Here is a 115343-nt window from a genome sequence, read left to right on the forward strand (position 1 = left end):
GCAATTATTGTTCTTGATCCAGTAAACCAACACGTGATTTCTGAAGGTTTGAAAAAAGGCATTAAAACTTTCGTGGGTGGTAACTGTACCGTGAGCTTAATGTTGATGGCTATCGGTGGTTTATTTGAAAAAGATTTAGTGGAATGGGTATCTGTCGCAACTTATCAAGCGGCTTCGGGTGCTGGTGCAAAAAATATGCGTGAATTACTTTCACAAATGGGTTTATTAGAACAAGCGGTTTCTAGTGAATTAAAAGACCCAGCTTCTTCTATTTTAGATATTGAACGTAAAGTGACTGCAGAAATGCGTTCTGATAGCTTCCCAACAGATAACTTCGGTGCAGCATTAGGCGGTAGCTTAATCCCTTGGATTGACAAACTTCTTCCTGAAACAGGGCAAACTAAAGAAGAGTGGAAAGGCTATGCAGAAACCAATAAAATCTTAGGTTTAAGCGACAATCCAATTCCTGTTGATGGTTTATGTGTGCGTATCGGCGCATTACGTTGCCACAGCCAAGCGTTCACCATTAAATTGAAAAAAGACTTGCCACTAGAAGAAATCGAACAAATTATTGCATCACATAATGAATGGGTGAAAGTAATTCCAAACGACAAAGAAATCACATTGCGTGAATTAACGCCAGCGAAAGTAACTGGTACATTAAGCGTGCCAGTTGGGCGTTTACGTAAATTGGCTATGGGGCCTGAATATTTGGCAGCCTTTACTGTGGGTGACCAATTATTATGGGGGGCAGCAGAGCCAGTTCGCCGTATCTTAAAACAATTAGTGGCATAAATTTTACTTTCACTACAAAGGGCGTATTTACTACGCCCTTTTGATTAAAAATTATGATCAGAGAACCTTATTTTCATCAATTTGCTCTTAAAGAATTATTGCCTTTTTTTGAGCAATTTCCGACCCAATATCTTTCTGGCGAACGAAATATAAAATTAGCTTATCGTCATTTAATTCAACCTGAAAGTGCGGTCAGAAAATTGATGATTTTAGTAAATGGTCGTGCTGAAAATATGTTGAAATGGACTGAGCTTGCTTATGATTTTTATCATCAAGGCTATGATGTGCTGCTATTTGATCACCGTGGTCAAGGCTATTCACAGCGTATTATTCCTCAAAAAGGGCATTTAGACGAATTTCGTTTCTATGTCGATGATATGGCGAAAATCATCGAAAAAGTAACCGCACTTTTCAGCTATTCAACACAGCATTTGCTTGCTCATTCAATGGGCGCATTGATTTCCACCTATTATTTGGCGAATTGTGATCATCGCATTAATAAAGCGGTACTTTCTTCGCCTTTTTACGGCATTTCTTTAAAACATCCAATTAGAGATGAACTGATTATTGCCCTAATGAATATTTTAGGACAAGGCGAGCGTTATGTTTTTGGCAAAGGACATTACAAACCGGCAGATTTAAACCTTAATGAACTTAGCCATTGTAAAACGCGAATGAAATGGATGAACCGAGTTAATCGAAAACACGCTGCTATTCACTTAGGTGGCCCGACATTCCGTTGGGTGCATTTGTGTTTGAATGCAATTAAACGTTTGCCGAAAGTTATTCCTAAGATTGAAATTCCAATCCTAATTTTACAAGCGGAAAAAGAAAAAATCGTAGATAACAAAAATCTTGAAAAATTGACCGCACTTTTTCCTCATGCAGAATCCATGCTTGTATCTCAAGCAAAACATGAAATCCTTTTTGAAAAGGATAACGTGAGAAAAGCAGTGCTTGAACGCATGAATCAATTTCTTCATTCTTAAATTTTCCTAATTAGATTAAATATAAAACATTATATATTTATTTATGTAATGTTTTTTTATTTTTATCTCATGAGTGTTTAAGCTTTTATTGAGCAAGATCATAGTTTCTTTCTCACTATATCCCTACAATCCATAATACTTATTTGTAGTTATACTTTTTATTGTTTGTATAGTTGGAGTGTCTATGTCAAAAATGAAGAAAATTGTCACCGCACTTTGCTTGGTGGGTGTCGGTGTTGTAGCATTGTGGGGAACGCAATGGGTTATGCATAAAACCAGTACAACTGAGTTTTGTGTAAGTTGTCATTCAATGAGCTATCCAAAAGCAGAATGGGAAGGTTCGAGCCACTTTGCGAATACAAAAGGCGTGCGAGCACAATGTTCAGACTGTCATATTCCAAAAGAAGGTTGGCATTATGTCAAAGCGAAATTTATTGCTTTAAAAGACTTGTGGTATGAAGCACAAGGCAAGATTGAGAATAAAGAAAAATATGAAGCTCATCGTGAAGAAATGGCACAACGAGTGTGGGACGATATGAAAGCCAACGATTCAGAAACCTGTCGCAGCTGCCACAGTTTTGATGCAATGGAGCTTTCAAAACAAACTAAATTAGCAAAACAAACTCATACAGATGCCCAAAAAAATGGCCAAACCTGTATTGATTGCCATAAAGGTATTGTTCACTTCCTTCCTGAAGCACATGGCGATCAAAATGCGCAAAAATCCTCTGCTGTACAAGGTGGTACTCTCTCTGATGGTTCAGCCATTTTTGCCACTGAAATGATGAAAGCGACTAATGATAAAGGAAATGAGGTTCGCTTAATGCCTTATGCAGAATTAATGCAATGGAAAGTAAATGGCGATCAAGTTCAAGGCACCTTGCATGGTTGGCAACAAGTAGGAGCTGAAGCGGTTGTTTATCAAGAGTTAGGCAAACGTATCACGCTTGCTTTACTGGATGAAGATGCACGTAATCATGTTCAAGTATTAAAAACAGTTCATGATGCAGTAACAGATTCTGACTGGAAAGAAATCAATGTTGCGGTGAATGTTAAAAAAGAAAAAATGACATCAGATTTAGCCGCACTTAATCAATACGGTAGTCAGTTAAATCAAACTCAATGTAGTAGTTGTCACGCAGCAATTAGCGCGGATCATTACACGGCTAACCAATGGATTGGTGTGGTGAATTCTATGAAAGACCGTACATCAATGAACAAAGATGAAGTACGTGCATTAACTATTTATCTGCAACGCAATGCCAAAGATATGGCAAAAAAATAATTACTGAGTATCTAACGAGGCTGAAATGAAAAAAAATAACGTAAACGAACAACGTCGTGATTTTCTGAAAAAAACATCTTTAGGCGTGGCTGGTAGTGCCCTTTCCGGTGGTATGGTGGGCATTGTATCAAAAAGTGCTGTAGCAAAAGAAGCTGAAATGAAAACGGTAGTGACTGCCGCTCATTGGGGATCTCTTGGGGTTGTTGTACAAGATGGTAAGGTCGTGAAATCTGGTCCTGCTATTGAGCCTGCAGTGCCGAACGAATTGCAAACAGTTGTTGCCGATCAATTGTATAACGAAGCCCGCGTGAAATATCCAATGGTGCGTAAAGGCTTTTTAGCTAACCCAGGAAAAAGCGATACTACAATGCGTGGTTGTGATGAATGGGTGCGCGTTTCTTGGGATGAAGCGTTAGATTTGGTACACAATCAACTTAAACGTGTACGTGACGAACATGGACCAACAGGTATTTTTGCCGGTTCTTATGGTTGGTTTAGTTGTGGTTCATTACATGCTTCTCGTACGTTATTACATCGTTATATGAACGCTACCGGTGGTTTTGTGGGGCATAAAGGAGATTATTCTACGGGTGCTGCGCAAGTAATCATGCCGCATGTGCTTGGTACTATTGAAGTCTATGAACAACAAACCAGCTGGGAATCCATATTAGAAAGTAGTGATATTATTGTGCTTTGGTCTGCAAATCCACTCACAACCATGCGTATTGCTTGGATGTCTACTGACCAAAAAGGGATTGAATATTTCAAAAAATTCCAAGCGAGTGGAAAACGCATTATTTGTATCGACCCGCAAAAAAGCGAAACTTGCCAAATGCTGAATGCAGAATGGATTCCGGTGAATACAGCAACGGATGTGCCATTAATGCTTGGTATTGCACATACTTTAGTTGAACAAGGTAAGCACGATAAAGATTTCTTGAAAAAATACACGTCGGGTTATGCTAAATTCGAGGAATATTTATTAGGTAAAACCGATGGCCAACCAAAAACAGCAGAATGGGCGGCAAAAATTTGTGGTGTACCAGCAGAAACGATTAAACAGCTTGCAGCAGATTTCTCTAGCAAACGTACCATGTTAATGGGGGGCTGGGGTATGCAACGCCAACGCCATGGTGAACAAACCCACTGGATGTTAGTAACGCTAGCGTCTATGTTGGGACAAATTGGCTTGCCAGGTGGTGGTTTCGGTTTAAGTTATCACTATTCAAATGGTGGGGTGCCAACGGCGACAGGGGGTATTATCGGCTCCATTACCGCAAGTCCATCAGGCAAAGCGGGTGCAAAAACATGGTTGGATGATACCTCTAAATCTGCCTTCCCATTAGCTCGTATTGCTGATGTGTTGCTCCATCCAGGCAAAAAAATTCAGTATAACGGTACTGAAATTACTTATCCTGACATCAAAGCGGTATATTGGGCAGGTGGTAACCCGTTCGTTCACCATCAAGATACCAATACCTTAGTGAAAGCTTTCCAGAAACCTGATGTGGTGATTGTCAATGAGGTGAACTGGACGCCAACTGCACGCATGGCAGATATTGTATTGCCGGCAACTACCAGTTATGAACGTAATGACTTAACCATGGCAGGCGACTACTCCATGATGAGCGTTTACCCGATGAAACAAGTAGTTCCACCACAATTTGAAGCGAAAAATGACTACGATATTTTCGTTGAACTCGCAAAACGAGCAGGTGTGGAAGAACAATACACTGAAGGTAAAACGGAAATGGAATGGCTGGAAGAATTCTACAATGCAGCCTTTACTGCCGCACGTGCAAACCGTGTAGCAATGCCACGTTTTGATAAATTCTGGGCAGAAAATAAACCATTAAGTTTTGAAGTGGGCGAAGCCGCGAAGAAATGGGTGCGTTATGGAGAATTCCGTGAAGATCCATTGCTCAATCCGCTCGGCACGCCATCAGGCAAAATTGAGATTTTCTCTGATGTTATTGAGAAAATGCATTATAACGACTGTAAAGGTCACCCAAGCTGGATGGAGCCAGAAGAATTTGCGGGTAATGTGACAGAAGAATATCCGTTAGCTTTAGTGACGCCACATCCTTACTATCGTTTACATAGCCAATTGGCACATACTTCATTACGTCAAAAATATGCGGTAAATGATCGTGAGCCAGTGATGATTCACCCTGAAGATGCCGCTACTCGCGGTATTAAAGACGGTGATATTGTTCGCATTCATAGCAAACGCGGTCAAGTGCTTGCAGGTGCGGTTGTCACAGAAAACATCATAAAAGGTACTGTCGCTCTCCATGAAGGCGCGTGGTATGACCCAATGGACTTAGGTGAAAGTGAAAAACCATTGTGTAAAAATGGTTGTGCAAATGTCTTAACTAGAGATGAAGGTACATCTAAATTGGCACAGGGTAATTCTCCAAATACTTGTATCGTTCAGATTGAGAAATTTACAGGTGTAGCACCAGAAGTTACGGTATTTAAACAACCTAAACAGGTGGCGTAAAACTATTAAAAATATAACCGCACTTCAAAAAGTGCGGTTCTTTTTTAATAATAGAACGAAGAGGCATTAACAGCACTAAATTCTAAACATGAGGTGTTATTTGAGCAAGATGAATTAAGACGGGAAACAATATCTAAGATTTTAGTATTTTTGAATGATAAGTAGATTTTTATTCAATAATATATTTAATGTGTAGATAAAATATTCAAACAGATGTGTTTTTCAAAAAATGGTTTGACATATTTTCTAAAAAACGTATCATACCGCTCACACTGATTGTGGTGAGATGGCCGAGCAGGCTGAAGGCGCTCCCCTGCTAAGGGAGTATGGGGTTAAAAAGCTCCATCGAGGGTTCGAATCCCTCTCTCACCGCCATTGTTTGTTTTATTTATTCTGCACCCGTAGCTCAGCTGGATAGAGTACTCGGCTACGAACCGAGCGGTCAGAGGTTCGAATCCTCTCGGGTGCGCCATTTTTAAAACGGCTCTATCTTATTAAAGTGGTTATGAATAATTAAAGCATCATCTACGCACCCGTAGCTCAGCTGGATAGAGTACTCGGCTACGAACCGAGCGGTCAAAGGTTCGAATCCTTTCGGGTGCGCCATTTCTACATTATTACTTTCATTAAAATATTCTTTACTATTCAATATATTTGTTATATTTATTTCTTGCATCTATTTATTTTTAATCATTTAAAATATGAAAAAACAATCTTTACCAACTAAATTTAGCCCGTTTGCTTGGGGGCTTGCTGCTTTTTGTTCGCCTATATTATTGTGTCCAATGGCATTATTAATTTCTACGGCATTCAGTAAAAATCCTCATCTAACAAACTGGCAAATCAATTTATTTTCAATACTTTTTTGGGTTTATCCCTTTATTCTAGCCATTACAGCTCGAATACTATACCTTATTCATCAACATAAACCTAAACTAGCAAATAAATTATTAATATTAAGTGCGGTCATTTTTTATGTGGTTTTAATTACGATTTGTAAAATTGGTTTATAAAAAAATCCTACGATAAAACGTAGGATTTTTTATTTTATTTTTTCTTTATTGGTCGCTGCCAACCTTGAATATGTCGTTGAGCAACTCTTGTAATCACTAATTCATTTTCGCCTACATCACGTGTAATTGTTGTGCCTGCACCAATAGTTGCACCACTTGCGACTTTCACTGGCGCGACTAATTGTGTATCAGATCCCACAAATACATCATCACCGATGATCGTTTTAAATTTATTTGCACCATCGTAGTTGCAGGTTATGACACCCGCTCCAATATTACAATTTGAGCCGATTTCAGAATCGCCAACATAGGTTAGGTGATTTACTTTAGAACCTTTACCAACGGTAGATTTTTTAATTTCTACAAAGTTACCGACATGCGTTTCAGCTGCGAGTTCTGCACCTGGGCGTAAACGAGAAAATGGACCAATTGCGGCTTTTTCTCCCACTACGGAATCCTCTAGCACAGAATAAGGTTTTATTTCTACATCATTGCCAATAACAACATTTTTCAATACGCAACCTGTGCCAATTTTTACACGATCGCCGAGTTTAACACTACCTTCGATAATAACATTAACATCGATTTCCACATCTTTTCCATGCTCTAATGTTCCACGTAGGTCAAAGCGAGCGGGATCGTAGATCATTACGCCTTCAAGTAATAGTTTGGAGGCTTGTTTATTTTGGAAATAACGTTCAAGTGCGGCTAATTGTAAGCGATTATTTGCACCTTCAACTTCCATGACATCTGTTGCTTGCACCGCAACAACTTGGCAATTATCTTGATTTGCAAGAGCAATAAGATCCGTTAAGTAATATTCGCCTTGAGCATTATTATTGCCTACACGAGCGAGCCATTTTTTGAAACTTGCACCATCGGATACCATAACGCCAGTATTTACTTCTTTAATATTTAGTTGATCTGCATTTGCATCTTTTTGTTCTACAATTGCTACAACATTCCCATTTTTACGAATAATTCGTCCATAGCCTGTTGGGTTATCTAAATTTACGGTAAGCAATGCAATGCCATTTTCTGGTTTCGCTTCAATTAATTTTTCTAATGTTTCTTTCGTTATTAACGGTGCATCGCCGTAAAGCACAACAATATTTTCGTTATCTTTAAAGAAAGGTGCCGCTTGTTGAACTGCATGTGCTGTGCCAAGTTGTTCTGTTTGTAATACCCAGTTTACTTGTTCATTTGCAAGATGGGTACGCATTAAGTCCCCACCGTGACCATAGATTAAATGAATATTTTCTGAGCCTAATTGATGGGCGGTATCAATCACGTGTTTTACCATTGGTTTACCAGCGATTGTATGTAGCACTTTAGGTAAATCGGAATACATGCGAGTTCCTTTTCCAGCTGCTAAAATTACCGCACTTAATGCTTTTTTTGTCATAGATTTTCTCTTTATTCATCAATAATGGGTAATATTCTATCGTAGAAAGATAGCGAATGGTAAGTTTTTAAGTAAAAGCTATAACAGACTTTTAGATAAGAAAAAAACCGACGGTTTCCCATCAGTTTTTTGAATTTTAAAGTGGTTAAAATAGAAATTATTTAACTTCTACTTCTGCACCCGCTTCTTCTAATTCTTTCTTAAGTGCTTCAGCTTCTTCTTTAGAAACACCTTCTTTTAAGTTAGCTGGAGCAGATTCAACTAAATCTTTAGCTTCTTTTAAGCCTAAGCCAGTTGCACCACGTACTGCTTTAATTACTGCTACTTTGTTAGCACCTGCAGATTTAAGTACAACGTCGAATTCAGTTTTTTCTTCTGCTGCCGCTGCACCGCCTGCTGCTGGAGCTGCTGCTACTGCTGCCGCTGCTGAAACACCGAATTTTTCTTCCATCGCTGCGATTAATTCAACGATTTCAGTTACAGTTTTTGAAGCAATCGCTTCAATGATTTGTTCATTAGTTAATGACATAACAATCAATTCCTAAAATAAATAAAGTTAGATGAAGTAAGAAACGCTTAATGATTAAGCTGCTTCTTGTAATTTGTCGCGTAATGCCGCGAAGGTGCGAGCAAGTTTGCCTGCTGCAGCTTCTTTCATTGTGCCCATTAAACGTGCAATCGCTTCTTCGTAAGTTGGTAATGTTGCCAAGAATTCAACATCTTGGATTTTACCTTCAAAGGCTGCACCTTTAATTTCAAACTTATCGTTTGCTTTAGCAAACTCTTTGAACAAACGAGCAGCTGCGCCCGGGTGTTCGTTAGAGAACGCGATAAGTGTTGGACCTACAAACGTATCTTTTAAGCATTCGTAATCTGTGCCTTCAACTGCGCGACGTAATAAAGTATTACGAACTACACGCATTGTAACGCCAGCTTCACGTGCTGATTTACGTAATTCAGTCATTTTCTCAACAGTTACACCGCGAGAATCCGCGATTACTGCTGAAAGTGCACCTTTGGCTGCTTCATTTACTTCAGCAACAATTGCTTGTTTGTCTTGAAGATTTAATGCCATTGGCTTTTAGCTCCTGAATACACTCCGATTACTCGGAATTAATTTACCTAATCCTAAGACTAGGATGACTTCGGCGCCCAGAAGCAAGAAAAATTCTTATTCTGTTCACCATCTACGTAGGATAATTAAGATTACTCCCCTACGGTCTTGGATGGGGCTTGAATAGGTCAAGCACCAACCAGAAATTTGTTAGATTGACTAACACAGGCGCAGGATTATAGAGAAAAGCTATGTTCTTGTAAAGAATATTGTTGGAAAAAGAGCCAAATTCCTATGATAGCTTCTCTACTAATTCCACTGCAGCCCCAATATAAGTAGCGGGTGTTAATTTTTGTAAACGTAATTTTTCTTCTTGTGGAATAGCCAACTTATCAATGAATTCACGCATAGCTTGTTCTGTCACTCGTTTACCTCGCGTTAATTCTTTTAATTTTTCGTAAGGTTTTTCTATTCCATAGCGGCGCATTACGGTTTGAATTGGTTCAGCTAAAACTTCCCAGTTTTGATTGAGTTCTTCTAATAAGTGCGGTTGATTTACTTCAAGTTTACTAATGCCTTTGAGAGTTGAAGCATAAGCGATCAAACAATAACCTAATCCTACGCCTAAATTACGTAATACGGTTGAATCCGTTAAGTCACGCTGCCAGCGTGAAATTGGTAATTTTTGACCTAAGTGGGTCATTACTGCATTGGCTAAGCCTAGATTGCCTTCTGAATTTTCAAAATCAATTGGATTGACTTTATGTGGCATGGTAGAAGAACCAATTTCGCCTGCAATAGTTCGTTGTTTAAAGTGATTTAATGCAATGTATCCCCATAAATCACGATCAAAATCAATGATAATGGTATTAAAGCGTACTACAGCATCAAAAAATTCAGCGATATAATCGTGCGGCTCAATTTGAGTGGTATAAGGATTCCATTGAATACCTAATGAAGTGACAAATTCTTCGCTGAATTTATGCCAATCAATATTAGGATATGCTGATAAATGCGCATTGTAGTTACCTACCGCACCATTGATTTTACCTAAGATTTCTGCGTTCTGAAGTTGTTTAAATTGACGTTTTAGGCGATAAACGACATTCGCTATTTCTTTGCCCACTGTGCTTGGTGAAGCTGGCTGTCCATGTGTGCGAGAAAGTAATGGAATCGTTTTATATTCTTCTGCAAGACGAGTGATTTCATCAATCAGTTTTTGCCATTCTGGTAAAATCACTTCGTCACGAGCGGTACTTAACATTAATGCGTGAGAGAGGTTGTTAATATCTTCTGAGGTGCAAGCGAAGTGAATAAATTCGGAAACGTTTACTAGTTCCACTTCATTTTGAATTTTCTCTTTCAGAAAATATTCAACGGCTTTCACATCGTGATTAGTTGTGCGTTCAATTTCTTTAATATGCGCAGCATCTGTTTCATTAAAATTAGCCACAATTCCATCTAAAAAAGCATTTGCTTGCGTAGAAAATGGCGGTACCTCGGTAATTTCTGCCGTTGAAGCTAATTTTTGTAACCAACGAACTTCCACAGCTACACGGAATTTCATTAACCCGAATTCGCTAAAAATAGTGCGTAATGGCGTTACTTTATCTTGATAACGGCCATCAAGAGGGGAAAGTGCGGTCAGTGTAGAGAGTTGCATAAATGTTTGCTCCAGAATTGTATTAATAAATAGAAGAATAAATCTGTTTTGCGGTGGCAAGTAATTTTCTGCGGAAAAATAAAATTTGCCATTTTGTTCCGCCCATTTGTTTCCATAGCACAGCAGAGCGAATGCCTGCAAGTAACACTGCACGAATTTTATTTTGTACGAGTTCTTGTCGCAAATAATCAGGCGAGCCTAGGATGTGAATTTTTTTGCCCAATGGACTAATAACGTCGCTGTAAATATTTGCCATAATAGATAGCATTGTTTCACTATCTCGAGCGTAATGAATTTCTTGTTCTTTTAGGCGAGAAATTCGATTGCCCAATGTTTGTTTGGCATCGGGATTTTTCGATAATTTTCCTTCTAATGCTAAAAGGCTTAGCCAATAGCGAGTTAAATTTTGATCGCCTTGCGCGTTGAGCTGATGAATTAAGGTTTCCAGACCTAATTTTAAATGACGAACTTCTCCACCAAAAACATCTTCGATTTGTTGTGGTTGGGTAATGAAAAGGCTATTAAGTGCGGTTAAAAATGTATCTGAATCTGCTCGACTTTCTGTTGCAAGTTGATGAACCAATTTTGCTGATTGGCACACTCCAGCAAGGGCAAGAACAATATCGTGGTAGTTTTTCATTAGAAAATATTAGGAAAACGTTTCCGTTAAATATAGCATTTTTAACCTAGCTTTTGAACTCGAACATTAAAAAAGCCTAGAGTTTCTGATATGATGAGCGAACAGTTTTAAGGTATTAAGGATTGATTATGGCAAAACCAATTGTTTTTAGTGGCGTGCAGCCTTCTGGTGAATTAACTATCGGAAATTATTTGGGCGCGTTGCGCAACTGGGTGAAAATGCAAGAGGATTATGAATGTATTTTCTGCGTAGTTGATTTACATGCGATCACTGTGCGTCAAGATCCTGTTGCCCTTCGCAAAGCAACGCTCGATGTGCTTGCACTCTATTTAGCGTGCGGAATTGATCCAAATAAAAGTACTATTTTTGTTCAATCTCACGTTCCAGAACACACGCAATTAAGCTGGGTGTTAAACTGCTACACCTATTTCGGTGAAATGAGCCGAATGACGCAATTCAAAGATAAATCAGCGCGTTATGCAGAAAATATTAACGTGGGTTTGTTTGATTACCCTGTGTTAATGGCGGCGGATATTTTACTTTATCAAGCAAAAAGCGTGCCTGTTGGCGATGACCAAAAACAACACTTAGAAATTACGCGTGATATTGCAAATCGCTTTAATGCGCTCTATGGCAATATTTTCACCATTCCTGAAATTTTCATTGGAAAGGCAGGTGCACGTATTATGTCATTGCAAGATCCTGAAAAGAAAATGTCAAAATCAGATGATAATCGCAACAACGTGGTGACACTTTTGGAAGATCCAAAATCTGTGGCGAAGAAAATTAAACGTGCCGTAACAGATTCAGATGAGCCGCCAGTTGTTCGTTATGATGTGCAAAATAAAGCGGGGGTATCTAATCTTTTAGATATTCTTTCTGCGGTTACGGATAAGCCAATTGCTGAGCTTGAAAAAGAATTTGAAGGTAAAATGTACGGACATTTAAAAACTGCAGTAGCGGATGAAGTCTCAACTTTACTTGCTGGTTTACAAGAACGTTTCCATCAATATCGTAATGATGAAGCTTTATTAGATAATATCTTACGACAAGGTGCGGAAAAAGCGCGTGCAAAAGCCCAAGAAACCTTGGCGAAAGTGTATGAAGCAGTAGGTTTTGTTGCTGCAAAATAATCTGAATAAAAGGGATAATATTATGGCAATTCAAACTGAAAAACCGATTGAATGTGTAGGTTGTAACACATTTGATATGAAATCACTTTTCGATAATCGTGATTGTAGTCAGGTTATTGAATATATTTATGACGGTGAAGAACAAGCGCAAGAAGCGCTCGCATTTTTTACCCAGAAAGCGCGTGATGTAGAAAGTGAATCTTGTGAAATTCAATCTGAAATTACAAAAGTGGATGATGGCTATTTATTAAAGGCAAATTTCACTTTCTGTTGTCAAGCTGAATTGGTGATTTTTCAAATGCGTATTGCGTAAGAAAAACAGCTGAAAAATAAGCCGCACTTTTACGGCTTGTTTTGTTTTTAGGATTAGCTTTCTACAAAGCTTAAGGCGGTTTCAACTACTTCAACTCCCGCACCTTGTTTAAACGCATTTTCACTTAAATATCGTCGCCATTGACGAGCACCTTTGCAATTTTGGAATGCGCCTAATATATGACGGACGATATGATTAAGGTATATTCCTTGGCTAAGTTGTTGTTCAATATAAGGAAGCATTGACTCTACCGCTTCATGAGCGGTAACAATTGGTGCGTTAGGATCAAATAAGGCTTGGTCAATTTGCCCAAGTAAACTTGGATTTTGATAGACCTCTCGCCCAACCATCACGCCGTCCACATATTGCAAATGTTGTTTCATTTCTTCAATGGTTTTTATACCACCATTAATTACGATAGTTAGATGTGGAAAATCACGCTTTAGTTGATAAACCCGAGCATAATCTAATGGCGGAATTTCTCGATTTTCTTTGGGACTTAACCCCGAAAGCCAAGCTTTTCGTGCGTGGATAATAAACTCTTGGCAACCTTTTCCTTGAACCTTTTCAATAAAATCACATAAAAATTCATAGCTGTCTAATTCATCAATGCCAATACGCGTTTTCACAGTGACTGGAATTTTGACCGCACTTTGCATTTGTTCTACACAGTCTGCCACCAAATCTGCTTTCGCCATTAAGCAAGCACCAAACATTCCATTTTGTACGCGATCAGAAGGGCATCCTACATTAAGATTAATTTCGTGATATCCTCGTTCCTCAGCAAGTTTTGCACAATATTTGAGTTGTTCAGGATCGCTTCCTCCCAGCTGTAACGCAACGGGATTTTCTTGTAAATCAAAATCCAAGAGATCGTATTTGGCATGAATAATCGCAGGTGCGGTGACCATTTCAGTGTAAAGTAACGCATGCTTTGAAAATTGGCGATGAAAATAACGACAATGGCGTGTTGTCCAATCTAACATTGGTGCAACAGAAAAACGGCAGCGGTAAAAGTGCGGTAGATTTTGAAGCATTTTTATTTCTCTTGTTCGGTTTTGCTGCGTAATTCTTCGGCTTGGCGAGCTTGCATTTGCTGGCGAAAACAGCCTGCAGCAAAGTGGTAAAATGGTTTTGGGCTAAATTGGTGCGAGATTATGGATGCAATAATGCTGGAAATCAAGAGCCAAATGAGAACGGGTTGTGCGCCTGTCATTTCCATTACAACAACACTGGCTGTAACTGGCGATTGTGTGCAGCCAGCTAAAAATGCCGCCATACATAAAATCACCAAAAAACGTTGATCAACCATACCGCCACTTAGATCCCAAAGCATTGTGCCAATGCCTGTGCCTGTTGTCAGTGATGAGGTAAAGATACCACCGGCAATACCATTCCTAGGGGTAACACAAACCAAACTGCAACAGGATATTTAGATGACCAGTGAGCATTTAGTTCTAATCCAAAATCAAATAATTTAATAAATATTTACATATATAAAATAAAAAATGCGGAGAATTTTCTCCGCACTTTTCTTTTTGTTTTTTCTGTCTTTTATCTTTAAGACATTCAGGAATCCATCAATTACTTGATGATTTTCGCTACAACACCCGCACCTACTGTACGGCCACCTTCACGGATTGCGAAACGTAAACCTTGGTCCATCGCAATTGGGTGGATTAAGCTTACTGTCATCTTGATGTTATCGCCTGGCATTACCATTTCCACGCCTTCTGGTAATTCAATAGTACCAGTTACGTCTGTTGTACGGAAATAGAATTGTGGACGGTAACCTTTGAAGAATGGAGTATGACGACCACCTTCATCTTTTGATAATACATATACTTCTGATTCAAAATCAGTGTGTGGTGTGATTGAACCTGGTTTCGCTAATACTTGACCACGTTCGATTTCTTCACGTTTGGTACCACGTAATAATGCACCGATGTTTTCACCTGCACGACCTTCGTCAAGTAATTTACGGAACATTTCAACACCCGTTACAGTAGTTTTCGCTGTATCTTTGATACCGACGATTTCTACTTCATCACCTGTACGGATGATACCACGTTCTACACGACCTGTTACTACTGTACCACGACCTGAAATTGAGAATACGTCTTCGATTGGAAGAAGGAACGGTTGGTCAATCGCACGTTCTGGTTCTGGAATATAAGTATCTAAGTGACCCGCTAATTCTAGGATTTTTTCTTCCCATTCTGCTACGCCGTTTAATGCTTGTAATGCTGAACCACGTACGATTGGAGTATCGTCACCTGGGAAGTCATATTGAGATAGAAGTTCACGAACTTCCATTTCTACTAATTCTAATAACTCTTCGTCATCTACCATATCGCATTTGTTTAAGAATACGATGATATATGGTACACCTACTTGGCGACCTAACAAGATGTGTTCACGAGTTTGTGGCATAGGACCATCTGTTGCTGCTACTACTAAAATAGCACCATCCATTTGCGCCGCACCGGTAATCATGTTTTTAACATAGTCGGCGTGTCCCGGACAGTCTACGTGTGCGTAGTGACGAGTCGGTGTATCGTATTCAACGTGTGAAGTATTGATGGTAATACCACGCGCTTTTTCTTCTGGCGCGTTATCGATTTGGTCAAATGCACGCGCTGCACCACCGTAATGTTTTGCCAATACGGTTGTAATTGCTGCTGTTAAAGTTGTTTTACCGTGGTCAACGTGGCCGATTGTACCCACGTTTACGTGCGGTTTTGTACGTTCAAATTTTTCTTTAGACATTGAAATAGTCCCTCTAAATAGACACGGTTATCGATGGGTAAATTAAACCACATTAACCAATAAATTTATTTGCTGATTGATATAAGGATGAGGAATTATAAGACTGGTGCTGATAGGCGGATTTGAACCGCCGACCTCACCCTTACCAAGGGTGCGCTCTACCAACTGAGCTATATCAGCGTCTGGAGCGGGCAGCGGGAATCGAACCCGCATCATTAGCTTGGAAGGCTAAGGTAATAGCCATTATACGATGCCCGCAAGTCCTAAATTCGTCTGTCCCATCAGGATCCATCTAAAAGATGGTGGAGGGAGAAGGATTCGAACCTTCGAAGGCTGAGCCAACAGATTTACAGTCTGCCCCCTTTGGCCGCTCGGGAACCCCTCCACACTAAATGAATACTTGATACGAAAGAATGGTGCCGACTATCGGAATCGAACTGATGACCTACTGATTACAAGTCAGTTGCTCTACCTACTGAGCTAAGTCGGCGTGTCGTAAGCAAGTGAGGCGTATTATATGGAAAAAACTTTAACTGACAAGTATTTTTTATAAAAAAGTTTATTTTTTTGATTATTCGTTTAAATCACAATCAAAAAAGTGATTTTTTAATCAAATTAGCGTACATTTAATGAAAAATGAATGCTAAATTTTTATTTATAGCGTATATTTTTCTCTGTTTATTTAGCCATCAAATAAAATTATTGTGGAATTTTCAACTCAGCAAACACCTTTTTTAAGCTTTAATCGTGAACAATGGGCGGAATTACGTAAATCCGTTCCATTAAAATTGACAGAGCAAGATCTCAAACCACTCTTAGGCTTTAATGAAGACCTTTCATTAGATGAAGTAAGTACAATTTACCTACCATTAACTCGTCTTATTAACTATTACATTGATGAAAATTTACATCGCCAAACGGTACTACATCGTTTTTTAGGCAGAAATAATGCCAAAACACCTTACATAATTAGTATTGCTGGCAGTGTCGCTGTTGGGAAGAGCACTTCTGCACGTATTCTACAATCTCTACTTTCTCATTGGCCAACTGAAAGAAAAGTTGATCTCATCACAACAGATGGGTTTCTTTATCCATTAAACAAGCTTAAACAAGATAATCTTTTACAAAAGAAAGGTTTTCCCGTTTCTTATGACACATCTAAACTCATTCGCTTTTTAGCGGATGTAAAATCAGGTAAAAGCAATGTTACAGCACCAATTTACTCTCATTTAACATACGATATTATTCCCGATAAATTTGATGTGGTAGATAAACCTGACATTCTTATTTTAGAAGGCTTGAATGTACTTCAAACGGGTAATAATAAAACCGATCAAACATTCGTATCAGATTTTGTTGATTTCTCTATTTATGTTGATGCAGAAGAAAAGTTATTGAAAGAATGGTATATCAAACGATTTCTGAAATTCCGCGAAAGTGCATTCAACGATCCTAATTCTTACTTTAAACATTACTCAAGCTTATCTAAAGAAGAGGCTATCTCGACGGCAAGTAAAATTTGGGATGAAATTAACGGGTTAAACCTTAATCAAAATATTCTTCCAACTCGTGAGCGTGCAAATTTAATTCTAAAAAAAGGTCATAATCATCAAGTAGAATTAATAAAATTAAGAAAATAAAAATTCGCACGTAAAAACGTGCGAATCTTAGTCAATGCCTAACTCAAAATCAGTTATTGATAAAAATATCGTAAAAAATTACCGCACTTTTTATCAAAATTTGACTTCTTGCACAATGCGCTTTGCCGTCGAGATTGGTAATTGCCCAATAAAAGTAATTTCTTTTCCACCGATCACTTCACTATAAATCGTATAGGCCCCTTGTTTCCAAGTATTTTCTGGTAAGTCATTAGAGCCTACATTAGAAACAAACAACGTAAAAGTAAATAAACCATCGCTATATAATGCGCTATCTATGATTTCATTTTCTAATACTTCTTGTGTATACCGTCTCAAAGAAAAACCTCTTGGTAACCATCCCGCTGACCAAGTTATATTTGAAGTTTGTTTATTTTTACTTTCTTTCAATAAAGGTGGCATTGACACTTTATTAATATAATCGGTTAATCCTCTTAATCTGTCATCAATATAAAGTGTTACGACTCTGAATTGATCGAGTAGCTTGCCTTCACGATCAAGCATATCACCGCGCAATAACAAGCCATTTTCTTCATCGACAAACACCAAATATTGATACCGAAAATCATCTTTAGGCACAATTCTAATCGTATCAACGAAACGCCCAGCAACACGATCTTTACCTAATTTTACGAAATCATAATCAGAAGAAAGCTTATCAAAATTTGCACGCACAACTGCTGGCATCGCATCAACTATATTGCTACTATTAAGCGTAAATGCTTGTGCATTTGGCTGAAAATAACTGACTAAATTATCACGCTGAATAATTTCTTGCTGACGGCCATCTAAAGTAACTAATTGTGCGTAAGTTTTGTTATCTTGTTTGATATGTCGATAACGAAACGAATCCATATTTGCGGGAGTAGTTTGCACAAAGGCAATTTCATAATTGAGATTATCCAATGCTTGTGTCATTTTATCTAAAGACTGCTTCGCAGAAAGCTCTTCAGCAGAAGCAATGCTACTTAATAGCAAAGAAAGAGAAAGTGCGGTAAATTTTAATGGGATTTTTTTCATAGAAATCTAAAGGATAAAAATTCACCACACTAAATAACAATTAGGTGGTGAATCAATAATCTGAACAAAGGAAACCAATTTATCTTACTTGACTGCTACTTACATCTAAAGCATCAGAGTGCATTCGACGTTGCAATTCATAATTTTGCAACATTGCGCCAATGCGACGACTTTTTTTCTCAAGCTGATCTGAAGTTAATGTATCTTTACTTGGCGCATTATAGCTAACCTCTTGAACCGCATTATTAAATGGCAAGGTTTGCAATACTGGAGTCTCAGGTAAATTAGACGCATCGTTTTTATTATTGAAAGATTGAACACCAAGTACTGCCACTAAACATACACCAGCAGCAACAGCAACTTGCGTCATTGGTGCAAAGAACGCTTTTAATTTTTGCATAAATACAGAATTATGTGCGTCTTCTGGTTCAGGTTGAGACACAGCAATGACATCAACTTTCTTCACGTCTTCTAACTCAATCAAATCTGCCATTTTAGCGGTAAAATCAGCCCCTAAAAAGACCGCACTTTCTTTACGCATTACTGAACGAACGGTATGAAATGAATGCCAAGACGCTTGTAATTCTTCGTCTCTTAATAAAGCATCTATCAAGTCAGTTTCGACTTGTTCTCCATCCATATAGGCTGAAAGCTGCTCTTTTTGCATAGTAAACTCCGATTGTTATTCGCTCTACATTAGAGGTTGAATTTTATTTTCGATCATTTCCCTTGCTCGGAAGATTCGGGAACGAACCGTACCAACAGGACAATCCATAATTTCTGCAATATCTTCGTAACTTAAACCTTCTAGTTCTCGTAACGTAATCGCAGTTTTTAAATCTTCTGGTAAGTTATGAATAGTATCAAAAACAATTCTTTCTAACTCACTAGACAACATCTCATTTTCGGGTGTATCCACATCCCTAAGGTGTGTTCCCACATCATAATTTTCAGCATCTTCTGCCAAAATATCTTCATTTGGTGGACGGCGACCTTGAGCCGTTAAATAATTTTTTGCCGTATTAACGGCAATTCGATAAAGCCATGTATAGAAAGCACTTTCGCCACGAAAAGATTCAATTGAGCGATAAGCCTTTATAAAGGATTCTTGCACCACATCAGGAATATCGTTACGCGATACATATCGGGTCAAAAGCCCTGCTACTTTATTTTGATAACGCGAAACCAACAAATTGAAGGCTTTTTTATCCCCTTGCTGTACTCTTTCTACCAAAGCCTGATCTGTTAGCTGTTCAGCCATATTTCTCCCATGCCAATATCTAACACGCCTTAATATCAAGACAGCAAGCTCTTGTTGCTTGTTCAGACAAAAGCGTGTTAAAAAAGTTCATTCGCTAATCAATAATTTTAATTTATGATGATTTTCTGCACTTTTTGAATATATTCAACCATCATTTGAAGCTCTACATCTTGTGATTTCACACGATTAAAAAACCACGAAAACAACTGCAAATCAGAACTTTCTAACAAGCGAATAAAAATATCTTTTTTGTCATCTGTTAATTCATGAAAATGCGTCAAATAAAAAGGCATTATGATTTTATCTAACTCCAGCATTCCTCGACGACAATCCCATTCAATGCGAAGTTTATTATATTTTTCCATTTTATTTCCCTAAAATTGAGGGCTGATTATAGCTTAAAAAATAGTAATAAAAAAAGTCAGCATTTCTGCTAACTTTCATTCTTTAAATATTATTTATTCTTTAATAAATCACGGATTTCAGTAAGCAATGTTTCTGCCTTTGGTGCAGTTTTTTTCTCCTCTGGTTTTCTTACCTTATTGATTACTTTGATCATCATAAAGATTGCAAAAGCAATAATAATAAAATCAATCACATTTTGAATAAACAAACCATAATTTAAAGTAACAGCAGGAACATCGCCTTGTGCTTGTGCTAATACAAATTTCATATCTTTGAAATCAATACCACCAGTTAAAATCCCCAACACGGGCGTAAAAATATCACTAACAAGTGAACTTACGATCTTGCCAAATGCGCTACCAATAATCACACCGATAGCCATATCTACGACATTGCCACGCATTGCAAATTCGCGAAATTCTTTAATAAAATTCATAATAATGTTCCCCTTCAAAAATTACATAAAAAGAGCGACTATTATAATAAATCACTCTGAAAAGTAAAAAAACTAAATAAAGAATGCGCTTGGTTGGAATAATTTCTCAATTTCTGGCACATTTTTCTTATCACTTAAATAAATCACTATATGATCGCCTTCTTCAATAATCACTTGACGACGAGCAATAATTACATCATTCCCTCGTAATAAAGCACCAATAATGGTTCCCATCGGCAAACGCAACTCACCAATTTTTCGCCCTACTATATTTGAAGTATTCACATTACCGTGTGCAACAATTTCAATGGCTTCGGCAATGCCATGTCGTAATGTTGCCACATTTTTTACATCGCCTTTACGCACGTGACCTAACAAAGCAGAAATCGTTACTTGTTGTGGAGAAACCGCAATATCAATCGTGCCTCCCTGAATAAGATTAATATAAGCAATCCGTTGAATCAGTACCATTGCTTTTTTCGCACCTAAACGCTTGGCTAACAAAGCTGACATAATATTCGCTTCATCGTCGCTACTTAATGAAAGAAATACATCCACACTTTCAATATGTTCTTCAAAAAGCAAGTTTTGGTCTGAGGCATCTCCATTAAATACTAACGTTTTTGGCAACTTTTCTGCTAAGGCTTGCGCTCTGTTTGAATCTCGTTCAATAAGCTTTACAGTACAAGAATTTTCCAAACGTTTTGCTACGCCAAAAGCAACATTTCCTCCACCAACAATCATTACTCGCTTATAAGGTTTCTCCAAACGTTGTAACTCTCCCATTACCGCCTTGATATGTTCAGTAGCGCAAATAAACGTGATTTCATCGCCAGCTTCTACAATGGTTGAGCCTTGTGGACGAATCGGTTTGCCATTACGTAAAATAGACATAATACGACAATCAATATGTGGCATATGTTCGCGAAATGCGGAAAGTGCATATCCAACCAAAGGCCCCCCATAATAAGCTTTCACTACAACAATACTAATACGATTATTGGCAAAATGGGCAACTTGTAATGCACCTGGATAAGCAATTAAACGCGTAATTTCATCAGTGACAAGATTTTCAGGCGAAATTAAATGATCAATAGGTATATTTTCATTGTTGAACAACTTGTCTTTTTCACGTAAATATTCTGAATTACGGATACGTGCAATTCGCGTTGGCGTATTAAATAATGTATAGCCCATTTGACAAGCGACCATATTAATTTCATCGGAGGCTGTCACGGCAACCATTAAATCGGCATCTGCCGCGCCTGCGTCACGAAGCACTTTTGGAGATGATGGAGAGCCTTGTACCACACGCAAATCGTGCTTTTCTTGCAATGTTTGTAACTGAGGTGATTCATTATCCACTAAGGTAATATCGTTATCTTCACTGACTAAGTTTTCTGCAAGCGTCGTTCCTACCTGACCTGCACCCAAAATGATGATTTTCATTATCGCTCTCCTTTATGCTCGTTTAAGCAATTTAGCATAATAGAACCCATCGCCACTATTTGGTTGCGGAATGAATTGAAAACCCACCGCACTTTTATCATCACTAACAGGTAATGGCAATAACTCCGCATCTGCGTGAGCATTTAAAAATGCTTGGATTTGTTCGCCATTTTCTTCTGGCAATACAGAACAAGTCGCATAAAGCAAAACACCGTTTGGCTTCAGTTTTTCCCAAAGTGCACTCAGGATTTTCTTCTGTAATTCAACGAGCTGAGCGATATCGGTTTCTTTGCGTAACCATTTTATATCGGGGTGGCGTCGAATTACCCCTGTAGCAGAACAAGGTGCATCAAGTAAAATTCGGTCAAATTTCACCGCACTTTTACCAATTTCAGCTAACCATTCGTCAGGTTTACTCGCATCGCCGCAAACCACTATCGCTTGCTGATTTAAACGTGCAAGATTTTCTTCTACTCGTTTTAAGCGATGAGATTCTACATCTAATGCAATCACATTAGCTTGAGGTGCCAGTTCTAAAATATGGGTCGTCTTACCACCGGGTGCAGCGCAAGCATCGAGGATCCATTCCTCATTTTTAGGCTCAAGCAACATTGCCGCCCATTGCGCACTCAAATCTTGTACCGTTACAGCACCTTCTTCAAAGTGCGGTAATTTTTGCACCGCAATCGGTATATCTAAACATAGCGCATTAGGATGGTGGCTTGTTTTCAAAGAAACACCTTGTTCTTCAAGTAAAGTGCGGTAAGTTTCAAGGGCGTTTTTTTGTGAATTCACACGTAGCCACATTGGTGGTTTCTGATTGTTCGCCTCAATGATCTCACGCCAATTCGGATAGGCTTTTTTTAATTTATTCACGAACCATTCAGGGTGAAGCGTTTGCCAATTTTTATCGATAATTGCCAAAATTTCATCTTGCTCACGTAAAAATCTACGCAAAACCGCATTCACTAATCCTCTAAAACTATCAGATTTTAATGATTTTGTTGCGTTCACAACTTCATCAACTGCCGCATGAGCAGGCACTCGCATATAAAGCAATTGGTATAACCCTACAAGTAACAGGCAATGAACAATGCGAGTTTTACCTTTAAGCGGCTTATCCACAAGACGTTTGATAATTTGCTCTAAGCGAGGCAATACTCGACACACGCCAAAACAAATTTCTTGTAGTAAAGGCAAATCTTGAGCTTTTACAGAAAGTTGCACTTCTGGAATTAACGCTGACAATGATTTGCCCTCATCCAATACTTGCAAAATTAAGTTTGCGGCAATAGCCCTGGTCGAAAGTGCGGTCATTTTTACTGAATTTTTTACTTTGATAGTTTTAGAAGAAAATTTTTTCATTATGCAAGCACCTTACCAATAGTAAACCACTCTGCACGGCCATTTAATAAATCTTGTGCAGACATAGGCTTTTTACCTGCAGGCTGTAATTGCAATAAGTTTAAGACGCCATCGACAGTCGCAATTTGAATGCCATTTTTATCTGCACTTAAAATAGTTCCCGCTGGTTTATCTTGATGAGGCAATACTTCTGCTTGATATACTTTTAACGTTTGAGCATTGCCATCCTTATCTTCTGTTGAAAAATAAGCAATAGGCCAAGGATTAAAGGCACGGATATTACGCTCAAGTTGCATTGCAGAAAGAGACCAATCTAATTGTGCCTCTTCTTTAGAAAGTTTTTCTGCATAATTGCTTTGGCTGTCATCTTGTTTTTCGGCTATAAATTTACCATTTTCAAGATTATCTAAAACATCGATTAACGCCGATGGAGCAAGCTCCGCCAGTTTGTTATAAAGACTCGTTGAAGTTTCAGTCGGTAAAATATCACAATAGACTTTGTGTAACATATCGCCTGTATCTAAGCCCTCATCCATTTGCATAATGGTTACACCAGTTTGTGCATCACCAGCCCAAATTGAACGCTGAATGGGTGCTGCACCTCGCCAACGTGGAAGAATAGAACCATGCACATTCAAACAACCTAAACGAGGGGCATCTAATACAGCTTTCGGTAAAATTAATCCATAAGCCACAACAACCATTACATCTACATTTAACGCTTTTAATTCAGTCTGTGCCTCTTCTTTACGTAAGGATTTAGGTTGATAAACGGAAATGTTATTTTGCTCAGCAAGTTGCTTGACTGGGCTTGCTTGCAGTTTTTTACCGCGACCAGCTGGTTTATCTGGTTGAGTATAAACAGCGATCACATTATGTTGAGAATTTAGAATAGCTTGTAAATGCTGTGCAGCAAAATCTGGCGTACCAGCAAAAATAATATTAAGTGATTTCATAATGTTCTACGTTATGGTGATTGATAGGAAGTAGGGTGGGCTTTAGCCCACCATTTTTTGAAATGATTGGTGGGCTAAAGCCCACCCTACGTTTTAGCTTTTCGCAATCTGCTTCTTATATTTAATTAACTTTTCTTTAATGCGTTGGCGTTTAAGTGGAGAAAGATAATCAACAAATAAAATTCCATTAAGATGATCGATCTCGTGTTGAATACAGATCGCAAGCAAACCATCAGCATCTAAAGTAAATTCTTTACCATCACGATCCAACGCTCTCACTTTCACTTTTTCTTTACGAGGAACCAACGCACGGAACCCTGGAATGGATAAACAGCCCTCTTCAATTCCCGTTTCGCCTTCAGAAGCCAAAATTTCAGGGTTAATCAAAACAAACTGATTCTGTTTATCGCCTTCAACATCAATAGTAATAATACGTTGCAAAATATCTACTTGAGGCGCAGCTAAACCAATACCTTTCTCTTGGTACATCGTATCAAACATATCATCAACAATTTTACGAATTGCATCATTAACTTCAGTAACAGGCTCACAGACAACCTTCAAATGATCATCAGGATAAATTAATACATTAAGTGCGGTCATAATTTCTCTTGTTTTTAAGGGTAGAATTTTAGTGGGATTGTAGCACAGGTAGAAAAAGATGTATAGAAAAGCCCCAAATGGGGCTTAGATTAATATTCGAATTTGGGGAGATTTTTTTAATTCTCTCTAAGACAGATGTAAAATAACCTGTAGCATATTTGATTTGATCTTAGGATATGGAACTAATAACTTACCAAAATTCTTTCTTAGCTAATCCATTTAATAAAGAAATATCTGATAGTCCTTGAATAATTTGAGACTTAGTTACACCATTACCATCATTGCGCAAAAGAAGCTCGATTCCTAATTTATCATCATCTGTTAAATAAAATTTTCCGAGTCTATAATCAATATTTATTTTATTCACTTTTCTTAATGAAAATCGGTTCTCATCATCGTCATACATGATACAAAATTGAATATCACCTCCATCATGGGGAACAACTACAACATTCGTACCTTGTAATCTAAACACCAAAAAATTATCTTGTATTACATTAATAGAATAACCTTCTTCCTTAAGAATATCTACGATTTCAGATACAGAATATTGATTATCAATACCTTTAATTTCTCCTTTATCAGAAAATAAAGAATTAAAGAAATTACTCATAAATTCCCCCTCCATTTGGATTTCGTGTTGTCGTAATAGATGATTTATCACGCATTTGTGCACTGAGATCTGTAGAATAAGAAAATTGATCCATTGAATTGGTTAAATCATACTGGTACTTATTACCAGAGCTATCTTGGTGTATTTTCTTACCATTTTCAAAAATTGGGATAAGCATACACTTTTCTCCTGATTTAAGTTCATTATTTACAAGATGTTTGTTTATTCCTTTACAGGAATAAACACTCTCATTATAATGAGAGCAAATTGATTATTTTTTATTCTATCTTAGTAAATAAGGTACTGATGTAAGGATAAGAGGTATCCCTGCCCAGTATTGCTATTGAGATATCGGCAGACACAAAGAGTGTTCTACTAATTTTTTAAAATTTAAAGATAGAAAAAACCCCAGCCTTTCGACTGGGGTTCTTCTTTTTTTATGTGATTTAGATTTTTATTTGATAACCCGGCGGTGCCCTACTCTCACATGGGGAAACCCCACACTACCATCGGCATTACAGCGTTTCACTTCTGAGTTCGGTATGGTCTCAGGTGGTTCCACCGCACTATCGCCGCCGGGATAATTCTTTAATAACTTCTCTCTTTGTTTCTTCTCTTTTACGACTTCACTTTTTTCGCTTTTCGTCTCTCTTCTTCTTATCGGCAACAAGCTGAACTCGATTTTCTTTCTATTTTTCCTTTCTATTAAGTCTTCTATATTTAAGTTGTTTGTCTACTCTTCTCTTTCGCTCTTTTCTCAAAAACACTTGAGCGTTGTATAGTTAAGCCTCTCGGGCAATTAGTATCTGTTAGCTCAATGACTCACATCACTTACACACCAGACCTATCTACGTCTTCGTCTTAAACAACCCTTACTGTCTTAAAGACAGGGAGAACTCATCTCTTGGCAAGTTTCGTGCTTAGATGCTTTCAGCACTTATCTCTTCCGCACTTAGCTACCCGGCAATGCGTCTGGCGACACAACCGGAACACCAGTGGTGCGTCCACTCCGGTCCTCTCGTACTAGGAGCAGCCCCAACCAATTCTCCTACGCCCACGGCAGATAGGGACCGAACTGTCTCACGACGTTCTAAACCCAGCTCGCGTACCACTTTAAATGGCGAACAGCCATACCCTTGGGACCCACTTCAGCCCCAGGATGTGATGAGCCGACATCGAGGTGCCAAACACCGCCGTCGATATGAACTCTTGGGCGGTATCAGCCTGTTATCCCCGGAGTACCTTTTATCCGTTGAGCGATGGCCCTTCCATTCAGAACCACCGGATCACTATGACCTACTTTCGTACCTGCTCGACTTGTCTGTCTCGCAGTTAAGCTTGCTTATACCATTGCACTAACCTCACGATGTCCGACCGTGATTAGCAAACCTTCGTGCTCCTCCGTTACGCTTTGGGAGGAGACCGCCCCAGTCAAACTACCCACCAGACACTGTCCGAGACCGCGTTCCGCAATCTTCGTTAGAACATCAAACGTTAAAGGGTGGTATTTCAAGGATGACTCCATAATCACTGGCGTGACTACTTCTTAGTCTCCCACCTATCCTACACATCAAAATTCAATGTTCAGTGTCAAGCTATAGTAAAGGTTCACGGGGTCTTTCCGTCTAGCCGCGGGTACACCGCATCTTCACGGCGATTTCAATTTCACTGAGTCTCGGGTGGAGACAGCCTGGCCATCATTATGCCATTCGTGCAGGTCGGAACTTACCCGACAAGGAATTTCGCTACCTTAGGACCGTTATAGTTACGGCCGCCGTTTACTGGGGCTTCGATCAGGTGCTTCTCTTGCGATTACACCATCAATTAACCTTCCAGCACCGGGCAGGCATCACACCCTATACCTCCACTTTCGTGTTTGCAGAGTGCTGTGTTTTTAATAAACAGTTGCAGCCAGCGGGTCACTTCGACCGGTTCAACCTTCGAGAGTAAATCTCTACAATCTACGCCGGCGCACCTTCTCCCGAAGTTACGGTGCTATTTTGCCTAGTTCCTTCACCCGAGTTCTCTCAAGCGCCTGAGTATTCTCTACCTGACCACCTGTGTCGGTTTTCAGTACGGTTTAGTAAAGCCTGTCGCTTAGTGGCTTTTCCTGGAAGTGTGGTATCAGTTACTTCAGCTCCGTAGAGCCTCGTCATCATCTCTCAGTGTTTAATAGAAGCCCGGATTTGCCTAAACTTCCCACCTACCAACTTAAACGCACATATCCAACAGTGCGATAACCTAACCTACTCCGTCCCCACATCGCAGCTTTACCAAGTACAGGAATATTAACCTGTTTCCCATCGACTACGCTTTTCAGCCTCGCCTTAGGGGCCGACTCACCCTGCCCCGATTAACGTTGGACAGGAACCCTTGGTCTTCCGGCGAACGGGTTTTTCACCCGTTTTATCGTTACTTATGTCAGCATTCGCACTTCTGATACGTCCAGCTAACCTCTCGATTAACCTTCATCCGCTTACAGAACGCTCCCCTACCCAACAGACTTTCGCCTGATGCCGCAGCTTCGGTGCTATATTTCAGCCCCGTTACATCTTCCGCGCAGGCCGACTCGACTAGTGAGCTATTACGCTTTCTTTAAATGATGGCTGCTTCTAAGCCAACATCCTAGCTGTCTAAGCCTTCCCACTTCGTTTCCCACTTAATATAGACTTGGGGACCTTAGCTGGCGGTCTGGGTTGTTTCCCTCTCCACGACGGACGTTAGCACCCGCCGTGTGTCTCCTGAGTATCACTCTTTGGTATTCGTAGTTTGCATCGGGTTGGTAATCCGGGATGGACCCCTAGCCGAAACAGTGCTCTACCCCCAAAGGTGTCACCTCAAGGCTCTACCTAAATAGATTTCGGGGAGAACCAGCTATCTCCCGGTTTGATTGGCCTTTCACCCCCAGCCACAAGTCATCCGCTAATTTTTCAACATTAGTCGGTTCGGTCCTCCAGTTAGTGTTACCCAACCTTCAACCTGCCCATGGCTAGATCACCGGGTTTCGGGTCTATACCTTGCAACTATTCGCCCAGTTAAGACTCGGTTTCCCTTCGGCTCCCCTATTCGGTTAACCTCGCTACAAAATATAAGTCGCTGACCCATTATACAAAAGGTACGCAGTCACCCTTTCGGGCTCCCACTGCTTGTACGTACAAGGTTTCAGGTTCTATTTCACTCCCCTCACCGGGGTTCTTTTCGCCTTTCCTTCACAGTACTGGTTCACTATCGGTCAATCAGGAGTATTTAGCCTTGGAGGATGGTCCCCCCTTCTTCAAACAGGATATCACGTGTCCCGCCCTACTTCTCGTTAGCTTAGTACCACAATATGGTTTTTAGATACGGGATTATCACCCTCTTTGATTGTGCTTCCCAACACATTCTCCTAACCATACTGTTATCACTTACTGGCTCTTTCGCTTTCGCTCGCCGCTACTGACGAAATCTCGGTTGATTTCTTTTCCTCGGGGTACTTAGATGTTTCAGTTCTCCCGGTTTGCCTCAACAAACTATGTATTCACTTGTTGATAGTAGATTCTTCATCTACTGGGTTTCCCCATTCGGATATCTTGGATTAAACGCCTCTTATCGACTCATCCAAGCTTTTCGCAGATTAGCACGTCCTTCTTCGCCTCTGATTGCCAAGGCATCCACCTTGTACGCTTAGTCACTTAACTATACAACCTCAAATGTTTTCAATCACTTTAAGTTTTCACTTCAAAGTACGGTCAATTTGATGCGTATTTTCATTCAAATAAACACTTGATTGCTTTTGTTCAATCAAGATTTTATGCAAAACAGGTTTTGTTTTTAGAGTTTCCTTCTCAGTTCCCTCCTCTCACTTTCCTGTCTTGCCTACTCAGACTTTCTCTCGAAAATCTCTTGTTTTCAGCTTGTTTCCAATTTTTTAAAGAACAGTTGATAAAACTTTTCAGTTATCATCGTTAAATAAACTAAAAAAATTAAATTTAAAATTAAACTTAAAACTAAGAATAAAATAACCTAATATTTAAAATAGCTTAATACTATCTCAATACCTTATTACTTTGTCTTTTTCTAATTTACTTAACGATGATAAGTGGTGGAGATAAGCGGGATCGAACCGCTGACCTCCTGCGTGCAAGGCAGGCGCTCTCCCAGCTGAGCTATATCCCCATTTATCATTCATCATTTATTATATTAATTAGTTAATATTTTTATAATAAATGATTGACCATTACGCCTTTATCCACTCTCAGAGTGGTGGGTCTGAGTGGACTTGAACCACCGACCTCACCCTTATCAGGGGTGCGCTCTAACCACCTGAGCTACAGACCCAAGGGTAATGTTTTCTTCTGCTCATTTGTCTACAACTATCAGCCAATCTGTGTGAGCACTCGCTGTCTCTCGTCTTCTGTAAGGAGGTGATCCAACCGCAGGTTCCCCTACGGTTACCTTGTTACGACTTCACCCCAGTCATGAATCATACCGTGGTAAACGCCCTCCTAAAGGTTAAGCTATCTACTTCTGGTACAACCCACTCCCATGGTGTGACGGGCGGTGTGTACAAGGCCCGGGAACGTATTCACCGCGACATTCTGATTCGCGATTACTAGCGATTCCGACTTCATGGAGTCGAGTTGCAGACTCCAATCCGGACTTAGACGTACTTTATGAGATTCGCTCCACCTCGCAGCTTCGCTTCCCTCTGTATACGCCATTGTAGCACGTGTGTAGCCCTACTCGTAAGGGCCATGATGACTTGACGTCATCCCCACCTTCCTCCAGTTTATCACTGGCAGTCTCCTTTGAGTTCCCGACCGTATCGCTGGCAACAAAGGATAAGGGTTGCGCTCGTTGCGGGACTTAACCCAACATTTCACAACACGAGCTGACGACAGCCATGCAGCACCTGTCTCTAAGTTCCCGAAGGCACATTCGCATCTCTGCAAACTTCTTAGGATGTCAAGAGTAGGTAAGGTTCTTCGCGTTGCATCGAATTAAACCACATGCTCCACCGCTTGTGCGGGCCCCCGTCAATTCATTTGAGTTTTAACCTTGCGGCCGTACTCCCCAGGCGGTCGATTTATCACGTTAGCTACGGGCGCCAGAGTTAAACCCCAACCCCCAAATCGACAGCGTTTACAGCGTGGACTACCAGGGTATCTAATCCTGTTTGCTCCCCACGCTTTCGCACATGAGCGTCAGTACATTCCCAAGGGGCTGCCTTCGCCTTCGGTATTCCTCCACATCTCTACGCATTTCACCGCTACACGTGGAATTCTACCCCTCCCTAAAGTACTCTAGTTACCCAGTCTGAAATGCAATTCCCAGGTTAAGCCCGGGGCTTTCACACCTCACTTAAATAACCGCCTGCGTGCCCTTTACGCCCAGTTATTCCGATTAACGCTCGCACCCTCCGTATTACCGCGGCTGCTGGCACGGAGTTAGCCGGTGCTTCTTCTGTATTTAACGTCAATTTGATGTACTATTAACACATCAACCTTCCTCAATACCGAAAGAACTTTACAACCCGAAGGCCTTCTTCATTCACGCGGCATGGCTGCGTCAGGGTTCCCCCCATTGCGCAATATTCCCCACTGCTGCCTCCCGTAGGAGTCTGGACCGTGTCTCAGTTCCAGTGTGGCTGGTCATCCTCTCAGACCAGCTAGAGATCGCAGGCTTGGTGAGCCTTTACCCCACCAACTACCTAATCCCACTTGGGCTCATCCTATGGCAGGTGGCTAAAAGTCCCACCCTTTCGTCTCTCGACACTACGCGGTATTAGCGACAGTTTCCCGTCGTTATCCCCCTCCATAAGCCAGATTCCCAAGCATTACTCACCCGTCCGCCACTCGTCAGCAAGAAAGCAAGCTTCCTCCTGCTACCGTTCGACTTGCATGTGTTAAGCCTGCCGCCAGCGTTCAATCTGAGCCATGATCAAACTCTTCAATTCAAGTTCAATCGCTCAATAAACTACTTAGCTATAAATAAAACACTACTTAAAAAAGTAATTATGAATTTTCAGTTAAGCACCTATTAAGACTTCAAAATTAAAAAATATTTTTAAAACAAGTCAATCAACAAGTGCCCACACAGATTGTCTGATATATTGTTAAAGAGCAAAAAAGAACGACGCACTTGGAAACTTAAAAACTTCACAACAGTGCGTCGTTGTGTGCGGTGCATTATAGGGATTTTCAAATCCCTTGCAAGTACTTTTTGTAAAAATATTTAAAAAAATGATCTTTTGATGGAAATATAAACATTTCATTAAAAAGTGCGGTCAAAAATACAATAATTTTCCAATTATTATTTTTTCCAATAGCTTGGAATAAACAGCACGATTAATGAAAACATTTCTAAACGTCCACAGATCATAGCAAAACTAAAGACTAATTTAGCACTTTCTGGAACATCAATAAAACTTTCGTGAATAAAGCCAAGTCCCGGTCCTGCATTCGTTAATGTAGCGAATACCGCCCCCATCGCATCAAAAACATTCATTCCACAAAGAATAACAGCAAAAACACATCCCCAATAAACCAGTATAAAAATAATGAAAAATGCCCAAATACTTTCTATCATTCTTGGTGCTAGACGATTTTTACCTATTCGAATTGGCTGTACTAAATTTGGATGGATTAAACTATGCAGTTCTCGATCGATTTGTTTCCACAATATAAGTGTCCGTATCGCTTTTAATCCCCCAGTTGTTGAACCGCCACAACCACCAATTACCGCAGAAATTACCAGTAAAAGTCCAATAAAAGGCGGAAGATTATCAATATCAAAAATCGTATAACCAGCAGTCATTGACATTGATGTTAATTGTAATGCACCTTTTGTTACTGCCTCGTTCATATCTGAAACTAAACCGTAACTATATAAAGATAGAGATACAATACCGATAAAAATAATTTGCATTGTTAGAAAAAAACGAAATTCGGGATCTTTCCAATAATTTCGCCAAATATTTCTTTTACCTAATGCAAGAAAAGCAGAAATATGTAAACTAAAATTAACACCGCCAATCAGCATAAAAATTGTTGTAACCCAATAAATGGAAGCTTGATTAAAATAGCCGATACTTGCATCGTGCGTTGAAAATCCTCCATTTGAAATTGTTGAAAAACTATGCCCAATGGCATCAAAAAGATTCATTCCTGACAGCCAATATGCAATGGCACAAAGAACAGTTAATGAAGCGTAAATAATCCATAGAGCTTTCGCCACTTCTGAAATTTTAGGCAAAGATTTTTGATCTTTAAGAGGGCCTGAAGATTCTGCTCGATATAATTGTGTCCCACCAATTCCCAACAGCGGAATTATCGCCACAGCCAATACGATAATCCCCATACCACCTAACCATTGTAAAAACTGACGATAAAACAAAATAGATTTAGGTAAATTATCCAGCCCCGTCATTACCGTTGCACCAGTAGTAGTTAAGCCAGAAAATGCTTCAAATACGGCTGAAGCAATAGTTAAATGTGGTGAATCGAACAATAAAAGAGGCAATGTTGCCAAGCTTCCTAAAACTAACCAAAAAGCCACAACGATCAAAAAACCATCACGAGATCGTAATTCTTGCTTATGATGATGGCATGGCCACCAAAGCAATGTGCCTGCCGTCAAACTCAACACAAAAGCCTGCATAAATGCCTTACCGCCCCCATCGCCATAAATCAGAGCAACAAATGCAGGAACTAGCATCGTACCTGAAAAACACATCACAAGAATACCAATAATTCGGATAATCGATAAAATACGCACAACTATTCGCCTATCTCTAAAAGTTGAATAACTAATCTACCTGAAGACTTTTCCGTTAATTCTGAAGAAAACGCCTCTATTGTTTTTTCACTAATACCTAAAATCAAATGAATATTTACCTGAAAATCTTGAGATAAAATCTCAACCTGATATTTTTCACAAAGTTGTTGGACTAAATTTAGCTGCCCATAGTCACAATTAAGTTTAAAAAGGGTTCGTTCAACTTTAATTTCGCTTTCAATCAGCTTTAACGCTTGTTGAACGCCATTACCGTAAGCACGAACCAATCCGCCCGTTCCAAGCAAAATACCGCCATAATAGCGAACCACCACAGCACTGATTTCACCTAATTGACTACCTTGCAATGCACTCAACATTGGCTTTCCTGCCGTTCCAGCAGGTTCGCCATCATCAGAAAAACCAAATTGTAGAGAATCTGATGGCTTGCTTGCTACGGCAGCCCAACAATGATGCCGAGCATTTTGATGTTCTTGTTTAATCTTTGCCCAAAAAGCTCTTGCATCTTCTAAACCTTCGGTGTGCTGTAAATAAGTAATAAAACGGCTTTTTTTAATTTCTTCTTCAAAAACAACCGCACTTTTAGGAACGAGGTATTCCGCCATTTCTTTTTTCAAGGTAATTTCAATGGCACTAGTCTATCACTGATGACTGGGATTTGTCGAAATTTTGCCGTAAGCGCGGTATGATATAGCTCTGTTTTTCAAAAGAAAAAAGAATATGTCTGAAATTTCCGTCACACAAATCCTAGATGCTTTAGGATTACGTTGCCCAGAACCTGTCATGCTTGTTCGTAAAAATATTCGTCATCTTAACGATGGAGAAATACTTTTGGTTATTGCTGATGATCCTGCAACAACAAGAGATATTCCAAGTTTCTGTCAATTTATGGATCACACCTTACTGCAAAGTGAAGTGGAAAAACCACCGTTCAAATATTGGGTAAAGAAAGGAAAATAAAAAATTTACACCTTGATTAATTGATTATTTGGTCTAACTTTAAGAGGTAGAGCACTTTGATATATAAGTGCGGTTATTTTTATGAAAGTTTTCCGCCCTGTTTCGTTGTTATGTTATCATTACATTAATGTAACATTTTTAACACTTTAAACTTTTAGGAGAGCTTTATGAAAAACGTCGTGATCGTTGGTGGGGGTGCTGGCGGTGTTGAATTAGCGACATTTTTGGGTAATAAATTAGGTCGTCAAAAACAAGCTAAAGTAACGCTGGTTGATCGCAATGCCACCCATTTATGGAAACCCTTATTGCATGAAATTGCAACTGGTGTAATGGATGATGGCGTTGATTCTTTAAGTTATCGTGCGCACGGTAAAAATCATTTTTTCAGTTTTGAGCAAGGTTTAATTATACGTATTAATCGCGAACAAAAATATGTTGAACTTGCACCTGTTTATGGGCAAGAGGGCGATATGCTTGTCATTGCTCGTCGAATTCCTTACGATTATTTAGTGATTGCCATTGGAAGTAAATCTAATGATTTCAATACAAAAGGTGTGGCAGATAATTGTATTTTTTTAGATAGTTCAAAACAGGCTTTACGTTTTCAACATAAACTGTTGGAATTATTTTTAAAATTTTCAGAAAACCGCGCGTTAGATGATATTGGCGAAGAAGAGTTTAAACAAAAATTAGTAGACGAAAATAAAGTAAATATTGCTATTGTGGGAGGTGGAGCAACTGGTGTGGAATTAACTGCAGAACTTTATCATGCCGCTGAAGATTTGTCTTCTTACGGTTATGGTAAAATTGATAGCTCTTGCTTACAAGTTACTTTAGTCGAAGCGGGAACACGTTTATTGCCAGCATTACCTGAAAATTTATCTGCTGCAGTGCTAGATGAATTAAAAGAAATGGGCACCAATGTTCAATTAAACACAATGATCACTGAAGCTCAGCCAAATACACTTATTACCAAAGATGGTGGGGAAATTAAGGCTGATCTTATTGTTTGGGCGGCTGGGGTTCGCGTTTCAACAGTAACGCAGCAATTTGATGGATTGGAAATTAATCGTATCAATCAATTAGTGGTTAAAGATACACTTCAAACTACTGTTGATGATAGTATTTTTGCAATTGGTGATTGTGCTGCATTAATACAATCAAATGGTAAATTGGTTCCGCCAAGAGCGCAAGCTGCACATCAAATGGCAAAGGCTTGTGCAAAAAATATTTTTGCATTATTTGAAAATAAACCACTGAAATCTTTTAAATATAACGACAAAGGTACTTTAGTTTCGCTGTCAGATTTTACCGCACTTGGTAGTCTAACCAATAAGTTTGGTAAAAATCCACTTACCGTTCAAGGTAAATTTGCTCAGTTTGCTTATGTTTCTTTGTATCGAATGCACCAACACGCTTTGCACGGTTGTATTAAAATTGGTTTGATTATTCTCGTTGATAAATTAAATCGTTATTTAAAACCAAGATTAAAATTGCATTGATTAAGTATAATTTTCTCGTTAAATGCCATCTAAATCATTTATATAAAAGAAAGGGCATCAATGATGCCCTCAATATTTTTTATGAAGAATGATCCTCAGCTTTTTCAATTGTTCCTTTCACAGTTAAGCAAATTTCTGTTGAAATCAAATGGGAAAGCGTTGAAGCTAACTCTTCTATTTTATCAAGAACAGCATAACCAGATTCATCAAAGTAACGTTGTTCTTTCAAGTTTGCAATAAAGCTTGAAAAAACCGCTTTATCAAAGAATTCTGGTGCATTTATGCCGTGTAATACGGATAAACGTTGAGCAACAAGCTGGCTTTCTTTTTCAAGTTCAGCTCGAGAAATAGCAGGTTGTTTTTGTAAAATAGTGACAGTAATGTAATAACGTTGCAAGATTTCCCGCGTTCCCGCAGACCAAAGCTGTAAAATTCGTACTTTTGATTTATTAATAGATAAGAAGTTATTATTTGAATTAATAACGCTTTGGCGTGCAAATTCATTAATGATTTGATGGATTTGTACATTCAATTCATCTTCATTGAAATGTAAGAACAATTCGCCTTGTAAGAAAGGGTAAATTTTTCTAATCGCGTCTAATAATAAATCTTTTTGGATCGCTTCGTAATGCAAAATAATACTCGCAACTAAAGATGGTAATACGAATAGATGCTGAATATTATTGCGATAATAAGTCATTAGTACAGCAGATGAACGCTCTAAGCGTACAATTTCGCCAAAATTATCTTTTTCAATTAATACACCTATGCGATCTAAAGCTAATACGTGTTCTAACATTGCTTGCGGTGTCACATTTGGTAACACTACGTCCGTAGAATAAGGGACATTTTGTAACAATTGTTGATGGCTACTAAGCTGTTCTAGCAGTTGCTCACGCGAAAGTGCCCGCTGGCGAGATGAAAGTAGTGCAGTGCCCACAAGGTTCATTGAATTAACTGCTGCTGCTTTATTAATATTAATCATCACTTGTTTAGAAATATTATTCACAGCAGGTGTAAACCATTGCGGTTTTTCTTCGTGATTTTGCTCTTTCCAATCAGGGAAATGTTGGCTCAAATAGTTTGAAAGCGTGATTGGCTCGCCAAAATTTACAAAACCCTGACCAAGATTACGTAATTTTTTAATTACACGAAGCACTAAACCCGCATTTTCTTTTTCTTTCGCTGCACCACGTAACTCTTTTGCATAAGTGTCTACTTCTAATACGTGTTCATAACCAACGTAAACAGGAACAATCGAAATCGGGCGAGTTTGACTATGTTGCAATGCTTGAAGTGTCATAGACATCATACCTGTTTTTGGTGCAAGTAAACGACCTGTACGAGAACGACCGCCCTCGATAAAATATTCAACGGAATAGCCTCGATGGAATAGTTCTGATAAATATTCGCGAAAAATGGCAGAATATAGCCGATTTCCCTTGAAAGTGCGGCGAATAAAAAATGCGCCCCAACTACGAAACATTCTACCTACAGGCCAGAAATTTAAGTTAATCCCTGCCGCAATATGTGGCGGAACAAGACCTTGATGATAAAGCACATAAGAAAGCAATAAGTAATCGATATGACTACGGTGGCAAGGCACATAAACAATTTCATGACCTTCTAACGCTAATTTACGGACACGATCCGCATTTTGCACATCAATACCCGAATAAAGTTTATTCCAAAGCCAACGTAAAAAACGATCTACTGCACGTAAACTTGAATGGCTGACATCAGCTGCAATTTCATCTAAAATTTTATGTGCTTCTTTTTGTGCTTTTTCAATACTGATATTTTTTGATTTTGCTTCATCTTCAATTGCGCGTCGGATTGCTTCTGATTGCAATAGTTTATTAAACATTGCTTGACGATTTGGTAAACGAGGGCCTGTTGCTGAAATACGTTGTTTTGCGAAGTGCATTTTTGCAACTCGAGCCAGCTTTTGTGCAATTTTTTCATCTGAGCCATGTTCAACTACCATATAACGTAATGAAACCGCTTGAGAAAAACGCACAAAAGTATCACGTCCAAACCAAATTGCTGCAAATGTTTTTTGTATACCATTTAATAAACGCAAATTGGGCAAATCTGATTTATCTTCTTGTCCGGGAGAGCGTCCCCAAAGAACAGAAACAGGAATAAGTTGCACATCTAAACTTTCAGAAGTGCGGTGTAATTCAAGGTATTTATTAAAAATGGTGATGGTCTCGTCTTTCGCACCTTTCGATTTAAAAATTCGACGACCTTCGTCTAAATATACATAACGTGGTAACTTAACGTCATTAATTTCATTTTTCTCTGCGGGATCGGGCAAGCCTAACGCTAAGCAATTTCGGCGGAAAATAACGAAATCAGTTTGAGATGTATAAGGCAAAACATAAACAATAGGTTGATGAATATTAAGTGAAAGCTCTTCGATTGGATTGGCGGGAATAGGATTATTTTTCACCAATGCAGACAGCGGCAAGCTCAATAATTGGCGATACATATTTATAAAATTTGCCATAATAAATTTTCTCTTTGTTATAAGTTTGTAGATCTTATAGACGTTTAAAAGCAGTTTGTGAATAGAACTATTTTTAGCCCTTTGGTGTTTTTATCATCTAAAAACTCAAATATTTTAACACATCCGATCTCAACTAATTTAGAAAATTTGGCGACAAAATGTAACTTAATACACAGATTTAAAAAATAACAGTTGCAACTTTACATAATCTGTATACAATACCAGTTATCTGTATTTAAAAACAGGAGTGTATATGAGACCATTAACCGCACGCCAACAAGAAGTGTTGGATTTATTAAAACGCCATTTGGAAACAACAGGTATGCCACCAACACGGGCAGAAATATCTCGTGAATTAGGCTTTAAATCTGCAAATGCCGCAGAAGAACATTTAAAAGCACTTTCACGTAAAGGTGCAATTGAAATTATTCCCGGCGCATCTCGTGGTATTCGTATTTTAGACAATAGTTCGAATGATGAATTTGACGGTTTACCGCTTGTAGGACGCGTAGCTGCTGGAGAACCGATTCTTGCAGAGCAACATATTGAAGCGACATATCGAGTAGATGCAGATATGTTTAAACCACAAGCCGACTTCTTACTTAAAGTCTATGGGTTATCAATGAAAAATGTTGGTATCTTAGATGGTGATTTATTAGCTGTGCATAGTACTAAGGATGTACGTAACGGACAAATTGTGGTTGCACGTATTGAAGATGAAGTAACAGTAAAACGTCTTGAGAAAAAAGGTTCTATCATTTATCTACACGCAGAAAATGAAGAATTTGATCCTATAGTAGTCAATCTTGAAGAACAAAAAAATTTTGAAATTGAAGGTATTGCAGTAGGAATTATTCGTAATAACGCTTGGATGTAATCTGATACCAAGAATGAATAAAGTGCGGTAAAAATTTACGGTATTTTTACCGCACTTTGCTTATACTAGAGTTCTTTATTTGCGATGATTTTTGCTGCTCTTTATAATGCAAAAATCTTGAATTTATACAAAGGATGGAAAAATGCAGTTTTCCAAAATGCACGGATTAGGTAACGATTTTGTTGTGGTTGATGGAGTCACTCAAAATGTGTTTTTTACTCCAGAAACGATTCAACGTTTAGCCAATCGCCATTGTGGAATTGGGTTTGATCAACTTTTAATTGTTGAAGCTCCTTACGATCCCGAACTCGACTTTCATTATAGAATTTTTAATGCTGATGGAAGTGAAGTTTCACAATGCGGAAATGGAGCTCGTTGTTTTGCTCGTTTTGTGACATTAAAAGGATTAACTAACAAGAAAGACATCTCGGTTAGTACACAAAAGGGTAATATGATTTTAACGGTAAAAGATGATAATCAAATTCGTGTGAATATGGGCGAGCCAATTTGGGAACCTGCAAAAATTCCATTTACCGCAAATAAATTTGAGAAAAATTATATTCTGCGTACAGATATTCAAACCGTATTATGCGGTACAGTTTCAATGGGCAATCCTCATTGTGTTGTACAAGTAGATGATATTCAAACAGCCAATGTTGAACAACTTGGTCCCTTACTAGAAAGCCACGAACGCTTTCCTGAGCGTGTCAATGCTGGTTTTATGCAAATCATCAACAAAGAACATATTAAGCTTAGAGTTTATGAACGTGGTGCAGGAGAAACTCAAGCCTGTGGAAGTGGAGCTTGTGCAGCTGTTGCAGTTGGAATTATGCAAGGCTTATTAAACAACAATGTCCAAGTAGATTTACCAGGCGGTTCATTAATCATTGAATGGAATGGCGTTGGTCATCCACTTTATATGACAGGCGAGGCAACTCATGTTTATGATGGGTTTATAACGCTTTAATATTTTTCCCCATTTATCTTAAAAAAAGATGAGGAGTTTTTCTTAAATAAGCGTAAACATTTTGTATCTAAATATATTTTTATTGAACTGTTTGATAACTTTAAGTAATCAGAACAAGCATTTTTCATACAATCTCTAGATTTTTTACTCAAAGAAAGAGATTATTAGCATAATAAAAAAACCGCCTTTCGGCGGTTCTTGTTTTCAATCTTCTATCTACTACGCTAACACTACCAATGCAGCTTCATAGTTTGGTTCTTCTTTAATTTCTTCAACTAACTGGCTGTGTAAAACATTATTTTGCTCATCTAACACAATAACCGCACGAGAAGTTAGACCTGCTAACGGACCAGTTTGAATATCTACGCCTAATTGTGCGTGTAATGCATGGTTACGGAAAGTCGAAACTGTTTTGGCATTTTCAATCCCTTCAGCTCCACAAAAACGAGCTTGAGCAAAGGGTAAGTCTGCTGAAATACAAAGCACAACGGTGTTACTTAATTTTGCTGCTTGTTGGTTAAATTTACGTACTGAAGTCGCACACACACCTGTGTCGATGCTTGGAAAAATATTTAGGACTTTGCGTTTACCTGCAAAATCGTTTAATGCAACATCGGCTAAATCATTACCGACTAAAATAAAGTTTTCTACTATTTCGCCCACTTGAGGGAAATGTCCACTAACTTCAATAGGGTTTCCTGCTAATGTAACTGTCATAAAATCCTCTTTATTTAGATTAAGTGAAAAGTGTTTAAACTATACCACGCTTTCTAATTATGTCCACCAATTAAAGCTATCTAAAATGATGGCATAAAAAACCACAATCATTTGATTGTGGCTTTTTAAATTTAGAAAAGAATTATCTATTGCGATTTACTTCATCAACGTCTGGTTGGCGAGTAATGCGATTACGCAAATCACGACGAATGACCTCAATTGTCCAGAACCAAAAGATATGACCAACTAATTCTGAGATATGTTCATATAATGGCCATTCTGCTACTGGCGGGGTTAAACCTAATGCAGGGAATGTAAATAAGACCTGCAATAATACCAACAAAAATTGCAACGCCATAACGACGTTTAGATGGTTCTGAAAATAAGCTTATTGTTGTATCCTTAAATTAATTAAAAGTATAAAAATTCCCGAGTTAATGGAAATATACGATTTTACGCCTGTTATATCACATTATCAAACAAAAATACTTCAATTGGGTTATCTTTAGCCGGCTGCTCATAAGGTTTTAACATTTGTTAAAATTTATTAACAAAAGAGAAATTCATTATTCTGATTTTATCAGCAATTGCATCTAAAAATACAAAATTAATATTAATCAATAGAAAATGTGGAGAAGTAGCTAGTTTTATCCATCTTATCATAGTATTTAACCAACATATTGAAAATTTACACATACAAATAAAGGATCTTAACCTACTAATATTTCATTTATTGTCCCCACCCACCTTATATCTTCAATACCATTTCAGAACTTACTTAGCAAAAATACTGAGCAAAATAGTAATATGAATAATCATCGTTATATTATCAAAGAGTAGTTAAAATACTATATTAATTCAGACTTAAAATACATTTTTATTACCCTATTCTAAATTTTGTTATATATGATGAAAATAAAAAAACCCAGTTTTAAACTGGGTTTTATTTTGTCTATCTGACAAATTATTCTGCAACAACGATTACATCTAATGTTGCAAATACTTCACCGTGAAGTTGGAAACGAACATCGTGGTCACCAAGAGTACGGATTGGACCGTTTGGTAAACGAACTTCACTTTTCGCAATTTTAACGCCTGCTGCAGTTACTGCTTCTGCCACATCACGAGTAGTGATTGCGCCGAATAAACGACCTTCATCACCTGCTTTAGATGCGATAGTCACAGAACCTAATGCAGTAACTTCTGCTGCACGAGCTTGAGCTGCTGCAAGATTTGCTGCCGCTGTCGCTTCTAATTCTGCACGACGTGCTTCAAAGTGTTCAATGTTAGCTTTAGTTGCCATAACTGCTTTACCTTGTGGGATTAAGAAGTTACGTGCAAAACCTGATTTAACATTTACTTGATCGCCCACTTGACCTAAGTGAGCAATTTTATCTAAAAGAATTACTTGCATTACCGTGTCTCCTTAATTACTGATGATTGTCAGTGTATGGAAGTAACGCTAAATAGCGAGCGCGTTTGATTGCACGAGCTAATTGACGTTGGTACTTCGCACGAGTACCGGTAATACGGCTAGGTACAATTTTGCCGCTTTCTGAAATATAGTTCTTTAATGTAGCGATATCTTTGTAATCGATTTCAACAACATTTTCCGCTGTGAAACGGCAGAACTTACGACGACGGAAATAACGTGCCATTTGGCTAGTCTCCTAATCTATAAATTCGATTTGCTCGGCATGTAAAACTAATTGGCATAACCCACTTTGGGTTTTATGTGATGTAATAAATCCCACCACCAAAATTTTACCACCGACCGTAATGCTTTGAGTTTTTTCTATCAATTGATTACCACTAATTTGAACTGGCATCTTTAACCAAGCTTGACGTGTGAAACCACCTTCAATCTGTTCAGAACGATGTTCTAACAAAAACTTGCAATGCTCAATTCCACTAGGGCTCTTTAATCGCTTTGGTAACTGAGAAACGACTCCCATAACCGAAAAACGATTATCAATTTTCAAATTACTCTTCAGCATCCTCAAAATCGTTGTTTTCAACTTCAGCTAAAGGTTTACGTTCTTCTTTAGCCGCTTTCATTGGGGACGCTTCGGTTACGGCGTGCTTAGTATGGATAACAAGACTGCGTAATACAGCATCGTTATAACGGAAAGTCGTTTCTAGCTCGTCGATGACTTGTTGAGGCGCTTCTACATTCATAAGCACATAGTGTGCTTTGTGTAATTTGTTGATTGGGTACGCTAATTGGCGACGACCCCAATCTTCTAGGCGATGAACTTGACCACCAGCTTCTTTTACAGAACCGGTGTAACGTTCGATCATACCTGGTACTTGCTCGCTTTGGTCCGGATGAACCATAAACACGATTTCGTAGTGACGCATTACTGCTCCTTACGGGTTAATCAGCCTTTGACGTAGATTAGCCACCAATCTGCAAAGGCAAGGAACGAAAAATTCAATGTGGCTAAGGGTTGCGGATTATACCGATTTTTTTACGTTCCGCAACTAGTTTGAGTTCTTTTTGAGCAAAAAAGAAGACCGATATATATCGGTCTATCTCACATATTCTGCAATTAACGGCTGCGGAAAATAATACGTCCTTTACTTAAATCATAAGGCGTCATTTCTACAGTCACTTTATCCCCAGTCAAAATACGGATATAGTTTTTACGCATTTTTCCAGAAATATGCGCAGTAACCACGTGACCGTTTTCCAACTCCACGCGGAACATAGTATTCGGTAAAGTCTCTAAAATTGTGCCTTGCATCTCAATGCAATCTTCTTTCGCCATTGTATCCTCTAAAAATAATCGATTTTTATCCGCACTTTAGGCGGAAAAGTTAAGAAAAACGGGCGGATTATAGCCGTTTTTAATGTTAGACGAAAGATTAAAATAAAATTGAAAAGAAAAAAATAACCTCTATAATGCAGAAGTCTTTTCTCAATAAGCATGATCCCCAAATGCATATAAATTACGTTATTAGTCTTACTTCAGCATACCAACGACGAGAGCATATTCAAAAAGAATTCTCTCAGCAAAACATTCCCTTTGAATTTTTTGATGCTTTAAAGCCTTCGAAAGAACTAACTTCGTTAATGGAGAAATTTATCCCTAATCTACTCCATGCAAAGTTAACAGAGGGAGAAAAAGCATGTTTTATGAGCCATTACATGCTATGGCAAAAATGCTTGTCCGAAGATCTACCCTATATTTACATTTTTGAAGATGATGTATTATTAGGTGAGAATGCAAACAAATTTTTAGCTGAAGATGAATGGTTAGAAGAACGTTTTAAACAAACTGATAAATTTATTTTAAGATTTGAAACATTCCTAAATTTTTCTAAATGTAAAGATAAAAAAATTAAACCTTATTCAGGTAGAAAAATATTAAAACTAGTATCAGAAAATTGTGGCGCCGCAGGGTATGTTATATCTAGAGAAGCAGTTAAACAACTAAATGCTCATATCTGTTCGCTCACATCCAACCATCTACTCGCGATAGATTTATTAATGTTTAATATATTTAATCAGTTTACATACCAGGTATCACCAGGTGTATGTGTTCAAGAAGGACAGCTATATCCAAAGGATATAAAATTACATAGTCAGTTAGAAACGGGAAGACAAAAATATCTTAGTGTAAAGAAAAAAAGAACACTAAAAACAGTATTAATATCTTTAGCAGGAAAACCTAAAAAAATATTGAGAAAAATATACAGAAAGCTATTTATTTCTAAACACATAGTACCATTTAGATAATCCAACATTATAATTTGATAAAGTAAAAATATGACTAAATTAATAACAATTTCATTAACTTGCCAAAAATTTCAATATGGCGGAGGAATGGAAAGATATCTTCTTGATATTATTAATGGATTATCTCAAACAAACATTACACCTAAAATTTACTCTGCCAAGTTTGATACTGCATTACCTGAATATAATTTAATTAATCCAATTAAGATTAATCTTTCTTTTGTTCCTAAAAAATGGAGAACCTCGTTTCTTTCCTATTTTTCAAATAAATATAAAGAAACATCAGAAATCTATCTGACAACCTCTTACACCCTATCTGACGTGGTCATTTGTGGTGGAAATCATAAAGGATATTTACAAGCATCAAAGAAAAAGCCCAGCATATCAGATCGATTTAAAATCATGGGTGAACAAAAATCCTTAAATCAGTCCAAATATGTCATCGCTCATTCTGCATTAATGAAAAAAGAACTCGTTGAGTTATATCATGTCTCTGAAAACAAAATTGATGTGATTTATCCCCCTATTAATACAGATAAATTCACACAAATCAATGAAGAAGAAAGAGTAAAGCTCAGAGAAAAGTTAGGTTTCAAAAAAGATGAAATCATTTACCTATTCCCTTCTACTGGCCATACGCGAAAAGGTTTCGATATTTTGAAAAAATATTTTGAAAAAACTCAGTTACCTATTCGCTTAGTGGTCGCAGGAACGCCTGTAGAAGAAAATCCTAAAATTTCTTCACTTGGTTTTTGCAAAAATATGCCTGAATTATATCAAGCGGCAGATTTCACTATTATGGCATCTCAATATGAACCATTTGGGCTTGTTGGACTAGAATCTATATTATCTGGTACGCCAGTTATTTTTTCTGAAAACATGGGATGCCTAGAAGTATTAAAAAACGAATTTGGCTATACATTTTCTAGAGAAAACATAAGTACTTTAGATGAGGCAATTCAAAAATCAGTAAAACAAGCATCTGAACAGCTACACCGTATTCTCAATCCAATGGATTGTATTCGTTATAATCCAAGTTTGAGTCATCATATTAAAGCTATACTGGAACTCATCGCTAAATGATATTACCCATGACAGTTACACTAAAATTTACAAAAGAAATACAGGCTCTATAATAACCGCACTTTTCTTATTAAATAGTACTTATGAATTCAAAAAAACACTTAGGCCATACGGCGCGTAAACGCTTTGGTCAAAACTTTTTACATGATACTTCTGTAATTCAAGGTATCGTGGCGGCGATTTACCCACAACCCAATCAATTCTTAGTGGAAATTGGTCCGGGACTTGGCGCATTAACAGAGCCTGTTGGTGAACTTGTCGATCATCTGACTGTGGTAGAGCTTGACCGAGACCTTGCGGAACGTTTACGTCACCATCCATTTTTACATCAAAAGCTCACCGTTATTGAAACAGATGCGATGCAATTTGATTTTGATGAGCTTTATACAACAGAGAATTTAGCAGAAAAAGGGCAAAAATTACGTGTATTTGGTAACTTGCCTTATAACATTTCTACGCCATTAATGTTCCACTTATTTAAGTATCATGATGTGATTCAAGATATGCACTTCATGCTGCAAAAAGAAGTGGTTAAACGCTTATGCGCAGGGCCAAATAGCAAAGCTTATGGTCGCTTAACCATTATGGCGCAATATTTCTGCCAAGTGATGCCTGTACTTGAAGTACCTCCTTCTGCATTCAAACCAGCACCGAAAGTGGATTCAGCCGTTGTGCGTTTAATTCCGCATAAAGAATTGCCGCACCCTGTAAAAGATTTATATTGGTTGAACCGTGTTTGCTCCCAAGCGTTCAATCAACGCCGCAAAACATTGCGTAATGCACTTTCAACACTATTTTCACCTGAAAATCTGACCGCACTTGGTATTGATTTAAATGCACGTGCAGAAAATTTGGCTATCGCAGATTATGCGCGCTTAGCGAACTGGCTGGCAGATAATCCACCAGCAGATGTTAATAACGATGAAATATTAGATTCAGAAGAGTAAAAATAATAAAAGGTGTAATCCTTGTTACACCTTGGCTTTCTACATAAAACGGACAATTTCTTTACCTTGCATTTCTTTAATACGTTGTTGTTCTTTCCATTTTTTTCTATTTAAAGCTCGTATAATATTTTCTTTTATCCGAGTTAAACGCTGTTTCAATGTCTTTTTCTTACGGATTTTTGGACGTTTTTCTCGTTCTTTTTCCAATCCACTTGTTAATACACTTTTACTTTGATTCGCTTGGAGTTCTTGAATACAAATTGCTGGATTAAGTTGATAGACAATATAATTATCAACATCAACTAATTTATTAAAAATAAGTTCATCAACTGCAACAATTTCATCAGAAGGAATATTCTTTAAATATTCAATTACATATTTAGCCGCACCTTGAGAAATAATATAACCAGCCGTCCCCCAGTGAGTCGATTTTAAAATATCAAAGTTCCTAGAATAAAAAGGTGGAATTTTAGTTTGTTTCTCAAGTTTAACTGGCTGTAAAAAAGTTTCTAAACGAATAATAAAAATATCATTAAAATCAAAACGTGTTTTTAACCATTCATCTTGTGCCAAAAACACTTCCGCATTCTCGCCAAGAATTACATCATCTTCAAAAATTGTGAGATATTCCAAATTTTCATTCACACACTTATTCCATAATAAGAAATGGCTAATTAAACAGCCTTTTTCTCCTTTAGTAAGTATTCTAGATTCCTCTATATTATGTAATATGGAGTTTGATTGATTGATTGATTGATTGATTGATTGATTGATTGATTGATAAGTGTACGCATTAAAGAAACTAAATGAAAGTTTTTTTGATTCAAATTGCTTAGTAATATGTTTGCGACGTTCAGTTGCATTTTCCATACTAATGACAATATTTTCAATAGCACTCATATTTAAATAAAAATGGAAATAACTAAATTTTTTGCATTCTACTATACCAAAAGAATAAATCAACAATAAAAGTCTGTGTTAAAATTCTCAAAATTTGTTTATAAAAGAGCGGTCAAAAATGGCAACCTATTTCGTCGGTGATTTACAAGGCTGTTATGATGAATTACAGCTTTTATTAGAACGTGTAGATTTCAACCCGACTCAAGATAAACTTTATCTTGTGGGAGATCTTGTGGCTCGTGGGGATAAATCACTCGAATGTCTTCGTTTTGTAAAATCACTTGGTAATGCTGCGCAAACCGTGCTAGGCAATCATGATTTACACTTAATTGCGACTGCACTGGGTATTAAAAAAGTCAAACCGCGTGATCGTGTTGATGCCATTTTTAATGCGCCCGATTTTGATGAACTAATTCATTGGTTACGCCATCAGCCATTACTTGTGCATAATGAAAAGTTAAACTTCCTGATGGCACATGCAGGTATTTCGCCTGATTGGAATTTGGAAACTTCGAAAACTTGTGCAGCTGAAGTTGAACAGATTTTACAGCACGGCGATTTTCATTATCTTATTGAAAATATGTATTCTGAACAGCCTGATCGCTGGTCGCCTGATTTGCAGGGCTTAGCACGTCATCGTTACATTATTAATGCTTTCACTCGAATGCGTTTTTGCTATTTGGATCATCGCTTTGATTTTGCCTGTAAATCTCCTTTAAAAGATGCGCCAACTGAGCTCACGCCTTGGTTTAATTTAGATAATCCACTTTATAAACAAATTCCCATTGTCTTTGGGCATTGGGCAAGTTTAGTGGATGAGCCTACCCCAAAAGGTATTTATGCCTTGGATACCGGTTGTGTATGGAATAATCGAATGACCCTGCTGCGTTGGGAAGACAAACAGTTCTTCACGCAAAGTGCGGTCAAAAATTACAGTGATTTTTAAGGAAACGCTATGCTCTCGCTTACGGCTGAATCTTGCGAACTGTTCAATATTCCTTTCTACCAATTCGCCCAAATGAAGAAATTCTGCCCAGAAGATATTCCGGCAATTAAATCGGATTACAAATTACATTGGGATAACTGGAAAGCGATTATTCAAGAAGTCGCAAAGCAGCTTGGTACACCTTTTGCGAAACCGCATATTGAAAGTTGGACGAATGGCTGGCAGGTACGCGCGCATTTCTTCGCTTATTTTAAATACGAATTTAACCAAAATTCTGCAGCAATCTTTTCTGTTCTATTAAATCGTCGCCGACTAAGAGTGTGTTTAGATTGGCATTGCTATCGTGCAGATCGCTCACAAATTAATGTACAACAATATAATCAATGGCTTGATCAATTTGATTTCAAACAATTTGCTGATTTTGATATTTGGAGAGAAGATGAAAGCGAATATGATGATTTTCGCCAAGTAAAGAGCATTTCTGAAAAAGATCTTCTCTTGCGTTCAGATGAGGATTTTTGGTGCATAGGGAAAAGCATTGAAAAAGCTGAACTTCATCAAATCGATCCCGTTTTATTAATCACGCAAACCATTCAACAATTACAATCTCTGTACGATCGTTGCCATCAATAAAGCATCCTCTTATTATAAACAATTGAGCTCTACATTATGCAGAGCTCAATATTTTAGCGAATTAATAAGCTATCCAAATTTACCGCAACAGTTCAAAGTGCGGTAATTTTTATCAATGTTTTAACTACACATCATAAGTAGTTGATGCTGTATTACCGCCACGACCAGTCCAGTTGGTGTGGAAAAACTCTCCACGTGGTTTATCTGTACGCTCGTAAGTGTGTGCACCGAAATAGTCGCGTTGAGCTTGCAATAAGTTTGCAGGTAAACGTGCTGAAGTATAGCCATCTAAGAACGTAATAGCCGATGCCATACAAGGCATTGGGATACCCACTTCGATAGATTTTGCCACCACTTTACGCCAGTCACTTAATGCGTTTTCTAAAATGCCTTTGAAGTAGCTATCTGAACCTAAGAAAACAAGATTTGGATTGGCTTCATAAGCATCGCGAATATTACCTAAGAAACGGCTGCGGATAATACAACCTTCACGCCATAATAATGCCGTTGCACCGTAGTTGATGTCCCAACCAAATTGTTCAGAAGCTTCACGAATCAGCATAAAGCCTTGTGCGTAAGAAATGATTTTTGACGCTAATAATGCTTTGCGTACCGCTTCAATCCATACTTTTTTGTCGCCTTCAACTGGGGCAATGGTTTTGCCGAATAATTGATTAGCCGCAACACGTTGATCTTTGAAGGAAGACACGCAGCGTGCAAAAACGGATTCAGTGATTAAAGTTAATGGAATACCAAAATCTAACGCATTGATACCTGTCCATTTACCTGTCCCTTTTTGACCCGCAGTATCCAAGATTTTTTCGACTAATGGCTGTCCATCTACATCTTTATAACCAAGAATATCGGTAGTAATATCAATCAAATAACTATCAAGTTCCGTTTTTTTCCATTCTGCGAAGATAGATTGCATTTCGTCATAACTCAAGCCTAAACCTTCTTTTAAGAATTGGTATGCTTCGCAAATTAACTGCATATCGCCATATTCGATACCATTGTGAACCATTTTCACAAAATGACCAGCACCTTCGCCGCCGACCCAGTCACAACAAGGTTCGCCTTGTTCTGTTTTAGCTGAGATTGCTTGGAAAATAGGTTTCACATACTGCCACGCTTCTTGATTACCGCCTGGCATAATTGAAGGCCCGTGACGCGCCCCTTCTTCGCCACCAGACACACCAGAACCAATAAAGCGAATCCCTTTTTCAGCTAATGCTTTTACACGACGGTTGGTATCAGGATAGTTTGAGTTACCGCCATCAATAATGATGTCGCCTTCTTCCAAGTGTGGTAGTAATGCGTCAATGAATTGATCTACTACATCGCCTGCGCGCACCATTAACATCACTTTACGTGGTTTTTCCAATTTAGCAGCTAAATCTTCCAAAGAATAAGCACCGATAATATTCGTGCCTTTTGCCGCACCTTGTAAAAATTCATCTACTTTTGAAGTAGTGCGGTTATACGCCACAACTTTAAAGCCATGATCATTCATATTTAAAATGAGGTTTTGCCCCATTACGGCTAAGCCGATAACACCGATGTCGCCTTTTACTGACATTGTTTTCTCCTGTTTGTGAGGTACGAATGCACCTATCATTTAGTATTTATTGTAAAGTATAAGAAGCTTGTCTCAGATATTCTATAGCAAAACTTCTTTTAAATTTCTCTAATTAAAGAGCTGCCTTGCTCTAACGTGTCTAGCCACTGCCATTTTTCATGACCAATGAGTTTACTTTCTTCTAAGGAAAATGTGGTACAACAACGCCCCAAACGATTTTCTAGAGATTGATTTAACTGTTGATACGTAAATTCAATTTGAGTATCGTTAATCCATTTCCCAATTAAAAAGCCTTTTAAAATTTCCCCACCACCATATTCGGCCCAAATCATTTTACCTTGTTGATGGTAATGAAATTCTGTTTGGCTACTAACCTCACCATTTGATGTATTTTCAACAGCAACGAATTTTTTATTATCTAAATTCAGCATTAAAGCAACTCCGCTGCTGCCTTATCCAAATACCATTCCGTCACCCCATTTTTTGCTTTAATTTTAGCCGCAGGGTACGGCAAATTCTCAGAAGATATGGTTTGAATTTCCTTTAGGATTTCCGCTTTGCTTTCGCCAGTGACTAAGTAGGTAATGCGTTTGGCTTGTTCAATAAGTTTGGCTGTTTTAGAAATGCGAATTTGACCACTTTCAGGGTGCTCAGCAATGACAGCTAGGTTTTCATCATCAAAATTGGTTTGATGTGGGAAAAGAGAAGCAGTATGACCATCAGCTCCCATACCTAAAATGATCCAATCAAAAACACCGTTTGGAATGACCGCACTTAATTCTTCTTCAAAGCGTTTTAGCTCAAAGTGCGGTTCATTTTCACCACGAATTCGATGGATATTTTCCGTTGGAATTTGAATATGATCGAATAAAAGTTTTTGCACTTCGCCATAGTTGCTTTCAGGATCAGATGGTGGAACCATACGATCATCCCCCCACCAAAAATGCAGGTTTTTCCAGTTCATTTGTTCAGCATAAGGTGATTTGGCTAAGGTTTTAAATAGCAACTTAGGCGTTGAACCACCAGAAAGGGAAATATGTACAGGGTGATTTAATTGGCTATAAATCACAAATTCTTGCGCGATTTTTTCGACTGCGTGTTGAGCCGTTGGGAAGCTGATATAATTCATTGATTTTCCGTTGGGCTTTAGCCCCAATTTATTATGTTAGATATTAAGAGCGGTGGGCTCAAGCCCACCCTACATTAGATTAATTAAACTTTTTTCTTCATTAAACCTGTTGGTTTACGCCAAACTTTGCCTTGTTTTGCGATTAATTTATCGGCTGCCACAGGTCCCCAAGTGCCAGCTTCATATTCGTGAATGCGACCACCATTCGCTTTGTAATCTAAAATCGGTTGCACAAATTTCCATGCCGCATGCACAGCATCAGTACGAGCAAACAAGGTTGCATCGCCTTTCATCGCATCTAGCAATAAGCGTTCATAGGCAGTTAATACTTGCGCACCTGCTAAATCTGCATAACGGAAATCCATTGATACTTCTTTCGCTTCAAAGCCTGCACCTGGTTTTTTCAAACCAAAACGCATTGAAATCGCTTCATCAGGTTGAATACGAATAATCAATTTATTCTCTGGTGCATTTTGGCTGAATACAGGATGTGGCGTGGTTTTAAAATGGATCACAATTTCAGTCACACGAGCTGGTAAGCGTTTACCCGTGCGGACATAGAACGGCACACCAGCCCAACGCCAGTTTTCAATTTCACAACGCAATGCGATGTAGGTTTCAGTGCGAGAATCTGTCGGTACGCCTTTTTCTTCTAAATAGCCATTTTCCATTTTGCCGTTAATTTGAGCCGCAGTGTATTGACCTAAAACGAGATTATGCTCCATATCTTCGGCGGTTAATGGACGCAAACTATGCATCACTTTTGCTACTTCATCACGCATTGAATTCGCATTAATAATCGCAGGCGGCTCCATTGCCACCATCGCTAATACTTGCAATAAATGGTTTTGGAACATATCTCGCATTGCACCAGAACCATCATAATAGCCACCGCGCTCTTCCACGCCAATAGATTCTGCGCCAGTAATTTCTACATAATCAATGAAATTACGGTTCCAAAGCGGTTCAAACCAACCATTTGAAAAACGTAATACAAGCAAGTTTTGAACGGTTTCTTTACCTAAATAATGGTCAATACGATAAATTTGGTGTTCTTCAAAGAAACGGTGGATTTGTACGTCTAGGGCTTGCGCTGTTTTTTCATCATAACCAAAAGGTTTTTCAACGATAATACGTTTCCAGCCATATTCTTCCGTATTTAAACCATGAGCAGCCAAACACTCAGGGATCACGCCATAAAGACTTGGCGGAGTGGACATATAGTAAAGGGTGTTACCACAGGTTTGATATTTATCGTGAAGCTCGTCTAAACGTGGAACAAGTTTGCCATAATCTTGAGCATCAGATGTATTCACAGCTTGGTAATAAAGATGAGAGCAGAAAGCATCTAAGGTTTCTGGTGTTGTTTCTTCATTATGGATTAACGCCTCACGCATTTTTTCGCGGAAAGTTTCATCGTTCAACTCAGAACGTGCAACACCAAGAACGGAAAAGTTTTCACTCAAACGCCCGATTTTATAGAGATTATAAAGAGCTGGAATGAGTTTACGGTGAGTTAAGTCACCAGACGCGCCAAAGATGACGATACAGTTATTATCTGTTTGCATAATTATTCCTTATAAGATTCCGAGTAATGTCGAAAATAATGCCGTATTCTAGAGAAAAAAACCAATCGAACCAATCAATTAAATTGAAAGATAGAACGCCAATCGAGCGATTGATCGCCCACCATGACAAAATGCGGATTAATCAAGGTTTCACGCTGGTTATAGGTTAAAGGCTCAAAATGAGAGTCAAAAATGGCACCGTGAGTTTCAGCAAGCAGAACTTCTGCCCCAGCGGTATCCCATTCTCCTGTTTGTCCTAAACGAACATAACAATCTACTGCACCTTCAGCCACCAAACCGCTTTTTAAGCTACTTGAACCAACCACAACAAATTCACAAGGAAAATCCTTCGGCAAAATCGACCGCACTTTTTCTTGTGAAGTCGTTGCACCTACCGCAATTCGTAAAGGGCGGTCAAAATTAATCGTGTTTTTAGTGAGTTTTTTTACCTGATCCAGTTGTTTTTTAAACGCGCCGAAATCACGCATCGCATAATAAGTTGTCGATAAAATTGGTGCATGAATAATGCTTAACACTGGTTTATTTTTACGAACTAAGGTAATCAACACAGAAAATTGATCGGTACGATTAATAAATTGTTGTGTGCCATCAAGAGGATCAATCAACCAATATTCTTTCCAATTTTTACGTTCTTCAAAGGAAATATGGCAATTTTCTTCCGAAAGAACAGGGACATTAGGGAAAAGTGCGGTCAATTTTTCTGTTAAAAATTGGCTCACAAAAAGATCCGCTTCCGTCACAGGCGTGTTGTCTTCTTTCAATTCAACATGCACCTGTTTTTGATAAAACTGTTGCAAATGCTTACCCGCTTGATAAGCAATCAGCAATACTTGGTTAAGTAAATGTTCGTTTAACGTCAGCATAAAATTATTCTCTTGTTTTTGGCAGCAACCACGGCATCACAAATAGAGCATAAAATACCATTCCGCATGTGCTTATTAACCCGAGGGATAATCCCCCTTCGGTCAACCAGCCCCAAAAGGACGTTTCTTGTTCGCCTAGCAATAACAAATAAAAATAAGATGCCATATTGCAATAAACAAATGAAATGATCGATGAAACTAATACAATCGAGGCAATGTTATAACGAGTGTAACGGAATTTTGCAGCTAAAAGTGCGGTTAAAAATGCGGGAATGGTGGCGAGAAGAAATGCTGTGAGAGCATAGCTAGAAAAAGGAACGATAACACCACTTGAATCATCATCGAACCAAATCAAAAGTGCGGTAACGATGACCTGTAAAATCAGAGGGAAAAAAATAAGTGTTTTTAAGTAAGATTTCATAGTGAAAAATAGGTTATCCAGAAGATAACCTATTCTAAAATAAATTTAAGGATTAATCAGATTTTTTCGCACGTAATACGCGAGATGCAAAAATCACAATGCCCACGATAAATACGATTAAACCTAACCACTCGCCAATTGTATCCCAATTTTCAAGATTTAAGGATAATGGAGCTTCAGAACCACCAGTGGTAACAGAAGCCGCAATAATGAATGCTAAAATTACCCCCATTAAACTTTCGCCTACAATTAAACCTGCAGAGAAAAGCGTACCGAAACGTTCTGCTTTAGCTGACACTTCTTTGTTACCAAGTTTTGCAATATGGCGAGCCATAATCCACGCTAGGAATGCACCAACAATCACAGGCGTATTAATTGATGGTGGTAAGTAAATACCAATCCCCACAGCAATAACTGGCAAGCTAAAGACTTTGTTGCTGACTTTTTTCAAAAATGCATCAATCGTAATTAACACAGCACCTAAACCCACACCAGTTAAGATGTAAGTCCATTCCAATTTATTTGTGAAAATACCTTGAGAAATGGCGGTCATTAACGTTGCTTGTGGTGCAGATAAGGCTTGTGAAGGATCCATATCTGGGCGTGGTAACGCACCGCTGAAACCATACGCGTGATACAAGATTTCTAACACTGGCGCGATAACAAGTGCACCGACAAAGCAGCCGATAATTAATGCAACTTGTTGTCGCCAAGGTGTTGCTTCAACTAATAAACCCGTTTTTAAATCTTGTAGATTATCATTAGAAATACAAGCTGTAGTGATTACGATAGATGCCGTAAACAATGTAAGTGCGGTTAAAAATTTCTGACCATCTACAGTTTCAAATAAGCCCGAGGCGTTACCGATTGACACCAATACTAATGAAATCACGATAACAGAAATAATTCCGATACCAGAAATTGGGCTTGAAAATGAACCCACTAAACCTGCCATATAACCAGAAGCAGCTGCCACAAAGAAGCCGATAAATACCGCTAAGAAAGTACAAACTACCACTAATAAAATGGAAAGCTCAGGCGAAATTGGTGCCGCCGCAATAAAGTGATGTAATGAAATAACAATTAACGCAACCGTCGCAATTAAGATATAAATCATTGTTTTTGGAGAAAGGTCAATATCAATACGATGTTCTGATGCCTCTTGCCCACCTTTCAGCATACGGAAAGAATGAACCATCCCTTCAATCATTGGTTTCATTAAAATCAGCAATGTCCAAATCGCAGCAATACCAATTGTACCCACACCAATATAACGCACTTTGGTTTTCCAAACAGTCATCGCAGAATCAATTAAACTTGCATCCGCGGCAATATCTTCTGACATTGTGAAATATGGCACTGCCACACCCCAAGTCAAAATAACACCGATTAACATCGCAATACCGCCGACAATACCAATTAAATAACCAGCACCGAGTAAGGCAAGTGAAAAGCCCATTGGTAATTGGAACGCCGCTTTTCCTGTTTGAATCCAAGCACTTGCACCATCAGCCATCACGCGTAAACCGTTAGTTAAAAATGCCACTAATCCCGCTAAAACACCACCGTAAGCAATATCTTTCACACCGCTGTCGCCATCTGCATGATTACCTGCTTTCAAAATTTCTGCAGCAGCTACCCCTTCAGGATAAGGTAAATTACTATTTACCACCATTGCACGGCGTAATGGAATAGTGAATAACACGCCCAATGTACCACCAGCTGCACAAATCAACATCGTTTGCCAGAATGGAAAATCTTGCCAGTAGCCCATCATTAATAAACCAGGCAAGACGAAGATCACAGAAGAAAGCGTACCTGCTGAAGATGCTTGAGTTTGCACCATATTATTTTCAAGAATGCTAGAATCTTTGAAAAATTTGAGTACTGCCATAGAAATGACGGCCGCTGGAATAGATGACGCAAATGTCACCCCCACTTTTAGACCGAGATACACATTGGATGCAGTGAAAATTACCGTAATCAATGCACCGAGAATAATTCCTCGAACGGTCAATTCTTTTAAGTTTTCGTTATGCATAAATTGTTCCTTGAGCTTAAAAAAAGAAAACCACTCAACCTTGTCAAAAATTTGACTATTTTTCAAGTTTTTTTAACATAAAATTTGTTTTATTGAAAAATGTTTAAATTAACCTGTTTTTATTTTTTTTCATTTAATAAAAATCCTATTAAAGAATAAAATTTTTAATAACAGTTCATTAGCATACTTTGTGGTACTATTTTGTCGAATCAAAATAAGGAGAAAATAATGGCAGAAAAAGAAGTCAGATTAGATAAATGGTTGTGGGCTGCCCGATTTTACAAAACACGGAGCATTGCTAAAGCGATGATTGAAAGTGGTAAAGTGCATTACAACAATCAACGTGCGAAAGTAAGTAAAATTGTGGAAGTGGGCGCAATGTTAAAACTTCGCCAGGGAAACGAAGAAAAAGAAATAAAAATTATCGCCTTAAGCGATCAACGCCGAGGTGCGCCAGAAGCACAATTACTCTATCAAGAAACCGAAAGTAGCGTGAAAAAAAGAGAAGAAATCGCGTGGGCAAGAAAAAATAATTCCCTTTCAATGCCCCATCCTGATCGTCGCCCAAATAAAAAAGAGCGGAGAGATTTATTGAAATTTAAACACCAAGATAAATTTGAATAAAAATTTCACCGCACTTTCTGTGTTTTTAAGGTTTAATATCTCGCAAAATTGGATTTTGCATTGAAATCAAGGTTTCAGTGGATTGAATTTCATCTATTAACTGAATCTTGGTCGCCAAAACAGAATGTAGTTCTGCGATTGTGTGCGTCATCACTTTTAAGAAAATCGAGTAATTGCCTGTTGTATAATAGGCTTCCACTACTTCATCAAAACTTTCTAGCTTTTTGATTACCTTTTCATAATCTTTTGCGCTTTTTAGAATAATGCCGATAAAACAACATACATCATAGCCTAATTTACGTTCATCAATAATCACTTTTGTGCCTTTAATAATGCCCGATTGACGCATTTTTTCTACTCGCACATGAATCGTTCCTGGACTAACTCCAAAATTTTTAGCCATTTCTGCGTATGGTGTTCTCGCATCTTTAGTGAGTACACGTAATATTTTTTGATCTAAACTATCGATGTTGTGCATAAAACCTTCTCCTTTAGATTTTATTTAATTTTTTCCCAATGAATTGGATAATATTCAACCAGAAAAAGAAAGTAAACAAAATACTTGAAATAAAATCATCATTTACTGAATAATACTCAAAAATATTACTCCTCGTTAAAAAAGGTTATCAAAATGAAAAAGACATTTATTTTACAACAACAAGAAATTAGCTTTGTAAAGAACACTTTTACCCAAAATCTTATTGAGCAACTTGGCATTATTGAAGTGCAAGGCCCAATTTTGAGCCAAGTGGGTAACGGAATGCAAGATAACTTATCAGGCATTGAAAAAGCCGTACAGGTTAATGTGAAATGTATTCCAAATGCGGTGTTTGAAGTTGTGCATTCTCTTGCGAAATGGAAACGCCATACATTGGCTCGCTTCCACTTTAAAGAAGGCGAAGGCTTGTTTGTTCATATGAAAGCATTACGCCCAGATGAAGATTCTCTTGACCCAACTCACTCTGTTTATGTGGATCAATGGGACTGGGAAAAAGTGATTCCTGAAGGTCATCGTAATTTCACATACTTAAAAGAAACGGTAAATTCAATTTATCGTGCTATTCGTTTAACGGAATTAGCCGTAGAAGCACGTTTTGATATTCCTTCCATTCTTCCAAAACAGATTACCTTTGTGCATAGCGAAGATTTAGTCAAACGCTATCCAGATTTAAGCAGTAAAGAACGTGAAAACGCAATTTGTAAAGAATACGGTGCAGTATTCTTGATCGGAATTGGTGGCAAACTTTCAGATGGCAAACCTCACGATGGCCGTGCACCAGATTATGATGACTGGACAACAGAATCTGAAAATGGCTACAAAGGCTTAAATGGCGACATTCTGGTATGGAACGACCAATTAGGCAAAGCCTTTGAACTTTCCTCAATGGGTATCCGAGTAGATGAAAGTGCATTACGCTTACAAGTTGATCTAACGGGCGATGAAGACCGTTTAAAAATGGATTGGCACCAAGATTTATTAAACGGAAAATTACCATTAACTATCGGCGGTGGTATCGGTCAATCTCGCTTAGCAATGCTTTTACTTCGTAAAAAACATATCGGTGAAGTGCAATCAAGCGTATGGCCAAAAGAAATGTTAGAAGAATTTTCAAATATTCTTTAAAAAATAATTAATTTGATAACAAAAGTGCGGTAAAAATTTACCGCACTTTTTATTAGATAGAAAACTTAAAGAATACTTAATAGCTGGGCAAAATCATCAAACACCCAATCTGGATTGGATTCGCTGATAGGGATATTGTAATTGTAGCCGTAAGTTAAACCAACAACCGCACAGCCCGCAGCGTGAGCCGCGATAATATCATTTTTAGAATCGCCTACGAAAAGCACTTGGCGTGGTTCAAAACCAAATTTTCCGCATAAATAATAAAGTGGGGCTGGATGTGGTTTGATTGCAGGTAAGGATTGACCGCCCAACATTTCACTAAATAAATGATCAATGCCAAATGCTGCCAATACAGGTTGAACGTGCTTTGTCGGTTTATTCGTAACAACTGCTAAGACATAGCTTTTTTCTTTCAAGGTTTCTAAGGTTTCTTTTACATTCGGATACAGGCGACTAACATTACATAAATTCTCGCCATAATAAAAATTAAAACGTTCCGTTACTTGCTTAACCTCTGTTTCAGTTAGCACTTTTCCTGTTTGTTTTTTCGCCCAATCTAACGCTCGGGCAATTAATACAGGCGCACCATTGCCTATCCAAGTTAACACTAATTCTTCTGGTGCTTGCGGTAAATCAAATTCAGCCAAAGCAGAATTTACGGATAGTGCTAAATCAGGCAGGCTATTCACCAAGGTGCCATCTAAATCAAAGCCAATAAGTTTAAATTGTGTATTCATTGTTTTTCTCTGTTCTATTGCAATCCCATTTCATTAAAATGACAGTTATGCACTAACTCTCGCTAACTGTGTACGCATTTGGTCAATAACTTGTTTATAATCTGACTTACCAAAAATTGCAGAACCTGCTACAAACATATCTGCTCCAGCCGCGGCAATTTCTGCGATGTTATCAACTTTCACGCCACCATCTACTTCAAGACGAATGTCATAACCACTTTCATCAATGATCTTACGAGCCTGTTGTAATTTCTTCAACGTTGCTGGAATAAAAGATTGTCCGCCAAATCCGGGATTCACTGACATTAATAAAACCACATCCACTTTATCCAAAACGTAATCTAAATAACTCAACGGCGTCGCAGGATTAAAAACTAATCCAGATTTACAACCACAATCACGAATAAGCTGCAAAGAGCGGTCAATATGTTCGCTAGATTCTGGGTGGAAAGTGATATAGTTCGCACCAGCTTTAGCAAAATCGGGAATAATACGATCGACCGGTTTTACCATTAAATGCACATCTATCGGTGCGGTAATGCCATAATCACGCAAGGCTTGACATACTGCAGGTCCAAAAGTGAGATTAGGTACATAATGATTATCCATAACATCAAAATGAATAACATCTGCGCCTGCGTTAAGTACGTTTTGTACGTCATCGCCAAGACGTGCAAGATCAGCAGAAAGAATTGAGGGAGCGATAAGATAAGGTTTCATAAAGGTTCTCCGTTGAGAAAATGACTTCGCTTAGTTTACTCACTTCAGTTCAAAAAACCAATAGCCATCCTTATATGAAATAACAAGATAAACGAAGAAAGAGCATCTAAATGCCCTTTCAATTATGAATATAAATAGACGGAAATTTACACGTCCAAATTTGCTCTCAACGCATTCAGCTCAATGAACTCACGACGTGGCTCAACTTCATCTCCCATTAAGGTCGTGAAGAGTTGATCTGCTGCAACGGCATCCTTAATGGAAACTTTCAACATACGACGTGAATTTGGATCCATTGTGGTTTCCCAAAGTTGATCTGCGTTCATTTCCCCAAGTCCTTTATAACGTTGTACTTCAAGACCTTTACGAGATTCTTTCACTAGCCATTCAACAGCTTGTTCAAAAGTACGCACTGGTTGTACTTTTTCGCCACGAATAACATAAGCACCCTCTTCTAATAAACCATTGAGTTGTTTATTAAGAGAAACAATTTTCGCGTATTCATTGCCGTGAACAAAATCAAAATTCAAGAAATAATCGGTATCAATACCGTGTTTGCGAACCGTAATCACCGCTTCATATACTTGACGTTCCGCATTAAATTGTGTACGCACTGAATATTGATGCGCTTCTGTTTCTTTTGCAGTCAGTTGTTCAACAAAAGATTTACCCCAATTTTCAACCGCACTTTCGTCTTTCATCATTTCAACAGAAATTGGCGACTGATAAATTAATCCTTGCAATACAGGGGCTGGATAATGGCGGCTTAAACGACCGATAAGTTTTTGTACGCTGTTATATTCTGCCACCAATTTTTCAAATACAAGAGCATTCATTGCTGGTGCATTTGCGCTAATATGTAATTCTGCGCCATCTAAAGCAAGGGTTAATTCATATTGCTCCATTTCATCCGCATCTTTAATGTAGCGTTCTTGTTTTCCTTTTTTGACTTTATAAAGTGGCGGCTGAGCAATGTAAACATAACCACGTTCAATAAGCTCAGGCATTTGACGATAGAAAAACGTTAAAAGCAACGTACGAATGTGAGAACCATCCACATCAGCATCGGTCATGATAATGATATGATGATAGCGTAATTTATCTGGGTTATATTCATCACGACCGATACCGCAGCCTAAGGCAGTAATCAATGTTCCCACCTCTTGAGAAGACAACATTTTGTCAAAACGTGCTTTTTCTACGTTTAAGATTTTACCTTTCAATGGCAAAATTGCTTGAGTTTTACGATCACGACCAACTTTTGCAGAGCCGCCTGCGGAGTCCCCCTCCACCAAGTAAAGCTCAGAAAGCGCAGGATCTTTTTCTTGGCAGTCTGCAAGTTTACCTGGCAAACCTGCAATATCTAATGCCCCTTTACGGCGCGTCATTTCACGTGCTTTGCGTGCTGCTTCACGCGCACGAGCTGCCATAATAATTTGGTTTACAATGATTTTTGCATCTGCAGGATTTTCCAATAAATATTCCTGCATTTTTTCATTCATCGCAGATTCCACCGCACTTTTAACTTCTGAAGACACGAGTTTGTCTTTAGTTTGCGATGAGAATTTTGGATCAGGCACTTTAACTGAAATAATCGCAACTAAACCTTCACGCGCATCATCGCCTGAAGTCGCCACTTTTTCTTTTTTCAGCATACCCTCGTTTTCCATATAGCTATTTAAGCTACGGGTTAAAGCCCCACGAAAACCTGCTAAGTGAGTACCGCCATCACGTTGAGGAATGTTATTGGTGAAGCAATACACGTTTTCATTTACACCATCATTCCACTGCAATGCGACTTCCACGCCAATGCCATCTTTCTCAGCTGTAAAATAAAATGGCTTTGGATGAATTGGGTTTTTATTTTTGTTCAAATATTCGACGAATGCTTGAATACCGCCTTCGTAATGAAAATGATCTTCAGTGCCATCACGTTTATCAATTAAACGAATAGATACGCCTGAGTTCAAGAAAGAAAGCTCACGTAAACGTTTTGCTAAGATTTTGTAATCAAAGGTTGTGATAGCAAAAATATCTGAGCTTGGCCAGAAACGAACCGTTGTCCCCGTTATCTCTGTATTGCCAATCACTGTTAATGGCGATTGAGGCTCCCCTAAATGATAAAACTGCTCGTGAACGTGACCTTGACGACGAATGGTTAATTGTAATTTATCAGAAAGCGCATTCACTACAGATACGCCCACGCCGTGTAAACCGCCCGATACTTTATAAGAGTTATCGTCAAATTTACCGCCAGCGTGAAGCACGGTCATAATCACTTCTGCTGCAGAAACGCCTTCTTCAGGATGAATATCCACAGGAATTCCACGCCCATCATCTTGCACTGATACAGAATTATCATCGTGAATTGTCACGATAATATCGGAACAATGGCCTGCGAGGGCTTCATCAATGGCATTATCCACCACTTCAAATACCATATGGTGCAAACCAGTACCGTCATCGGTATCGCCGATATACATACCGGGACGCTTGCGCACTGCATCAAGGCCTTTTAATACTTTAATGCTCGATGCACCATAGTTATCATTGGTCGTTTCTGACATAATTTATCTCATTCTTTTGTAAATAAAAATTGGGCGAGATTATAGCAAAAAATCGCCGTTTTGGCGATGCTTTTCGGGAAAGGAAAGATATAAAAAAAGGGCGAGTAATTTCGCCCCATAACTTGTTATTTTTTCCAATTTTTTAACGCATCAGCAAAGGCATTGCCCATTGTATTATTACCTCTTGAATTACGATCCTCTCGCTGCGTATTTCCACGAGGTCTTGCAGATAAAGAGCGGTCAGATTTGCCATCATTTTTGACCGCACTTTCATCTAATCGCATCGTCAATGCAATGCGTTTACGTGGCACATCCACGTCTAACACTTTGACTTTTACAATGTTGCCTGTTTTTACCACTTGATGGGGATCTTCCACGAATTTATCGCTTAATGATGAAATATGCACTAAACCATCTTGATGAACACCAATATCCACAAATGCGCCAAAATTGGTTACATTAGTAACAGTTCCTTCTAAAATCATTCCAGATTTTAAATCCGTTATTTCTTCCACGCCCTCAGCAAATACAGCGGTTTTGAACTCGCCACGTGGATCGCGCCCTGGTTTTTCCAACTCTTTGAAAATATCTTGAACCGTTGGTAAACCAAATTGCTCATCAATAAATTGTTTTGCATCAAGCTGACATACCACACCGGCATTGCCCATTAAATCTTGGATAGATTGTGCGGTAGCTTGCAAAATTTTTTCGACCACAGGATAAGCCTCTGGGTGAACACCTGAAGCATCAAGTGGATTTTTCCCGCCTGCAATACGCATAAAGCCCGCACATTGCTCAAAGGCTTTTGGCCCTAAACGTGGCACTTTTTTCAATTCGCTGCGGCTTTCAAAACGCCCATTTTCATCACGATATTCCACAATGTTTTGTGCTAAGGTTTTTGTCATTCCAGCCACACGAGCGAGTAATGGCGCGGATGCCGTATTCAAATCCACACCTACTGCGTTTACACAGTCTTCCACCACCGCATCAAGTTTACGCGCAAGTTGGATTTGGTTTACATCGTGCTGATATTGCCCTACACCAATGGCTTTTGGTTCGATTTTCACTAATTCTGCCAATGGATCTTGTAAACGACGCGCAATTGATACCGCACCACGTAAAGATACATCTAAATTCGGGAATTCATTTGCGGCAAATTCAGAAGCTGAATAAACGGATGCACCTGCTTCGCTCACCACAACGGTTTGAGGTTTATTTTCTTTAATTTCTTTAATCACTTCTTTCGCAAAACGTTCAGTTTCACGAGAAGCCGTACCATTACCAATGGCAATTAATTCTACATTATGTTTGCGGATTAAGCTGAAAATCGCCACTTGCGCTTCGGCTTCACGCCCCGTGTGTGGATAAATGGTGGTGGTATCTAATAATTTACCTGTGTTATCCACCACCGCAACTTTAACCCCTGTACGCAAGCCTGGGTCTAAGCCCATGGTGCTTTTCGCGCCAGCGGGTGCAGCCATTAAAAGTGCGGTCAGATTTCGAGCGAAAACATCAATGGCTTCTTCTTCCGCTTTTTCACGTAAACTCGCCATTAATTCCGTTTCTAAATGCAACGACACTTTGATTTTCCATGTCCACGCAATCACTTGCTCACGCCATTTATCCGCAGGCTGCCCTGTGAAACGTACATCTAAATAATCACGAATAATTTCTTCACAATAACTTTGGCGACTTCCCTCTTCTACATCAGGATCCGCATTTAAGCTTAATTGTAAAATGCCCTCATTACGTCCACGGAACATCGCTAATGCACGGTGAGAAGGCACATTTTTCAATAATTCTTGGTGATCGAAATAATCTTGGAATTTTGCGCCTTCCGCTTCTTTGCCTTCGATTACTTTTGATACGATAACCGCATTTTTCGCTAAATAATCACGGACTTTCGCTAATAAACCTGCATCCTCAGCAAAACGCTCCATTAAAATATAGCGTGCACCATCAAGCGCTACCTTAGTATCTGTTATGCCTTTATCTGCATTCACAAATTCCGCTGCTGCCGTTTCAGGATCATTCTTCGGCTCGTTCCAAAGTAAATCAGCCAATGGCTCAAGACCTGCTTCAATGGCAATTTGCCCTTTAGTGCGGCGTTTAGGTTTGTACGGCAAATACAAATCTTCTAATTCGGTTTTGCTTTGTGTCGCATGGATTTTTTCACGCAGTTCATCGGTCAATTTCCCTTGATCTTCAATAGATTTCAAAATGGTTTGACGACGATCTTCTAATTCACGCAAATAAATTAAACGGGTTTCAAAATGGCGAAGTTGGGTGTCATCTAAGCCATCAGTGGCTTCTTTACGATAACGTGCAATAAATGGAATGGTGTTGCCATCATCTAATAATTGAATGGCGGCAAGGATTTGTTGGGGTTGAACGGTTAATTCTGCCGCAATAATTTGGCTAATTTGTTGATTTAACATTGTCATACTTCTTTGTTATAAAAAAACGAAGATAGAATACTGGTTTTAGCAGATTGGCTCAAATATAATTCAAAAAACTTTCTTTTATTTTCATTATGGCAAAATCAAATTATATTACTCGTCAAGGCTGGCTTGCGCTTGACCAAGAACTCAAGTTTTTGTGGAAAGAAGAACGCCCAAAAGTCACTCAAGCAGTCTCAGATGCAGCCGCACTAGGCGATCGTAGCGAAAATGCCGAATATATTTATGGTAAACGTCGCTTACGTGAAATTGATCGTCGTGTACGTTTTTTAACTAAAAGATTGGAAATGCTACAAATTGTCGATTACAACCCAAAGCAAGAGGGAAAAGTTTTCTTCGGTGCGTGGGTGGAATTAGAAAATGAAGAAGGCGAAATCAAGCAATATCGTATCGTCGGTTGTGATGAATTTGCCCCTGCGAAAAATTGGATCTCCATTGATTCCCCAGTTGCTCGAGCTTTAATCGGAAAAACATTAGACGACGAAGTGCGGGTAGAAACGCCCTCAGGTTTTATCACACTTTATGTGAATAAAATTTGGTATGAAAAATAACTTAGAAGAATAAAAGATAGTGAATATCTAAGCACAAAGAAAAAACTAATCAGCTAAATATAAACTATCTTACTTGCCTCTTTCCTTATTCGCAGCAAAATCAGCACCTTTTGCAAGCATTCTCAATTGCAAAATCACTCGAGCTTTAAGTTGCTCACGTTCAGCTTTACTCATATCTAAGGCATTCGCCCCAGCAGTGAATACAATTGTTACGATGCCTTCCGCTTGAACATAAGCAACATATTGTGAATATTGATGTTTGTAGGAAATATATTCTGCTAACTCATCAACAAAATGCTTAATTTCACGTGCTGCCGCAGTACGAAAAGCTTGGGAAGTGCCTGAACTTTCTCGTAAAAGCAAGCGGAAAACGTTCGTACTGTTAGTGATAAATTCAAAAAATGTATCGACAGAAACAGAAATAACGCTACCGCCAGCATCAATACGTTTACGCGCTTGACGCATTAATTGGCGCAACATCAAACCTGCTTCATCCACCATTTCTAAGCCGAGTTCATCCATATCGCTAAAATGGCGATAAAAAGAGGTAGGTGCAATGCCAGCCTCGCGAGCAACCTCTCGCAAACTCAAATTAGAAAAACTTTTTTCTGCACTAAGTTGATTAAATGCCGCATCCACTAAAGCGCGGCGAGTCTTTTCTTTTTGAACAGCACGAACACCAGCCATTATTTCAACCTACCAAGAATAGATTTAACCTCATCACTTACCACTTTTGCAATACGTTCATAACGATTACGTAATGGCGAGCCGGGACGATAAACCAAAACGATAGCTCGTGATGGTTCTGGCGAATGACAAGAAATATATTTCACACCTTTACGCGTACCTTCATTAAGTACCGCCAATTCAGGCATAAACGTAATACCAGCATCTGCCGCTACCATATTGCGCAAAGTTTCAAGGCTAGTTGCTTGGAAATGGGAATTTTCTTTTGCACCAGCAGTAAAGCAATAATCTAATGCTTGATTACGCAAACAATGGCCATCATCAAGCATTAACATTTCTTGACCATTTAATTGATTCATAGGCACTTTACTTTCTACAGCCCAAGGATGATGCTCTGATACGGCAAGTAACATTTTCTCGTTGAAAATAGGCACTTCAATAAAAGATTCTGTTTCTGACACTGTAGCAACAATCGCACAATCTAAACGCCCTGTTTCCAATTGTTCTAATAATTGCTGCGTTTGTGCTTCATAAAGAAAAACTTCTAAATCAGGAAATGCCGCTTTTAATGTTGGAACAATATAAGGAAGTAAATAAGGCCCAATAGTTGGAATTAAACCAATGTGCAACGGCCCTGTCATATCCTTACCTTGATTACTTGCCATTTCTTTCAATAGTTTTACTTCTCGAAGCACTTTACGAGCTTGCTCAACCAATAACATTCCAGATTGAGTAAATAATACTTTACGGCTAGTACGTTCTAACAAAATAATACCAAGCTCATCTTCTAACTTACGAATTTGCCCACTTAATGTGGGTTGGCTCACATTACAAGAATCAGCAGCACGACGGAAATGTTTATATTCAGATAAGGCAACAAGATATTCTAAATCACGGATATTCATTCGATTTTCCCTGTGGAAAAATTAACTTCAAAGAATGGAATTAATGGCTTGGACTATACCATAGTTTTATGCATAATTCAGCCGATAATTTTTAATGGCAAGAAGAAAAACAATATCGAGTATGTAAGGAAAATATGGAAATGCGAGTAGCAGCTGTAGCCTGTTGTAAAAGGTCTCAGACCCACTCATTAAGGCGTGATGTCAGAATATTTTTATATAATTTCCGTAAGGTGGGCATAAGCCCACGCGTTTGTTATATCCCGCGTGGGCTTACGCCCAGCCTACAATTACTTTTCATTCTTTACATTACAGAAATTAATAATGGGGCGGTGGCGTTTCTTCAGATTGGCTTGCAATATTAGAGGGTTGAAAATCTTTTAATTTATTTGCCATATAACGCAATTGGACTTGCATTTTATCTATATCAAATTGCTGTTGAACTAAAGCGTGATTTAATTCATCTAATAACTGTTCCTGAAATGCAATTTTCATTTCAAGTTCTTCAATGCGATTTTCTAACATTTGTTGAATTTGCATAAATTTTTCTCTAAATTCTAAAAAAAAGTTGAGAATAGATAGAAAGCAATTTAATCTATTCCCCGTAGTATTTCATTCATTATAAAGGATTAACTTATATGTTAAAAATTCAAAAATTATCTATCGCAGCATTAATGGTAAGCGCGGTAATTTCTGGTCAAGTTTTTGCAGAAGATAACGCATTCGATGAAAAAGCGGCATCTTATGCTGTGGGTACTTTAATGGGCAATCAGATGAAAGATCTTGTTGATTCCCATAAAGATGTTATCAAATATGATAATGCTCGTATTTTAGATGGCTTAAAAGATGCTTTAGAAGGGAAAGTGGATGTGCGTAAAGATGAAAAAATCCAAAAAACCTTAGAATCTATTGAAGCAAAATTAGTGGCTGCAGCAAAAGCAAAAGCAGAAGCGATTGCTAAACAAGCAAAAGAAGAAGGCGATAAATTCCGTGCTGAATTTGCTAAAGGTAAAGATGTAAAAACGACGCAATCTGGTTTAATGTATAAAATTGAAAACGCAGGTAAAGGCGATGCAATCAAAGCAACAGATACGGTTAAAGTACATTACACGGGTAAATTACCAAATGGAAAAGTATTTGATAGCTCTGTCTCGCGCGGACAACCTGTAGAGTTCCAACTTGATCAAGTAATTAAAGGCTGGACTGAAGGTCTTCAATTAGTGAAAAAAGGCGGAAAAATTCAATTAGTTATTGCCCCTGAATTAGGCTATGGCGAACAAGGTGCTGGTGCATCTATTCCACCAAATTCAACATTAATTTTTGATGTAGAAGTATTAGACGTCAATCCAAAAGCAGAAAAATAACGGATAAGTTTAACAGCACGTATTCTTTAATGCGTGCTTTTTATTATAAAAACGAGCGAAATTTTTACCGCACTTTTAACCTAAAGCTATGACATTAAACGATAAATATCCTTTCACTGACGAAGATCACGCTATCATAAATTCCTACAAAGCGGTCGTTGATGGTATCAGCGCACTGATTGGTGAGCACTGCGAAATCGTGCTTCATTCTTTAGAAGATATTGAACATTCTGCTATTTGTATTGCCAACGGACATAACACTAATCGACAAGTTGGTTCGCCAATTACCGATCTTGCCTTACGTTCGCTACGAAATATGCAAAGCGAAAGTGTTTCAAAGCCTTATTTTACACGAGCAAAAGGTAGCGCACTGATGAAATCAGTCACTATTGCCATTCGTAATAAAACTCAACGTATTATTGGTTTGCTTTGTATCAATATCAATTTAGATGTACCCGTGTCTCAATTTTTACAATGCTTTATGCCAACGGAGCATACGAATGAAACATCTTCGGTTAATTTTGCCAGTTCAGTGGAAGACTTGGTTGCGCAGACTATTGAAAAAACAATAGAAGAAGTCAATGCAGATCGCGCTGTTGCCAATAATACTAAAAACCGACAAATCGTCCTTTCTCTTTACGAAAAAAGTATTTTTGATATTAAAGATGCGATTAATTTAGTCGCAGAACGTTTAGATATTTCCCGACATACGGTTTACCTATACATCCGCCAAATCAAACAAGAGCAAGAATAATGCGCTATGTTATCGCTGTCAAAAGCCCTATTTACGGAAAACAAGGGGCATTTTTAGCTTATCAATTTGCAGAAGCCTTAATCAAAAAAGGACACGAAATCTCACAGATTTTTTTCTTTCAAGATGGAGTGAGTAACGGAAATGCATTAGTGTATCCAGCCAATGATGAAGTTAATTTACAAAAACATTGGCAAGTTTTTTCCATTACCCACAATGTTCCTTTGCATTTATGTGTTGCAGCATCTCAAAGACGAGGTGTTGTTGATAACTTAACTACACCAACTACAGGTCAGAATAATCTTGCAAAAGAATTCATAATTGCAGGTCTTGGAGAATTTATGGCAGCGAGTTTAAACGCAGATCGAGTGATAACCCTATGAAAATAGCCTTTTTATTTCGCACATCTCCACATGGCACATCCATTTCACGAGAAGGCTTAGATGCAATTCTTGCCGCAACAGCTTTTTGTGATCCAAATGATATTGGCGTATTTTTTATCGATGATGGTGTATTAAACCTTATTAATCATCAGCAACCTGAAATCATTCAACAGAAAGACTTCATTAGAACCTTTAAATTATTAGATTTATATGATGTAGAACAACGTTTTATCTGCACGGAATCTTTACAGAAATTTAAGCTAGAGGATAAACAACTCATCCTATCTTGTGAAAAAATTGACCGCTCTTTATTGATAGAAAAGCTTAATCAAACAGAAAAATTGTTTACTTTCTAAGGAATATTATGCTTTATACATTTTCTCAATCAGATTATCCCAAAACTGAACTAGATGATTACTTTTTATACATCACAGAAAAAGATGCGGTAGTATTATGGCAAGATGGTGTGTTATTGGCAGTAAAATACCCTGATTATTTTGTCAAATGTAAAGGGAATTGCATGATATTGAAACAAGATATTTTAGCAAGAAATCTTACCGCACTTTTACCTCAAAGCAGCAAGATAAAACTAATTTCAATAGAAGAACTTGTTGGAATCACTGAGAATTATTTACCACAACTATCACTATAAAAATCAAATAATTTAGTAAATATTTACATATATAAAATAAAAAATGCGGAGAATTTTCTCCGCACTTTTCTTTTTGTTTTTTCTGTCTTTTATCTTTAAGACATTCAGGAATCCATCAATTACTTGATGATTTTCGCTACAACACCCGCACCTACTGTACGGCCACCTTCACGGATTGCGAAACGTAAACCTTGGTCCATCGCAATTGGGTGGATTAAGCTTACTGTCATCTTGATGTTATCGCCTGGCATTACCATTTCCACGCCTTCTGGTAATTCAATAGTACCAGTTACGTCTGTTGTACGGAAATAGAATTGTGGACGGTAACCTTTGAAGAATGGAGTATGACGACCACCTTCATCTTTTGATAATACATATACTTCTGATTCAAAATCAGTGTGTGGTGTGATTGAACCTGGTTTCGCTAATACTTGACCACGTTCGATTTCTTCACGTTTGGTACCACGTAATAATGCACCGATGTTTTCACCTGCACGACCTTCGTCAAGTAATTTACGGAACATTTCAACACCCGTTACAGTAGTTTTCGCTGTATCTTTGATACCGACGATTTCTACTTCATCACCTGTACGGATGATACCACGTTCTACACGACCTGTTACTACTGTACCACGACCTGAAATTGAGAATACGTCTTCGATTGGAAGAAGGAACGGTTGGTCAATCGCACGTTCTGGTTCTGGAATATAAGTATCTAAGTGACCCGCTAATTCTAGGATTTTTTCTTCCCATTCTGCTACGCCGTTTAATGCTTGTAATGCTGAACCACGTACGATTGGAGTATCGTCACCTGGGAAGTCATATTGAGATAGAAGTTCACGAACTTCCATTTCTACTAATTCTAATAACTCTTCGTCATCTACCATATCGCATTTGTTTAAGAATACGATGATATATGGTACACCTACTTGGCGACCTAACAAGATGTGTTCACGAGTTTGTGGCATAGGACCATCTGTTGCTGCTACTACTAAAATAGCACCATCCATTTGCGCCGCACCGGTAATCATGTTTTTAACATAGTCGGCGTGTCCCGGACAGTCTACGTGTGCGTAGTGACGAGTCGGTGTATCGTATTCAACGTGTGAAGTATTGATGGTAATACCACGCGCTTTTTCTTCTGGCGCGTTATCGATTTGGTCAAATGCACGCGCTGCACCACCGTAATGTTTTGCCAATACGGTTGTAATTGCTGCTGTTAAAGTTGTTTTACCGTGGTCAACGTGGCCGATTGTACCCACGTTTACGTGCGGTTTTGTACGTTCAAATTTTTCTTTAGACATTTCTAATGTTTCCTAAGAAGTGCGGTATAAAACAATCATATTTTACACCGCTGGTTTACAAAAATTATTTTTTACGCGCTTCAATTACTGCAGCCGCAACACTTGTTGGAGCTTCAGCATATTTTAACGGTTCCATTGAGTAAGATGCACGACCTTGAGTTTGTGAACGTAAGTCTGTTGCATAACCGAACATTTCTGAAAGTGGAACTTCAGCGTCGATCTTAACAACGAACTCGTTCGCTTCTTGACCGTTTACCATAGCACGACGACGGCTTAAGTCACCAATTACATCACCAACATATTCAGGCGGAGTTTCAACTTCAACTTTCATAATTGGCTCAAGTAATACTGGGTTTGCTTTTGAGAATGCCGCTTTAAATGCTAAAGATGCAGCAAGTTTAAAAGCTAACTCAGATGAGTCCACATCATGGTATGAACCGAAGTGTAAACGTACACCAAGATCAACTACTGGGTAACCCGCTAATGGACCAGATTTAAGTTGTTCTTGAATACCTTTATCAACGGCTGGAATGTATTCACCAGGAATTACACCACCTTTGATTTCGTTTACAAATTCATAACCAGGGCCTTCTGGATCTAATGGGTATAAGTCGATAACAACATGACCATATTGACCGCGACCACCAGATTGTTTAGCGTGTTTACCTTCGACATCATTAACACGAGTACGGATAGTTTCACGGTAAGATACTTGTGGTTTACCGATGTTAGCTTCCACTTTAAACTCACGTTTCATACGGTCAACGATGATATCTAAGTGTAATTCACCCATACCAGAAATAATGGTTTCCCCAGATTCTTCATCAGTGTGAACACGGAATGAAGGGTCTTCTTGTGCTAAACGACCTAATGCTAATCCCATTTTTTCTTGGTCAGCTTTAGTTTTTGGTTCTACCGCAACAGAAATTACTGGCTCTGGGAATTCCATACGCTCAAGGATAATTGGCGAATCAATTGCACATAATGTATCACCAGTAGTTACATCTTTTAATCCGATAGCTGCTGCGATATCACCTGCACGAACTTCTTTAATTTCTTCACGTTTATTAGCGTGCATCTGTACGATACGACCAAAACGTTCACGTTTTTGACGTACAGAATTCAATACTGTATCTCCAGAATTAATAACACCAGAGTATACACGGAAGAATGTTAAGTTACCTACAAATGGGTCAGTTGCAATTTTAAATGCTAATGAAGAGAATGGTTCTTCATCACTTGCATGACGCTCACCTTCAGTTTCATCTGGGTTGATACCTTTAATTGCAGGGATATCAGTTGGTGCTGGTAAGTATTCAACAACTGCGTCAAGCATTGCTTGAACACCTTTGTTTTTGAATGCAGAACCACAGGTTACCAAAATAATTTCATTTGCTAATACGCGCTGACGTAATGCTGACTTAATTTCTTCTTCAGTTAAGTCTTCACCACTTAAGTATTTTTCCATTAATTCTTCTGATGCTTCAGCTGCCGCTTCAACAAGATTTTGACGCCATTCTTCACAGTCTGCTTGCATATTTGCAGGCACTTCTTCATAAGTGAAAGTCATACCTTGGTCTGCTTCATTCCAGTTGATCGCTTTCATTTTGATCAAATCAACTACACCAGTGAAGTTTTCTTCTGCACCAATTGGAAGTTGAAGTGGAACCGCATTAGCACCTAAGCGGGTTTTTAATTGTTCAACAACACGTAAGAAGTTCGCTCCAGTACGGTCCATTTTATTTACGAACGCAATACGTGGAACTTCATACTTGTTAGCTTGACGCCATACGGTTTCAGATTGTGGTTGAACACCACCAACCGCACAGTAAACCATTACTGCACCATCAAGAACACGCATAGAACGTTCTACTTCAACAGTAAAGTCCACGTGTCCTGGAGTATCGATAACATTGATACGATGTTGTGGGAATTGTTGTGACATACCAGACCAGAATGCAGTTGTTGCCGCAGAGGTAATGGTGATACCACGCTCTTGTTCTTGTTCCATCCAGTCCATCGTTGCTGCACCATCGTGCACTTCACCGATTTTGTGGCTAACACCAGTATAGAATAAGATACGCTCAGTAGTAGTGGTTTTACCCGCATCAATGTGCGCACTGATACCGATATTACGATATCTTTCAATAGGGGTTGTACGAGCCATTATTATAACCTTGTTTATTTAATATCAGTTTATATAAGGGTAAGGCTTCATCAATGATGAAGCCCTTTAAATTCAAAAACTTATTACCAACGGTAGTGAGCAAATGCTTTGTTAGCTTCAGCCATGCGGTGAACGTCTTCACGTTTTTTCACTGCTGCACCTTTATTATCTGAAGCATCAGATAATTCGTTTGCAAGGCGTAAAGCCATTGATTTATCACCACGTTTACGTGCCGCTTCAACTATCCAACGCATACCTAATGCGTTACGACGTACAGGGCGCACTTCAACTGGTACTTGGTAAGTAGAACCACCAACACGACGAGATTTAACCTCAACTGTTGGACGTACGTTTTCAAGTGCAACTTCAAAAGCTTCTAAAGGCTCTTTACCTGTGCGTTGTGCTAAAGTTTCTAAAGCACCATAAACGATTGATTCAGCAACGGATTTCTTACCGTCTACCATGATTACATTAATAAATTTTGCAAGTAATTCTGAACCGAACTTCGGATCTGGAAGAATCTTGCGTGCTTCAACACTACGACGACGTGGCATTGCGAATTTCTCCGTATTTTAATCTTCAGGATATCCAAAACCCATCAGCAATATTTCTCATTGAGAAAATTTGCAGCGCAAAGCGCTTTTGACTGGAGTTTATGGTTTAAATTGTTTTGCTAATTTAGACGTTTGGCCTTACTTAACGGAGAACCATTAAGCTTTAGGACGTTTAACGCCGTATTTAGAACGACCTTGTTTACGATCTTTAACGCCTGCGCAGTCTAATGCACCGCGTACTGTGTGGTAACGCACACCCGGTAAGTCTTTAACACGACCACCACGGATTAATACAACACTGTGCTCTTGAAGGTTGTGACCTTCACCACCAATATAAGAAGTTACTTCAAAACCGTTAGTTAAGCGGATACGACATACTTTACGTAACGCTGAGTTTGGTTTTTTAGGAGTTGTAGTATATACACGAGTACATACACCACGTTTCTGCGGGCAAGCCTCTAATGCAGGAACGTTGCTTTTTACAACCTTTTTCACACGCGGTTTGCGTACTAGCTGGTTGATAGTTGCCATAAAAAAAGCTCCAGTTTAAATGTTATTCAATAATAGAATGTTGTTCAAAAAATCTACTTCCATATAGAAATAGACGGCGAATTTTAATAGTTTTACGCTTTATTGTCAATAATTAAACAATATACTCTAGGCTTAAAACTAGATTAAAATTTACCGCACTTTTGTTTTTTAATAAAAAACTTTATTCCCCACGTTTTAGCATGCCTTGTTTTTTCAAATTAACCAGAATAATTGAAATAGCAGCAGGCGTTATACCTGAAATTCGGCTCGCTTGTCCAATGGAAACCGGACGATGTTGTTCCAATTTCGCACGTACTTCATTAGATAAACCAGACACTTTGCTGTAATCAAAGTTAGCTGGAATAGCCGTATTTTCGTGGCGTTTTTGTTTTTTAATTTCTTCTTGTTGATGCTCAATATAGCCTTGATATTTAATAGCAATTTCTACTTGTTCTACGGCTTCTCTATCTTCCATTGCCGGTTTGTATGGCTTTAAAGAAGTCAAAATATCGTAGGTCATTTCTGGACGGCGTAATAAATCTTCACCGCTGGCTTCACGCACAAGTGGACTGCCAAGCACTTTATTGGCTTCTTCTAAATATTCAGAACGCGGATGCAGCCAAATGCTGCGTAAGCGCTGGCGTTCTTGCTCAATCTTTTCCATTTTTTGATTAAAGCGTGCCCAGCGAGCCTCATCAATCAAACCTAATTCATGGGCAATTGGCGTTAAACGAATATCTGCATTGTCTTCACGTAATAACAAACGGTATTCAGCACGAGAAGTGAATACACGATATGGTTCTTTGGTACCGAGCGTACAAAGGTCATCAACCAATACTCCAGTATAAGATTGATCACGACGTGGATACCATGCCTCTTTCTCTTGTACATAAAGACCTGCGTTAATCCCCGCCAATAAGCCTTGTGCCGCTGCTTCTTCATAACCGGTTGTACCGTTAATTTGGCCTGCGAAGAATAAACCTGAAATAGCTTTTGTTTCTAACGTTGGTTTTAAATCACGTGGATCAAAATAATCATATTCAATGGCATAACCCGGTTTAATGATGCGAGCTTTTTCCAAACCTTTCATGGAATTTACAATGCCCATTTGTACGTCAAACGGCAAACTGGTAGAAATCCCATTTGGATACACTTCGTTACTGGTTAATCCTTCTGGTTCCAAATAGATTTGATGTGAATTACGATCCGCAAAACGCATTACTTTATCTTCAATAGATGGGCAATAACGTGGACCGATCCCTTCAATCACACCTGTATACATTGGACTGCGATCCAAGTTATTACGGATCACTTCATGAGTTTGTTCATTAGTGTGGGTGATATAACAAGGAATTTGTTGCGGGTGATCAGATACCGATCCCATAAAAGAAAATACAGGTAATACAGCATCACCATGCTGTTTAGCTAAAATATCAAAATTGATCGTGCGTGCATCAATACGCGGTGGTGTACCTGTTTTAAGGCGATCTACACGTAATCCGAGATCTCTTAATCGATATGAAAGATTTACAGAAGCAGTATCTCCAGCACGACCACCTTCATAATTTTCCAAACCAATATGAATTTTACCGGCTAAGAAAGTACCTGCAGTTAATACCACTGATTTAGCACGAAAAATTAATCCCATTTTTGTGCTAACGCCTGTAACTCGATCTTGCTCAATTAGAATATCTGTCGCTTCTTGTTGGAAAATATCTAAATTAGGTTGATTTTCTAATGCTGTACGAACAGCTTGACGATATAAAACTCTGTCAGCTTGGGCACGAGTAGCACGAACTGCTGGGCCTTTACTACTATTTAAAGTACGAAATTGAATTCCTGCTTTATCTGCAGCATGCGCCATCAAACCACCCATAGCATCTACTTCTTTTACTAAATGACCTTTACCGATCCCACCAATTGCAGGATTACAAGACATTTGCCCTAAAGTATCTACATTATGTGTTAATAAAAGGGTTTTTAATCCCATTCGAGCTGGTGCAAGCGCAGCTTCTGTACCCGCATGGCCACCACCGATTACAATCACATCATAAGTTTCAGTGTAAAACATATCTATCTCTATTTATTCGGATCAAAAAATTGGCATTATTCTACAGAAATTTAAAACACCTGACAAAAAAAGAATGGATCTATTGATCCTTTGAAACATCAGGTTTGTATTAGTAAATAAGATCTCTTTTTATATATAAAGATCTTATTATTGTTACTATTAAGATCCTTTGTGATTGTGAGTAACCTTATTAGATCCTTACGGAAACTGGTGTTATAGGATCTAAAGATCTTGTGAAAATTCGATCATTTTCTTTAAAAATTTTGTGTGTAAAATAGAAAGTTATTAACAACTTTATTTTTTCTCAAAGTTACCAAGTGAGTAAAAACAGTTTTATGACAGGTTTTTATAAAGTTATCCACAATAAAAATTTTATTGATGCTGAGCTTTTTCTAATGAGAGTTAATGACTTGATACTGTAGTTACTACAAACTATCTTCTTCTTGAAGAATAAATAAAATAGTGATGGAAACAAAATAGAAGAAGTTTCTACAGTATAAAATAATCTCTCCAAAAAATGCCAGAAATGTGTTGTTTGCCTTTATAGCCAAATTTCTAAAAATAGAATAGTATTGTGCATTAGTTTTATAATTATTACTTTTTATATGGTAGTTCAGATAGCTATTTACATCTTTATTGAACCTATAATAGGTTGTTAGGCTTCGATAGAAATAGTCTCTTTATCAAAGTTAGCGGCAGCTTTGCTGGGGGTTGGGATTAATTTGTAAAATAAAGATAGATTGTGAATTGAGCAAAAATCTTTAAAAATTTAACCGCACTTTGGGAAGAAAAAATGCCACCTAAATTTTAATATTTAGACAGCATTTTATTTTACTAATTATTATTTAGATAAATCAATTTGATACACTGCAAAACCAATTTCATCTGTACCCATTTGTTTCATCGGGTATTGTGCTTTTTCTGCGATAAATTTCGCCGCTTGTTCGGTTGGAGATGTTTCAAAACGGACATCTAATTTATCGTTACCTGAGATAGGCACAAAACGCCAGTTTTTATCCGCGCTAGGGTTTACAGAACCTTCTTTTTCACTGGTTACTTTAATGTAATCAGCTAAAATTTGACGGTTTTCATCTGGTGATGCGTAAACAATATGTTGATCGCCAGTGCCTGGGAATTTATTACCGTAAGCACGATAGTTATTCGTTGCAATCAAGAATTCTGCTTTTGGATCAACCGGTTTGCCTTGATAAGTGAGATTCACTACACGATGCGATTCTGGGTTGATCAATTTACATTCACCATCATAACGTGCAGGTTTAGTTAGATCATATTCATAATTGACACCATCAATCACATCAAAGTTGTAAGTACGGAAACCTTCCCAGTCGATTAATGATTGTGGTTTATCACTTGTAGGGTCAATTTGTTTAAACATACCTGCACTGCACTCTAACCATTCTTTTAATTGTTCGCCTGTCGCTTTCACTACCACAAGCGTGTTCGGGTAAAGGTATAAATCCGCCGCATTACGGAAAGTTAATTCACCTTTATTTACTTCGGTATAACCCGTTGGGTCATTTTTACGACCACCAGCTTTAAATGGTGCTCCTGCACTTAAAATAGGTAAGCCAGCCATTGCTGCAACACTTGGTGCAACTTTTTCTACATACGCTTTTTGTGCTTGGTTCACTATTTGGATGGTTGGATCATCTTGCACTAATGCAAGATAGCTGTACATATTGTCTGTGGCTTTACCAATAGGTTGAGAAACAAACTTACGTGTAGCTTCGTGAACTGGTTTTAAAAGTGCGGTAATTTCTGGGTCATTTTCTGCAAGCACTTTTTTATTTTTAGCATCATAGATTGGACGAAGTACCGCTTTTCCAGAGGTAACAATCCATTTGCCTTTGTGTTCTGTTAAGCCTAAATCCACCACGCTGATATTATTTGCCCAGTAACCAGCCATACTTTCTGGTACGCCTTTTACGGTACCATTTACGATGTCTGCATTTGGTGATTTCGCAAATTCTTTATTTGGGAATAAACGGTGTGAGTGACCAAAAATAACGGCGTCAATATGTGGTACATCAGCTAGATAGAATGCTGAGTTTTCAGCACCTTCTTGATAAGGTTCATCAGATGGGCCTGTGTGAGCTAATGCAACGATAATATCAGCCCCTTTTTTCTTCATTTCAGGTACATATTTTTGCGCTGTTTTTACAATATCATGGGTTTCTACTTTACCTTGAAGGTTCGCTTTATCCCAAACCATAATTTGCGGTGGCACAAAGCCGATGTAACCAATTTTTAATTTATGTGTTTTGCCATTATTATCCACCACAGATTTTTCTTGAATGACATAAGGTGTGAAATAAGGTTCTTCTGTCCCCGCTTTTACTACGTTCGCATTCACAATTGGGAATTTAGCTTGTTTGATGGCATCTGCAAGATAATTGAGACCATAGTTAAATTCGTGGTTACCTAATGTACCCACTTCATAATTCATCGCATTTAAACAATCGACCGCAGGGTTAGATTTACCCTCTTTATAGCCTTGTGCAGCTTGATAGTCTGCAATTGGATTACCTTGAATTAGGTCACCGTTATCTACTAATACACTATTTTTCACTTCAGCACGTGCTTGACGAATAAGGCTTGCCGCACGAGTAAAACCGAATTTATCTGTTGGTGCATCTTTATAATAGTCAAAATCGGTCAAGAAACTATGAACATCTGTTGTTGCCACAATGCGTAAATCAACTTGTGTGTCGCTTTTCGCAAAAGCAAAACGGCTCGCACTTAACGCTAAAATGCTGCTTGCGCCAAGCTGGATGAAATATCTTCTGTTGATCATATGAGCTCCTGTTGTGTAAGAATCGGCAAGATTTTAAAGCTCTTTTATATATAAAGAAAGTGAAATATAAAGTTATGAAATGAAGTGTGATATGCATCACAAAATAAGGGATTGAATTTGGTTGCAAAACTTCACGTTTGGGACAAAAATAGGGTATCCAATCCAGTAAAAATAACTTCATTCACAGTAAGGTAGCCATTATTGATGGCATCCGATAAGGAGATCTCTATGGCTTTTAATCTTAAAAATAGACACCTATTGAGTCTTGTTCATCATTCAGAACGCGAAATTAATTATTTGTTAGATTTATCACGTGATTTGAAACGTGCTAAATATGCAGGCACAGAACAACAAAAATTAAAAGGCAATCAAGAATAATTTATCTCCATACTTTTTGTGGTTTTATTTTTATATAAAAATTAAATTTATTTTTTGATAATGATCACATTTTTTGAAAAATATTATTGACATGATATTTACACAAGCAGAGAATATACCTAACTAAGGTTAGTTTAGATAGAAAGAGGGAATTTTTCTATGCTACTTCGTACATATATACACAGATACGTCTATACGAAAGTATTGAGACTTTTATGGTTTAATCCGATAAAAGGTCGTTCTTTGATGGCGCATATCCGTCGTACACGCCATATTATGATGCCATCGCATCGCTCTTGCTTCTCATACTCAGTATTCGCTTCTCAAAATAAACCATCCAACACGGCTCTCTAAACAGAGTTGTTCTCTCTGTTTAGAGAGTCTCCATAGATTAATTTCTGAATATTTTTGTATTGTCTAGAACAGGCAAGAAATATTTTGTGAAATTAACTTAATCTTATTTAATTTAAAATAAAAATTCTTACTTTAGTTTTTTATATTAAAAAACTAGAGCGAGTTGTTTTATTCTAAATAAATCTATTGCGTTATTAAAATTAATAGCGCAGGGTAACTTTACGTCAAAAAAATAAATAAAAGGAGTTTATTATGCCAAACTTAAAAATTGCATATAATCCAAAAGTTGAACAATATTTCTCTACAAATAGAGAATTAGTTGAAATTACCAAAACAGACTTTACTGATGTTGCAGCTATCATGTTGACATCAGGGGATGTAGGTGAATACCTTGAACGTATTCAAGCAACAAATTTTGGTATCCCAGTATTTGTTGTTCAAACTGAAGAAGAACAAGTTGATCCGAAATTCTATGATGCTATTTATCATATTCAAGATTTAAATGGTTATGACATTAAGCTTTATAGCCGTCAAATCGAAACTGCTGCAAGACTTTATGAAGAAAAAATGTTACCTCCATTCTTCAAAATGTTAAGTGAATATGTAGAAATGGGTAATATTGCTTTTGACTGTCCGGGACATCAAGGTGGTCAATACTACCGTAAACACCCAGCAGGTCGTTTCCTTTATGACTTCTACGGTGAAAACATTTTCCGTTCAGATATTTGTAATGCAGACGTGAAATTAGGTGACTTGTTAATTCACGAAGGTGCAGCTTGTGATGCACAAAAATATGCTGCTCAAGTATTCAATGCAGATAAAACTTACTTCGTATTAAATGGTACATCTTCTTCAAACAAAGTTGCATTAAACGCAGTACTTGCTCCGGGCGATTTAGTATTATTTGACCGTAATAACCATAAATCAAACCACCATGGTGCATTAATTCAAGCGGGTGCAACCCCAATTTACTTAGAAACTGCACGTAATCCATTTGGTTTCATTGGTGGTATCGATAGTCACTGCTTCGAAGAAGATTATTTGAAATCATTAATTAAAGAAGTGGCGCCTGAAAAATTAAACCAAAAACGTCCATTCCGTTTAGCCGTTATTCAATTAGGTACTTATGACGGTACAATTTATAACGCACGTCAAGTGGTAGATAAAATTGGTCATCTTTGTGACTACATCTTATTCGACTCTGCATGGGTAGGTTATGAACAATTCATTCCAATGATGAAAGACTGCTCTCCATTATTGCTTGAATTAAATGAAAATGACCCTGGTATTTTAGTGACTCAATCTGTTCATAAACAACAAGCAGGTTTCTCACAAACTTCACAAATTCACAAAAAAGATAAACACATTAAAGGTCAAGATCGTTATGTAAACCACAAACGTTTCAATAATGCCTTTATGTTACATGCGTCAACCAGTCCGTTCTATCCATTATTTGCGGCGTTAGATGTTAATGCAAAAATTCAAGGTAGCGAAGCGGGTCGTCGCTTATGGCATGAATGTGTGAAAGTAGGTATCGAAGCGCGTAAATTAGTGTTAAATCACTGTGAATTAATTCGTCCATTTATTCCAACCACAATTAAAGGTAAAAAATGGCAAGATTATGATACAGAAGAAATTGCAACTAATCTCGAGTTCTTCAAATTTCACCCAACAGATACATGGCATAAATTTGAAGGTTATGCTGATGAACAATACTTCGTTGACCCTTGTAAATTCTTGCTTACCACACCAGGTATTAGCTTAGAAACAGGCGAATATGAAAAATTTGGTGTACCAGCAACTATTCTTGCTAACTACTTACGTGAAAACGGTATTATTCCGGAAAAATGTGACTTGAACTCAATCTTATTCTTGCTCACTCCGGCAGAAACCCTCACCAAAATGCAAACTTTGGTCGCTCAAATCGCCTTGTTTGAAAAACACATTAAACAAGACTCTTTATTAAAAGATGTATTGCCAACTGTGTATAAAAACAATGAAGACCGTTACAAAGACTATACTATCCGTCAATTATGCCAAGAAATGCATGACCTTTATGTAAGCCGCAATGTAAAACAACTTCAAAAAGACCTATTCCGTAAAGCAACATTACCGGAATATGCGTTAAATCCACACGATGCGAATATTGAATTCGTTCGTAACAAAGTTGAACTCGTTCCATTGACTGATATTGTTGGTCGTGTGGCTGCGGAAGGTGCATTACCTTATCCTCCAGGTGTGTTATGTGTGGTGCCTGGAGAAAGATGGAGTCCAACTGCACAAAAATACTTCCTTGCATTAGAAGAAGGTATCAACACATTACCTGGTTTCGCACCTGAAATCCAAGGGGTTTACTTACAAAAAGACCCTGATGGACGTACTCGTGCATATGGCTATGTTTTAACTGACTATTAATAAAGTGAGGTTGTGAGGATCTTCCTCATAACCCTCTCAGCACAAACAAAAGAAAGTGCGGTTAAAAACATCTGATTTTTTGACCGCACTTGTAGGAGTATAAATTATGAGCGCTAAAAGTAATAAAATTGGTGTAGTACAACTCACCATTCTTACCATGGTTAATATGATGGGTTCCGGTATCATTATGTTACCGACCAAATTAGCCGAAATTGGGACTATTTCCATCGTTTCTTGGCTTGTAACAGCCGTTGGTTCAACAGCCTTAGCTTATGCATTCGCACAATGCGGTATGTTCAGTAAAAAATCTGGTGGTATGGGCGGTTATGCGGAATACTCTTTCGGTAAAGCCGGTAACTTCATGGCTAACTACACTTACGGTGTATCATTAGTTATTGCGAATACAGCAATCGCGATTTCTGCGGTGGGTTATGGTTCAGAGCTTCTCGGCGCAACCCTTTCTCCACTTTCTATCGCATTATGGACCATCTTCACCCTTTGGCTTGCAACCGTTCTTAACTTTGGTGGTGCAAGAATCACCGGTAATATAAGTTCATTTACTATCTGGGGCGTAATTATCCCTGTAGTTGGTATTTCTATCATTGGTTGGAAATGGTTTGATGGTTCAATGTATGTAAACTCTTGGAACCCACATAATGTACCAACTTTTGAAGCGATCGGTGTATCTATTTCAATGACATTATGGGCGTTCTTAGGGTTAGAATCAGCTTGCGCTAACGCAGATGCAGTTGAAAATCCAGAGAAAAACGTACCAATCGCAGTACTTGGTGGTACTTTAGGGGCAGCGGTAATTTATATTGTTTCAACTAACGTGATTGCAGGTATTGTACCTAACCTTGAACTCGCTAATTCAACAGCACCATTCGGTTTAGCCTTTGCTCATATGTTTGATGAAATTGTCGGTAAAGTTATCATGGTCTTAATGGTGATGTCTTGCTTTGGTTCATTATTAGGCTGGCAGTTCACTATTGCTCAAGTATTCAAATCTTCAGCAGAAGAAGGTTATTTCCCAGCATTTTTCAAAAAAGTTACCAGTAAAGATGCGCCTGTTGTTGGTATGATTACTATTACTGCGTTACAAACTTTACTTTCTTTAATGACAATCAGCCCATCATTAAATAAACAATTCAATGTGTTGGTGGACTTAGCAGTGGTTACAAACGTCATCCCATACTTGCTCTCAATGGCTGCTCTCGCAGTATTATTGAAAGAGGAAAATGTTGCGCCACAAAAATATAAAACAACCGTTTTTGTTGCCTTTATTGGTTCACTCTATAGTATCTATGCACTTTATGCAGCCGGTGAACAAGCGATGTTATATGGTTCAATTGTGACCTTTATCGGTTGGACATTGTATGGTTTTGTTTCTTACAAATTTGACCTTAAAAAATCTCAAGCTTAATTAAAAAAAGAAAAGCCTACATCTTAATGTAGGCTCTTTCGAGTAGTAATAAGCTAAGTACAAAAGAGCGGTTGAAATGATCTGACCCCAAAAAGTTAGACTGTCATTTAAAGGATTGTTTTCGATATTGTACCGGACTCAGTCCTTTTAATTTTAGTTGAATCCGTCGGTGATTATAGTAATCCAAATAATCCCTGACGGCATCAACTATCTACTCTCTATTGTTAAATTCCCGACCATAAAAACATTCCGTTTTTAATCTCCCAAAGAAACTTTCCATCGCAGCGTTATCCAAGCAATTCCCTTTTCTAGACATACTTTGAATGATACCATGTTCAGCCAAGATTCGACGATAAGCTTGTCATCCCAGGTCTGAATGTAAAATGACACCACAAGCTTTATTTAATCCTTTGCTCGGCTTCGTCCTGAAGTCTGAGTCTTCTCAACTCCTTTAGGTAAGCTACCTCCTCTTCAAGCTGTAAAATTCTCAAACGTAAACGGTCTTCTTCAGTTTTGGGTGGTGGCATTTTTGCATATTTAGGTTTCATCGGCAGTCGTCCTGATGGTTTACTGGGAATAAGTCCTTTTATGCTACTTTTTTCAAACCGTTTCAACCACGTCCCGACTAAGGCGTTGGAAGGAATATTATAAAAACGTGCAGCTTCTCTAATACTCATTTTCCTATTCCTATTCAAAATAGGTTGAATAACCTGTAATTTAAATTCGATTGTGTAGTGTTTACCCATAAAAAATCTGCACCTCAATTGTTGGTTTGGTTAGCCCAACTTTTGGGGTGCAGATCAATAAAGTGCGGTCAATTTTTTACTATTTTTACAACATAAATAATGCTAAGAATAAAACAGCAAGTATCATGCCTGGTGCGGTACGTTTTACCATTTCTACTGGGCTTACCATAGCAAGGCCTGCACAAACAATGGTTACACCTGCAATTGGTGAAGCTGTACGACCGATTGCACCAGCAATTGCTGCTGCCATACCAAGATTTACGTGAGTGTAGCCGAGTTCTACAGCATGTGGCGTGACGGCTGTATTAAAAGCGATAGCTGCTGCATCGCCAGAACCTGTAATTAATCCCATTAAGAATGGTCCAATTGTTGCACCCCAACGTACAAATTCGTTGGATTCTTTTAAGAAAGAAATTGCCGCATCCACTGCGCCCGTAGATTTTAATCCTGCCACAAATACACTGGCTGCAATGATAATACCAAGTACGTTTGCATAAGAATTTCCCATACCATTGAAAAATTCTTCAGTAATTTTTACTGGAGAAATACGAGTGACGATAATGCCGTAAATTGCACCAATCAGCATCGCTTGAGGAACGCCCATTTTAGTCCATTCAAGACCCGGTACTTGTTGTAATGATGTTCCACCAATCACTAAAATAACTAATGGTATTAATGGTGCAAGGGCATAAAGTACATTGACACCTTCAACAACTTTAATTTCATTTTCTTTTTGTTCTGCAAGATAAGCTTGGCGATGTTGTTCACCATAATCTTTAAAAACAAGCGCAAGAATTGTTAAAACAACCGCACCTATTGCTCCCGCAATCATGTTATATGGCGCATGTGAAAGGTTTACTTGAGTGATAGTTAAGCCTGACATTTCACTAATCATTGCTGAGTGAGAAGAACCTGGGCTCATCATTGATCCAAAAGTTCCTGCTAAAATAGCTGCACCAGCAGTAGCTGGTCGAACACCCGCACTTTTTAAAACAGGAATTAATGTTGCACCAACCGCAGCTGCACAACCAGCAGCAGAAGGAATAGCAATATTGATGAAAAAGGTGATGACTGTTGCAATCGGAATTAAGAAGAATTTTAATCCGCTTAATGGTTTGGTAAGTAAATGCACTAGATGAGTGTCACATTGAGTGTATTTCATTACATAAGCAAAACCCATACTAGAACAGATGGCCATAATTAATCCGCCAGATGTCATGCTTTTGGCAAAAGCATCTAATGCACCCATTGGATTCAGCGTCAGAATGGACATTATTAAACCGACACCAATCAAAACTGTTCGGGTTTCGGCTTTTTTAATCAGAAAATAAATTGTGGCAATAATGCCAATCACTGCAACGATGGATTTGAATAATTCCATTATATGTTCCTTTTAAGTTAATAAGAAAAAGTTGTATTGATATCAAATGTGCCACATTCCATATTTTCACTGAAGCACAAAATAGGATTTTCACCCAACACAGTTGCCATTTCATTTTGTATATGAAGTGCAGAACCTTCAGGCAATGCATATACAAGTGCGGTTGGATTAACGAGTAAAAATTCAGCCAAACGTTCTTCTCGGCTTTCGCCATTATGACCTTGCATTTTACCTGAAATAAAGTGCGGATTAATTTGATGAGGAAAAAGCTGTAATGCTTGAAATGAAGGAGGATAAGTAATCGGCATATCATTCGTTGTCATAATGGATGCACCCACTACATTTGCCCCAGCACTCCAACCAAAATAAGGCGTACTGTTATTCACTTTTTCACGAATGATATCAATTAAATTGTGTTCATAAAGCTGTTTTAACAAACAAAATGTATTCCCGCCGCCAATAGCGATGACATCTGCTTGTTCAATAATATCTCGATGCTGTTTACCATGATGAACGGAAACAATATTCATCTCTAAATAAGAAAGTGCATTTTGCACAGTTTTTTCGTATTCATCAAAAGTGCGGCGTACCCCAGCATAAGGCACAAAAGCAATTGTTTTACCACGATAATCCGCCAAGAAATTTTGTAACCAAGGTAGAGTGTGTTCAAGATAACCTGTGTTCTTGTATTTTGAGCTACTGAGCAGTAACATGTTTTTCATTTTCTACTCCTTTTTATAGGTATTTAGAAATACCGATATTACGCTTAGAAAAGGTTAATTTTCAACGAAAAATTATTATTGTTTGACGAATATCAAAAAATAAATCATATCAGGAGAAAACTATGTCAATTAATCTTAATCGTGTTCAAAATTTAATTGAAAAACTGGCTTTTATTTCATCAGTACCAAACGAGCTGACTCGCTTAGCTTTTACAGAGGAGGATGAAAAGGCCCATAATATGATTATTGAATTATGTAAAGAATATGATTTATCTATTCGTCGAGATTCAATTGGAAATCTTTTTATTCGTAAGGCAGGTAAAGAAGATTTTTTACCTGCAGTTGCATTCGGATCGCATATTGATACTGTTGTGAATGCGGGTAAATTTGATGGTCCTTTGGGATCTGTTGCTGGGTTGGAAATTCTTTTGCAATTGTGTGAACAGAATATTCAGACTCGTTATCCTTTAGAATTGATAATTTTTACTTGTGAAGAATCGAGTAGATTTAATTTTGCTACATTGGGTAGTAAAGTTATGTGTGGCATAGTAAATCAAGAAAAATTAAGTTTGTTACGTGATAAACAAGGAAAGGGTTTATCAGAAGCTATGGCTGAAGTAGGAATGAATTTTAATTTGATTAATCAAGCAAAACGTGATGCAAAGGAATTTAAATGTTTTTTTGAACTTCATATAGAACAAGGCCCTCGTTTAGAGAATGAAGGAAAAACAATAGGTGTTGTGACAGGTATTGCTGCTCCAATTCGTGCAATTGTTAAAATTAAAGGACAAGCGGATCATTCAGGAGCAACAGCAATGCATTATCGTCATGATGCATTGTTAGGAGGAGCTGAATTATCACTTGCTATTGAGCAATCGGCTATTCAAGCTGGACATTCTACAGTAGCTACTGTAGGTAATATTACAGCTAAACCAGGAGTAATGAATGTTGTGCCAGGATATTGTGAATTATTAGTAGATATTCGAGGTACACATGTACAAGCTAGAGATTCTGTATTTGAATTATTACAAGAGGAAGTTAGTAAAGTTTCAGAAAAAAGAGGATTATTAATTGAGTTGCAACTTATTTCAAAAGATAATCCAATAGTATTACCTGAAAATATGGTAAACCAAATAGCTGAAACTGCACATTCCCTTGGTTATTCTTACGAAATAATGCCAAGTGGTGCTGGACATGATGCAATGCATATGGCAACACTTTGTCCGACAGGTATGATTTTTGTTCCATCTCATTTTGGAATTAGTCATAACCCTCTTGAATTTACAGATTGGAAAGATATAGAGGCAGGAATTAATGTTTTACAAAAAGTTATATTAGAACAGGCTGAAGTTTGTTAATTATTATAAAAACTCGTATAAATAATACGAGTTTTTTTATAAAGGCAACTCAGTTGTTGACTTAACCTTTTTTAGAGTAACTTCTGATTTTAAGGTTTTAATGCCAAGCCTGGAATTAAGATAGGTGGTTTTAATGTGGTTAAACTCTTCTAAATCTGATACACAAAGTGTCAGAAGAAAATCGAAGGTTCCTGCCATAAAATGGCATTCGGTAATTTAAGGGATTAGTTTCACTTCAAAAATTTTAATTCTGGATCTTCTTCAAAGAAAGAACCTAATACATAAACAATAAGATGACAATTTATTTTCTTGGGATTCAATAAGGCAACATAACTATCAATTACGCCGCTTTCTTCCAGTTGATTTACTCGGCGTAAACAAGCTGAATTTGAAAGTCCTATTTCGTTAGCCAGTTCATTATTTTGTAATCGACCATTGCGTTGCAATGCTTTAAGAATACGGGTATCAATATTATCAAAGCGTTTTTTAAGCATAGTAAATCCTTTTTATGTTAACAAAAAAGATAACCTAGTATAAAAGAAACCGCCTAGAAAAACTGTGATCTAGGTGGCAATTTGACTAATTAAACGCTATATAAGGATACTTGTACTACCAGTAAAATAGATCCGATTAGTAATAAACATCCAATCATAGGCATCACGAATTTAACCCATCTATCAAACGGAATATGCAACATTTGGAGAGTCACCAATACTAATCCTGTTGGTGCCAAGAATAGCATTGCATATTGTCCCCAGTTGTAAGCGGAAACCACGATATCGCGTGGAATACCCACTGAGTCAGCAAGTGGAGCCATAATTGGCATTGAAAGCACGGCTAAGCCTGAAGAAGACGGCACGATTAAGCCTAGGAAAATAAATACGACTAATTGACCTAAGATGAATACGCTACCTGGCATACCGCTAACTACATTAGACATATAATCAAGGATGGTGTCAGAAATCATACCTTGTTCGAGTACTAAGTTTACGCCACGAGCAAGACCAATGATTAAGGATACGCCTACTAATTCTGATGCACCTTCAGTGAAAGATTCCACAATATCTTTTTCAGACAAGCCACTGATAAACATAATGATGATAGTAATGGAAAGGAAAGATGCAGCCATTTGAGGGAACCACCATCCGCCAACCATTACACCCCAAATCATAATAGGGAATGCAATGCAGAAAAGCGTTAAGATTAATTTGTGACGAGCTGAGAATGCGATAGTTGCATTTGGATCAAAGTTCTTCATATAACGTTGGCGAAATTCTTCGCGATCGTCATAAGTGAAAGAAAAACTTGGGTCAGCTTTGATTTTTTTACAGTACCAATAAAGATATACGATTACGCAAGTTGCCCCCAAAACTAAACCTAGAGCACGGAAACCAATACCTTCAGTAAATTGAATACCAGCTGCATTTGATGCGATAACAACGGAGAATGGGTTAATTGTAGAGAATGCAGATCCCATAGATGAAGCAAGGAATATAGCTCCTACACAGACTATTGCATCATATCCCAGAGCTAAGAATACCGGCACCAGAATCGGATAGAATGCCACTGCTTCTTCTTCGATACCACAGGTTGTACCGCCTAACACCATTAAAACAGATACGCTGAATACAATAAAAAACTCATTGCCTTTGGTTTTTTTCACGAGAGCCATCAAACCGGCATTAAAAGAACCGGTACGGTTAATGACACCAATCATACCACCTAATACAAAGATAAAGACCATAACATCAACGGCTTCGATGGTGCCTTCAACCATACTTTTGGTGATATCTTCAATGCCTTTATGGTGTTGTTCTACACGTTGATAAGTACCAGGAATAGCGATTGGTTTTTTGATCACGCCTTCGGTGAAATTGGAGAGTTTAATTTTTATATTGAGATTATCAAGAGTGTCTGTTGTGGCGGGATAAGTTTTATCATCAACGCCATAAGCTTTGACCACAAAGACATTATCAGTGGAATTATATGTTAATTTTGAATATGAACCAGATGGAATTATCCAGGTTAATCCAACAGCGAGAATTAATATTGCAAATAAAATGGTAAACGCTGATGGGAAATTAAACGTTTTCTTCTTTTTGGACGCATCCATAGCGAGCTCCTTATGTGTAACGTTTAAAGTGCGGTTGGTAAAAACATCGGTTAAACCGACCGCACTTTTTACCTTGAGAATGGCTTCTCAAAGTTCCTTTATTATTTAAGCATAGTAAGAAATGCCTTCAGCTTTTTTCGTAATACGAGTACCAGCTTTGCCTTTCACAATGTCCACAATATTAGATAAAGAGCCTATTACTGCATCTTTTCCTGTTTGTTTTGCAAAGTTGATGGCTGCTTGTACTTTTGGCCCCATAGAACCTGCTGCAAAACCAAGTTCTGAAATTGCTTCAGGTGAGGCAACTGAAATTGCTTTTTGAGTTGGTTTTCCCCAATCTACGAAGGTTGCTGAAACATCAGTTGCAATGATGAATAAATCAGCATCAAGATTTTCTGCAAGTAAAGCTGAACATAAATCTTTGTCAATAACGGCTTCAACACCTTGTAAATTATGCTGTTCATCATAATAGGTCGGAATGCCCCCCCCCCCCGCACAAATGACGATACTGCCTTTTTCAAGCAACCATTTTACTGGGCGAATTTCAAAAATACGTTTTGGCAATGGGCTTGGCACAACGCGACGATATTTATCTCCATCTTGTGCGATAGACCAATTTTTTTCTTTTGCCAAACGTTCAGCCTCTTCTTTCGTATAAACAGGACCAATTGGTTTAGTTGGATTTTTGAAAGCTGGGTCGTTGATATCAACTTCTACTTGAGATAATAACGTTGCAAATGGCACTTCAAATGGAACTAAATTACCGAGTTCTTGTTGAATCATATAACCAATCATTCCAGCTGTTTCTGCTCCCAATACATCTAAAGGATAGGTTGGCACATCAGTATAAGCGGCACCTTGTAAAGCGAGCAAACCCACTTGTGGACCATTACCGTGTGCTATCACTAATTCATTATTTGGCCAAATCTTAGCAATTTGCTCACAAGCAATGCGAACATTTTGTCGTTGATTTTCGGCTGTCATTGGTTCTCCGCGTCGTAATAACGCATTACCGCCTAATGCAATCACTATTCTCATACGTTTTCCTTATGCCAAACTTGCTACCATTACAGCTTTAATTGTGTGCATACGGTTTTCTGCTTGTTCAAATGCAATGTTCATTGGCGATTCAAATACATCTTCAGTCACTTCAATACCATTAGCTAATTCAGGATATTTTTCAGCAATTTGACGACCAACTTTGGTTTCGCTGTTATGGAAGGCTGGCAAGCAGTGCATAAATTTCACTTTTGGATTATCAGTGCGTTTCATTAATTCAGGTGTTACTTGATAAGGAAGTAATAATTTAATGCGTTCGCCCCAAGTTTCTAATGGTTCACCCATTGAAACCCACACATCAGTATGAACAAAATCAACACCTTTCACCGCTTTGTCGATATCTTCAGTTACGGTAATACGAGCGCCGCTTTCTTTCGCAAATTTTTCGCACATTTCCACAAGACTTGCTTCTGGTAATAAAGCTTTAGGTCCACAAATCCGCACATCCATACCCAATTTTGCACCAATTAATAAAAGTGAATTACCCATATTATTACGAGCATCCCCAATATAGACATAGCTAATTTCGCTTAATGGTTTGTCGCAATGTTCAATCATGGTAAGTACGTCGGCAAGCATTTGTGTTGGATGGAATTCATCGGTTAAACCATTGAATACTGGCACCCCAGCATAATCAGCAAGTTCTTGAACGATACTTTGTTTAAAGCCACGATATTCAATTCCATCATACATTCTGCCTAATACGCGGGCGGTATCTTTCATACTTTCTTTGTGGCCAATTTGGGAGGAGTTAGAGTCGATATAGGTGACTTGTGCGCCTTGGTCATAAGCGGCGACTTCAAATGCACAGCGTGTGCGAGTGGAGGTTTTTTCAAAGATGAGTGCGATATTTTTGCCTTTTAATTTTTGTTGTTCTATGCCTGTATATTTGGCTCGTTTCAAATCTCGGGAGAGATCTAAGAGATATTTAATTTCACGTTCTGTGTGATGAACAAGACTAAGTAAATGTCTGTTTTTCATATTGAAAGCCATAATAATCTCCTTGTTTTTTGACTATCCATTGGGGAATAAACATACATCATTCGAGGTACTGCTTGTTGTTCGAACACTTGTATTATAAGAGAGGTAAAATGAAATTTGTTATCGTTTTTCAACTGGTAATTCCAGTATGTAGAATTTTATTGCGAGATTTTTAGCTTTATTAGAATTTATATTCATTCTAATAAAAATAAACTAACTCTTTATTGGTATTTGTTTAATTTCTAATAGTAGATCAATTTAAACGAAAATATGTTTTAGCTTATTATTGGATAAAGAGGAATGTGTCTATTGATGCTTAATAAAAGTGCGGTTATTTTTATTACAGTTTTTAATACATTGATCTTCAGCAAGTACCATTTGTATATTTAGTGATATGATAAGCATAGTTTATTTTTTGAGGTTTTTATGAATTTACCTTTTCGAGCAATGGTGTCTGATTTAGATGGCACGCTTTTAACACCTGAACATTTAGTGGGTGATCTTACCATTGATACGCTGAGAGCATTAGAGCAAAAAGGCGTAGATATTATTTTGGCAACAGGACGTAATCATACCGATGTGTCATCCATTCTTGGAAAAATTGGTGCGGAACGTGCGGTTATGATTACATCAAATGGTGCTCGTGTACGGGATTTACAGGGTAATTTGCTTTATAGCAATAGCTTACCTGAAGAATTAGTTCTCGAGCTTTACAAAACGCCATTTGATACGTCCAAAGTATGCATGAATAGCTATCAAGATGAAGGCTGGTTTACTAATAAAGATATTCCTGCAATGCGTCAGTTCCATAAAGAATCTGGATTTGATTATAACGTAGTTGATTTTTCCAAACATCATGGACGTGGGACAGAAAAAGTCTTTTTTATTGGTAAAACTCCAGAGGATTTAGTTGAAGTAGAAACTTATTTACGAGATAAGTTTGGTGATGTAACGACAATTGTTTATTCTGCATTAGCTTGTTTGGAAGTAATGAATAAGAATGTTTCAAAAGGGGATGCATTAAAACATTTACTCGAATCACGAGAATATGAGTTAAAAGACTGTATTGCTTTTGGTGATGGAATGAATGATGTAGAAATGCTTTCTTGGGCTGGAAAAGGTTGCATTATGAAAGATGCTGATATTCGTTTAAAAACGGCTTGTCCAGATTTAGAAGTTATTGGATCAAATAAAGAAGAATCAGTCGCTTGTTATTTGCGAACTCAATTTGGATTAGATTATTAATGCAGGCATTATTATTCATAAGTTGTGGTGCAATATTAGGCGCGTCATTGCGTTGGACTATAGGATTGTTATTTAATCCTTTATTTTCTTCCTTTGCTTTTGGGACTTTAATCGCTAATTTGCTTGGTTGTTTAATTATTGGTGTATTACTTGGGATTTTTTGGCAATTCCCACAAATTAGTTCTGAATGGCGGTTATTTTTAATTACCGGTTTTTTAGGATCGCTAACTACATTTTCGTCTTTTTCTTCCGAAGTTGTGGAATTATTTTTTAATGACAAGTGGTTAAATGGATTTTGTGTATTGATTATGCATTTATTTGGATGTTTAGCTATGACTGGGTTGGGCATTTGGATATATAAAATTTGTTCTCAACTTTTACATTAATCCCATTCACTTTGGTTTTGCCCAATTAAATCAGCAAATTCATCGCTACGAAATCCGTGTGATAGCATATATTGCCAAATTTTTTGTTTCATTTTAGGCGTTTGCTGTTCGTTGTAATTTGGGAATTTTTTACGTAACAAGTTCTCAGCCATTTCATACCAATCAATTTCTGATTCCATTAAAACTTCATCAATAATATCAGAAGACACACCTTTTAATTGGAGTAATTCTTGTCGAATTCTTCCTACACCATAACCTTTTTGCGCGCGTGAATTTAGATAATTTTCTGAAAAACGACGATCACTTTGCCAATTTTTTGCTTGGCATTGAGATAAAGCTTCATCAATTTCTTCTTCCGAAAAGTTCTTTTCCTGCATTTTATTGCGGAGTTCAAATTCACTATATTCTCTGCGTGTAAGAAGATTGACTATGTAATTAAAAGCAAGGGATGACAAGGAATGATTCCTTTATTTTTATTGAGTTGATATAAAGTGCGGTCATTTTTAACCGCACTTTTGGCATTTGTAATTTTCTTTATTCAAAATCACTTTCTAATTCAGTATTATTTTCAGATTGTTCAATATCCGCCATTAAGGCTTGTTCTGGATTAGCTACTAATTCAGCACGTAAACGAGCTTCTAATTCATCTGATTTTTCTATATTTTCGTTAAGCCATTTCATTGAATTAGCCTTTCCTTGACCAATTTTTTCGCCATTATAGGAATACCACGCACCTGATTTTTCTACAAGTTTGTGTTTTACCCCAAGTTCTAATAATTCACCTGCTTTTGAAATGCCTTCTCCATAGAGAATTTGGAAATCCACTTGGCGGAATGGAGCTGCTAGTTTGTTTTTTACTACTTTTACGCGAGTTTCATTTCCTATAATATTTTCCCCGTCTTTTACAGAACCTGTACGGCGAATATCTAAGCGAACGGATGAATAGAATTTTAATGCATTACCGCCTGTGGTAGTTTCAGGATTACCAAACATTACACCTATTTTCATACGGATTTGGTTAATAAACACAACTAGACAGTTTGCATTTTTAATTTGACCTGTGAGTTTACGCAAAGCTTGAGACATTAAACGCGCTTGCAGACCCATATGAGAATCCCCCATATCGCCTTCAATTTCAGCTTTTGGTGTCAGTGCGGCAACGGAGTCCACAATAATTACATCAATTGCACCAGAACGAACTAATGCATCACATATTTCAAGTGCTTGTTCTCCATTATCTGGTTGAGAAACAAAAAGTTCTTTTACATCTACACCAAGTTTTGCTGCATAAATAGGGTCAAGTGCGTGTTCTGCATCAATAAATGCACAGGTTTTTCCTGCTTTTTGCGCTTGAGCAATGACGGAAAGAGTTAATGTTGTTTTACCAGATGATTCAGGTCCGAATATTTCTACAATTCGACCCATAGGTAAACCACCAATTCCCAGTGCAACATCTAAGCCAAGTGATCCGGTAGAAATAGATTCTACATCCAACGTTTTAGTATCGCCTAATTTCATAATTGAGCCTTTACCAAATTGTTTTTCTATTTGCCCTAATGCAGCCGCTAGTGCTTTTTGTTTTTCTTCTTGAGTTGCCATAATTAAATTCCTGTTTGAATGTCCAATTTTTTATGATTATATCTGTATTGATGTACAGATCAAGAAAAATATTTATATTAATAAAAAATATGGGGTATACATTCTAGTAAAAAAGGTGGGTTAGTCTAAAAATTAAAATTTTGATAGAATAATTAGATCAAATTATGTACAATTTTTAATCGCAAAAAAAGTTTTAAATATAGTATATTTATATATAAACCAATCGTTTACATAAAAATAAATTTCAAATTTACGATCTGCTTCACAAATCTGAGATTTATATTTAGGTGTAGTAAAAACTTCATGATATAAATGAAATCAGAAGTACTTCTACTGATTCTTTTAAAATAATTATTCATTGGAGGTTATATATGAATATAAAGGATGGGCATATAGATAAAGTTTGCTCTTTGCTAGACCTGTTAGTAGGAAATGTTACCTTTAAAAATCTTTTTACTGGTTACGGTTTGTTTCACAAGGAAGAGACAATGTTTGCCATCTGGCAAAATAAAAAGCTTTATTTACGAGGTGAAGATGAGCTTGCAACTCAATTAATAAAATTAGGTTGTGAACCTTTTACAACGAATGAATTGAATAAACGGTTTGTGCTTTCACAATATTATGCACTTACTGAACAGGTTTTACGTAATAATATGTTATGTAGAAAATTGATTATTCTTTCTATTAAACAGATTATTGAGCAGAAGCTAGAATATACGTTAAGAAAGTTAAATCGATTAAAGGATTTACCCAATTTAACGATTAAACACGAAAGAGCTTTAATAAAAGTTGGTATTACAGATGTTGTGATGCTAAGAGAAATTGGTGCAGAAAATGCATTGGTGGAATTAAAGAAAAATGGCAGTGGTGCTACGCTTGATTTTTATTGGAAGTTAGTATGTGCTTTGCAAAATAAAAATAGTCAGATGTTAAGTCAAGCTGAAAAAGAGCGTTTATTGAAGAAATTAAACGAAGTTTTGAGAAAAAATGGCTTGAAAGGCTATAGAAAATTAGATGATGAATAAAATTTGCTCATTCAAATAAATTTTTGTAAAAAGTACTTGCAAGGGATTTGAAAATCCCTATAATGCACCGCACACAACGACGCACTGTTGTGAAGTTTTTAAGTTTCCAAGTGCGTCGTTCTTTTTTGCTCTTTAACAATATATCAGACAATTTGTGTGGGCACTTGTTGATTGACTTGTTTTAAAAATATTTTTTAATTTTGAAGTCTTAATAGGTGCTTAACTGAAAATTCATAATTACTTTTTTAAGTAGTGTTTATTTATAGCTAAGCAGTATATTGAGCGATTGAACTTGAATTGAAGAGTTTGATCATGGCTCAGATTGAACGCTGGCGGCAGGCTTAACACATGCAAGTCGAACGGTAGCAGGAGGAAGCTTGCTTTCTTGCTGACGAGTGGCGGACGGGTGAGTAATGCTTGGGAATCTGGCTTATGGAGGGGGATAACGACGGGAAACTGTCGCTAATACCGCGTAGTGTCGAGAGACGAAAGGGTGGGACTTTTAGCCACCTGCCATAGGATGAGCCCAAGTGGGATTAGGTAGTTGGTGGGGTAAAGGCTCACCAAGCCTGCGATCTCTAGCTGGTCTGAGAGGATGACCAGCCACACTGGAACTGAGACACGGTCCAGACTCCTACGGGAGGCAGCAGTGGGGAATATTGCGCAATGGGGGGAACCCTGACGCAGCCATGCCGCGTGAATGAAGAAGGCCTTCGGGTTGTAAAGTTCTTTCGGTATTGAGGAAGGTTGATGTGTTAATAGTACATCAAATTGACGTTAAATACAGAAGAAGCACCGGCTAACTCCGTGCCAGCAGCCGCGGTAATACGGAGGGTGCGAGCGTTAATCGGAATAACTGGGCGTAAAGGGCACGCAGGCGGTTATTTAAGTGAGGTGTGAAAGCCCCGGGCTTAACCTGGGAATTGCATTTCAGACTGGGTAACTAGAGTACTTTAGGGAGGGGTAGAATTCCACGTGTAGCGGTGAAATGCGTAGAGATGTGGAGGAATACCGAAGGCGAAGGCAGCCCCTTGGGAATGTACTGACGCTCATGTGCGAAAGCGTGGGGAGCAAACAGGATTAGATACCCTGGTAGTCCACGCTGTAAACGCTGTCGATTTGGGGGTTGGGGTTTAACTCTGGCGCCCGTAGCTAACGTGATAAATCGACCGCCTGGGGAGTACGGCCGCAAGGTTAAAACTCAAATGAATTGACGGGGGCCCGCACAAGCGGTGGAGCATGTGGTTTAATTCGATGCAACGCGAAGAACCTTACCTACTCTTGACATCCTAAGAAGTTTGCAGAGATGCGAATGTGCCTTCGGGAACTTAGAGACAGGTGCTGCATGGCTGTCGTCAGCTCGTGTTGTGAAATGTTGGGTTAAGTCCCGCAACGAGCGCAACCCTTATCCTTTGTTGCCAGCGATACGGTCGGGAACTCAAAGGAGACTGCCAGTGATAAACTGGAGGAAGGTGGGGATGACGTCAAGTCATCATGGCCCTTACGAGTAGGGCTACACACGTGCTACAATGGCGTATACAGAGGGAAGCGAAGCTGCGAGGTGGAGCGAATCTCATAAAGTACGTCTAAGTCCGGATTGGAGTCTGCAACTCGACTCCATGAAGTCGGAATCGCTAGTAATCGCGAATCAGAATGTCGCGGTGAATACGTTCCCGGGCCTTGTACACACCGCCCGTCACACCATGGGAGTGGGTTGTACCAGAAGTAGATAGCTTAACCTTTAGGAGGGCGTTTACCACGGTATGATTCATGACTGGGGTGAAGTCGTAACAAGGTAACCGTAGGGGAACCTGCGGTTGGATCACCTCCTTACAGAAGACGAGAGACAGCGAGTGCTCACACAGATTGGCTGATAGTTGTAGACAAGATTAAAAGCGAAGCGAAAGTAACGTTGAAAATAAACGTTAAAAGATAAAAAGAAGATAGAGTATCTTTAATTGATGTCCCCATCGTCTAGAGGCCTAGGACATCGCCCTTTCACGGCGGTAACCGGGGTTCGAATCCCCGTGGGGACGCCAATTAAAGATAACTTTGTTAGATTATCTTGTTGTTCTTTAAAAAATTGGAAACAAGCTGAAAACAAGAGATTTTCGAGAGAAAGTCTGAGTAGGCAAGACAGGAAAGTGAGAGGAGGGAACTGAGAAGGAAACTCTAAAAACAAAACCTGTTTTGCATAAAATCTTGATTGAACAAAAGCAATCAAGTGTTTAGTTGAATGAAAATACGCATCAAATTGACCGTACTTTGAAGTGAAAACTTAAAGTGATTGAAAACATTTGAGGTTGTATAGTTAAGTGACTAAGCGTACAAGGTGGATGCCTTGGCAATCAGAGGCGAAGAAGGACGTGCTAATCTGCGAAAAGCTTGGATGAGTCGATAAGAGGCGTTTAATCCAAGATATCCGAATGGGGAAACCCAGTAGATGAAGAATCTACTATCAACAAGTGAATACATAGTTTGTTGAGGCAAACCGGGAGAACTGAAACATCTAAGTACCCCGAGGAAAAGAAATCAACCGAGATTTCGTCAGTAGCGGCGAGCGAAAGCGAAAGAGCCAGTAAGTGATAACAGTATGGTTAGGAGAATGTGTTGGGAAGCACAATCAAAGAGGGTGATAATCCCGTATCTAAAAACCATATTGTGGTACTAAGCTAACGAGAAGTAGGGCGGGACACGTGATATCCTGTTTGAAGAAGGGGGGACCATCCTCCAAGGCTAAATACTCCTGATTGACCGATAGTGAACCAGTACTGTGAAGGAAAGGCGAAAAGAACCCCGGTGAGGGGAGTGAAATAGAACCTGAAACCTTGTACGTACAAGCAGTGGGAGCCCGAAAGGGTGACTGCGTACCTTTTGTATAATGGGTCAGCGACTTATATTTTGTAGCGAGGTTAACCGAATAGGGGAGCCGAAGGGAAACCGAGTCTTAACTGGGCGAATAGTTGCAAGGTATAGACCCGAAACCCGGTGATCTAGCCATGGGCAGGTTGAAGGTTGGGTAACACTAACTGGAGGACCGAACCGACTAATGTTGAAAAATTAGCGGATGACTTGTGGCTGGGGGTGAAAGGCCAATCAAACCGGGAGATAGCTGGTTCTCCCCGAAATCTATTTAGGTAGAGCCTTGAGGTGACACCTTTGGGGGTAGAGCACTGTTTCGGCTAGGGGTCCATCCCGGATTACCAACCCGATGCAAACTACGAATACCAAAGAGTGATACTCAGGAGACACACGGCGGGTGCTAACGTCCGTCGTGGAGAGGGAAACAACCCAGACCGCCAGCTAAGGTCCCCAAGTCTATATTAAGTGGGAAACGAAGTGGGAAGGCTTAGACAGCTAGGATGTTGGCTTAGAAGCAGCCATCATTTAAAGAAAGCGTAATAGCTCACTAGTCGAGTCGGCCTGCGCGGAAGATGTAACGGGGCTGAAATATAGCACCGAAGCTGCGGCATCAGGCGAAAGTCTGTTGGGTAGGGGAGCGTTCTGTAAGCGGATGAAGGTTAATCGAGAGGTTAGCTGGACGTATCAGAAGTGCGAATGCTGACATAAGTAACGATAAAACGGGTGAAAAACCCGTTCGCCGGAAGACCAAGGGTTCCTGTCCAACGTTAATCGGGGCAGGGTGAGTCGGCCCCTAAGGCGAGGCTGAAAAGCGTAGTCGATGGGAAACAGGTTAATATTCCTGTACTTGGTAAAGCTGCGATGTGGGGACGGAGTAGGTTAGGTTATCGCACTGTTGGATATGTGCGTTTAAGTTGGTAGGTGGGAAGTTTAGGCAAATCCGGGCTTCTATTAAACACTGAGAGATGATGACGAGGCTCTACGGAGCTGAAGTAACTGATACCACACTTCCAGGAAAAGCCACTAAGCGACAGGCTTTACTAAACCGTACTGAAAACCGACACAGGTGGTCAGGTAGAGAATACTCAGGCGCTTGAGAGAACTCGGGTGAAGGAACTAGGCAAAATAGCACCGTAACTTCGGGAGAAGGTGCGCCGGCGTAGATTGTAGAGATTTACTCTCGAAGGTTGAACCGGTCGAAGTGACCCGCTGGCTGCAACTGTTTATTAAAAACACAGCACTCTGCAAACACGAAAGTGGAGGTATAGGGTGTGATGCCTGCCCGGTGCTGGAAGGTTAATTGATGGTGTAATCGCAAGAGAAGCACCTGATCGAAGCCCCAGTAAACGGCGGCCGTAACTATAACGGTCCTAAGGTAGCGAAATTCCTTGTCGGGTAAGTTCCGACCTGCACGAATGGCATAATGATGGCCAGGCTGTCTCCACCCGAGACTCAGTGAAATTGAAATCGCCGTGAAGATGCGGTGTACCCGCGGCTAGACGGAAAGACCCCGTGAACCTTTACTATAGCTTGACACTGAACATTGAATTTTGATGTGTAGGATAGGTGGGAGACTAAGAAGTAGTCACGCCAGTGATTATGGAGTCATCCTTGAAATACCACCCTTTAACGTTTGATGTTCTAACGAAGATTGCGGAACGCGGTCTCGGACAGTGTCTGGTGGGTAGTTTGACTGGGGCGGTCTCCTCCCAAAGCGTAACGGAGGAGCACGAAGGTTTGCTAATCACGGTCGGACATCGTGAGGTTAGTGCAATGGTATAAGCAAGCTTAACTGCGAGACAGACAAGTCGAGCAGGTACGAAAGTAGGTCATAGTGATCCGGTGGTTCTGAATGGAAGGGCCATCGCTCAACGGATAAAAGGTACTCCGGGGATAACAGGCTGATACCGCCCAAGAGTTCATATCGACGGCGGTGTTTGGCACCTCGATGTCGGCTCATCACATCCTGGGGCTGAAGTGGGTCCCAAGGGTATGGCTGTTCGCCATTTAAAGTGGTACGCGAGCTGGGTTTAGAACGTCGTGAGACAGTTCGGTCCCTATCTGCCGTGGGCGTAGGAGAATTGGTTGGGGCTGCTCCTAGTACGAGAGGACCGGAGTGGACGCACCACTGGTGTTCCGGTTGTGTCGCCAGACGCATTGCCGGGTAGCTAAGTGCGGAAGAGATAAGTGCTGAAAGCATCTAAGCACGAAACTTGCCAAGAGATGAGTTCTCCCTGTCTTTAAGACAGTAAGGGTTGTTTAAGACGAAGACGTAGATAGGTCTGGTGTGTAAGTGATGTGAGTCATTGAGCTAACAGATACTAATTGCCCGAGAGGCTTAACTATACAACGCTCAAGTGTTTTTGAGAAAAGAGCGAAAGAGAAGAGTAGACAAACAACTTAAATATAGAAGACTTAATAGAAAGGAAAAATAGAAAGAAAATCGAGTTCAGCTTGTTGCCGATAAGAAGAAGAGAGACGAAAAGCGAAAAAAGTGAAGTCGTAAAAGAGAAGAAACAAAGAGAGAAGTTATTAAAGAATTATCCCGGCGGCGATAGTGCGGTGGAACCACCTGAGACCATACCGAACTCAGAAGTGAAACGCTGTAATGCCGATGGTAGTGTGGGGTTTCCCCATGTGAGAGTAGGGCACCGCCGGGTTATCAAATAAAAATCTAAATCACATAAAAAAAGAAGAACCCCAGTCGAAAGGCTGGGGTTTTTGTTTTTATAAATTGATGTCTTAGTTAGGTAATCTGAGATAAAGTTTGTGTTTGTTAGTGAGAAAAATACGCACTAGTGATACAATCTACAAAATTTTTAGAAGGATACCTTATGGCTCGTAAGAAAAAAACGCGCAAAATTAGTGATATTATGCCAATCCGCAAAGCGGATAAAAAACCGGAAATGCCGAAATTGCGTTCGGGTAAAAAACTCACACGTTATGAATTAGATGCGAAAGCGCGTGAAGATAAGAAAAAACGTAAGCATAAAGGTTTAGCTTCAGGATCTCGTCATAGTGCGGTTGAAGAAAAAGCGAATAAACTTCAAAATGAAATTAAAGATCCAAAAATTGGTAGTAAGAAAAAGATACCGTTGGTTGTTGAATTTATTAATAAGCCTGAAAAAGGTCAATTAATTCCTGTAATAAAACAGGCGAAAAAACAAGATCCAATGAAAGAGCTTGAAAATCTGGAAAATAATGAAATTCTTAATGAATTATTGGATGCTTTAGATGCAGGTAAAGCTATTAGTAAAGCAGATCAACAATTTGTAGATGAATGCTTAGATAGAATTTCTGAATTAATGGAAGAACTTGGCATTGAAGACGAAGATGAAAGTGAAGATGATTTATACCGCACTTTCGAGCGTATCGATATTAATCAATTTAGGTAATCTATGATTTGGATATTTTTTGTCATTGTACTTTTCTTGGTAACTGAATTGACTCTATATGCAATCCGTTTATTAAAGCAGTTAAAAGTTCAAAAGGAATTGATTGCTAAAGCTAAGAATAATCGGGTTATACGATTAAAAGAGAGTATTGATATTATTGCTCGTGCAATGCAGTCTGGAGAATGTAATCTTTCTGAAGGCGTAATTCGTCTTACAATGCTATTAATGCCTTTTGGTAAGAATTTATCTACTTATCCTGCGATGGCCAACTTATATGAAGTTGTGCGTGATATGCCTACACATGATGATCGTAAATTGCTTGAAAAAAGAGAAAGAATGCGTCTGGATTTAGAGCGAGAAAGTGCAGAAGCACAGTTTGAAAAAGATATTAAACAAGAATTGTATATTTTATTAGAAGATATTAAATCTATTGAGCTAATTTAAATATTGTAATTTAAAAAATGCGCTAACTTTTCTTAGCGCATTTTTTATGATTATTTTTAACGATTTTGTTCAAAAAATAATACCGTTGCAGCAACACGAGAATGAACATTTAATTTACGTAATAAATTACGGATATGTACTTTTACGGTTTCTTCTGAAATAAACAGTTGTGCTGCAATTTGTTTATTTGATAGACCCGTCGCAATTTGACGAAGTACGCCCATTTCACGATCCGTTAGGCTGTCTAATGGATTTTCTTCATGAGTGCGTTCTAACAATAAATTTTTAATAGAATCACTCAGAATGACTTCGCCTTGTGCAATACGCTTGATTTGCTCTAGCAATGTATCTGGTTCCGTATCTTTTAATAAATAACCATCTGCACCAGCATCAATTAAAGTATAAATATCATTTTTTGCATCAGACACTGTTAAAATTAAGATGCGTGCATCAACGCCTTCTGTGCGTAATCCTTTGAGTGTATCTAACCCAGAAAGTCCTTTCATGTTGAGATCTAAAATGATCACATCAGGTGATGTTTGTAACGCCACTGAAATCCCTTCTGTGCCGCTGCTTACGTCAGCCACCACTTCAAAGTTATCGTCTAATTCTACAAGTTGTTTAATGCCACGACGCATTAACGGATGGTCGTCAATCAATAAAACTTTTAGTTTATCTTGCATAATTTCTCCTTTAGTGGTTAGAAGTCCACTTTAAAAAGCGTGACATTTTATAAAGAATTCAATTCTATGCCAATCTAGAATAGAAAAAAATTTGATTTATCTCACAAACTTACTATTTGAGGTAGGTTTATTGATGGATAAAAATAGAAAAGTGCGGTAGAAAAATAGATAATTTTTTACCGCTCTTTTTTAAGATAAGAAATATTAAATGGTCGATTCCAATGCCCAAAGTTCCTGTAAGGTTTCTCGGCGACGAATTAGATAGGATTGATCTCCATCTACTAAAACTTCTGCAGTGCGAGGTCTTGAGTTATAGTTTGATGACATACTTGTGCCATAGGCACCAGCAGAACATTGAGCAATATAATCCCCTTCGGCAATTGAAAGCTCACGTTGTTTTCCTAAGAAATCTGATGTTTCACAAACAGGCCCTACAACATCATAAATCGCTTTTTCTCTTGCTAAAGTGCGGTCAATTTCTACGATGTTCATATAAGCCTCATACAATGCAGGGCGGATCATATCGTTCATTCCTGTGTCGGTAATCGCGAAATTACGACTTTCATTGCTTTTTAAGTATTGTACTTTTGCTACTAGAATCCCTGCATTTGCAGAAATTGCTCTACCTGGTTCAAGAATAATTTCAAGTTCAGGATAATTTTTTAGTTTTTCTAATAACGCATTTGCGTAATCGCTTGGATGCGGAGGCGTTTCATCCGTATAAGTTACGCCTAAACCACCGCCCAGATCGAGATGTTTTAATGTAATTCCATCCTCTTTTAATTGTTTCATTAGGACAATTAAGCGATCTGTGGCATCTAAAAATGGTTGTAATTCAGTGAGCTGTGAGCCTATGTGGCAATCCATCCCTGTTATTTTTATGTTTGGCAGCGTTGAGGCTAATTTATATACTTCTCGGGCTTCATCTACACTTACGCCAAATTTATTTTCCTTTAATCCTGTTGAAATATAAGGGTGTGTATGCGCATCAACATCTGGATTTACACGTAAAGAAATAGGTGAGATTTTACCCATTTCTCCCGCGATTTGGTTAATGTGCTTGAGTTCAGAAACTGATTCCACATTAAAGCAACGGATTCCAACTTCTAATGCGCGCATAATTTCTTCTCGAGATTTCGCAACGCCAGAAAAGACCACTTTTGACGCATCGCCACCTGCTGCCAGTACACGCTCAAGTTCGCCTTGCGAGACAATATCGAAACCTGAACCAAGTTTTGCCATAATATTTAACACGCCAATATTTGAGCAAGATTTCACGGCAAAACAAATTAGGTGAGGGTGCTTACCGAAAGCAGAGTCAAAAGCGTGCCAATGACGTTCAAGTGTTGCCCGAGAATATACATAGAGAGGCGTGCCAAATTGTTCAGCAAGTTGTTGAACTGGAATATCTTCGGCATAAAGTTTGTTGTGTTTATATTGGAAAAAATTCATGTTGTGTGCCTGTTTTAGTTATTTTTGGAATTATCATTGGATAATAGATTATTGAGTTTGTTGAGCTTGATCTTTTTCAGGAAAATATAAAGAACCTTTTACGCCACATCCTGTAGCTAATATGCACACTGAACTAAGTACTAAAATTAATAGTAATTTTTTCATTTTTTCTTTCTCACTTATCGGTAAATCCGCCTTTCACAAGCTTGAGAAAGGCTTTATAATTTGTCGCATTCTATCAGATTTAAACAGGAAAATTTTATGAATATTGCAGAATTTCACCAAAATATAGAACAAATTTGGCAAAAAATTGAAGAAGAATTGGAAAATCAAGGTGCAGATGTAGATTGCGAAACGCAAGGTTCTGTATTTACAATCACTTTTGATAATCACACTAAAATAGTGATTAACAAACAAGAACCACTGCTTGAGCTTTGGATTGCAAGTAAATTAGGCGGTTTCCATTTTGCATTTAAAAATGGCGAATGGGTGTCTAATGACGGACAACGTTTTTGGGATTGTTTCGTTGAAGCCTGTGCTGCACATGGCGAGAACGTGCAGTTCTAAAATGCAGGATTCTCCTTTACCATCAAAAACAATAGAAAAACCGACCGCACTTTCTGTTTTGAAATCGGTTTTTGGTTATCAATCTTTCCGTAAAGGGCAGGAAGAAGTCATCAATGCTGCTTTAAACGGACAAGATGCTTTGGTGGTAATGGCAACAGGGAATGGCAAATCGCTTTGTTATCAAATTCCCGCCCTTTGTTTTGAGGGTTTAACGTTAGTGATTTCTCCACTAATTTCCTTGATGAAAGATCAAGTGGATCAGCTGCAAGCTAATGGCATTGAGGCGGATTTTCTTAATTCTAGTCAGACTTTAGAACAGCAGCAACAAGTACAAAATAAGCTTATTTCTGGGCAACTTAAACTGCTTTATGTGTCGCCAGAAAAAGTGATGACGAACAGTTTCTTTCAACTTATTTCTTATAGTAAAGTCAGCTTTATTGCAATTGATGAAGCACACTGTATTTCTCAATGGGGGCATGATTTTCGCCCTGAATATACCCAGCTTGGCGGTTTAAAAGCGAGTTTCCCTGATGCGCCGATTATGGCACTTACGGCAACGGCAGATTACGCAACTCGACAAGATATTTTGAGTCATCTTAATCTGGAAAATCCGCATAAATATATTGGTAGTTTTGATCGACCAAACATTCGTTATACCTTGGAAGAAAAATATAAACCAATGGAGCAATTGACACGTTTTGTGTTGGCTCAAAAGGGCAAGAGTGGGATTATTTATTGCAACAGTCGAAACAAGGTTGAACGAATTGCGGAAAGTTTACGCAATAAAGGTGTCTCTGCCACAGCTTATCACGCGGGAATGGAAACGGCACGGCGTGATCGTGTGCAACAGGATTTTCAGCGTGATAATGTGCAAGTAGTCGTCGCAACTATTGCTTTTGGAATGGGGATTAATAAATCCAATGTACGGTTTGTTGCCCATTTTGATTTACCTCGTAGCATTGAATCTTATTATCAAGAAACAGGTCGGGCAGGACGTGATGATTTGCCTGCTGAGGCGGTTTTGTTTTATGAACCAGCGGATTACGCTTGGTTACAAAAAATTCTTTTAAAAAAACCAGAAACGCCACAGCGTCAGATTGAACAGCATAAATTAGAAGCTATTGGAGAATTTGCAGAAAGCCAGACTTGTCGCCGTTTAGTGCTTCTCAATTATTTTGGCGAGCATCGACAAACAGTATGTAATAACTGTGATATATGCCTTGATCCTCCTAAAAAATATGATGGATTAGTCGATGCGCAAAAAGTAATGTCTACCATTTATCGAGTGGGGCAATGTTTCGGTGCTCATTATGTGATAGCGGTGTTGCGTGGAATGCATAATCAGAAAATTATTGAACGCCAACACGATAAACTTTCAGTGTATGGTATCGGAAAAGATAAAAGCAAAGAGCATTGGCAGTCTGTCATTCGTCAGCTTATTCATTTGGGTTTTGTGCAACAGGTCATCAGTGAACTAAATCCAACGTTGCAGCTTACCGAAAGTGCGAAAGTGATTTTGAAAGGCGAAGAAGAGTTAGAATTGGCAATGCCTCGTATTTCTTCAATCAGTAAAATTGTCCATAATCCACAACGTCAAGGTGTTGCAAATTATGATAAGGATTTATTTGCACGCCTGCGTTTCTTACGCAAACAAATTGCCGATAAAGAAAATATTCCGCCATACATTGTCTTTAATGATGCGACGTTGCAAGAAATGGCACAATATATGCCAACGAACAATATTGAAATGTTGCAAATTAATGGCGTGGGTTCAATTAAATTAGAACGCTTTGGGCTGCCTTTTATTAAACTTATTCAAGAACATAAGGCAATTTTGGCGAATGCGTAAAATAATGACTAAGTGTTAAAAGTGCGGTTAAAAATGACCGCACTTTTTGTTATACTTGCGCCAATTTTTTCAGTTCTTAGAATTTAAGGTTAAACAATGCGTACAAGTCAATATTTATTCTCCACCCTTAAAGAAACGCCAAATGATGCTCAGGTCGTGAGCCACCAATTAATGTTGCGTGCAGGTATGATTCGCCCAATGGCATCAGGTTTATATAACTGGTTGCCGACGGGTATTCGCGTATTGAAAAAAGTAGAAAAGATTATTCGTGAAGAGATGAACAAAGGTGGTGCAATTGAGGTATTAATGCCTGTGGTACAACCTGCGGAATTATGGGAAGAGTCTGGTCGTTGGGAGCAATATGGCCCTGAGCTTCTTCGTTTTGAAGACCGCGGAAACCGTAACTTTGTACTTGGGCCAACTCACGAAGAAGTGATTACAGATTTAGTCCGCCGAGAAGTTTCTTCATACAAACAACTCCCACTTAACTTATATCAAATTCAAACGAAATTCCGTGATGAAGTGCGCCCTCGTTTTGGTGTAATGCGTTCGCGTGAATTTATTATGAAAGATGCGTATTCATTTCACACGACACAAGAAAGTTTGCAAGCAACCTATGATGTGATGTATCAAGTGTACAGTAACATTTTTAACCGTTTAGGCTTAGATTTCCGTGCGGTGCAAGCGGATACAGGTTCAATCGGGGGTTCAGCTTCTCACGAATTCCAAGTGTTAGCTTCAAGCGGGGAAGATGATGTTGTGTTCTCAACGGAATCGGATTTTGCTGCGAATATTGAGCTTGCAGAAGCAATTGCTATAGGCGAACGCCAAGCTCCAACCGCTGAAATGTGTTTAGTTGATACACCAAATGCGAAAACTATTGCGGAGTTGGTGGAGCAATTCAATTTACCAATCGAGAAAACCGTAAAAACTTTGATTGTGAAAGGTGCAGACGAAAATCAACCACTTGTTGCGTTGATTATTCGCGGCGACCATGAATTAAACGAAATCAAAGCACAAAAACACCCGTTAGTGGCAGATCCCCTTGAGTTTGCGGACGAAACTGAAATCAAAGCGAAAATTGGTGCGGGTGTTGGTTCTTTAGGCCCTGTGAATTTAAATATTCCAGCAATTATTGACCGCACTGTGGCGTTAATGTCTGATTTTAGTTGTGGCGCGAATATCGATGGAAAGCATTATTTCAATGTAAACTGGGTACGCGATGTAGCAATGCCTGAAGTATTTGATTTACGTAACGTAGTGGAAGGTGATCCAAGTCCAGATGGTAAAGGCACGCTTCAAATCAAACGTGGTATTGAAGTGGGGCATATTTTCCAACTGGGTAAAAAATACTCTGAAGCGATGAAAGCGACCGTTCAAGGCGAAGATGGTAAACCTCTTGTGATGACGATGGGTTGCTACGGTATTGGTGTAACTCGTGTGGTGGCTTCAGCGATTGAACAGCATCATGATGATCGCGGTATTATTTGGCCTTCAAATGAAATTGCACCATTCACTGTGGCGATTGTGCCAATGAACATGCACAAATCTGAAGCCGTGCAAAAATACGCTGAAGAACTTTACCGCACTTTACAATCGCAAGGCGTAGATGTGATTTTTGATGATCGTAAAGAACGCCCAGGCGTGATGTTTGCAGACATGGAACTTATCGGTATACCGCATATGGTGGTAATCGGTGAGAAAAACCTAGACAACGGTGAAATTGAATATAAGAATCGTCGTACTGGTGAAAAAGAAATGATTAGTAAAGATAAATTGCTCAGTGTTTTAAACGAAAAGTTAGGTAATCTCTAATCAGTATTTTATTTTGTATATTGTGACAAAAGAGCGGTTAAAAATAGCCGCTCTTTTTGTTGATCTAACGTTTATATTGAATAATGTTTAATCCAAACTAAATGCTCGAATATAAGGTAGCTTTCCTTTTTCTAACATCTCTTGAATACCGCTTTGATGGTCATTGCTGCCTAACCCCCTTAATTCTAGGGTTATGCCAATGCTATTATCATAAACAATTTCATTACGTGTTTGGTTTTGGTGGTTTGTGACATTGCGTTTTACACCAACACTTGCAGCCCAACAGCAACTGTTATATTGAACGCCTAGATATTGTTCTACTGGTTTTTGTAAGGCGAGATCTTGATAATAGCGTCCTACTACAGCCCAATTATTGGCAATTTCCCAGCCTACAACTAATCCCACTTGTTGGATATCTTGTTGATAGGCGTTAGCCGATTTACCCAAGTTTTGGTCAATATATTCTTGGTTAGAGTATCGATAATTTAACTGAATTAAATTATTTTTTTCAGGATTATATTCTAGTGATGTATTCGCTAATGATGTTGAATTGGTATGGGTATCAAATTGATAGCTACCACGCCAATGCCATTTATCACTAATTTTCCAATTAGATTCTAATGCCCAAGCAGATGATGAAGTCGGGGTTTTATTTGCTGGGTTTTCATCAATACGAGAATTACTTAAGTAATAAATTTGACCGGCTGATAAATTAAAGCGTTCTTCGCCATCAATATCATAAAAATGCGTTGTACCACCCAAGGTAACTTGATTCGCCGATGAAATTCGGTCTAAACCACTATAACGGTGATCGCGGAATAGCGAATAGTAATCTTGTTGTACTAATGCTGAGTCGTAACCAAATCCTAAATATTCATTATTAAGTGTTGAACCAATATTGCTTTGATTTCGGTAAGGACGATATAAATACTGTACGTGCGGTTCAAAAGTTTGTGTATAGTCTTTTAAGAACTTTGTACGCACTAATACGCTTTGTAAATCAACTTTAAATTGTGGAATAACTCGATTTACAGTTTTTTGTACGTCCTCTGCATTTTTTCCTGAACCTTTTTTCTGCTCGTAGCGAGTCGCATAAAGTTTCGTTTCAATATTCAAACTGCCGTATTTATTTGACATTAAAGAATTTAGGCTAGGCTCTGCATGGAAACGCCATGCAGTTGGCATCAATTCACTGTCATTATCAAAACGAACTGCTTGTGAATGTAATTTGAAATTTAACCATCCATTCGCCAAATCATATTTGTGATAGTTGAAATCTAATTGTGGTACTGCACGGTAAGGGCCGATTTTTACAATATCATCAAAAATTTGGAACTGACGTGCAGAAAGAGAAAAATTATAATTGGGTTGGTAATAGGCTATACGAGCATATTGGTTCGCATAACCATCTGTACTGCGTCCATAAATAGAATCAAAATCGTTGAAATAACGTTTATCGCTTACTCGGGTGTAATCAATATTTAGACGCCAATTTTGTAAAAAGCTAGAATTGTGATTCCAATAGAACAAATGACGTTTTCGATTATCACTAGCATATTCAGAGTAACGATCGCCACCTAGATATTCGCCCGCCACTTTACCTTCGCCAATAGAGGTTAAATAGCGAAATTCCCCATTTGCTTGCCAACCACGGCGAGACATATATTTTGGGGTAAAAGTAAGATCGTAATTAGGTGCGATATTCCAATAAATGGGTTGTGCATACCAAAGGCCATCTCGGCTAGATGTCCCCAAACTTGGAATCAATAAGCCAGAACGACGACGATCTCCAATGGGTAATTGTAAGTAAGGGGTATAAAAGACGGGAACGCCATGCACTTTGAAACGAGCATGCCACATTTCAGCATATTCTTCTTTCACGTATTGACGGATTTCTGACGCATCTACTGCCCAAGCATTGTCGCCGTGCAAACAGGACGTAAAGGTGGCATTTTTCATTACTCGATAATTATTACTTAGCGTTATATTATCAGCTTTGCCACGTCCTTGACGGCCGACAAATTCATATTCTGAATTTGTTAAATTACCATCGTGACTATCTAAATTAAATTCCGCATCTTTACCCAACATATTGATCTGATTATCTTTATAATCAAATCCATTGCGGACATAAGCCATACGCAAAGGCGTTGGCTGGTTTCCAGATTGTTTTACCTGCACAGATTGTGCTAACAAATGGCGATTGCCTTGTTTCAAATCTACATTACCTTGATAGGTAGCATCATTTGGCTGATTAATTTCTGCATTATCCGCTTCAATATATACAGGCAGAGAATTCACATCACCCGTCACGACTTCACCTCTAAATTTTGGCACGCCCATTAAACATTGTTCATGCAAATCCGCCAAACTTTGTTGGCTATAAAGTGCGGTCAAAATAGCAAGTGAAATTAAAGTGTGTTTTTTATTCATCGTCTTGTTTTAATTTGTCAGAAAATTGGTCAGATTATACTGGAAAAAGCGCAAGGCGAGTAATATTTTTCAAGAAGCGATTAATAGAATATCCACTGGATTATAATTAAATTTTTTGTCTATTGAACCATCAATACGCCAAGACAGCCCATATCTTCTAACATTAAATTCGATACTCCAAATAAGAATGGGTAGTTGCCAGAAGATACTTGATCAAATTTCACTAAAATTTGAGTTTTGTTTTTTACCCAAACTGTATCTTTCCAAGCTAATTCTTCTGCTTGAAATTGATGTTCTCCTTGGCTTTCCACCACAAATTTGGCACCTTGAATAGTAAATCCAACAGGTAAACTTGCATTTAAAATCCAGCGTTCAATGGTGCCTTTACGAGCCATAACATCAACCTTGCGTGGGTCAAAACGTCTTTGGTTTATTAAACCGTTTGTAACATCAATATTAAATTCTCGAGTTTGTGCAACGGCTTGTTGTAACATTGCTGGCGCATCCGTTTCGAAAGTTAGATTCGGTTGTTTATTAAATGCTGACATTTCTCCCTTGGCACGCAATTCAAGGACGGTGTTATCTGCCAGTTCATCGCCTGAGAACAACATATTTTTTATTTTGTCGTACAAGCTACGTTTACTTCCGCTAATGAGAGATACGTTGTCAATTTCATTCATATTAACGAGTATTTCTGCACGTTCTCCTGGCGAGAGAACCAAAGATTTGACCGATTTAGCTTTTGGTAAGAAACCTAAATCTTGTGCAATAAGCAGCATTTCTTGATCATTATCCAAGCGTAAATCATAAGCGCGAGCTAATGAAGCATTTAGCAAACGTAAACGAATCCAACCCCGTGCAACATCTAAATATGGTGCTTCAATACCATTCACTAATAAGCGATTGCCTACAAAGTGCGGTTGATTTTGTTTGAATAATTGGAGACCATCATTGTTAAATTCCATATCTTGTAAAATCAATGGAATGTCATCTACGCCGTATTTATTGGGAAGATTCGCTTTTAGGCTTTGTTCATCTTCAATTAACCACATTCCAACTAAGCCACGATAGGTTTGATAGGCTGAATTGGCTAATGTCGCAGAACGATACCAACAGCTTGCTGCGGGTTGTTCAATAGGCACGATGGGCGCCCAAGACTCGCCTTTTTTGAGAACTCGAGCTGCCCCGCCAAACAGTTCGCCTGATGCTTGTAAACCTTGAATAGATAAAGCAACTGATTGTGGCAAATTGTTATGATAATTAAGTTTGGCAAAGCTACCTGATTTGATTTTAATGGTAGGGCCAAGATAATTACCGTTGAATCCCCATACTGTCACATTGTGTGAGCCATCTAACGGATAATTCATTTCCTGCATTGTTAATACAATCGGGCGACCGCGACGGACTTCAATTAGTGGCGGCACAACTAGTTTTTCACGGCTTGCCGCTAACAATGGTGCGGGCACTGTGGAAAGTGCGGTAGAAATTGCAGCTGTTTTTAATAATTGACGGCGGGACAGGCGTGGCATTTTAGTTTCCTTTTGCTATCTCTTCATCAAGTTCGGCAATGCGTTTTTCCATTAGATCATGACAATAAGCCGCAAGATCTCGAACATTGTCTTTGGTATAGCCTGAAACATCAATCGGCTCCATTATTTCGCAAATCACTTTGCCATTATCCCAACGATTTAAATTAATTTTGTTATGCGTGGTTGAACACACCACTGGAATAATTGGTACACCTGCTGAAATCGCCGCATGGAATGCACCCGTTTTAAAGGGTAATAAACCGCGACCGCGATTGCGAGTGCCTTCTGGGAACATCCAAATTGATAAATTATCTTCATTAATTCGTCGTGCAAGCTGTGACATCGTATTATGCGCTTTTGTGCGGTTTTCTCTATCCAAGAAAATATTGCCCGTTACCCAATACAGAATGCCGAAGAAGGGTATCCAAATTAAGCTTTTTTTACCCACACTTACTGTGCGAGGTTGCACCATATAAGAGATTGTTACCATATCATAATTATTTTGATGATTACCGATATAAATAGCGCGGCTAATTTGCTTCTGATCTTGAGGAATACGATGTTCTACCTTTAAGCCAAAAAGTGGATATAAGCGTCCAAACCAACGAGCAACAATGCCTACGTTGCTTGGATTTTTAAAACGGATAAAAGAATAAATCGTACCCAGTACACAAATTAGAATACAGCAGATTAATACGAGGAAAATTCGAAGTAGTTTTAACATAAGGATGCCCTATACAAAATTTCGTTAAAGTATAGCAAATTCGATCTCAATATGTGCTAATCTAAACAAAAATCGTGGAATTTTTATGAAACATAGCTATTTTATTTCTGATTTGCATTTAAGCGAAACTCAGCCAGAATTGACCGCACTTTTTGTCGATTTTATGCAGAATCTTGCACCACAGGCTGAACGGCTTTACATTTTGGGTGATCTTTTTGATTTTTGGATTGGTGATGACGAGCAGTCTACATTGATTCAACAAGTTAAAGATTTAATTAAGTCTGTAAGTAATCAAGGTGTGCAATGTTATTTTCAGCACGGTAACCGTGATTTCTTGATTGGCGAACGTTTTTCAAAAGAAACAGGGATTCAGTTTTTACCTGATTATCAACTAATCACACTTTATGATAAAAAAATCTTACTTTGTCAT

Annotated in this window: 104 protein-coding genes, 10 tRNA genes, 6 rRNA genes and 2 pseudogenes (2 of these 122 running past the window's edge); 46 read left to right on the forward strand and 76 right to left on the reverse strand. The window is 38.4% G+C overall.

Annotated features, from left to right (window positions below; all coding sequences use genetic code 11):
• The 8 genes from asd to DQN24_RS01760 form a co-directional block, all read left to right on the forward strand.
• Positions 1-795 carry the 3' portion of an aspartate-semialdehyde dehydrogenase gene (gene asd, locus DQN24_RS01725; protein ID WP_046067649.1) on the forward strand. Its footprint begins 321 nt before the window's first position, so the window shows 795 of its 1116 coding nt (coding positions 322-1116); its start codon lies beyond the left edge, outside the window; the stop codon is at positions 793-795.
• Positions 796-848: 53 nt separating this feature from the next.
• On the forward strand, positions 849-1784 hold the full coding sequence (locus tag DQN24_RS01730) for an alpha/beta fold hydrolase (RefSeq protein WP_111695316.1): 936 nt from the start codon (positions 849-851) through the stop codon (positions 1782-1784).
• A 184-nt stretch (positions 1785-1968) separates the two neighbouring features.
• Complete coding sequence (locus DQN24_RS01735) at positions 1969-3069, forward strand: NapC/NirT family cytochrome c (protein WP_050848972.1); 1101 nt, start codon at positions 1969-1971, stop codon at positions 3067-3069.
• A gap of 25 nt (positions 3070-3094) precedes the next feature.
• Positions 3095-5572 carry a trimethylamine-N-oxide reductase TorA gene (torA, locus tag DQN24_RS01740; RefSeq protein ID WP_111695317.1) on the forward strand — a complete coding sequence of 826 codons (2478 nt, stop codon included), beginning with the start codon at positions 3095-3097 and terminating at the stop codon, positions 5570-5572.
• 280 nt (positions 5573-5852) lie between these two features.
• A tRNA-Ser gene (locus DQN24_RS01745) sits at positions 5853-5947 on the forward strand.
• A 20-nt stretch (positions 5948-5967) separates the two neighbouring features.
• Positions 5968-6044, forward strand: a tRNA-Arg gene (locus DQN24_RS01750).
• 57 nt (positions 6045-6101) lie between these two features.
• Positions 6102-6178: transfer RNA gene (locus DQN24_RS01755), tRNA-Arg, on the forward strand.
• Positions 6179-6273: 95 nt separating this feature from the next.
• Positions 6274-6585, forward strand: coding sequence for a DUF5389 family protein (locus DQN24_RS01760; RefSeq protein WP_005654509.1), 312 nt, complete (start codon positions 6274-6276; stop codon positions 6583-6585).
• 34 nt (positions 6586-6619) lie between these two features.
• Here the strand turns inward: DQN24_RS01760 and glmU are convergent, their stop codons facing one another.
• The 5 genes from glmU to hflD all read right to left on the reverse strand — a co-directional run bounded on the left by glmU (position 6620) and on the right by hflD (position 11347).
• Entirely contained in the window at positions 6620-7990 is a 1371-nt protein-coding gene (gene glmU / locus DQN24_RS01765) for a bifunctional UDP-N-acetylglucosamine diphosphorylase/glucosamine-1-phosphate N-acetyltransferase GlmU (RefSeq protein ID WP_111695318.1), read from the reverse strand.
• A 157-nt stretch (positions 7991-8147) separates the two neighbouring features.
• Positions 8148-8519 carry a 50S ribosomal protein L7/L12 gene (gene rplL, locus DQN24_RS01770; protein ID WP_005650892.1) on the reverse strand — a complete coding sequence of 124 codons (372 nt, stop codon included), beginning with the start codon at positions 8517-8519 and terminating at the stop codon, positions 8148-8150.
• 54 nt (positions 8520-8573) lie between these two features.
• Positions 8574-9065: a 50S ribosomal protein L10 gene (gene rplJ / locus DQN24_RS01775; protein ID WP_005626605.1), complete on the reverse strand. Its 492-nt coding sequence runs from the start codon at positions 9063-9065 to the stop codon at positions 8574-8576.
• A 271-nt stretch (positions 9066-9336) separates the two neighbouring features.
• Complete coding sequence (gene purB, locus DQN24_RS01780; protein WP_021034557.1) at positions 9337-10707, reverse strand: adenylosuccinate lyase; 1371 nt, start codon at positions 10705-10707, stop codon at positions 9337-9339.
• A 22-nt stretch (positions 10708-10729) separates the two neighbouring features.
• Complete coding sequence (gene hflD, locus DQN24_RS01785) at positions 10730-11347, reverse strand: high frequency lysogenization protein HflD (RefSeq protein ID WP_021034556.1); 618 nt, start codon at positions 11345-11347, stop codon at positions 10730-10732.
• Positions 11348-11475: 128 nt separating this feature from the next.
• On the opposite strand from hflD, the gene trpS reads away from it, so the two are divergent.
• Positions 11476-12480, forward strand: coding sequence for a tryptophan--tRNA ligase (gene trpS / locus DQN24_RS01790; RefSeq protein ID WP_074040212.1), 1005 nt, complete (start codon positions 11476-11478; stop codon positions 12478-12480).
• Between the two features lie 22 nt (positions 12481-12502).
• Positions 12503-12793, forward strand: a complete 291-nt coding sequence (locus DQN24_RS01795; protein WP_021034554.1) for a YfcZ/YiiS family protein — start codon at positions 12503-12505, stop codon at positions 12791-12793.
• Between the two features lie 53 nt (positions 12794-12846).
• Here the strand turns inward: DQN24_RS01795 and dusA are convergent, their stop codons facing one another.
• The 7 genes from dusA to DQN24_RS01830 all read right to left on the reverse strand — a co-directional run bounded on the left by dusA (position 12847) and on the right by DQN24_RS01830 (position 16052).
• Positions 12847-13830: a tRNA dihydrouridine(20/20a) synthase DusA gene (dusA, locus tag DQN24_RS01800; protein WP_111695319.1), complete on the reverse strand. Its 984-nt coding sequence runs from the start codon at positions 13828-13830 to the stop codon at positions 12847-12849.
• 2 nt (positions 13831-13832) lie between these two features.
• Positions 13833-14225: a chloride channel protein gene (locus DQN24_RS01805; RefSeq protein WP_257842410.1), complete on the reverse strand. Its 393-nt coding sequence runs from the start codon at positions 14223-14225 to the stop codon at positions 13833-13835.
• A 152-nt stretch (positions 14226-14377) separates the two neighbouring features.
• The gene (tuf, locus tag DQN24_RS01810) at positions 14378-15562 is read right to left on the reverse strand and encodes an elongation factor Tu (protein ID WP_005654658.1); all 1185 of its coding nucleotides are present in this window, start codon (positions 15560-15562) and stop codon (positions 14378-14380) included.
• Between the two features lie 104 nt (positions 15563-15666).
• Positions 15667-15742 (reverse strand) — tRNA-Thr (locus DQN24_RS01815).
• A 3-nt stretch (positions 15743-15745) separates the two neighbouring features.
• A tRNA-Gly gene (locus DQN24_RS01820) sits at positions 15746-15820 on the reverse strand.
• 42 nt (positions 15821-15862) lie between these two features.
• Positions 15863-15947 (reverse strand) — tRNA-Tyr (locus tag DQN24_RS01825).
• A 29-nt stretch (positions 15948-15976) separates the two neighbouring features.
• Positions 15977-16052, reverse strand: a tRNA-Thr gene (locus DQN24_RS01830).
• 214 nt (positions 16053-16266) lie between these two features.
• On the opposite strand from DQN24_RS01830, the gene coaA reads away from it, so the two are divergent.
• Entirely contained in the window at positions 16267-17202 is a 936-nt protein-coding gene (gene coaA, locus DQN24_RS01835; protein WP_021034520.1) for a type I pantothenate kinase, read from the forward strand.
• A 93-nt stretch (positions 17203-17295) separates the two neighbouring features.
• Here coaA and rseB read toward each other — a convergent pair whose 3' ends face one another.
• The 18 genes from rseB to DQN24_RS01925 all read right to left on the reverse strand — a co-directional run bounded on the left by rseB (position 17296) and on the right by DQN24_RS01925 (position 33706).
• On the reverse strand, positions 17296-18240 hold the full coding sequence (gene rseB / locus DQN24_RS01840) for a sigma-E factor regulatory protein RseB (protein WP_021034521.1): 945 nt from the start codon (positions 18238-18240) through the stop codon (positions 17296-17298).
• Positions 18241-18319: 79 nt separating this feature from the next.
• The gene (locus DQN24_RS01845) at positions 18320-18907 is read right to left on the reverse strand and encodes an RseA family anti-sigma factor (RefSeq protein ID WP_005651258.1); all 588 of its coding nucleotides are present in this window, start codon (positions 18905-18907) and stop codon (positions 18320-18322) included.
• A gap of 24 nt (positions 18908-18931) precedes the next feature.
• Positions 18932-19501, reverse strand: coding sequence for an RNA polymerase sigma factor RpoE (gene rpoE / locus DQN24_RS01850; RefSeq protein WP_005658683.1), 570 nt, complete (start codon positions 19499-19501; stop codon positions 18932-18934).
• Positions 19502-19608: 107 nt separating this feature from the next.
• Positions 19609-19866 carry a succinate dehydrogenase assembly factor 2 gene (locus DQN24_RS01855; protein ID WP_021034523.1) on the reverse strand — a complete coding sequence of 86 codons (258 nt, stop codon included), beginning with the start codon at positions 19864-19866 and terminating at the stop codon, positions 19609-19611.
• Between the two features lie 89 nt (positions 19867-19955).
• The gene (gene mscL / locus DQN24_RS01860) at positions 19956-20342 is read right to left on the reverse strand and encodes a large-conductance mechanosensitive channel protein MscL (protein WP_005651263.1); all 387 of its coding nucleotides are present in this window, start codon (positions 20340-20342) and stop codon (positions 19956-19958) included.
• Between the two features lie 72 nt (positions 20343-20414).
• Positions 20415-21791 carry a Trk system potassium transporter TrkA gene (trkA, locus tag DQN24_RS01865; protein WP_021034524.1) on the reverse strand — a complete coding sequence of 459 codons (1377 nt, stop codon included), beginning with the start codon at positions 21789-21791 and terminating at the stop codon, positions 20415-20417.
• Positions 21792-21803: 12 nt separating this feature from the next.
• The gene (gene rsmB / locus DQN24_RS01870) at positions 21804-23156 is read right to left on the reverse strand and encodes a 16S rRNA (cytosine(967)-C(5))-methyltransferase RsmB (RefSeq protein ID WP_021034525.1); all 1353 of its coding nucleotides are present in this window, start codon (positions 23154-23156) and stop codon (positions 21804-21806) included.
• A complete protein-coding gene (gene fmt / locus DQN24_RS01875; protein ID WP_021034526.1) occupies positions 23156-24112 on the reverse strand; it encodes a methionyl-tRNA formyltransferase in 957 nt (318 codons plus the stop codon). Before fmt ends, rsmB begins: the two co-directional genes overlap by 1 nt.
• Positions 24113-24205: 93 nt before the next feature.
• Positions 24206-24715, reverse strand: coding sequence for a peptide deformylase (gene def, locus DQN24_RS01880; RefSeq protein WP_021034527.1), 510 nt, complete (start codon positions 24713-24715; stop codon positions 24206-24208).
• 190 nt (positions 24716-24905) lie between these two features.
• Positions 24906-25328, reverse strand: a complete 423-nt coding sequence (locus DQN24_RS01885; RefSeq protein WP_041175255.1) for a YbjN domain-containing protein — start codon at positions 25326-25328, stop codon at positions 24906-24908.
• Positions 25321-25506, reverse strand: a complete 186-nt coding sequence (locus DQN24_RS01890) for a hypothetical protein (protein WP_021034529.1) — start codon at positions 25504-25506, stop codon at positions 25321-25323. Before DQN24_RS01890 ends, DQN24_RS01885 begins: the two co-directional genes overlap by 8 nt.
• A 286-nt stretch (positions 25507-25792) precedes the next feature.
• Positions 25793-25908: ribosomal RNA gene (gene rrf, locus DQN24_RS01895) — 5S ribosomal RNA — on the reverse strand.
• A gap of 198 nt (positions 25909-26106) precedes the next feature.
• Positions 26107-29005, reverse strand: a 23S ribosomal RNA gene (locus DQN24_RS01900).
• Positions 29006-29407: 402 nt separating this feature from the next.
• Positions 29408-29483, reverse strand: a tRNA-Ala gene (locus DQN24_RS01905).
• Positions 29484-29568: 85 nt separating this feature from the next.
• Positions 29569-29645: transfer RNA gene (locus DQN24_RS01910), tRNA-Ile, on the reverse strand.
• 79 nt (positions 29646-29724) lie between these two features.
• Positions 29725-31263 (reverse strand): 16S ribosomal RNA (locus DQN24_RS01915).
• Between the two features lie 356 nt (positions 31264-31619).
• Positions 31620-33083, reverse strand: a complete 1464-nt coding sequence (locus DQN24_RS01920) for a TrkH family potassium uptake protein (protein WP_021034488.1) — start codon at positions 33081-33083, stop codon at positions 31620-31622.
• Between the two features lie 2 nt (positions 33084-33085).
• Positions 33086-33706, reverse strand: coding sequence for a YigZ family protein (locus tag DQN24_RS01925; RefSeq protein ID WP_041175249.1), 621 nt, complete (start codon positions 33704-33706; stop codon positions 33086-33088).
• A 115-nt stretch (positions 33707-33821) separates the two neighbouring features.
• Between DQN24_RS01925 and tusA the strand changes: the two genes are divergently transcribed.
• Together tusA and DQN24_RS01935 are read left to right on the forward strand one after the other, a co-directional pair.
• Positions 33822-34061 (forward strand): sulfurtransferase TusA, encoded by a 240-nt coding sequence (gene tusA, locus DQN24_RS01930; protein WP_021034490.1) that lies wholly within the window; start codon positions 33822-33824, stop codon positions 34059-34061.
• A 167-nt stretch (positions 34062-34228) separates the two neighbouring features.
• Positions 34229-35563 (forward strand): NAD(P)/FAD-dependent oxidoreductase, encoded by a 1335-nt coding sequence (locus DQN24_RS01935; protein ID WP_021034491.1) that lies wholly within the window; start codon positions 34229-34231, stop codon positions 35561-35563.
• 79 nt (positions 35564-35642) lie between these two features.
• Here the strand turns inward: DQN24_RS01935 and plsB are convergent, their stop codons facing one another.
• On the reverse strand, positions 35643-38075 hold the full coding sequence (gene plsB / locus DQN24_RS01940; protein WP_041175250.1) for a glycerol-3-phosphate 1-O-acyltransferase PlsB: 2433 nt from the start codon (positions 38073-38075) through the stop codon (positions 35643-35645).
• Between the two features lie 253 nt (positions 38076-38328).
• Here plsB and lexA point away from each other — a divergent pair, with 253 nt between their 5' ends.
• Positions 38329-38952 (forward strand): transcriptional repressor LexA, encoded by a 624-nt coding sequence (gene lexA, locus DQN24_RS01945; protein ID WP_005648504.1) that lies wholly within the window; start codon positions 38329-38331, stop codon positions 38950-38952.
• Between the two features lie 142 nt (positions 38953-39094).
• Positions 39095-39919: a diaminopimelate epimerase gene (gene dapF / locus DQN24_RS01950; protein WP_021034493.1), complete on the forward strand. Its 825-nt coding sequence runs from the start codon at positions 39095-39097 to the stop codon at positions 39917-39919.
• Between the two features lie 219 nt (positions 39920-40138).
• Here the strand turns inward: dapF and tpx are convergent, their stop codons facing one another.
• From tpx to infA, 7 genes are all read right to left on the reverse strand, one after another.
• The gene (gene tpx, locus DQN24_RS01955; protein WP_021034494.1) at positions 40139-40636 is read right to left on the reverse strand and encodes a thiol peroxidase; all 498 of its coding nucleotides are present in this window, start codon (positions 40634-40636) and stop codon (positions 40139-40141) included.
• Between the two features lie 142 nt (positions 40637-40778).
• Complete coding sequence (locus DQN24_RS01960; RefSeq protein ID WP_021034495.1) at positions 40779-40994, reverse strand: DUF1440 domain-containing protein; 216 nt, start codon at positions 40992-40994, stop codon at positions 40779-40781.
• Positions 40995-41600: 606 nt separating this feature from the next.
• Complete coding sequence (rplI, locus tag DQN24_RS01965; protein WP_005660979.1) at positions 41601-42050, reverse strand: 50S ribosomal protein L9; 450 nt, start codon at positions 42048-42050, stop codon at positions 41601-41603.
• Between the two features lie 16 nt (positions 42051-42066).
• Positions 42067-42294: a 30S ribosomal protein S18 gene (rpsR, locus tag DQN24_RS01970; RefSeq protein WP_005598105.1), complete on the reverse strand. Its 228-nt coding sequence runs from the start codon at positions 42292-42294 to the stop codon at positions 42067-42069.
• 12 nt (positions 42295-42306) lie between these two features.
• Positions 42307-42633 carry a primosomal replication protein N gene (priB, locus tag DQN24_RS01975; protein ID WP_041175251.1) on the reverse strand — a complete coding sequence of 109 codons (327 nt, stop codon included), beginning with the start codon at positions 42631-42633 and terminating at the stop codon, positions 42307-42309.
• Entirely contained in the window at positions 42620-42997 is a 378-nt protein-coding gene (gene rpsF, locus DQN24_RS01980) for a 30S ribosomal protein S6 (RefSeq protein ID WP_005627620.1), read from the reverse strand. Before rpsF ends, priB begins: the two co-directional genes overlap by 14 nt.
• A 191-nt stretch (positions 42998-43188) precedes the next feature.
• Positions 43189-43407, reverse strand: a complete 219-nt coding sequence (gene infA / locus DQN24_RS01985; RefSeq protein ID WP_005627617.1) for a translation initiation factor IF-1 — start codon at positions 43405-43407, stop codon at positions 43189-43191.
• Positions 43408-43541: 134 nt separating this feature from the next.
• Here infA and DQN24_RS01990 point away from each other — a divergent pair, with 134 nt between their 5' ends.
• The 3 genes from DQN24_RS01990 (at position 43542) to rsmA (ending at position 46408) form a co-directional block, all read left to right on the forward strand.
• On the forward strand, positions 43542-44378 hold the full coding sequence (locus DQN24_RS01990) for a glycosyltransferase family 25 protein (protein ID WP_021034498.1): 837 nt from the start codon (positions 43542-43544) through the stop codon (positions 44376-44378).
• Between the two features lie 30 nt (positions 44379-44408).
• Complete coding sequence (locus DQN24_RS01995; protein WP_111695320.1) at positions 44409-45461, forward strand: glycosyltransferase; 1053 nt, start codon at positions 44409-44411, stop codon at positions 45459-45461.
• An 83-nt stretch (positions 45462-45544) separates the two neighbouring features.
• Complete coding sequence (rsmA, locus tag DQN24_RS02000) at positions 45545-46408, forward strand: 16S rRNA (adenine(1518)-N(6)/adenine(1519)-N(6))-dimethyltransferase RsmA (protein WP_005660972.1); 864 nt, start codon at positions 45545-45547, stop codon at positions 46406-46408.
• 39 nt (positions 46409-46447) lie between these two features.
• On the opposite strand, the gene DQN24_RS02005 is transcribed toward rsmA, so the two are convergent.
• Positions 46448-47308: a glycosyltransferase family 25 protein gene (locus DQN24_RS02005; protein WP_105883335.1), complete on the reverse strand. Its 861-nt coding sequence runs from the start codon at positions 47306-47308 to the stop codon at positions 46448-46450.
• A gap of 118 nt (positions 47309-47426) precedes the next feature.
• On the opposite strand from DQN24_RS02005, the gene apaH reads away from it, so the two are divergent.
• Positions 47427-48254, forward strand: a complete 828-nt coding sequence (gene apaH / locus DQN24_RS02010) for a bis(5'-nucleosyl)-tetraphosphatase (symmetrical) ApaH (RefSeq protein WP_041175252.1) — start codon at positions 47427-47429, stop codon at positions 48252-48254.
• A 9-nt stretch (positions 48255-48263) separates the two neighbouring features.
• Positions 48264-48887: a glucose-6-phosphate 1-dehydrogenase family protein gene (locus DQN24_RS02015; protein ID WP_021034502.1), complete on the forward strand. Its 624-nt coding sequence runs from the start codon at positions 48264-48266 to the stop codon at positions 48885-48887.
• Positions 48888-49011: 124 nt separating this feature from the next.
• Here DQN24_RS02015 and gnd read toward each other — a convergent pair whose 3' ends face one another.
• The 7 genes from gnd to DQN24_RS02050 form a co-directional block, all read right to left on the reverse strand.
• Positions 49012-50466, reverse strand: coding sequence for a decarboxylating NADP(+)-dependent phosphogluconate dehydrogenase (gnd, locus tag DQN24_RS02020; protein ID WP_041175253.1), 1455 nt, complete (start codon positions 50464-50466; stop codon positions 49012-49014).
• Between the two features lie 98 nt (positions 50467-50564).
• Positions 50565-50897 carry a hypothetical protein gene (locus DQN24_RS02025; protein ID WP_021034504.1) on the reverse strand — a complete coding sequence of 111 codons (333 nt, stop codon included), beginning with the start codon at positions 50895-50897 and terminating at the stop codon, positions 50565-50567.
• A complete protein-coding gene (gene pgl / locus DQN24_RS02030) occupies positions 50897-51595 on the reverse strand; it encodes a 6-phosphogluconolactonase (protein ID WP_111695321.1) in 699 nt (232 codons plus the stop codon). The genes DQN24_RS02025 and pgl overlap by 1 nt, the downstream gene beginning before the upstream one ends.
• 83 nt (positions 51596-51678) lie before the next feature.
• Complete coding sequence (gene zwf / locus DQN24_RS02035) at positions 51679-53163, reverse strand: glucose-6-phosphate dehydrogenase (protein WP_042594739.1); 1485 nt, start codon at positions 53161-53163, stop codon at positions 51679-51681.
• 74 nt (positions 53164-53237) lie between these two features.
• On the reverse strand, positions 53238-54047 hold the full coding sequence (gene cysQ / locus DQN24_RS02040; RefSeq protein WP_042594737.1) for a 3'(2'),5'-bisphosphate nucleotidase CysQ: 810 nt from the start codon (positions 54045-54047) through the stop codon (positions 53238-53240).
• Between the two features lie 4 nt (positions 54048-54051).
• Positions 54052-54468, reverse strand: coding sequence for a hypothetical protein (locus DQN24_RS02045; RefSeq protein WP_038439463.1), 417 nt, complete (start codon positions 54466-54468; stop codon positions 54052-54054).
• Between the two features lie 52 nt (positions 54469-54520).
• Entirely contained in the window at positions 54521-56509 is a 1989-nt protein-coding gene (locus DQN24_RS02050) for an OPT family oligopeptide transporter (protein WP_111695322.1), read from the reverse strand.
• 228 nt (positions 56510-56737) lie between these two features.
• Between DQN24_RS02050 and hslR the strand changes: the two genes are divergently transcribed.
• A complete protein-coding gene (hslR, locus tag DQN24_RS02055) occupies positions 56738-57133 on the forward strand; it encodes a ribosome-associated heat shock protein Hsp15 (RefSeq protein WP_005654696.1) in 396 nt (131 codons plus the stop codon).
• Between the two features lie 25 nt (positions 57134-57158).
• Here the strand turns inward: hslR and asnC are convergent, their stop codons facing one another.
• Positions 57159-57611, reverse strand: coding sequence for a transcriptional regulator AsnC (gene asnC, locus DQN24_RS02060; protein WP_005649540.1), 453 nt, complete (start codon positions 57609-57611; stop codon positions 57159-57161).
• A 153-nt stretch (positions 57612-57764) separates the two neighbouring features.
• Between asnC and asnA the strand changes: the two genes are divergently transcribed.
• Positions 57765-58757, forward strand: coding sequence for an aspartate--ammonia ligase (gene asnA, locus DQN24_RS02065; RefSeq protein ID WP_005692036.1), 993 nt, complete (start codon positions 57765-57767; stop codon positions 58755-58757).
• 65 nt (positions 58758-58822) lie between these two features.
• On the opposite strand, the gene DQN24_RS02070 is transcribed toward asnA, so the two are convergent.
• The 4 genes from DQN24_RS02070 to DQN24_RS02085 all read right to left on the reverse strand — a co-directional run bounded on the left by DQN24_RS02070 (position 58823) and on the right by DQN24_RS02085 (position 65222).
• Positions 58823-59497 carry a phosphoglycolate phosphatase gene (locus DQN24_RS02070; RefSeq protein ID WP_110430549.1) on the reverse strand — a complete coding sequence of 225 codons (675 nt, stop codon included), beginning with the start codon at positions 59495-59497 and terminating at the stop codon, positions 58823-58825.
• A 45-nt stretch (positions 59498-59542) separates the two neighbouring features.
• A complete protein-coding gene (rpe, locus tag DQN24_RS02075; RefSeq protein ID WP_110430550.1) occupies positions 59543-60217 on the reverse strand; it encodes a ribulose-phosphate 3-epimerase in 675 nt (224 codons plus the stop codon).
• A 146-nt stretch (positions 60218-60363) separates the two neighbouring features.
• The gene (gene gyrB, locus DQN24_RS02080) at positions 60364-62784 is read right to left on the reverse strand and encodes a DNA topoisomerase (ATP-hydrolyzing) subunit B (RefSeq protein ID WP_111695323.1); all 2421 of its coding nucleotides are present in this window, start codon (positions 62782-62784) and stop codon (positions 60364-60366) included.
• A 125-nt stretch (positions 62785-62909) separates the two neighbouring features.
• Complete coding sequence (locus DQN24_RS02085; protein WP_111695324.1) at positions 62910-65222, reverse strand: Tex family protein; 2313 nt, start codon at positions 65220-65222, stop codon at positions 62910-62912.
• Positions 65223-65317: 95 nt separating this feature from the next.
• Here DQN24_RS02085 and greB point away from each other — a divergent pair, with 95 nt between their 5' ends.
• A complete protein-coding gene (gene greB / locus DQN24_RS02090; RefSeq protein ID WP_021034513.1) occupies positions 65318-65794 on the forward strand; it encodes a transcription elongation factor GreB in 477 nt (158 codons plus the stop codon).
• 69 nt (positions 65795-65863) lie between these two features.
• Here greB and fabR read toward each other — a convergent pair whose 3' ends face one another.
• The 3 genes from fabR to DQN24_RS02105 form a co-directional block, all read right to left on the reverse strand.
• On the reverse strand, positions 65864-66481 hold the full coding sequence (fabR, locus tag DQN24_RS02095) for an HTH-type transcriptional repressor FabR (RefSeq protein WP_005629669.1): 618 nt from the start codon (positions 66479-66481) through the stop codon (positions 65864-65866).
• Entirely contained in the window at positions 66481-67386 is a 906-nt protein-coding gene (gene oxyR, locus DQN24_RS02100) for a DNA-binding transcriptional regulator OxyR (RefSeq protein ID WP_050848014.1), read from the reverse strand. Before oxyR ends, fabR begins: the two co-directional genes overlap by 1 nt.
• 315 nt (positions 67387-67701) lie before the next feature.
• Positions 67702-67923, reverse strand: a complete 222-nt coding sequence (locus DQN24_RS02105) for a SlyX family protein (protein WP_005649565.1) — start codon at positions 67921-67923, stop codon at positions 67702-67704.
• A 98-nt stretch (positions 67924-68021) separates the two neighbouring features.
• Here DQN24_RS02105 and fkpA point away from each other — a divergent pair, with 98 nt between their 5' ends.
• The 5 genes from fkpA to DQN24_RS02130 all read left to right on the forward strand — a co-directional run bounded on the left by fkpA (position 68022) and on the right by DQN24_RS02130 (position 70533).
• Positions 68022-68747, forward strand: a complete 726-nt coding sequence (gene fkpA, locus DQN24_RS02110) for an FKBP-type peptidyl-prolyl cis-trans isomerase (protein WP_050848015.1) — start codon at positions 68022-68024, stop codon at positions 68745-68747.
• A gap of 88 nt (positions 68748-68835) precedes the next feature.
• Entirely contained in the window at positions 68836-69501 is a 666-nt protein-coding gene (locus tag DQN24_RS02115) for a helix-turn-helix transcriptional regulator (RefSeq protein WP_110430555.1), read from the forward strand.
• The gene (gene tusD, locus DQN24_RS02120; RefSeq protein WP_005649571.1) at positions 69501-69881 is read left to right on the forward strand and encodes a sulfurtransferase complex subunit TusD; all 381 of its coding nucleotides are present in this window, start codon (positions 69501-69503) and stop codon (positions 69879-69881) included. Before DQN24_RS02115 ends, tusD begins: the two co-directional genes overlap by 1 nt.
• On the forward strand, positions 69878-70237 hold the full coding sequence (tusC, locus tag DQN24_RS02125; RefSeq protein ID WP_111695325.1) for a sulfurtransferase complex subunit TusC: 360 nt from the start codon (positions 69878-69880) through the stop codon (positions 70235-70237). The genes tusD and tusC overlap by 4 nt, the downstream gene beginning before the upstream one ends.
• 8 nt (positions 70238-70245) lie before the next feature.
• Complete coding sequence (locus tag DQN24_RS02130; RefSeq protein ID WP_042593277.1) at positions 70246-70533, forward strand: DsrH/TusB family sulfur relay protein; 288 nt, start codon at positions 70246-70248, stop codon at positions 70531-70533.
• Between the two features lie 119 nt (positions 70534-70652).
• Here the strand turns inward: DQN24_RS02130 and tuf (DQN24_RS02135) are convergent, their stop codons facing one another.
• The 6 genes from tuf (DQN24_RS02135) to cpdB all read right to left on the reverse strand — a co-directional run bounded on the left by tuf (DQN24_RS02135) (position 70653) and on the right by cpdB (position 79975).
• Positions 70653-71837 (reverse strand): elongation factor Tu, encoded by a 1185-nt coding sequence (gene tuf, locus DQN24_RS02135; protein ID WP_005654658.1) that lies wholly within the window; start codon positions 71835-71837, stop codon positions 70653-70655.
• A 64-nt stretch (positions 71838-71901) separates the two neighbouring features.
• Entirely contained in the window at positions 71902-74004 is a 2103-nt protein-coding gene (gene fusA / locus DQN24_RS02140; protein WP_111695326.1) for an elongation factor G, read from the reverse strand.
• Between the two features lie 83 nt (positions 74005-74087).
• Positions 74088-74558 (reverse strand): 30S ribosomal protein S7, encoded by a 471-nt coding sequence (rpsG, locus tag DQN24_RS02145; RefSeq protein ID WP_005626581.1) that lies wholly within the window; start codon positions 74556-74558, stop codon positions 74088-74090.
• 156 nt (positions 74559-74714) lie between these two features.
• Complete coding sequence (rpsL, locus tag DQN24_RS02150) at positions 74715-75089, reverse strand: 30S ribosomal protein S12 (protein WP_005543325.1); 375 nt, start codon at positions 75087-75089, stop codon at positions 74715-74717.
• A 181-nt stretch (positions 75090-75270) separates the two neighbouring features.
• A complete protein-coding gene (mnmG, locus tag DQN24_RS02155) occupies positions 75271-77160 on the reverse strand; it encodes a tRNA uridine-5-carboxymethylaminomethyl(34) synthesis enzyme MnmG (RefSeq protein ID WP_111695327.1) in 1890 nt (629 codons plus the stop codon).
• Positions 77161-78001: 841 nt separating this feature from the next.
• Positions 78002-79975 carry a 2',3'-cyclic-nucleotide 2'-phosphodiesterase gene (gene cpdB / locus DQN24_RS02160; RefSeq protein WP_111695328.1) on the reverse strand — a complete coding sequence of 658 codons (1974 nt, stop codon included), beginning with the start codon at positions 79973-79975 and terminating at the stop codon, positions 78002-78004.
• A 228-nt stretch (positions 79976-80203) separates the two neighbouring features.
• Here cpdB and DQN24_RS02165 point away from each other — a divergent pair, with 228 nt between their 5' ends.
• The 4 genes from DQN24_RS02165 (at position 80204) to potE (ending at position 84545) form a co-directional block, all read left to right on the forward strand.
• Positions 80204-80353 (forward strand): peptide transporter, encoded by a 150-nt coding sequence (locus tag DQN24_RS02165; RefSeq protein ID WP_076773263.1) that lies wholly within the window; start codon positions 80204-80206, stop codon positions 80351-80353.
• 159 nt (positions 80354-80512) lie between these two features.
• Positions 80513-80707 carry a leader peptide SpeFL gene (gene speFL / locus DQN24_RS09200; RefSeq protein WP_197532058.1) on the forward strand — a complete coding sequence of 65 codons (195 nt, stop codon included), beginning with the start codon at positions 80513-80515 and terminating at the stop codon, positions 80705-80707.
• 252 nt (positions 80708-80959) lie between these two features.
• Positions 80960-83122, forward strand: coding sequence for an ornithine decarboxylase SpeF (speF, locus tag DQN24_RS02175; RefSeq protein ID WP_111688826.1), 2163 nt, complete (start codon positions 80960-80962; stop codon positions 83120-83122).
• 106 nt (positions 83123-83228) lie between these two features.
• Positions 83229-84545 carry a putrescine-ornithine antiporter gene (potE, locus tag DQN24_RS02180; protein ID WP_050949423.1) on the forward strand — a complete coding sequence of 439 codons (1317 nt, stop codon included), beginning with the start codon at positions 83229-83231 and terminating at the stop codon, positions 84543-84545.
• A 103-nt stretch (positions 84546-84648) separates the two neighbouring features.
• Here potE and DQN24_RS09060 read toward each other — a convergent pair.
• From DQN24_RS09060 to pepE, 4 genes and pseudogenes are all read right to left on the reverse strand, one after another.
• Positions 84649-84903: pseudogene (locus DQN24_RS09060) on the reverse strand (transposase); the annotation flags it as partial.
• A 40-nt stretch (positions 84904-84943) separates the two neighbouring features.
• Entirely contained in the window at positions 84944-85222 is a 279-nt protein-coding gene (locus DQN24_RS02195) for a helix-turn-helix domain-containing protein (RefSeq protein WP_230304898.1), read from the reverse strand.
• A gap of 154 nt (positions 85223-85376) precedes the next feature.
• A complete protein-coding gene (gene dcuC, locus DQN24_RS02200; RefSeq protein WP_042603616.1) occupies positions 85377-86672 on the reverse strand; it encodes a C4-dicarboxylate transporter DcuC in 1296 nt (431 codons plus the stop codon).
• Between the two features lie 17 nt (positions 86673-86689).
• Positions 86690-87394, reverse strand: coding sequence for a dipeptidase PepE (gene pepE / locus DQN24_RS02205; protein WP_012055130.1), 705 nt, complete (start codon positions 87392-87394; stop codon positions 86690-86692).
• Between the two features lie 122 nt (positions 87395-87516).
• On the opposite strand from pepE, the gene DQN24_RS02210 reads away from it, so the two are divergent.
• Positions 87517-88752, forward strand: a complete 1236-nt coding sequence (locus DQN24_RS02210) for a Zn-dependent hydrolase (protein ID WP_111695329.1) — start codon at positions 87517-87519, stop codon at positions 88750-88752.
• A 36-nt stretch (positions 88753-88788) separates the two neighbouring features.
• Here the strand turns inward: DQN24_RS02210 and DQN24_RS02215 are convergent.
• From DQN24_RS02215 to DQN24_RS02230, 4 genes and pseudogenes are all read right to left on the reverse strand, one after another.
• A pseudogene (locus DQN24_RS02215) lies at positions 88789-89246 on the reverse strand (Lrp/AsnC family transcriptional regulator).
• Positions 89247-89335: 89 nt separating this feature from the next.
• Positions 89336-90865 carry a YfcC family protein gene (locus DQN24_RS02220; RefSeq protein ID WP_005692792.1) on the reverse strand — a complete coding sequence of 510 codons (1530 nt, stop codon included), beginning with the start codon at positions 90863-90865 and terminating at the stop codon, positions 89336-89338.
• 105 nt (positions 90866-90970) lie between these two features.
• Positions 90971-91903, reverse strand: coding sequence for a carbamate kinase (gene arcC / locus DQN24_RS02225; protein WP_021034536.1), 933 nt, complete (start codon positions 91901-91903; stop codon positions 90971-90973).
• Positions 91904-91912: 9 nt separating this feature from the next.
• Positions 91913-92917, reverse strand: a complete 1005-nt coding sequence (locus DQN24_RS02230) for an ornithine carbamoyltransferase (RefSeq protein WP_021034535.1) — start codon at positions 92915-92917, stop codon at positions 91913-91915.
• A gap of 414 nt (positions 92918-93331) precedes the next feature.
• Here DQN24_RS02230 and DQN24_RS02235 point away from each other — a divergent pair, with 414 nt between their 5' ends.
• On the forward strand, positions 93332-94150 hold the full coding sequence (locus DQN24_RS02235; RefSeq protein WP_021034534.1) for a Cof-type HAD-IIB family hydrolase: 819 nt from the start codon (positions 93332-93334) through the stop codon (positions 94148-94150).
• Positions 94150-94536 (forward strand): fluoride efflux transporter CrcB, encoded by a 387-nt coding sequence (gene crcB, locus DQN24_RS02240; RefSeq protein ID WP_021034533.1) that lies wholly within the window; start codon positions 94150-94152, stop codon positions 94534-94536. The genes DQN24_RS02235 and crcB overlap by 1 nt, the downstream gene beginning before the upstream one ends.
• On the opposite strand, the gene recX is transcribed toward crcB, so the two are convergent.
• Both recX and recA read right to left on the reverse strand, forming a co-directional pair.
• Positions 94533-94991, reverse strand: a complete 459-nt coding sequence (gene recX, locus DQN24_RS02245; RefSeq protein ID WP_041175256.1) for a recombination regulator RecX — start codon at positions 94989-94991, stop codon at positions 94533-94535. The genes crcB and recX overlap by 4 nt on opposite strands.
• A 79-nt stretch (positions 94992-95070) precedes the next feature.
• Positions 95071-96135 carry a recombinase RecA gene (gene recA / locus DQN24_RS02250; RefSeq protein WP_021034531.1) on the reverse strand — a complete coding sequence of 355 codons (1065 nt, stop codon included), beginning with the start codon at positions 96133-96135 and terminating at the stop codon, positions 95071-95073.
• Positions 96136-96506: 371 nt separating this feature from the next.
• On the opposite strand from recA, the gene tfoX reads away from it, so the two are divergent.
• The 7 genes from tfoX (at position 96507) to DQN24_RS02285 (ending at position 103861) form a co-directional block, all read left to right on the forward strand.
• On the forward strand, positions 96507-97160 hold the full coding sequence (tfoX, locus tag DQN24_RS02255; RefSeq protein WP_080228090.1) for a DNA transformation protein TfoX: 654 nt from the start codon (positions 96507-96509) through the stop codon (positions 97158-97160).
• Between the two features lie 294 nt (positions 97161-97454).
• A 16S ribosomal RNA gene (locus DQN24_RS02260) occupies positions 97455-98993 on the forward strand.
• Between the two features lie 130 nt (positions 98994-99123).
• A tRNA-Glu gene (locus DQN24_RS02265) sits at positions 99124-99199 on the forward strand.
• A 270-nt stretch (positions 99200-99469) separates the two neighbouring features.
• A 23S ribosomal RNA gene (locus DQN24_RS02270) occupies positions 99470-102368 on the forward strand.
• Between the two features lie 198 nt (positions 102369-102566).
• A 5S ribosomal RNA gene (gene rrf, locus DQN24_RS02275) occupies positions 102567-102682 on the forward strand.
• Between the two features lie 174 nt (positions 102683-102856).
• Complete coding sequence (yihI, locus tag DQN24_RS02280; protein WP_021034487.1) at positions 102857-103417, forward strand: Der GTPase-activating protein YihI; 561 nt, start codon at positions 102857-102859, stop codon at positions 103415-103417.
• A gap of 3 nt (positions 103418-103420) precedes the next feature.
• Positions 103421-103861 carry a DUF2489 domain-containing protein gene (locus DQN24_RS02285; RefSeq protein WP_111695330.1) on the forward strand — a complete coding sequence of 147 codons (441 nt, stop codon included), beginning with the start codon at positions 103421-103423 and terminating at the stop codon, positions 103859-103861.
• A 56-nt stretch (positions 103862-103917) separates the two neighbouring features.
• On the opposite strand, the gene DQN24_RS02290 is transcribed toward DQN24_RS02285, so the two are convergent.
• The 3 genes from DQN24_RS02290 to lptM all read right to left on the reverse strand — a co-directional run bounded on the left by DQN24_RS02290 (position 103918) and on the right by lptM (position 106161).
• Positions 103918-104544: a response regulator gene (locus tag DQN24_RS02290; RefSeq protein ID WP_021034485.1), complete on the reverse strand. Its 627-nt coding sequence runs from the start codon at positions 104542-104544 to the stop codon at positions 103918-103920.
• Between the two features lie 204 nt (positions 104545-104748).
• Positions 104749-105996: a diaminopimelate decarboxylase gene (gene lysA / locus DQN24_RS02295; RefSeq protein WP_111695331.1), complete on the reverse strand. Its 1248-nt coding sequence runs from the start codon at positions 105994-105996 to the stop codon at positions 104749-104751.
• A 48-nt stretch (positions 105997-106044) separates the two neighbouring features.
• The gene (gene lptM, locus DQN24_RS09065; protein WP_021034483.1) at positions 106045-106161 is read right to left on the reverse strand and encodes an LPS translocon maturation chaperone LptM; all 117 of its coding nucleotides are present in this window, start codon (positions 106159-106161) and stop codon (positions 106045-106047) included.
• 96 nt (positions 106162-106257) lie between these two features.
• Between lptM and cyaY the strand changes: the two genes are divergently transcribed.
• The 3 genes from cyaY (at position 106258) to proS (ending at position 110227) form a co-directional block, all read left to right on the forward strand.
• A complete protein-coding gene (cyaY, locus tag DQN24_RS02300) occupies positions 106258-106563 on the forward strand; it encodes an iron donor protein CyaY (protein WP_021034482.1) in 306 nt (101 codons plus the stop codon).
• A 1-nt stretch (position 106564) separates the two neighbouring features.
• Positions 106565-108412 (forward strand): DNA helicase RecQ, encoded by a 1848-nt coding sequence (gene recQ / locus DQN24_RS02305; protein WP_021034481.1) that lies wholly within the window; start codon positions 106565-106567, stop codon positions 108410-108412.
• A 96-nt stretch (positions 108413-108508) separates the two neighbouring features.
• Complete coding sequence (proS, locus tag DQN24_RS02310) at positions 108509-110227, forward strand: proline--tRNA ligase (protein ID WP_111695332.1); 1719 nt, start codon at positions 108509-108511, stop codon at positions 110225-110227.
• Positions 110228-110314: 87 nt separating this feature from the next.
• On the opposite strand, the gene lptD is transcribed toward proS, so the two are convergent.
• The 3 genes from lptD to DQN24_RS02325 all read right to left on the reverse strand — a co-directional run bounded on the left by lptD (position 110315) and on the right by DQN24_RS02325 (position 114913).
• Positions 110315-112660 carry an LPS assembly protein LptD gene (lptD, locus tag DQN24_RS02315; RefSeq protein WP_111695333.1) on the reverse strand — a complete coding sequence of 782 codons (2346 nt, stop codon included), beginning with the start codon at positions 112658-112660 and terminating at the stop codon, positions 110315-110317.
• Between the two features lie 119 nt (positions 112661-112779).
• On the reverse strand, positions 112780-114189 hold the full coding sequence (locus tag DQN24_RS02320; protein ID WP_038440220.1) for a multicopper oxidase domain-containing protein: 1410 nt from the start codon (positions 114187-114189) through the stop codon (positions 112780-112782).
• A 1-nt stretch (position 114190) separates the two neighbouring features.
• On the reverse strand, positions 114191-114913 hold the full coding sequence (locus DQN24_RS02325; RefSeq protein WP_012055202.1) for a 1-acylglycerol-3-phosphate O-acyltransferase: 723 nt from the start codon (positions 114911-114913) through the stop codon (positions 114191-114193).
• A gap of 85 nt (positions 114914-114998) precedes the next feature.
• Between DQN24_RS02325 and lpxH the strand changes: the two genes are divergently transcribed.
• A protein-coding gene (gene lpxH / locus DQN24_RS02330; RefSeq protein WP_111695334.1) for a UDP-2,3-diacylglucosamine diphosphatase crosses the window boundary here: on the forward strand, positions 114999-115343 show its beginning. It continues 369 nt past the right edge of the window; the window shows 345 of its 714 coding nt (coding positions 1-345); it begins with the start codon at positions 114999-115001; its stop codon lies off the right edge, out of view.

This window comes from Haemophilus influenzae (assembly GCF_900475755.1).
GTDB classification, from domain to species: Bacteria; Pseudomonadota; Gammaproteobacteria; order Enterobacterales; family Pasteurellaceae; genus Haemophilus; species Haemophilus influenzae_D.

What these genes read in the sequence shown, in the direction of transcription:
- DQN24_RS01730 (WP_111695316.1), top strand. Translation starts at nt 849, where the DNA reads ATGATCAGAGAACCTTATTTTCATCAATTTGCTCTTAAAGAATTATTG.
- DQN24_RS01735 (WP_050848972.1), top strand. Translation starts at nt 1,969, where the DNA reads ATGTCAAAAATGAAGAAAATTGTCACCGCACTTTGCTTGGTGGGTGTC.
- torA (WP_111695317.1), top strand. Translation starts at nt 3,095, where the DNA reads ATGAAAAAAAATAACGTAAACGAACAACGTCGTGATTTTCTGAAAAAA.
- DQN24_RS01760 (WP_005654509.1), top strand. Translation starts at nt 6,274, where the DNA reads ATGAAAAAACAATCTTTACCAACTAAATTTAGCCCGTTTGCTTGGGGG.
- glmU (WP_111695318.1), bottom strand. Translation starts at nt 7,990, where the DNA reads ATGACAAAAAAAGCATTAAGTGCGGTAATTTTAGCAGCTGGAAAAGGA.
- rplL (WP_005650892.1), bottom strand. Translation starts at nt 8,519, where the DNA reads ATGTCATTAACTAATGAACAAATCATTGAAGCGATTGCTTCAAAAACT.
- rplJ (WP_005626605.1), bottom strand. Translation starts at nt 9,065, where the DNA reads ATGGCATTAAATCTTCAAGACAAACAAGCAATTGTTGCTGAAGTAAAT.
- purB (WP_021034557.1), bottom strand. Translation starts at nt 10,707, where the DNA reads ATGCAACTCTCTACACTGACCGCACTTTCCCCTCTTGATGGCCGTTAT.
- hflD (WP_021034556.1), bottom strand. Translation starts at nt 11,347, where the DNA reads ATGAAAAACTACCACGATATTGTTCTTGCCCTTGCTGGAGTGTGCCAA.
- trpS (WP_074040212.1), top strand. Translation starts at nt 11,476, where the DNA reads ATGGCAAAACCAATTGTTTTTAGTGGCGTGCAGCCTTCTGGTGAATTA.
- DQN24_RS01795 (WP_021034554.1), top strand. Translation starts at nt 12,503, where the DNA reads ATGGCAATTCAAACTGAAAAACCGATTGAATGTGTAGGTTGTAACACA.
- dusA (WP_111695319.1), bottom strand. Translation starts at nt 13,830, where the DNA reads ATGCTTCAAAATCTACCGCACTTTTACCGCTGCCGTTTTTCTGTTGCA.
- tuf (WP_005654658.1), bottom strand. Translation starts at nt 15,562, where the DNA reads ATGTCTAAAGAAAAATTTGAACGTACAAAACCGCACGTAAACGTGGGT.
- rseB (WP_021034521.1), bottom strand. Translation starts at nt 18,240, where the DNA reads ATGAAAAAAATCCCATTAAAATTTACCGCACTTTCTCTTTCTTTGCTA.
- DQN24_RS01845 (WP_005651258.1), bottom strand. Translation starts at nt 18,907, where the DNA reads ATGCAAAAAGAGCAGCTTTCAGCCTATATGGATGGAGAACAAGTCGAA.
- rpoE (WP_005658683.1), bottom strand. Translation starts at nt 19,501, where the DNA reads ATGGCTGAACAGCTAACAGATCAGGCTTTGGTAGAAAGAGTACAGCAA.
- DQN24_RS01855 (WP_021034523.1), bottom strand. Translation starts at nt 19,866, where the DNA reads ATGGAAAAATATAATAAACTTCGCATTGAATGGGATTGTCGTCGAGGA.
- mscL (WP_005651263.1), bottom strand. Translation starts at nt 20,342, where the DNA reads ATGAATTTTATTAAAGAATTTCGCGAATTTGCAATGCGTGGCAATGTC.
- trkA (WP_021034524.1), bottom strand. Translation starts at nt 21,791, where the DNA reads ATGAAAATCATCATTTTGGGTGCAGGTCAGGTAGGAACGACGCTTGCA.
- rsmB (WP_021034525.1), bottom strand. Translation starts at nt 23,156, where the DNA reads ATGAAAAAATTTTCTTCTAAAACTATCAAAGTAAAAAATTCAGTAAAA.
- fmt (WP_021034526.1), bottom strand. Translation starts at nt 24,112, where the DNA reads ATGAAATCACTTAATATTATTTTTGCTGGTACGCCAGATTTTGCTGCA.
- def (WP_021034527.1), bottom strand. Translation starts at nt 24,715, where the DNA reads ATGACCGCACTTAATGTATTAATTTATCCTGATGATCATTTGAAGGTT.
- DQN24_RS01885 (WP_041175255.1), bottom strand. Translation starts at nt 25,328, where the DNA reads ATGAGTAATTTCTTTAATTCTTTATTTTCTGATAAAGGAGAAATTAAA.
- DQN24_RS01890 (WP_021034529.1), bottom strand. Translation starts at nt 25,506, where the DNA reads ATGCTTATCCCAATTTTTGAAAATGGTAAGAAAATACACCAAGATAGC.
- DQN24_RS01925 (WP_041175249.1), bottom strand. Translation starts at nt 33,706, where the DNA reads ATGGCGGAATACCTCGTTCCTAAAAGTGCGGTTGTTTTTGAAGAAGAA.
- tusA (WP_021034490.1), top strand. Translation starts at nt 33,822, where the DNA reads ATGTCTGAAATTTCCGTCACACAAATCCTAGATGCTTTAGGATTACGT.
- DQN24_RS01935 (WP_021034491.1), top strand. Translation starts at nt 34,229, where the DNA reads ATGAAAAACGTCGTGATCGTTGGTGGGGGTGCTGGCGGTGTTGAATTA.
- plsB (WP_041175250.1), bottom strand. Translation starts at nt 38,075, where the DNA reads ATGGCAAATTTTATAAATATGTATCGCCAATTATTGAGCTTGCCGCTG.
- lexA (WP_005648504.1), top strand. Translation starts at nt 38,329, where the DNA reads ATGAGACCATTAACCGCACGCCAACAAGAAGTGTTGGATTTATTAAAA.
- dapF (WP_021034493.1), top strand. Translation starts at nt 39,095, where the DNA reads ATGCAGTTTTCCAAAATGCACGGATTAGGTAACGATTTTGTTGTGGTT.
- tpx (WP_021034494.1), bottom strand. Translation starts at nt 40,636, where the DNA reads ATGACAGTTACATTAGCAGGAAACCCTATTGAAGTTAGTGGACATTTC.
- DQN24_RS01960 (WP_021034495.1), bottom strand. Translation starts at nt 40,994, where the DNA reads ATGGCGTTGCAATTTTTGTTGGTATTATTGCAGGTCTTATTTACATTC.
- rplI (WP_005660979.1), bottom strand. Translation starts at nt 42,050, where the DNA reads ATGCAAGTAATTCTTTTAGATAAAATTGCTCACTTAGGTCAAGTGGGC.
- rpsR (WP_005598105.1), bottom strand. Translation starts at nt 42,294, where the DNA reads ATGGCACGTTATTTCCGTCGTCGTAAGTTCTGCCGTTTCACAGCGGAA.
- priB (WP_041175251.1), bottom strand. Translation starts at nt 42,633, where the DNA reads ATGCTGAAGAGTAATTTGAAAATTGATAATCGTTTTTCGGTTATGGGA.
- rpsF (WP_005627620.1), bottom strand. Translation starts at nt 42,997, where the DNA reads ATGCGTCACTACGAAATCGTGTTTATGGTTCATCCGGACCAAAGCGAG.
- infA (WP_005627617.1), bottom strand. Translation starts at nt 43,407, where the DNA reads ATGGCGAAAGAAGATTGCATTGAGATGCAAGGCACAATTTTAGAGACT.
- DQN24_RS01990 (WP_021034498.1), top strand. Translation starts at nt 43,542, where the DNA reads ATGCAGAAGTCTTTTCTCAATAAGCATGATCCCCAAATGCATATAAAT.
- DQN24_RS01995 (WP_111695320.1), top strand. Translation starts at nt 44,409, where the DNA reads ATGACTAAATTAATAACAATTTCATTAACTTGCCAAAAATTTCAATAT.
- rsmA (WP_005660972.1), top strand. Translation starts at nt 45,545, where the DNA reads ATGAATTCAAAAAAACACTTAGGCCATACGGCGCGTAAACGCTTTGGT.
- DQN24_RS02005 (WP_105883335.1), bottom strand. Translation starts at nt 47,308, where the DNA reads ATGAGTGCTATTGAAAATATTGTCATTAGTATGGAAAATGCAACTGAA.
- apaH (WP_041175252.1), top strand. Translation starts at nt 47,427, where the DNA reads ATGGCAACCTATTTCGTCGGTGATTTACAAGGCTGTTATGATGAATTA.
- DQN24_RS02015 (WP_021034502.1), top strand. Translation starts at nt 48,264, where the DNA reads ATGCTCTCGCTTACGGCTGAATCTTGCGAACTGTTCAATATTCCTTTC.
- gnd (WP_041175253.1), bottom strand. Translation starts at nt 50,466, where the DNA reads ATGTCAGTAAAAGGCGACATCGGTGTTATCGGCTTAGCCGTAATGGGG.
- DQN24_RS02025 (WP_021034504.1), bottom strand. Translation starts at nt 50,897, where the DNA reads ATGCTGAATTTAGATAATAAAAAATTCGTTGCTGTTGAAAATACATCA.
- pgl (WP_111695321.1), bottom strand. Translation starts at nt 51,595, where the DNA reads ATGAATTATATCAGCTTCCCAACGGCTCAACACGCAGTCGAAAAAATC.
- zwf (WP_042594739.1), bottom strand. Translation starts at nt 53,163, where the DNA reads ATGCAAACAGATAATAACTGTATCGTCATCTTTGGCGCGTCTGGTGAC.
- cysQ (WP_042594737.1), bottom strand. Translation starts at nt 54,047, where the DNA reads ATGCTGACGTTAAACGAACATTTACTTAACCAAGTATTGCTGATTGCT.
- DQN24_RS02045 (WP_038439463.1), bottom strand. Translation starts at nt 54,468, where the DNA reads ATGAAATCTTACTTAAAAACACTTATTTTTTTCCCTCTGATTTTACAG.
- DQN24_RS02050 (WP_111695322.1), bottom strand. Translation starts at nt 56,509, where the DNA reads ATGCATAACGAAAACTTAAAAGAATTGACCGTTCGAGGAATTATTCTC.
- hslR (WP_005654696.1), top strand. Translation starts at nt 56,738, where the DNA reads ATGGCAGAAAAAGAAGTCAGATTAGATAAATGGTTGTGGGCTGCCCGA.
- asnC (WP_005649540.1), bottom strand. Translation starts at nt 57,611, where the DNA reads ATGCACAACATCGATAGTTTAGATCAAAAAATATTACGTGTACTCACT.
- asnA (WP_005692036.1), top strand. Translation starts at nt 57,765, where the DNA reads ATGAAAAAGACATTTATTTTACAACAACAAGAAATTAGCTTTGTAAAG.
- DQN24_RS02070 (WP_110430549.1), bottom strand. Translation starts at nt 59,497, where the DNA reads ATGAATACACAATTTAAACTTATTGGCTTTGATTTAGATGGCACCTTG.
- rpe (WP_110430550.1), bottom strand. Translation starts at nt 60,217, where the DNA reads ATGAAACCTTATCTTATCGCTCCCTCAATTCTTTCTGCTGATCTTGCA.
- gyrB (WP_111695323.1), bottom strand. Translation starts at nt 62,784, where the DNA reads ATGTCAGAAACGACCAATGATAACTATGGTGCATCGAGCATTAAAGTA.
- DQN24_RS02085 (WP_111695324.1), bottom strand. Translation starts at nt 65,222, where the DNA reads ATGTTAAATCAACAAATTAGCCAAATTATTGCGGCAGAATTAACCGTT.
- greB (WP_021034513.1), top strand. Translation starts at nt 65,318, where the DNA reads ATGGCAAAATCAAATTATATTACTCGTCAAGGCTGGCTTGCGCTTGAC.
- fabR (WP_005629669.1), bottom strand. Translation starts at nt 66,481, where the DNA reads ATGGCTGGTGTTCGTGCTGTTCAAAAAGAAAAGACTCGCCGCGCTTTA.
- oxyR (WP_050848014.1), bottom strand. Translation starts at nt 67,386, where the DNA reads ATGAATATCCGTGATTTAGAATATCTTGTTGCCTTATCTGAATATAAA.
- DQN24_RS02105 (WP_005649565.1), bottom strand. Translation starts at nt 67,923, where the DNA reads ATGCAAATTCAACAAATGTTAGAAAATCGCATTGAAGAACTTGAAATG.
- fkpA (WP_050848015.1), top strand. Translation starts at nt 68,022, where the DNA reads ATGTTAAAAATTCAAAAATTATCTATCGCAGCATTAATGGTAAGCGCG.
- DQN24_RS02115 (WP_110430555.1), top strand. Translation starts at nt 68,836, where the DNA reads ATGACATTAAACGATAAATATCCTTTCACTGACGAAGATCACGCTATC.
- tusD (WP_005649571.1), top strand. Translation starts at nt 69,501, where the DNA reads ATGCGCTATGTTATCGCTGTCAAAAGCCCTATTTACGGAAAACAAGGG.
- tusC (WP_111695325.1), top strand. Translation starts at nt 69,878, where the DNA reads ATGAAAATAGCCTTTTTATTTCGCACATCTCCACATGGCACATCCATT.
- DQN24_RS02130 (WP_042593277.1), top strand. Translation starts at nt 70,246, where the DNA reads ATGCTTTATACATTTTCTCAATCAGATTATCCCAAAACTGAACTAGAT.
- tuf (WP_005654658.1), bottom strand. Translation starts at nt 71,837, where the DNA reads ATGTCTAAAGAAAAATTTGAACGTACAAAACCGCACGTAAACGTGGGT.
- fusA (WP_111695326.1), bottom strand. Translation starts at nt 74,004, where the DNA reads ATGGCTCGTACAACCCCTATTGAAAGATATCGTAATATCGGTATCAGT.
- rpsG (WP_005626581.1), bottom strand. Translation starts at nt 74,558, where the DNA reads ATGCCACGTCGTCGTAGTGTTGAAGCACGCAAGATTCTTCCAGATCCG.
- rpsL (WP_005543325.1), bottom strand. Translation starts at nt 75,089, where the DNA reads ATGGCAACTATCAACCAGCTAGTACGCAAACCGCGTGTGAAAAAGGTT.
- mnmG (WP_111695327.1), bottom strand. Translation starts at nt 77,160, where the DNA reads ATGTTTTACACTGAAACTTATGATGTGATTGTAATCGGTGGTGGCCAT.
- cpdB (WP_111695328.1), bottom strand. Translation starts at nt 79,975, where the DNA reads ATGATCAACAGAAGATATTTCATCCAGCTTGGCGCAAGCAGCATTTTA.
- DQN24_RS02165 (WP_076773263.1), top strand. Translation starts at nt 80,204, where the DNA reads ATGGCTTTTAATCTTAAAAATAGACACCTATTGAGTCTTGTTCATCAT.
- speFL (WP_197532058.1), top strand. Translation starts at nt 80,513, where the DNA reads ATGCTACTTCGTACATATATACACAGATACGTCTATACGAAAGTATTG.
- speF (WP_111688826.1), top strand. Translation starts at nt 80,960, where the DNA reads ATGCCAAACTTAAAAATTGCATATAATCCAAAAGTTGAACAATATTTC.
- potE (WP_050949423.1), top strand. Translation starts at nt 83,229, where the DNA reads ATGAGCGCTAAAAGTAATAAAATTGGTGTAGTACAACTCACCATTCTT.
- DQN24_RS02195 (WP_230304898.1), bottom strand. Translation starts at nt 85,222, where the DNA reads ATGAGTATTAGAGAAGCTGCACGTTTTTATAATATTCCTTCCAACGCC.
- dcuC (WP_042603616.1), bottom strand. Translation starts at nt 86,672, where the DNA reads ATGGAATTATTCAAATCCATCGTTGCAGTGATTGGCATTATTGCCACA.
- pepE (WP_012055130.1), bottom strand. Translation starts at nt 87,394, where the DNA reads ATGAAAAACATGTTACTGCTCAGTAGCTCAAAATACAAGAACACAGGT.
- DQN24_RS02210 (WP_111695329.1), top strand. Translation starts at nt 87,517, where the DNA reads ATGTCAATTAATCTTAATCGTGTTCAAAATTTAATTGAAAAACTGGCT.
- DQN24_RS02220 (WP_005692792.1), bottom strand. Translation starts at nt 90,865, where the DNA reads ATGGATGCGTCCAAAAAGAAGAAAACGTTTAATTTCCCATCAGCGTTT.
- arcC (WP_021034536.1), bottom strand. Translation starts at nt 91,903, where the DNA reads ATGAGAATAGTGATTGCATTAGGCGGTAATGCGTTATTACGACGCGGA.
- DQN24_RS02230 (WP_021034535.1), bottom strand. Translation starts at nt 92,917, where the DNA reads ATGGCTTTCAATATGAAAAACAGACATTTACTTAGTCTTGTTCATCAC.
- DQN24_RS02235 (WP_021034534.1), top strand. Translation starts at nt 93,332, where the DNA reads ATGAATTTACCTTTTCGAGCAATGGTGTCTGATTTAGATGGCACGCTT.
- crcB (WP_021034533.1), top strand. Translation starts at nt 94,150, where the DNA reads ATGCAGGCATTATTATTCATAAGTTGTGGTGCAATATTAGGCGCGTCA.
- recA (WP_021034531.1), bottom strand. Translation starts at nt 96,135, where the DNA reads ATGGCAACTCAAGAAGAAAAACAAAAAGCACTAGCGGCTGCATTAGGG.
- tfoX (WP_080228090.1), top strand. Translation starts at nt 96,507, where the DNA reads ATGAATATAAAGGATGGGCATATAGATAAAGTTTGCTCTTTGCTAGAC.
- yihI (WP_021034487.1), top strand. Translation starts at nt 102,857, where the DNA reads ATGGCTCGTAAGAAAAAAACGCGCAAAATTAGTGATATTATGCCAATC.
- DQN24_RS02285 (WP_111695330.1), top strand. Translation starts at nt 103,421, where the DNA reads ATGATTTGGATATTTTTTGTCATTGTACTTTTCTTGGTAACTGAATTG.
- DQN24_RS02290 (WP_021034485.1), bottom strand. Translation starts at nt 104,544, where the DNA reads ATGCAAGATAAACTAAAAGTTTTATTGATTGACGACCATCCGTTAATG.
- lysA (WP_111695331.1), bottom strand. Translation starts at nt 105,996, where the DNA reads ATGAATTTTTTCCAATATAAACACAACAAACTTTATGCCGAAGATATT.
- lptM (WP_021034483.1), bottom strand. Translation starts at nt 106,161, where the DNA reads ATGAAAAAATTACTATTAATTTTAGTACTTAGTTCAGTGTGCATATTA.
- cyaY (WP_021034482.1), top strand. Translation starts at nt 106,258, where the DNA reads ATGAATATTGCAGAATTTCACCAAAATATAGAACAAATTTGGCAAAAA.
- recQ (WP_021034481.1), top strand. Translation starts at nt 106,565, where the DNA reads ATGCAGGATTCTCCTTTACCATCAAAAACAATAGAAAAACCGACCGCA.
- proS (WP_111695332.1), top strand. Translation starts at nt 108,509, where the DNA reads ATGCGTACAAGTCAATATTTATTCTCCACCCTTAAAGAAACGCCAAAT.
- lptD (WP_111695333.1), bottom strand. Translation starts at nt 112,660, where the DNA reads ATGAATAAAAAACACACTTTAATTTCACTTGCTATTTTGACCGCACTT.
- DQN24_RS02320 (WP_038440220.1), bottom strand. Translation starts at nt 114,189, where the DNA reads ATGCCACGCCTGTCCCGCCGTCAATTATTAAAAACAGCTGCAATTTCT.
- DQN24_RS02325 (WP_012055202.1), bottom strand. Translation starts at nt 114,913, where the DNA reads ATGTTAAAACTACTTCGAATTTTCCTCGTATTAATCTGCTGTATTCTA.